The sequence below is a fragment of the Polyangium sp. 6x1 genome (assembly GCF_029946515.1).
Taxonomy (GTDB): Bacteria; Myxococcota_A; Polyangia; order Polyangiales; family Polyangiaceae; genus Polyangium.
Genome location: NZ_JARZHH010000027.1, coordinates 1 through 115,343 on the forward strand (window position 1 = coordinate 1; position 115,343 = coordinate 115,343).

General features: G+C 68.6%; 94 protein-coding genes (1 of these 94 running past the window's edge). 34 read left to right on the forward strand and 60 right to left on the reverse strand.

The features are described from left to right. Positions 1-177: 177 nt before the first annotated feature. Positions 178-696: a TrmH family RNA methyltransferase gene (locus QHF85_RS24305; protein ID WP_281329678.1), complete on the reverse strand. Its 519-nt coding sequence runs from the start codon at positions 694-696 to the stop codon at positions 178-180. A gap of 3 nt (positions 697-699) precedes the next feature. Further along, positions 700-1,518 carry a PDZ domain-containing protein gene (locus QHF85_RS24310; RefSeq protein WP_281329679.1) on the reverse strand — a complete coding sequence of 273 codons (819 nt, stop codon included), beginning with the start codon at positions 1,516-1,518 and terminating at the stop codon, positions 700-702. Between the two features lie 270 nt (positions 1,519-1,788). On the opposite strand from QHF85_RS24310, the gene QHF85_RS24315 reads away from it, so the two are divergent. From QHF85_RS24315 to QHF85_RS24325, 3 genes are read left to right on the forward strand one after another with little or no spacing between them, the layout of a single operon-like run. After that, entirely contained in the window at positions 1,789-2,625 is an 837-nt protein-coding gene (locus tag QHF85_RS24315) for a class II glutamine amidotransferase (protein WP_281329680.1), read from the forward strand. Continuing rightward, complete coding sequence (locus QHF85_RS24320) at positions 2,600-3,286, forward strand: hypothetical protein (protein ID WP_281329681.1); 687 nt, start codon at positions 2,600-2,602, stop codon at positions 3,284-3,286. The genes QHF85_RS24315 and QHF85_RS24320 overlap by 26 nt, the downstream gene beginning before the upstream one ends. A 51-nt stretch (positions 3,287-3,337) precedes the next feature. Next, positions 3,338-4,255: a patatin-like phospholipase family protein gene (locus QHF85_RS24325; RefSeq protein ID WP_281329682.1), complete on the forward strand. Its 918-nt coding sequence runs from the start codon at positions 3,338-3,340 to the stop codon at positions 4,253-4,255. A 343-nt stretch (positions 4,256-4,598) separates the two neighbouring features. On the opposite strand, the gene QHF85_RS24330 is transcribed toward QHF85_RS24325, so the two are convergent. The 5 genes from QHF85_RS24330 to QHF85_RS24350 form a co-directional block, all read right to left on the reverse strand. Beyond that, on the reverse strand, positions 4,599-5,075 hold the full coding sequence (locus QHF85_RS24330; protein WP_281329683.1) for a hypothetical protein: 477 nt from the start codon (positions 5,073-5,075) through the stop codon (positions 4,599-4,601). A 111-nt stretch (positions 5,076-5,186) separates the two neighbouring features. Further along, entirely contained in the window at positions 5,187-7,112 is a 1,926-nt protein-coding gene (locus tag QHF85_RS24335; protein WP_281329684.1) for a beta-ketoacyl synthase N-terminal-like domain-containing protein, read from the reverse strand. Next, positions 7,109-7,897 (reverse strand): hypothetical protein, encoded by a 789-nt coding sequence (locus QHF85_RS24340; protein ID WP_281329783.1) that lies wholly within the window; start codon positions 7,895-7,897, stop codon positions 7,109-7,111. The genes QHF85_RS24335 and QHF85_RS24340 overlap by 4 nt, the downstream gene beginning before the upstream one ends. Further along, positions 7,897-10,110, reverse strand: a complete 2,214-nt coding sequence (locus QHF85_RS24345; protein WP_281329685.1) for a beta-ketoacyl-[acyl-carrier-protein] synthase family protein — start codon at positions 10,108-10,110, stop codon at positions 7,897-7,899. Before QHF85_RS24345 ends, QHF85_RS24340 begins: the two co-directional genes overlap by 1 nt. 69 nt (positions 10,111-10,179) lie before the next feature. Further along, the gene (locus QHF85_RS24350) at positions 10,180-10,446 is read right to left on the reverse strand and encodes a phosphopantetheine-binding protein (RefSeq protein WP_281329784.1); all 267 of its coding nucleotides are present in this window, start codon (positions 10,444-10,446) and stop codon (positions 10,180-10,182) included. A gap of 175 nt (positions 10,447-10,621) precedes the next feature. Here QHF85_RS24350 and QHF85_RS24355 point away from each other — a divergent pair, with 175 nt between their 5' ends. Both QHF85_RS24355 and QHF85_RS24360 read left to right on the forward strand, forming a co-directional pair. After that, positions 10,622-11,413: an enoyl-CoA hydratase/isomerase family protein gene (locus tag QHF85_RS24355; RefSeq protein ID WP_281329686.1), complete on the forward strand. Its 792-nt coding sequence runs from the start codon at positions 10,622-10,624 to the stop codon at positions 11,411-11,413. A gap of 30 nt (positions 11,414-11,443) precedes the next feature. Next, the gene (locus QHF85_RS24360) at positions 11,444-11,857 is read left to right on the forward strand and encodes a DUF962 domain-containing protein (RefSeq protein ID WP_281329687.1); all 414 of its coding nucleotides are present in this window, start codon (positions 11,444-11,446) and stop codon (positions 11,855-11,857) included. On the opposite strand, the gene QHF85_RS24365 is transcribed toward QHF85_RS24360, so the two are convergent. The 6 genes from QHF85_RS24365 to QHF85_RS24390 form a co-directional block, all read right to left on the reverse strand. After that, entirely contained in the window at positions 11,854-12,813 is a 960-nt protein-coding gene (locus QHF85_RS24365; RefSeq protein ID WP_281329688.1) for a hypothetical protein, read from the reverse strand. The genes QHF85_RS24360 and QHF85_RS24365 overlap by 4 nt on opposite strands. 121 nt (positions 12,814-12,934) lie before the next feature. Further along, positions 12,935-13,333 (reverse strand): hypothetical protein, encoded by a 399-nt coding sequence (locus QHF85_RS24370; RefSeq protein ID WP_281329689.1) that lies wholly within the window; start codon positions 13,331-13,333, stop codon positions 12,935-12,937. 142 nt (positions 13,334-13,475) lie between these two features. After that, the gene (locus tag QHF85_RS24375) at positions 13,476-14,762 is read right to left on the reverse strand and encodes a hypothetical protein (protein ID WP_281329690.1); all 1,287 of its coding nucleotides are present in this window, start codon (positions 14,760-14,762) and stop codon (positions 13,476-13,478) included. A 151-nt stretch (positions 14,763-14,913) separates the two neighbouring features. Then, positions 14,914-16,242 (reverse strand): hypothetical protein, encoded by a 1,329-nt coding sequence (locus QHF85_RS24380; RefSeq protein ID WP_281329691.1) that lies wholly within the window; start codon positions 16,240-16,242, stop codon positions 14,914-14,916. Between the two features lie 221 nt (positions 16,243-16,463). Next, entirely contained in the window at positions 16,464-18,131 is a 1,668-nt protein-coding gene (locus QHF85_RS24385; protein WP_281329692.1) for a hypothetical protein, read from the reverse strand. Between the two features lie 141 nt (positions 18,132-18,272). Continuing rightward, positions 18,273-18,938, reverse strand: a complete 666-nt coding sequence (locus tag QHF85_RS24390) for a hypothetical protein (protein ID WP_281329693.1) — start codon at positions 18,936-18,938, stop codon at positions 18,273-18,275. 218 nt (positions 18,939-19,156) lie between these two features. On the opposite strand from QHF85_RS24390, the gene QHF85_RS24395 reads away from it, so the two are divergent. Then, entirely contained in the window at positions 19,157-20,035 is an 879-nt protein-coding gene (locus QHF85_RS24395; protein WP_281329694.1) for a hypothetical protein, read from the forward strand. Between the two features lie 49 nt (positions 20,036-20,084). Here QHF85_RS24395 and QHF85_RS24400 read toward each other — a convergent pair whose 3' ends face one another. From QHF85_RS24400 to QHF85_RS24420, 5 genes are all read right to left on the reverse strand, one after another. Continuing rightward, entirely contained in the window at positions 20,085-21,008 is a 924-nt protein-coding gene (locus tag QHF85_RS24400) for a hypothetical protein (protein ID WP_281329695.1), read from the reverse strand. A gap of 178 nt (positions 21,009-21,186) precedes the next feature. Next, positions 21,187-22,242, reverse strand: a complete 1,056-nt coding sequence (locus QHF85_RS24405; protein WP_281329696.1) for a restriction endonuclease — start codon at positions 22,240-22,242, stop codon at positions 21,187-21,189. Positions 22,243-22,578: 336 nt separating this feature from the next. After that, complete coding sequence (locus QHF85_RS24410; RefSeq protein ID WP_281329697.1) at positions 22,579-25,029, reverse strand: hypothetical protein; 2,451 nt, start codon at positions 25,027-25,029, stop codon at positions 22,579-22,581. Continuing rightward, a complete protein-coding gene (locus QHF85_RS24415; protein ID WP_281329698.1) occupies positions 25,026-25,433 on the reverse strand; it encodes a hypothetical protein in 408 nt (135 codons plus the stop codon). The genes QHF85_RS24410 and QHF85_RS24415 overlap by 4 nt, the downstream gene beginning before the upstream one ends. Before the next feature lie 682 nt (positions 25,434-26,115). After that, on the reverse strand, positions 26,116-26,844 hold the full coding sequence (locus tag QHF85_RS24420) for a hypothetical protein (RefSeq protein WP_281329699.1): 729 nt from the start codon (positions 26,842-26,844) through the stop codon (positions 26,116-26,118). 485 nt (positions 26,845-27,329) lie between these two features. Here QHF85_RS24420 and QHF85_RS24425 point away from each other — a divergent pair, with 485 nt between their 5' ends. Next, positions 27,330-27,536, forward strand: coding sequence for a hypothetical protein (locus QHF85_RS24425; RefSeq protein WP_281329700.1), 207 nt, complete (start codon positions 27,330-27,332; stop codon positions 27,534-27,536). Here QHF85_RS24425 and QHF85_RS24430 read toward each other — a convergent pair whose 3' ends face one another. The 9 genes from QHF85_RS24430 to QHF85_RS24470 all read right to left on the reverse strand — a co-directional run bounded on the left by QHF85_RS24430 (position 27,537) and on the right by QHF85_RS24470 (position 38,832). Further along, a complete protein-coding gene (locus tag QHF85_RS24430) occupies positions 27,537-28,472 on the reverse strand; it encodes a hypothetical protein (RefSeq protein ID WP_281329701.1) in 936 nt (311 codons plus the stop codon). A gap of 236 nt (positions 28,473-28,708) precedes the next feature. After that, positions 28,709-29,755: a hypothetical protein gene (locus tag QHF85_RS24435; RefSeq protein WP_281329702.1), complete on the reverse strand. Its 1,047-nt coding sequence runs from the start codon at positions 29,753-29,755 to the stop codon at positions 28,709-28,711. Between the two features lie 238 nt (positions 29,756-29,993). After that, a complete protein-coding gene (locus QHF85_RS24440; protein ID WP_281329703.1) occupies positions 29,994-30,971 on the reverse strand; it encodes an RNA polymerase sigma factor in 978 nt (325 codons plus the stop codon). Positions 30,972-31,743: 772 nt separating this feature from the next. Continuing rightward, positions 31,744-32,607, reverse strand: coding sequence for a hypothetical protein (locus QHF85_RS24445; RefSeq protein WP_281329704.1), 864 nt, complete (start codon positions 32,605-32,607; stop codon positions 31,744-31,746). Continuing rightward, positions 32,604-34,151 carry a serine/threonine-protein kinase gene (locus tag QHF85_RS24450; RefSeq protein WP_281329705.1) on the reverse strand — a complete coding sequence of 516 codons (1,548 nt, stop codon included), beginning with the start codon at positions 34,149-34,151 and terminating at the stop codon, positions 32,604-32,606. Before QHF85_RS24450 ends, QHF85_RS24445 begins: the two co-directional genes overlap by 4 nt. Positions 34,152-34,363: 212 nt before the next feature. Continuing rightward, complete coding sequence (locus QHF85_RS24455; RefSeq protein ID WP_281329706.1) at positions 34,364-35,209, reverse strand: hypothetical protein; 846 nt, start codon at positions 35,207-35,209, stop codon at positions 34,364-34,366. Between the two features lie 319 nt (positions 35,210-35,528). Further along, complete coding sequence (locus tag QHF85_RS24460) at positions 35,529-36,173, reverse strand: hypothetical protein (RefSeq protein WP_281329707.1); 645 nt, start codon at positions 36,171-36,173, stop codon at positions 35,529-35,531. 270 nt (positions 36,174-36,443) lie between these two features. After that, entirely contained in the window at positions 36,444-37,160 is a 717-nt protein-coding gene (locus QHF85_RS24465) for a hypothetical protein (RefSeq protein WP_281329708.1), read from the reverse strand. 79 nt (positions 37,161-37,239) lie between these two features. Next, on the reverse strand, positions 37,240-38,832 hold the full coding sequence (locus tag QHF85_RS24470) for a flavohemoglobin expression-modulating QEGLA motif protein (RefSeq protein WP_281329709.1): 1,593 nt from the start codon (positions 38,830-38,832) through the stop codon (positions 37,240-37,242). A 95-nt stretch (positions 38,833-38,927) separates the two neighbouring features. Between QHF85_RS24470 and QHF85_RS24475 the strand changes: the two genes are divergently transcribed. Beyond that, positions 38,928-39,941: an AAA family ATPase gene (locus QHF85_RS24475; RefSeq protein ID WP_281329710.1), complete on the forward strand. Its 1,014-nt coding sequence runs from the start codon at positions 38,928-38,930 to the stop codon at positions 39,939-39,941. A 49-nt stretch (positions 39,942-39,990) separates the two neighbouring features. Here the strand turns inward: QHF85_RS24475 and QHF85_RS24480 are convergent, their stop codons facing one another. Next, entirely contained in the window at positions 39,991-40,545 is a 555-nt protein-coding gene (locus QHF85_RS24480) for a histidine phosphatase family protein (RefSeq protein WP_281329711.1), read from the reverse strand. Positions 40,546-40,771: 226 nt separating this feature from the next. Here QHF85_RS24480 and QHF85_RS24485 point away from each other — a divergent pair, with 226 nt between their 5' ends. Continuing rightward, the gene (locus QHF85_RS24485; RefSeq protein ID WP_281329712.1) at positions 40,772-41,383 is read left to right on the forward strand and encodes a hypothetical protein; all 612 of its coding nucleotides are present in this window, start codon (positions 40,772-40,774) and stop codon (positions 41,381-41,383) included. Between the two features lie 78 nt (positions 41,384-41,461). On the opposite strand, the gene QHF85_RS24490 is transcribed toward QHF85_RS24485, so the two are convergent. The 12 genes from QHF85_RS24490 to QHF85_RS24545 all read right to left on the reverse strand — a co-directional run bounded on the left by QHF85_RS24490 (position 41,462) and on the right by QHF85_RS24545 (position 54,254). After that, positions 41,462-42,862, reverse strand: coding sequence for a hypothetical protein (locus tag QHF85_RS24490; protein WP_281329713.1), 1,401 nt, complete (start codon positions 42,860-42,862; stop codon positions 41,462-41,464). Positions 42,863-43,033: 171 nt separating this feature from the next. Beyond that, a complete protein-coding gene (locus QHF85_RS24495) occupies positions 43,034-44,824 on the reverse strand; it encodes a hypothetical protein (protein ID WP_281329714.1) in 1,791 nt (596 codons plus the stop codon). Next, positions 44,821-45,492 carry a tetratricopeptide repeat protein gene (locus tag QHF85_RS24500; RefSeq protein WP_281329715.1) on the reverse strand — a complete coding sequence of 224 codons (672 nt, stop codon included), beginning with the start codon at positions 45,490-45,492 and terminating at the stop codon, positions 44,821-44,823. Before QHF85_RS24500 ends, QHF85_RS24495 begins: the two co-directional genes overlap by 4 nt. After that, positions 45,489-45,746: a hypothetical protein gene (locus tag QHF85_RS24505; RefSeq protein ID WP_281329716.1), complete on the reverse strand. Its 258-nt coding sequence runs from the start codon at positions 45,744-45,746 to the stop codon at positions 45,489-45,491. Before QHF85_RS24505 ends, QHF85_RS24500 begins: the two co-directional genes overlap by 4 nt. A 10-nt stretch (positions 45,747-45,756) precedes the next feature. Beyond that, positions 45,757-46,533 carry a hypothetical protein gene (locus QHF85_RS24510; RefSeq protein ID WP_281329717.1) on the reverse strand — a complete coding sequence of 259 codons (777 nt, stop codon included), beginning with the start codon at positions 46,531-46,533 and terminating at the stop codon, positions 45,757-45,759. Continuing rightward, positions 46,533-47,699: an AAA family ATPase gene (locus QHF85_RS24515; protein WP_281329718.1), complete on the reverse strand. Its 1,167-nt coding sequence runs from the start codon at positions 47,697-47,699 to the stop codon at positions 46,533-46,535. Before QHF85_RS24515 ends, QHF85_RS24510 begins: the two co-directional genes overlap by 1 nt. Then, positions 47,696-49,699 (reverse strand): ATP-binding protein, encoded by a 2,004-nt coding sequence (locus QHF85_RS24520; protein ID WP_281329719.1) that lies wholly within the window; start codon positions 49,697-49,699, stop codon positions 47,696-47,698. Before QHF85_RS24520 ends, QHF85_RS24515 begins: the two co-directional genes overlap by 4 nt. Then, entirely contained in the window at positions 49,696-50,622 is a 927-nt protein-coding gene (locus QHF85_RS24525; RefSeq protein ID WP_281329720.1) for a hypothetical protein, read from the reverse strand. The genes QHF85_RS24520 and QHF85_RS24525 overlap by 4 nt, the downstream gene beginning before the upstream one ends. Next, a complete protein-coding gene (locus tag QHF85_RS24530; RefSeq protein ID WP_281329721.1) occupies positions 50,619-51,218 on the reverse strand; it encodes a hypothetical protein in 600 nt (199 codons plus the stop codon). Before QHF85_RS24530 ends, QHF85_RS24525 begins: the two co-directional genes overlap by 4 nt. After that, the gene (locus QHF85_RS24535; RefSeq protein ID WP_281329722.1) at positions 51,215-52,603 is read right to left on the reverse strand and encodes a ubiquitin-conjugating enzyme E2; all 1,389 of its coding nucleotides are present in this window, start codon (positions 52,601-52,603) and stop codon (positions 51,215-51,217) included. Before QHF85_RS24535 ends, QHF85_RS24530 begins: the two co-directional genes overlap by 4 nt. Then, positions 52,603-53,727, reverse strand: a complete 1,125-nt coding sequence (locus QHF85_RS24540) for a ThiF family adenylyltransferase (RefSeq protein WP_281329723.1) — start codon at positions 53,725-53,727, stop codon at positions 52,603-52,605. Before QHF85_RS24540 ends, QHF85_RS24535 begins: the two co-directional genes overlap by 1 nt. After that, positions 53,670-54,254 (reverse strand): hypothetical protein, encoded by a 585-nt coding sequence (locus tag QHF85_RS24545; RefSeq protein ID WP_281329724.1) that lies wholly within the window; start codon positions 54,252-54,254, stop codon positions 53,670-53,672. Before QHF85_RS24545 ends, QHF85_RS24540 begins: the two co-directional genes overlap by 58 nt. Before the next feature lie 64 nt (positions 54,255-54,318). On the opposite strand from QHF85_RS24545, the gene QHF85_RS24550 reads away from it, so the two are divergent. Genes QHF85_RS24550 through QHF85_RS24565 form a run of 4 tightly spaced genes read left to right on the forward strand, consistent with a single transcriptional unit; the run spans position 54,319 to position 60,321 of the window. Further along, positions 54,319-56,586: a WD40 repeat domain-containing protein gene (locus QHF85_RS24550; RefSeq protein WP_281329725.1), complete on the forward strand. Its 2,268-nt coding sequence runs from the start codon at positions 54,319-54,321 to the stop codon at positions 56,584-56,586. Then, positions 56,583-57,617 carry an AmmeMemoRadiSam system radical SAM enzyme gene (gene amrS / locus QHF85_RS24555; protein ID WP_281329726.1) on the forward strand — a complete coding sequence of 345 codons (1,035 nt, stop codon included), beginning with the start codon at positions 56,583-56,585 and terminating at the stop codon, positions 57,615-57,617. The genes QHF85_RS24550 and amrS overlap by 4 nt, the downstream gene beginning before the upstream one ends. Beyond that, positions 57,614-57,823, forward strand: coding sequence for a radical SAM-modified peptide, FtsH ternary system-associated (locus QHF85_RS24560; protein WP_281329727.1), 210 nt, complete (start codon positions 57,614-57,616; stop codon positions 57,821-57,823). Before amrS ends, QHF85_RS24560 begins: the two co-directional genes overlap by 4 nt. A 41-nt stretch (positions 57,824-57,864) precedes the next feature. Continuing rightward, positions 57,865-60,321 carry a TonB-dependent receptor gene (locus tag QHF85_RS24565; protein WP_281329728.1) on the forward strand — a complete coding sequence of 819 codons (2,457 nt, stop codon included), beginning with the start codon at positions 57,865-57,867 and terminating at the stop codon, positions 60,319-60,321. A 4-nt stretch (positions 60,322-60,325) separates the two neighbouring features. On the opposite strand, the gene QHF85_RS24570 is transcribed toward QHF85_RS24565, so the two are convergent. After that, positions 60,326-61,615: a hypothetical protein gene (locus QHF85_RS24570; protein WP_281329729.1), complete on the reverse strand. Its 1,290-nt coding sequence runs from the start codon at positions 61,613-61,615 to the stop codon at positions 60,326-60,328. 258 nt (positions 61,616-61,873) lie between these two features. After that, positions 61,874-62,764, reverse strand: coding sequence for an SAM-dependent methyltransferase (locus QHF85_RS24575; RefSeq protein WP_281329730.1), 891 nt, complete (start codon positions 62,762-62,764; stop codon positions 61,874-61,876). Between the two features lie 90 nt (positions 62,765-62,854). Here QHF85_RS24575 and QHF85_RS24580 point away from each other — a divergent pair, with 90 nt between their 5' ends. The 3 genes from QHF85_RS24580 to QHF85_RS24590 all read left to right on the forward strand — a co-directional run bounded on the left by QHF85_RS24580 (position 62,855) and on the right by QHF85_RS24590 (position 65,785). Then, entirely contained in the window at positions 62,855-63,589 is a 735-nt protein-coding gene (locus tag QHF85_RS24580) for a hypothetical protein (RefSeq protein WP_281329731.1), read from the forward strand. Then, positions 63,586-64,650, forward strand: a complete 1,065-nt coding sequence (locus QHF85_RS24585; RefSeq protein ID WP_281329732.1) for a hypothetical protein — start codon at positions 63,586-63,588, stop codon at positions 64,648-64,650. The genes QHF85_RS24580 and QHF85_RS24585 overlap by 4 nt, the downstream gene beginning before the upstream one ends. Before the next feature lie 145 nt (positions 64,651-64,795). Beyond that, on the forward strand, positions 64,796-65,785 hold the full coding sequence (locus QHF85_RS24590) for a hypothetical protein (protein WP_281329733.1): 990 nt from the start codon (positions 64,796-64,798) through the stop codon (positions 65,783-65,785). A gap of 79 nt (positions 65,786-65,864) precedes the next feature. Here the strand turns inward: QHF85_RS24590 and QHF85_RS24595 are convergent, their stop codons facing one another. The 3 genes from QHF85_RS24595 to QHF85_RS24605 all read right to left on the reverse strand — a co-directional run bounded on the left by QHF85_RS24595 (position 65,865) and on the right by QHF85_RS24605 (position 71,859). After that, a complete protein-coding gene (locus QHF85_RS24595; protein ID WP_281329734.1) occupies positions 65,865-68,072 on the reverse strand; it encodes an ATP-binding protein in 2,208 nt (735 codons plus the stop codon). A 106-nt stretch (positions 68,073-68,178) separates the two neighbouring features. Beyond that, positions 68,179-69,876, reverse strand: coding sequence for an ABC transporter substrate-binding protein (locus QHF85_RS24600; protein WP_281329735.1), 1,698 nt, complete (start codon positions 69,874-69,876; stop codon positions 68,179-68,181). 9 nt (positions 69,877-69,885) lie between these two features. Continuing rightward, on the reverse strand, positions 69,886-71,859 hold the full coding sequence (locus tag QHF85_RS24605) for a MopE-related protein (RefSeq protein WP_281329736.1): 1,974 nt from the start codon (positions 71,857-71,859) through the stop codon (positions 69,886-69,888). Positions 71,860-71,962: 103 nt separating this feature from the next. On the opposite strand from QHF85_RS24605, the gene QHF85_RS24610 reads away from it, so the two are divergent. Together QHF85_RS24610 and QHF85_RS24615 are read left to right on the forward strand one after the other, a co-directional pair. Next, complete coding sequence (locus QHF85_RS24610) at positions 71,963-73,624, forward strand: ABC transporter ATP-binding protein (protein WP_281329737.1); 1,662 nt, start codon at positions 71,963-71,965, stop codon at positions 73,622-73,624. Next, positions 73,621-74,532 carry a nucleotidyltransferase family protein gene (locus QHF85_RS24615; protein WP_281329738.1) on the forward strand — a complete coding sequence of 304 codons (912 nt, stop codon included), beginning with the start codon at positions 73,621-73,623 and terminating at the stop codon, positions 74,530-74,532. The genes QHF85_RS24610 and QHF85_RS24615 overlap by 4 nt, the downstream gene beginning before the upstream one ends. Positions 74,533-74,586: 54 nt before the next feature. Here QHF85_RS24615 and QHF85_RS24620 read toward each other — a convergent pair whose 3' ends face one another. Beyond that, positions 74,587-75,576 carry a response regulator gene (locus QHF85_RS24620; protein WP_281329739.1) on the reverse strand — a complete coding sequence of 330 codons (990 nt, stop codon included), beginning with the start codon at positions 75,574-75,576 and terminating at the stop codon, positions 74,587-74,589. 382 nt (positions 75,577-75,958) lie between these two features. On the opposite strand from QHF85_RS24620, the gene QHF85_RS24625 reads away from it, so the two are divergent. From QHF85_RS24625 to QHF85_RS24640, 4 genes are all read left to right on the forward strand, one after another. Next, entirely contained in the window at positions 75,959-81,907 is a 5,949-nt protein-coding gene (locus QHF85_RS24625) for an AAA family ATPase (protein WP_281329740.1), read from the forward strand. Positions 81,908-82,494: 587 nt separating this feature from the next. Then, entirely contained in the window at positions 82,495-82,824 is a 330-nt protein-coding gene (locus QHF85_RS24630; protein ID WP_281329741.1) for a hypothetical protein, read from the forward strand. Then, positions 82,821-83,084 (forward strand): hypothetical protein, encoded by a 264-nt coding sequence (locus tag QHF85_RS24635; RefSeq protein ID WP_281329742.1) that lies wholly within the window; start codon positions 82,821-82,823, stop codon positions 83,082-83,084. Before QHF85_RS24630 ends, QHF85_RS24635 begins: the two co-directional genes overlap by 4 nt. Continuing rightward, positions 83,081-83,677: a sigma factor gene (locus QHF85_RS24640; protein WP_281329743.1), complete on the forward strand. Its 597-nt coding sequence runs from the start codon at positions 83,081-83,083 to the stop codon at positions 83,675-83,677. Before QHF85_RS24635 ends, QHF85_RS24640 begins: the two co-directional genes overlap by 4 nt. An 85-nt stretch (positions 83,678-83,762) precedes the next feature. Here the strand turns inward: QHF85_RS24640 and QHF85_RS24645 are convergent, their stop codons facing one another. From QHF85_RS24645 to QHF85_RS24655, 3 genes are all read right to left on the reverse strand, one after another. Next, on the reverse strand, positions 83,763-84,803 hold the full coding sequence (locus QHF85_RS24645) for a hypothetical protein (protein ID WP_281329744.1): 1,041 nt from the start codon (positions 84,801-84,803) through the stop codon (positions 83,763-83,765). Continuing rightward, the gene (locus QHF85_RS24650) at positions 84,800-85,234 is read right to left on the reverse strand and encodes a hypothetical protein (RefSeq protein WP_281329745.1); all 435 of its coding nucleotides are present in this window, start codon (positions 85,232-85,234) and stop codon (positions 84,800-84,802) included. The genes QHF85_RS24645 and QHF85_RS24650 overlap by 4 nt, the downstream gene beginning before the upstream one ends. A 247-nt stretch (positions 85,235-85,481) precedes the next feature. After that, positions 85,482-86,672 (reverse strand): IS1 family transposase, encoded by a 1,191-nt coding sequence (locus QHF85_RS24655; RefSeq protein ID WP_348652759.1) that lies wholly within the window; start codon positions 86,670-86,672, stop codon positions 85,482-85,484. Positions 86,673-86,931: 259 nt separating this feature from the next. Between QHF85_RS24655 and QHF85_RS24660 the strand changes: the two genes are divergently transcribed. From QHF85_RS24660 to QHF85_RS24690, 7 genes are all read left to right on the forward strand, one after another. Beyond that, positions 86,932-87,243, forward strand: coding sequence for a hypothetical protein (locus QHF85_RS24660; protein ID WP_281329746.1), 312 nt, complete (start codon positions 86,932-86,934; stop codon positions 87,241-87,243). Between the two features lie 971 nt (positions 87,244-88,214). After that, on the forward strand, positions 88,215-89,069 hold the full coding sequence (locus QHF85_RS24665) for a class I SAM-dependent methyltransferase (RefSeq protein ID WP_281329747.1): 855 nt from the start codon (positions 88,215-88,217) through the stop codon (positions 89,067-89,069). A 125-nt stretch (positions 89,070-89,194) separates the two neighbouring features. Next, entirely contained in the window at positions 89,195-89,380 is a 186-nt protein-coding gene (locus QHF85_RS24670; RefSeq protein ID WP_281329748.1) for a hypothetical protein, read from the forward strand. 2 nt (positions 89,381-89,382) lie between these two features. Then, a complete protein-coding gene (locus QHF85_RS24675; protein WP_281329749.1) occupies positions 89,383-90,438 on the forward strand; it encodes a radical SAM protein in 1,056 nt (351 codons plus the stop codon). Positions 90,439-90,458: 20 nt separating this feature from the next. Beyond that, positions 90,459-90,872, forward strand: coding sequence for a lasso peptide biosynthesis B2 protein (locus tag QHF85_RS24680; protein ID WP_281329750.1), 414 nt, complete (start codon positions 90,459-90,461; stop codon positions 90,870-90,872). Next, positions 90,869-91,156: a PqqD family protein gene (locus QHF85_RS24685; protein WP_281329751.1), complete on the forward strand. Its 288-nt coding sequence runs from the start codon at positions 90,869-90,871 to the stop codon at positions 91,154-91,156. Before QHF85_RS24680 ends, QHF85_RS24685 begins: the two co-directional genes overlap by 4 nt. Then, positions 91,153-92,139 (forward strand): hypothetical protein, encoded by a 987-nt coding sequence (locus QHF85_RS24690; protein WP_281329752.1) that lies wholly within the window; start codon positions 91,153-91,155, stop codon positions 92,137-92,139. Before QHF85_RS24685 ends, QHF85_RS24690 begins: the two co-directional genes overlap by 4 nt. Here QHF85_RS24690 and QHF85_RS24695 read toward each other — a convergent pair. Beyond that, entirely contained in the window at positions 92,136-92,768 is a 633-nt protein-coding gene (locus QHF85_RS24695; protein WP_281329753.1) for a hypothetical protein, read from the reverse strand. The two genes, QHF85_RS24690 and QHF85_RS24695, sit on opposite strands and share 4 nt — an antisense overlap. 124 nt (positions 92,769-92,892) lie before the next feature. On the opposite strand from QHF85_RS24695, the gene QHF85_RS24700 reads away from it, so the two are divergent. Next, positions 92,893-93,717, forward strand: coding sequence for an SUMF1/EgtB/PvdO family nonheme iron enzyme (locus tag QHF85_RS24700; protein WP_281329754.1), 825 nt, complete (start codon positions 92,893-92,895; stop codon positions 93,715-93,717). Here the strand turns inward: QHF85_RS24700 and QHF85_RS24705 are convergent. From QHF85_RS24705 to QHF85_RS24715, 3 genes are all read right to left on the reverse strand, one after another. Continuing rightward, a complete protein-coding gene (locus QHF85_RS24705) occupies positions 93,644-95,104 on the reverse strand; it encodes a VanW family protein (protein ID WP_281329755.1) in 1,461 nt (486 codons plus the stop codon). The two genes, QHF85_RS24700 and QHF85_RS24705, sit on opposite strands and share 74 nt — an antisense overlap. A gap of 144 nt (positions 95,105-95,248) precedes the next feature. Further along, entirely contained in the window at positions 95,249-95,803 is a 555-nt protein-coding gene (locus QHF85_RS24710) for a gamma carbonic anhydrase family protein (RefSeq protein ID WP_281329756.1), read from the reverse strand. Between the two features lie 4 nt (positions 95,804-95,807). Then, positions 95,808-97,364 (reverse strand): MiaB/RimO family radical SAM methylthiotransferase, encoded by a 1,557-nt coding sequence (locus QHF85_RS24715; protein ID WP_281329757.1) that lies wholly within the window; start codon positions 97,362-97,364, stop codon positions 95,808-95,810. Positions 97,365-97,582: 218 nt separating this feature from the next. On the opposite strand from QHF85_RS24715, the gene QHF85_RS24720 reads away from it, so the two are divergent. After that, positions 97,583-99,403, forward strand: a complete 1,821-nt coding sequence (locus tag QHF85_RS24720) for a long-chain fatty acid--CoA ligase (RefSeq protein WP_281329758.1) — start codon at positions 97,583-97,585, stop codon at positions 99,401-99,403. Between the two features lie 57 nt (positions 99,404-99,460). Continuing rightward, the gene (locus QHF85_RS24725; protein ID WP_281329759.1) at positions 99,461-100,240 is read left to right on the forward strand and encodes an AgmX/PglI C-terminal domain-containing protein; all 780 of its coding nucleotides are present in this window, start codon (positions 99,461-99,463) and stop codon (positions 100,238-100,240) included. 164 nt (positions 100,241-100,404) lie between these two features. Here QHF85_RS24725 and QHF85_RS24730 read toward each other — a convergent pair whose 3' ends face one another. The 3 genes from QHF85_RS24730 to QHF85_RS24740 all read right to left on the reverse strand — a co-directional run bounded on the left by QHF85_RS24730 (position 100,405) and on the right by QHF85_RS24740 (position 105,252). Further along, entirely contained in the window at positions 100,405-100,611 is a 207-nt protein-coding gene (locus QHF85_RS24730; RefSeq protein ID WP_281329760.1) for a hypothetical protein, read from the reverse strand. A gap of 120 nt (positions 100,612-100,731) precedes the next feature. Then, entirely contained in the window at positions 100,732-103,200 is a 2,469-nt protein-coding gene (locus QHF85_RS24735) for a sodium-translocating pyrophosphatase (protein WP_281329761.1), read from the reverse strand. A gap of 366 nt (positions 103,201-103,566) precedes the next feature. Beyond that, positions 103,567-105,252, reverse strand: a complete 1,686-nt coding sequence (locus tag QHF85_RS24740; RefSeq protein WP_281329762.1) for a serine/threonine protein kinase — start codon at positions 105,250-105,252, stop codon at positions 103,567-103,569. A gap of 311 nt (positions 105,253-105,563) precedes the next feature. On the opposite strand from QHF85_RS24740, the gene QHF85_RS24745 reads away from it, so the two are divergent. Further along, positions 105,564-105,905 carry a hypothetical protein gene (locus QHF85_RS24745; protein ID WP_281329763.1) on the forward strand — a complete coding sequence of 114 codons (342 nt, stop codon included), beginning with the start codon at positions 105,564-105,566 and terminating at the stop codon, positions 105,903-105,905. Between the two features lie 101 nt (positions 105,906-106,006). Here QHF85_RS24745 and QHF85_RS24750 read toward each other — a convergent pair whose 3' ends face one another. From QHF85_RS24750 to QHF85_RS24760, 3 genes are all read right to left on the reverse strand, one after another. Continuing rightward, positions 106,007-107,110, reverse strand: coding sequence for a sterol desaturase family protein (locus QHF85_RS24750; protein ID WP_281329764.1), 1,104 nt, complete (start codon positions 107,108-107,110; stop codon positions 106,007-106,009). 105 nt (positions 107,111-107,215) lie between these two features. After that, positions 107,216-107,710 (reverse strand): competence protein ComJ, encoded by a 495-nt coding sequence (gene comJ, locus QHF85_RS24755; RefSeq protein WP_281329765.1) that lies wholly within the window; start codon positions 107,708-107,710, stop codon positions 107,216-107,218. Next, positions 107,707-113,949, reverse strand: coding sequence for an RHS repeat-associated core domain-containing protein (locus tag QHF85_RS24760; RefSeq protein ID WP_281329766.1), 6,243 nt, complete (start codon positions 113,947-113,949; stop codon positions 107,707-107,709). The genes comJ and QHF85_RS24760 overlap by 4 nt, the downstream gene beginning before the upstream one ends. A gap of 620 nt (positions 113,950-114,569) precedes the next feature. Here QHF85_RS24760 and QHF85_RS24765 point away from each other — a divergent pair. After that, positions 114,570-115,271 carry a hypothetical protein gene (locus QHF85_RS24765; RefSeq protein WP_281329767.1) on the forward strand — a complete coding sequence of 234 codons (702 nt, stop codon included), beginning with the start codon at positions 114,570-114,572 and terminating at the stop codon, positions 115,269-115,271. Positions 115,272-115,289: 18 nt separating this feature from the next. Here the strand turns inward: QHF85_RS24765 and QHF85_RS24770 are convergent, their stop codons facing one another. Beyond that, positions 115,290-115,343: the 3' portion of a hypothetical protein gene (locus tag QHF85_RS24770; protein ID WP_281329768.1), read on the reverse strand. It continues 2,955 nt past the right edge of the window; only the last 54 of its 3,009 coding nucleotides appear in the window; its start codon lies off the right edge, out of view; it ends in the stop codon at positions 115,290-115,292.

Here is a 115,343-nt window from a genome sequence, read left to right on the forward strand (position 1 = left end):
CCTCAGCGCTGCCGTCTTGGCTGGCAGCGTCGCCCGCGGTCTTGACCTGGCCCGTTCGATGAACTGCGCATCGCGCAGTTCATCGACCCCGAGTCCAGCGCTTGCGCTGGTCCGGGGTGGAGGGGGCGGACAGCCCCCTCCTGGGGCCTGGGGCAAAGCCCCAGCGAAGCGCCCCTGCTAGGGCGACATCTTCCCGCGCGGATCTTTCCGCCGCGCCCACTCGCACATCACCATGCCTGCGGCGATTGCCACTGGGTACGAGTGGTTGATCCCGTACATCGGAATTGCGAGGACCTCGCTGCACGCTGCGAGCAGCGTGTCCGAAAGCCCGTCGTTCTCGCTGCCGAACAGGAAGACGAGGCCGTCTGGCATCTCTGCCTCCCAGAGCGTCGTGCGCGCGTGATCTCGCTCGACGCCGATCAGCGGGCGGCCGCGCACGGCTTCGAGGAAGGCCTCTTCGTCGGGGCACTCGATGATCGTCTCGTACTTCGCCATTCCCATCGCGGCGCGCTCGTACCAGGGCTCCGTGCCCACGAGGAAGATCTCGTGCACGAGGAACGAGTGCGCCGTGCGGATGATTGCCCCGATGTTGAAGGGGTTTTTCGCGCGGCAGACGGCGATCGAGAATGGGTGCCGGATCGGCGCGAGCTCCTCGCGGATCTCCTCGGTGGACAGCTGGAACGAAGGGACCTTCACGGTTCAGTCGACTTGCCCGAACTCGGCGAATGTCGGGTAGATGGGCCCCTCGCGAAACGTCACGCTCGCCGTCGACCCGTCCGCGTGCCGCAGCACGACGGGCAGGCCGGCCGAGGGGATCGAGTTGAATGCGCTCCGTACCGCGTTGCTGCTCATCGTCGTCACGGCCTTGCCGTTGATCTGCACGACCTCGTCGCCTGGCTGCGCGCCCGCGCGCTCGGCGGGGCTGCCTCCGATCATGCGCGTGAGAAAGCAGGTATCCGTGCGCAGCTCGAACCAGAGCCCGAGGCCGAACATCGCGTGCGCTCGCTCGTAGGCGAGGACGACCTCCCCGGCGCCTGGCACGTCGAGCCGGATGCGATCGCCGAGCACGAGATCCTCGGTCGCGCGGAAGTCCTTCACGCCGATGGGCTTGTCCGTGACCGTGTTCGCGTCCCAGATCTCGACGCGCATCTTGTCTGCGGACGAGACCTGGAAGTTGCCGCGCGGCGCGTCGTCCCAGCTCGGCTCGAGCGTCTCGCTCTTCGGGTTCGTGCGCATCACCTCCTGCTCGTTGATGTACAGCTTGGCGTAGGGATCCGGCAGCTTGCCGATGGCCTGCTTCCAGGTCCTGCCGTCTCGCATCGAGTCCTTGATCGTCCCGGAGACGATGCGGATCCAGCGCAGATCCTCGGGCGGCGGAGGATCGAGCGCCTGCTCGGCGGTGATCTTGCGGATGCTGGTCCCGATCTCGGGATAGAGGGCGACGCATCCGGCCTGGAGCGCCGCGGCGGCGAGAGCGCTCGCGAGCACGAGCGCGGAGGCGAGTCTTTTCGTCTTCATCGCGGAGGGGGAATTTCGAGGCGGAGTCACGGAGCGTCCGGGGCACCCTGGCCAAGGACGAAGCTCCTGTCTATCAGAGATCGAGGGGCGCTGCGGGAGCCCCCGACGAAGGCGCCCAGCCTCTCCCCACGTCGTTCGGTTGCGTGGCCCGAATGACGGCTGGCAAGCAAAGCAGTGACTTGCCCGCGCGCCTCCGTTTCATCACAAGAAAGGGAGCAGGCTCCGTCCATCCCCCACGTTCTCACCGCGCCGCGGAGAGGGAAGGCAACCATGGCTCGTCTCGTCGGCTTCGTCGGCAACCGTCCGGACCTCGGGGCACGAGTCCTCGACCTCGAAGCGCGCCACCTCTCGGTGCACAAGCAGCCCGATCGTATCCCGGGCTGGGGTGTCGGCTTCTACCAGGGTGGCGAGATCCTCTTGAAACGCCGCCCCATCGACGATCGTCCCCAGATCAACATCGCCGAGATGACCCGGGGCCTGCGCGCCGACACGCTGATCGCGCACGTGCGGCTCGGGACCGTCGGCGGCTCGCGCACGGAGAACACGCATCCCTTCCGCTACCGGCAGTGGCTCTTCGCGCATACGGGCACGATCGACGCCTTCTCCACGCTGCGCGGCCGCCTCTCCGACTCGCTGCCGCAGTTCCTGCAACGTGACGTGCGCGGCGAGACGGACAGCGAGCTGCTCTTCCACCTCTTCCTCTCGTTCCTCCATGACGCCGGGATCCTCGAACGTCAGGACGTACCGCCGGAGGCCGCGCGCAGCGCGCTCCGTTCGAGCATCTCGCTCGTCGACGGGCTCTCGGCCGAGGAGGGCAAGGGCCCGAGCCGCATGAACCTGCTCATCGCGGCCCCCGATTACGTCATCGCCATGCACGGGAGCGGCCGCATGGTTCGCCGCGTTTTCCAGGGCGCCTCGGACCTCGAGCGTATCCTCGGCGACGGCGGCCTCGGGCGCATGCGCCTGCCCGACTTCGCATCGTGCCGCCTCTCGATCCTCGCCTCCGACTTCGACGACGACCAGACGCCGCCCGGATGGACGGCCGTCCAGGACCGTGCGATCGTCACGCTCACCCGCACGGATGACCCTCTCGTCGAGCCGATCTGACCTGCCCAAAACCACGCGCGTCTCCGCGGCGTGCGTGTTCCTGTTCATGAGCCTGCTCGGCTGCGGGGGCGCGGGGGCGCCTCTCTTCGCCACGACCTCGGAGTTGCCCGAAGGCTCGCGAAGGCCGGACGGCGTCGCTGTGGATCCTGCGAGCGCGCCGCCGCGAGCGAAGGACGTGGCCAACGCGGAGGCGGGGCTCGTCACGCTGCGCACCCCGCTCGGCACGGAGGCCGTCCTCGTGACGGTGAACGGGTTTTTCCGGGCGATCGTGGACGAGGACATGGAGGCGCTCGAAGCGCTCTTCACGCGAGACGCGCTGTCGATCAGCACGACCTACGGCCCGAGCGGCAGCGCGCCCTCGGCGCCGCTCTTCTGGACGCAGCGCATGCGCCGGCTCGACTACACGAAGCTCGCCGGCGAGGTCGTCTTCCGCGAAGCCGAGCTCGAAGTCTACCGCGCGGAGGACGCACGCACGTCCTCGCCACACCCCGCGATCCGCGTCGAAGCCCTCTCGACGGGAGACGTCGTGGTGCGCGTGCCGATCGCAACCTCGCGCGTGGGGTCGGATCGACTGCTCGGCGACGAGATCGTCCTCTGGCTGCGCCGCGAGGGCGAGCGATACCGCATCTATCGCATCGTCGAAGATTTTCAGATGCCGTGAGAATCGGGACCCTGGTTTGCCCGACCTCGCTCGGGTGGCCACAATGCTCCCATGAACCGCCTCAAGGTCGCATTCGTGGCGTCGGGCGGGGCCGTACGAGGCCTCGCCCACCTCGGAGTCCTGAAGGCGTGCGAGGAGCTCGGCGTCCTGCCGGAGATCTTCGTGGGGACGAGCTCCGGCGCGCTCGTCTCCGCGACCTACGGCCAGGACATCCCGCTCGACGTCCTGCTCGACGCCTATCGCCTTCCCTGGCGCCGCCGTCACCGCGGCCCTCGGCTCTTCCCCTCCACGTTCATCGGCCTGCCGAGGCCAAAGGATCTCCTGGATCCGGGCCACCTCACCTCGGGGCTCTTCTCGGTCGACCGGCTGGAGAACTACCTCTCGACCTTCTTGCCCATCAACGATTTCCGCAAGCTCCCGAACTCCGTGTTCGTGACCGCCGTGGACATCGACACAGGCGAGCGCGTGGTCTTCGGACCAGGCTACGAGGAGACGACGCCCGTGAGCCGAGCCGTCGCAGCAAGCTGCTGCGTACCCGGGCTCTTCCGGCCCTTCCGCATCGGAAGCAGGTACTTCGTGAACGGCGAGGTCGCGCGCACGCTCTCGGCAGACATCGCCATCGCCGCAGGCGCAGACGTCGTGATCATCTCGAACGTGTACAAACCCGAGCGCGTGCGCGAAGGCCGTCGCAGCCTGGCGCGGCGCGGCCCCTTCCCCATCTTGCGTCAGTCCCTCAGCGTGCTGCTCACCGAGAAGGAGCGGCAAGGCGTGGAGCTCTACGGCAGGATCCACCCCCACGTCACCTTCCTCGACATCGCACCCGACCTCGGCCCCTTCAGCTACCTGAACCGATTCGCCGTGCGCTCCCTCGTGCTGCGCGGCTATCGGCAAGCGCTACGCGTACTCGCCGAGGCGAAGGAAAAGGGGCTGTTCGACCGGACGAACAAGATGACGAGCCCGCTCAACTGAAGGCGGATCGCTGGGGCGTTGCCCCAGGCCCCACCAGGAGCTGTCCGCTCCTGGACCTGGACCAGCGCAAGCGCTGGACTCGGGGTCGATGAACTGCGCGATGCGCAGTTCATCGAACGGGCCAGGTCAAGACCGCGGGCGATCCTGCCAACCAAGGCGGTTCTACCGGCAACGCCCGTCGATGCTTGAGAAGCCCCCGGTGGTCTTGTCACGGCCCGTTGGAAGAACTGCGCATCGCGCAGTTCTTCCACCAAAGGTCCAGGGCTGGCCCTGGTCCGGGTCGAGGGGCGGATAGCCCCCGCGGGGTTCGGGGCGGCGCCCCGGCGCGGCGGCCCAGCGTCGCTTACATCCCGGCGACGATGCGGAACTCGCCGTTGTAGGGCACGAGCTCCAGGCGGTTGTCTTCGACCTTGCGGCGCCACTCTTCGCCGCGTGTGCCGGGGATGCGGTAGCTCGCGCTGTAGGTGTAGTCGACGAAGATCATGTCGTCTTCGCGCACGATGCGGCGGTAGCGGATCTCGTAGCGGATGGCGCGTGCGTCTTGGAAGGCGCCGGTGAGGTAGGCTTTCAGGCCGGCGTAATCGATGTCGTCGCCTGGGTCGACGTTGCCGCCGTCCTCGTAGTAGTCGGGGGAGGCGAAGCCGTAGAGGACGGAGACGTCCTTGTCTTCGACGGCGTGCCGGTACTTCTCGCAAAATGCGATGATTTTGCGGTTTTCTTCGGAGTCTTCCACGTCTGTGTTGGGGATGTAGCGCGTGGCGCATCCCGTCAGCGTGGAGAGGGCGAGCGCGAGGGCGGCGAGGGTTCGGGTCGAAGGCATCGCTCTGCTCGAAACCCCCTGTGAGGGGGCAGGATTCCGGGGCATCGAGGGTCGACGACGAGGGCGCGGAGCGCGCGCATCGAGGTCATCGCGCAACTTGCCAGACGACCCCTACCTCCGGCAAGCCGACCGCCATTTTGTCACGAAATCGAGCACCTTTGCCTGCAAGGCAAGGTGCCCGATCGGGCCTGTGTGGTGGTCACTCGTGACGTCAGGGTCGATCGAAGCGAGCGCATTTTCGGCGGAAACATCGAGCAGAACGGCCATGGCTCCCTCGGCGTAGGCGCGCCCTGATGCGGACGTGCATGACAGAAGATCACGCGCTGCGGGGCCGGCGTCGTCGACGGCGAGGACGATGACGCGGTCTGCGTCGCCCATCGCGACGAGCTCGGCGCCGACGGAGAGTGCTTCGGTGCCGCCGTCGAGGCCTGCGTTGACGGCGAAGCTTGGGCCGCGGAGCTGGTAGACGATCGCGCACTCGCCTGCGACGGCGTTCGGGGAGGTGGCTGGGAAGAGCCGTGGATCGACGGCGCTGGGGCCGCGTGTGCGGCGACGTGCGTCGAAGCGATCGTTTGTGTCGAGCGTGGCGAGCGCGTGTCCTGCGACGATGCCGGCGCCGACGAGGGCGTCGCGTCCCACCATGCGCGCGAGCTCTGCGACGGCGCGCATGCCGAGCCGACAGAGCGGATCGAGCCGCGCGAGCCGATCCCGCGGCACGCCTGTCATTGCGGACAGCTCGACGAGGTCGACGCTCGTGATCGTGGCGTGCGCGTGCAGGTACACGGGGCGCGCTTCCCTCGGCGCGCGACCGCTCGGGGCGCGCGTGAGCACGAGCGCGGCGTTTGCTCCGCCGAACGCTGCCGACAGCTTGAGCGCGGCGCCCTGCGGACGCGCTTCGGCGCGATCGAGCAGCGAGGCGACCGCGTCCGGATCGAGCTCGCCTTCTCCGGCCGCGGCGGGTGCGATCCCGCGACGGAGCGCGTCTGCCGCGGCGAGCGACTCGAGCACGCCGGCTGCGCCGAGCGTGTGGCCGATCTGGGCCTTGAAGGGGTGGACGATCGGCGCGGGGGCAGCTCCGTCGAAGAGCCGGGCGATCGCGCGGGACTCCATCGCGTCGTTGAACGGCGTCGAGGTCGCGTGGGCGCTGACGAGGCCGATCGCCGCGGGAGCGAGGCCGCTGTCGGTGATCGCGGCGGCGCCTGCGCGCGCGAGGCCATCGCCGGTGCGATCGGGCGCGGTGATGTGCACGGCGTCGGTGGAGGCGCCGAAGCCGGCGACGCGGATGAACACCGAAGCGCCGCGGGTGTTCTCCTCGCGGACGAGCGCGACGAGGCCGGCGCCTTCGCCGAGGCTCATGCCGTCGCGACCGACGCGGAAAGGTCGCGGGCGCGAGGCCGTGGTGGCGCGCAGGGCCTCGAAGCCCGTGGCGACGAAGTTCGAGAGCGCGTCGTAGCCACCCGCGATCACGACGTCACAGGCGCCTCGGTCGAGCCATCGCAGGCCGAGGCCGATCGCTAGCGTCGAAGCGGCGCACGCGGCGACGAGGTGCACGCGACGGCGAACGTTTGCTCCCCAAAGACCCGCCGCGTCAAACGCCTCGTCGAACGGCGCGAAGTAGGTCGCGCGCTTCGCGAGCGCGGCGCGCTCGTCCTCACGAACCCCCTCGCCGCGGGCCCACGCTTCGCGGGCCGCGAAAAACCGCGTCGCCCCGAGCATGCCGCCGCTCGACGTGCCGACGGCGATGCCGAGGCGTTCGTCGCGGAAGCCGGGGCGCGTCTCCTCGAGGGAGCGCACGAGCTGCCCGAGCGCGCACGCGAGCAACGCCGCCGCGTGATCCTCGAAGGGCGGTCCTTCGGGCAGCGGGAGCGAGCCGGGCGCGCGCGCCGCGAACGGACGGGCGAGGCCCGCGCGGGCGAGCTCTTCGTCACGCGCGAGGACCACGCGCGCAGGCTCGCCGACGTCGCCCGCGTGGTACGCGCTCGGGCCCACGCCGAGCGCCGACACCGCGCCCACCGCGATCACACATGCGTCGCTCACGACGCACCTCCTCCCGGGGAAACGTCCTCCGCGGGCGCATCCGGATCGGCGAAGGCGCGCGGGTTCGGCGCGCGCCCCGTCTCCTCGCCCTCGCACGTCACGGTCACCGTGAGCCCCGTCGAGGCCTGGTGATACCGCACGGTACCGCACCCGATCCGATCGGCCTCCACGCTCTCCTCGTCGAGCTTTTTGGCGCGTGGTCCTTCGCTCGACCACGTCGTCCGCCGCGCCGACAGCGCCCCCGAGCTCGCCGCGTGGAGCTCGATCACGGCCGCGCCGTCGCGCAGCGTGAACCGATCCCCCGAAGGCTCGACCTCGTGCCAGAGCAGCCTCCCGGACGCGGGCCGGAGCAGCCACCAGCGAAGGAAATCCACGGGCAGCCCGCGCTTGCCTTCGCGGGGCGTCGACGCGTCGCCGCGCTTCAGCAGATCGATCGCCGGGACCGCGAAACGAAAGCGCTCGCCGCGCACCCAGAGGTCGAGCGCCGTCGTGCCGCCGGGCCCGACCAGGATCATGCGCAGCGCGTCTGGCGGCGCGATCGCCACGGCGCCGCGCGCCTCCAGCGTGCGGCCCGTCAACGGCTCCCGAAGCGCGAGCGCGAGCCGGAGCGTCCGCGCGCCCTCGCCCTCGGCCGCCTTCGAGAGCGCCGCGAGCTTCCGCCGCGCCTCGCGCCAGCTCGCGAGTGTCGGCGCCTCGGCTGCGCGCGGGGCGATCGCGCTCGGCGCCGCGCACGAGGCGGCGCCGAGGCACCACACGATGGCCCCGAGCAAGCCCGCGCCGCGCATCACGACGAACCGGGTTCGTCGGCCGTCAGCAGCAGCGCGTACCCCCGCTCGGGCGCGTGCCCCACGACGAGCGCGGCGTCGAGCTCTCCCCGCGCGATCGCGGCGAGGGCCGCGGCCATGGCGAACCCACCTGCCCCCTCGTGCACGCCCGACCGCGGCGCGACGGCGCGATGCGGGATGCGCGCCCAGGCCTCGGGCAAACGCAGGCCGGGCGGGAGATCCTCCTGCCCCGTGAGCACCACCGCGCGCGTGGGCGGCTCGGGCGCCGCATCGAGCGCGCCTTCGCCCGCGCCGCGCCACGACGTCCACCAGGGCAGACGCGCGATCGGCTTCATCCCCCGCGCCCTCGCGTGCGGTTCCGCTTCGAGCAGGATCGCGCTCGCGCCCTCGCTGCGCACGCCGTGCGCTTCCCCCGAGCAGACAGGCCCGAGGCATCGCTCGATCATCGGGCTCGCCTCCTCCACGCTGCCGGCCGCGAGCACCTCCCCTTCGCCCACCGCGATCAGATCCGCCGCCGTCACGACCGCGCACTCGGCCGTCACGCCGAGGTCGGCCACGGCGAACACCGGCCCGCGCAGCCCGAGGTAGATCGACGCGTGCCCCACGGGCGACGACGGCACGAGGTTCGGAAAATCCGCCGGGCTCGCGAACTTCACGCCCTTCTCGTAGATGCGCCGCATGAACGCGGTCGAGCCGTCCACGCTGCCGAACGCCGCGCCGAGGATCGCGCCCACCTCCGCGCCGATCGACGGATCGCTCGGATCGAGCCCTGCATCCCGCAGCGCCCGCTGGATCGCCACCGTCGACAGCCGCCCTGCCCGATCGAGCCTGCGCGCGCGGCCGACGTCGAGGTGATCGGCTGCCTGGAAGTGGATCGGCCCCGGCGAAGGCGCAGGACCGGGCTCGAGGTACGCATCGTTCTCCCGCGCGCCGAGCACCCCGAGCGGGCCGATGGTCGCTGCGGAGACCACCACCACCGATCGCCGCGCCGGCGCCTCGGGCGCGGGGAACGCGTTCGGCGCGGCGAACACGAGCGACGTGTCCGTTCCTCCGAACCCGAACGAATTCGACATCACGGCGCGCACGTCCGCCTTCGTCGCGCGCGTCGCGTGCGCGAGCGGGCATGCGGGATCGACCTCTTCGAGCCCCATCGTCGGCGGGATCTCGCCCCGCGCGATCGTCATCACCGACACGGCCGCCTCGATCGCGCCCGCCGCCCCGAGCGTGTGCCCGATCTGGCCCTTCACGGACGAGACCGGCACGCGCTCCGCCTCCGGCCCGAAACAAGCGCGGATCGCGGCTGCCTCCATCGAGTCGTTCAGCGGCGTCGCCGTCCCGTGCGCGTTCACGTGGTCGATGTCCGCGGGCGAGAGGCGCGCTCTCGTGAGCGCCGCTTGCATCACGCGCGCCGCCGTGCGCCCTTCGCGCTCGGGGTTCGTGATGTGGTGCGCCTCGGCGCCCACGCCCCAGCCGACGAGCTCCGCGATCGGCCGCGTCACGCCCCGCGCGCGGCTCGCCTCCTCGGGCTCGACCACGAGGAACGCCGCGCCTTCGCCGAGGTTCAGGCCCGCGCGGCGCTTGTCGAACGGCCGGCACGGGTTCGGGTCCACGGCCGAGAGCGCGCCGAACCCCGTGTACGTGAGCCGGCAGAGCCCATCGGCGCCGCCCGCGACCACGCAGCGCGACACGCCCGCGCGGATCCAGGCCGCCGCGAGCAGGAGTGCGTTCGCCCCGCTCGAACACGCGCTGCACACGCTGCGCACCCGGCGGAACGGCCCCACCGCGGCGCGCACGTGATCGGCCGTCGATGAGAGCGGATGCGTCAGCATCGCCCGGAGCGGCTTGATCGCGTCCGCGTCGCGCGACAGCTCGGCGAGCAAATCTTCGGTCTCGTACATCCCGGCGGTCGTGCCGCCGACGATCAGATCGATCGGCGCGGCCTCGGGCGCGACGCCTGCCTGCGCGAGCGCCTCGCGCACCGCGAGCACGCTCATCGCGTCCGTGCGCGACCACGCCTCGGCGTCTCCCTCGGGCGCGACCTCGGCCGCCGAAAGCCCCGGGACCTCCGCGGCGAGCCGCGTGCGCATCTCCGGCAGATTGAAGAGCGAGAGCTCGCCGAAGGCGCGATCGCCTGCGAGCAGCCTGTCCATCGTGACGCCGGCCCCGCGCCCGAGGGGCGAGACGACGCCAATGCCGGTCACCCAGATGCGCATGCGCTCCTCGGCCTCGTCACGGCGCCGCCCGGCGCTCTGCGTCCGGGCGACGAAAGTCGGGTGTCCTCGTCAGGCCGCGGCCTTCGCGCGCACGATGTGATCGGCGAGCGCGTTGACCGAGGCGAAGATGCTGCGGGCCTCGTCTCCCTCCGGGACACGCACGCCGAACTTCTCTTCCACGGACATGGCGAGCTGCAGCGCGTCGAGCGAGTCGAGCCCGAGCCCTGCGCCGAAGAGCGGCGCCGCGTCGTCGATGTCCGCCGGCTCCTTCCCTTCGAGGTTGAGCTCGGTGACCATGAGTTCCTTGAGCTTTTGCCGCACGTCCGCAGGATCCATGGGGTTCAACGCGTCCCAGGTAGCACGAAACCGTGCCCCGTTTGAAGGTGGATCGCGACGCCGCGCCCCGAGGCCGGCGTCGTGGAAGCAAGGAGAACACGCGCGCGTCGCGAGCGAGCCCGCCGTGGCGCAGACGGTGGATCCGGTCGCGCCGCCACGGTAAATGGGGCGCGCCATGGCTCTTGTCGAGTGCGAAACAAAATCCCGCGTCGCGGTCCTCACGCTGAACGACCCGCCGGTGAACGGCTACACGCACGAGATGATGAAGGAGCTCGACGGGGCGATCCTCGCGGCGCGCTTCGACGACGCGGTGCAGGTCCTCGTCGTGACGGGTCACGGCGAGAAGTTCTTCTGCGCCGGCGCCAACATCAACATGCTGAAGGCCGCGTCGCCGAGCTTCAAATACCAGTTCTGCCTGCACGCGAACGAGACGCTCCTGCGCCTCGAGCACACGCCGAAGCTCGTCATCGCCGCGCTGAACGGCCACACCGTCGGCGGCGGCCTCGAGATCGCGCTCGCCTGTGATCTGCGCGTGGCGCGTCGCGGCGCCGGCAAGGTCGGCCTCCCCGAGGTCGCGCTCGGCGTCTTGCCCGGCACCGGCGGCACGCAGCGCCTCGCGCGCCTCGTCGGAAAACCGCGCGCCATCAAGCTCATGTGCGAGGGCACGACGTTCGACTTCGACACGGCGCTCGCCTACGGCCTCGTCGACGAGGTCTGGGAGACCGAGACCCACGCCGCGTTCCTCGACCGCGCGATCACGTATGCCCAGGGCTTCACGGCCCCGGGCCGCGCGGCCCTGGCCGTCGGGCGCATCAAGCGGGCGGTGCAGACCGGCATGGAGATGGGCCTCGAACAGGGCCTCGCCTTCGAGCGCGAGCTCCAGGCCGAGCTCTTCGCCTCCGAGGACGCCCGCGAGGGCATCTCCGCCTACGTCGAGAAACGCAAGGCCTCGTTCCAGGGCAAGTGAACTTCGGCGCGGCGTGGTAGAACTGGACACATGTCGACGAAGGACATCCAGAGCTTCGAAGAATTCTGGCCGTTTTACGTGCGCGAGCACAGCAAGAAGGCGACGCGCCTCTTCCACTTCGCCGGGACGACCACGGCGGGGGTCACGCTGCTCGCGGCGATCGCGCTGCGCCGCCCGGCCCTGATCCCGGCCGCGCTCGTGGCCGGCTACGGGCCCGCGTGGTTCTCGCACTTCTTCATCGAGAAGAACAAACCCGCGAGCTTCAAGTACCCGCTCTGGTCCTTCGCGGCCGACTGGGTGATGTGGAGCAAGATCCTCACGGGCAAGATGGACGCCGAGGTCGAGCGCGTGATGGCGACGGCGAGCAACGGCCAGGGTCACGCCGACGAGGAGACCACGGCCGAATACACGCACTACCAGGCCGGGACGAACGGCGTGAACTAGCCTCCTGCGGGCGCGGCTTGTCGCTCCCGCAGCGGCCGCCGGTAAGAGGCCACCTGCGAAACGCCGACGATGCGCCTCCTGCCCGTGGGAGGCGTCGCCCCGTCGGCGTACGCCGCTCCCACAGCGGCGCCGAACTCCTCCTGCGTGACGATGGCGCCCCGCACGAGCGGCGTGTCGCCCGCGTCGAGCACCTCGACGAAGAACTGCGCGTTCACGACGCGCTGGAGCACGCTCGTGTCGACGCCGGGCAGGACGCGCGCGAGGTGGGACACGAGCCACGCCGCGCAGGCCTCGTCCCCGAAGACGTCGAGGAGGTCCTGCGGATCGACCTCGAGCGGCGAGACGACGTCGCGCACGGCGTCCCAGGCCTCCGCGCCGAAGCGGGCGAGCCTCGCGTCGGCGTCATAGAAGAGCTTCCGCGGCCGCGCGCCGACGGCCGCTCGTGGAGGCGCGACCTCGAGCAGATGCACGGCGGTGGGACTCTCGTCGAGGGCACGCATGATCGTGCGCGCGAGCTCCGCGTCGGGCCCGCCCGCGCCCTCGGTCGCGAGGGCCAGGAAGGCAACGGCCGTGCGGAGCGACCGGTCGTGCGGCTCGCCACGGAGCCGCCGATTGTCCCCGAGCCGCTCGTCGAGCCAGACGAAGTGGCGGCGTCGATGCTCTGGACCCGGGTGCTGGAATCGCCCCGCGGTGGCCGCGAGGGTTTCGCGGTGCTCCTCCCAGATCGCCAAGGCGAACGCGGCCCCTTCGGCGGTGAGGGCCCCATCGGGCAGGGTCCCGTCGAGGTCATCGAGCAGATAACGGAGGGGATCCGCCGCCACGCGGGCTCGATCGATGTCGCCCGACGTGAGGCCTCGCTCGGCGGCCCATTGCAAGAACACGGCGATATGGATGGCGGCGGCATCCCAGGAGCCGGCCTCCGCGTGGTGATGAATGGCCTTGTCGATCGCGGGCACGAGACCTCGGAGGAAAGCGAGGTGAGTGGGACGGGGGAGCTTAGCAGGCTGTCGAGAAACGCCGCGAGCGCCCTGACGACGACCGACGATCCAGGGCGTCGAGCCTCGACGAGAGAGGACCTCAGCGAAGCTTCACCCAGACGTGCACGGTCCTGCCCGTACGTACGTTCACGATACCGAGCCTCACGTTGGAGCCGCTGGAGAAGCCTCGCAACCTGCTGGTGAGGTCGAAGGAGTCACGGACCCGCCGGTCATTGACGAACGTGATGATGTCGCCCACCTCGGCGATGTACGTCCCCCCTTGGACCATACGCGTCCGCAGCAGCGGGCTGAGGAAATGGAGGCTGCGAATTTCGGCGCCCTCCAGGCCGGGCCTGGCGCTGGAATCGAAATCGGCGCCGAGGGCATAGCTGCTGAGGGACGGGATGACGATATCGGACTGCGCCGTCGCTGGCAGCATCCCGAGGACGGAGCTGGTCGCGAGCGCGAACGCGAACATCATGGTCTTGACGAATTGCATACTCCCCCCTTTTCGGCGCAGTCGCGACCGCGCACCGTACGCGGTGGACCTCCACGTCGAGCCATCACAGGGATTGAATGCGTCCACGATGAACGTGCGTCAATGTTGGGGCTGGCCGGTTTTGGACCGGATGTCGGGAGGTTCAGGAGGGCGGGAGGTCGCGCAAGATGGATTCGATCTGAGCCGCTTCGGGCAAGCTCAGGCGTCGCGCATCGGCGAGGGCGAGGGCGAGGAGCTGGAGGGCTTCGGGCCTGTCTTCCGCGCGCCCGCGTTGCACGAGACCCAAGGCTAGGTTGGCTCGACCCACGAGCAGGGAACGCACGTCGCCGAGCCGCTCGTAGACCGGAAGCTCTTCTTCGCGGCGGATGCGCAGCGCTTCGTCGAGCTCGCCGCGAGCCTGGAGGATGCCGGCCACTTTGCCCATCGTGATGGCCCGGGAGCGCACGTCGCCGAGACGCTCGTAGACGGGGAGCTCTTCTTCGCGGCGGATATGCAGGGCTTCGTCGAGCTCGCCACGAGCCTGGAGGATGTCAGCCACTTTGCCCATCATGAAAGCCCGGGCGCGCACGTCGCCGAGCCGCTCGTACACGGGAAGCGTTTCTTCGCGAAGGCTGTGCAGCGCTTCGTCGAGCTCGCCACGAGCCTCCAAGATATCGGCCACTTTGCTCATCGCGACGGCCCGCTCGCGCACGTCGCCGAGCCGCTCGTACACGGGAAGCTCTTCTTCGCGCCGGATGCGCAGCGCTTCGTCGAGCTCGCCGCGAGCCTGGAGGATGTCGGCCAGTTGGCCCATCACGACGGCCCGGGAGCGCTCGTCGCCGCGCTCTTCGAACACCTTCCGTGCCGCGTCGAGCTGCGCGAGGGCCTGCTCCGGCTCACCACGGAGCCACGCGAGCCTACCCCGCAGCACGAACCGAACGCCATCGGTGAACCGCCCCTCAGGGTCGCGGAGATCCACCTGCGCCAGCAGATCGGCCGCCTCGTCCAGCCGACCCAGCATGAACGCGCGCTTCGCCTTCTTTAGCAGCTCCGACCCGTCGTCCGCTCCCAGAGCTGGCAACGAATGCGCCTGCGATCCGCCATGCACCGAAATCGAAAGCTCCCGCGCCATCGGCCCCGTGGCTTCGACCTGCTCACGCAGCCACAACCCCGCGAAATGCACGAGGTCCGGCGCCCGCATCGTCAACTCCAGCGCCGCCGCCGGGTGAATCATGATCACCCAAGGAAGCGCATACGCGCGCGCCAGCTCGTCACGCTGGACATTGAGCCGCGCAAAAAGCAAATGCCGCTCCGCCGCCTCTTCCAGCCGCGTCATCACGAGCACCGACGGCTCGCCCGGCGGCCCACAAGCCTCATCCAGCACCGGTCGCAACGGCTTGCCGCTCGCCCGGTCCATCTCCACGACGCGCGTCCCAGGCGCCTCGTTCACCGTCCACGCCAGAAGCTCGTCCCGGCGCCGCGGCTCGGTGATCTCCAGGATCGCCAGCGCAAACCCGCCGCCGGGCGTCCATTCGATGAAATTGCGGTACGCCCGCCCCCCGTCCTCGCCAAGGATACGCTCGGGCGTCTCCGACGAAACCTCAGCCCCCTTCGCCGCGGAAGGCACGCTTGAACTCCGGGATCTCGTCCACGAGCGGATGGATGTCGTACCACCCATCCCCGTTGTACTTGAACGCGAGGTAGTAGTGGAGCACGGCCATGCATTTCGGGTCCGTGTGGATCTGCTTCTCCGTCGCTATCCTCACGAGCGTATCGATCCAACCATTGGCGTTGATCAGATCACGCAAGCGCTGCCTGCGAAGGGCCACGGCCTTCTCCACCTCGGCCTCGGTGATCTTCTCCTCGCGCGTCAAGAGGACCGACTGATACATGAGGTCGAGCAGCTCGCGCATCGACCCCCCGCTCGCGCTGATCAGCCGATCCCGGGCGGCCTTGTCGGGCAGCAGCGTGTCGATGTCGACCCGAAGACGGAGCGCTTTCTCCATCAAGTCCCGGCCCGGCCCCTCGAATTCGTCATACCGTTGTTCCGGCGTTCGCAGCCGCACGGCATACAGGAAATGACAGGTGTAGATACGGTCGAGCTGCGCCGATCGTGGCTGGAGCAGCAAGCCGATGGGCGGCGTGAGCAGGAGATTGCAGCGCAGCTGCCGGATCCGATCGGCGCCGTCCCCGAGGAGCTTGTCGATCACCACGGGGTCGTAGCGGTCGAGGTTGTCGACGATGACGAGCAGCGAGCGCCCGCCGAGCCGTTTGTTCGCCTCGTCGAAGAGCTCGTTCACGCTCTGGAGCAGCGTGCCCGGGTATTTGCGGAGCACCTGCTTGACCTCGGTCCGGTACTCGCTCTCTTGCTTGAACAGCGCCTTGAGCGAGCCGAAGACGCCGCCGAAGAACGGCGAGGAGACCTTGGCTTCGACGCCGGCGGCCGCCTGGGCGTTGAAGCCTTGCACCCATTTCGTCGTGCTCACGACCTCCTCGAACCACTTACGCACGCGCTCGAGCAGCGCGTCAGGGAGCGGCATGTTGCGCTCGCGCATGGTCGACTCCACCGAAAGTGCGAGGTTCAGCAGCAGATCCTCGGCCTCGATGCTGAACGGGTCCATCTCGACGGTCGCTTCGAGGTAGACGGGCTCGTACATCGCGGCGAGGCGGCTGGCGAGCCGCAGGATCTCGGTGCTCTTGCCGGCGCCGCGATGGCTCACGAAGGCCGCGTGGACGAAGCGCTCCGGGGCGCGGAGCTCGAGGGCTTGTTCGAGGGCCTCCGTTCCGCCATTGCTGCGCGCCGGCGAAAAATCCTCGTATCGCGTGTCGGTGCTCCGGAGCGGCTCGTCAGGATCGCACAAGCGCACGACCTCGCGCCGCGTGCGCGCAGGTTGGATGGCGGCCAGGGGCTTGGGAACGAGATCGGTCATCGATGAGGATCCGCGCGGAAGCTAACACGGGGCGGCGGAGGAGGGCAACGTCGTGCGCGCGGGGGCTCCCCAGCGCCACGCCGAGAGAGCCAACACGCGCGAGGCCCCTCGTTCGGCAAGGCGGAGCGGCAGCACAATCTGTTCGTGTCCCGTCATCCAGGAAAGGAACGAATGCGACGGACAAGCGGAAGCCATTGGCTAGGCATGCGAAAATCGACCCCTCACGGCTCGTAGACGAGGACGCTCTGGCGCTGCGCAATCACGACGACGCGGTCGTCGCTGGAGAGCTCGACCTCGTCGAGCTGTACGCCCGGCGGCAGCGTCCACGTCTGGCGAGGCGCGCTCGTCGCCTTGTCGACGACCAGCAGGCGGAACGCGCGTGAATTGTCCTTTTCACGAAGGGTGAGAACGTCGACCGCGCGCCCCTCGCGCATCGCCTCGAGCGAATGCGGTACCGCGAGGCCGGCCGACCCCGCAGGCAGCGTCCAGGATCCATTCGTATCGCGGGTCGCGCGGAGCGCCCGCAGCGTCTTCGGCACACCCGGACGCTCGTCGCGCTCCGGTGGCATCCGGAGCCCGGGACACGTGCCGCCCATCTTCGTCTCGCACAACGTGCGGCCCGACGCGACGTCGAGCACGGTCCACGCCCCGTACGCGCCGAAGCGCACCACGTCGTCCGAAAGCGCGGCGAGTACGGCCTTCCGTGTGGGCGGCGGCACCGGGAGACGCGCGGCCAGTGCGCCCGCGGCGTCGTACACGGCGATCTCGGTGTCGTGCAGCGCGAAGACACGGCGGGGACCGAGCGCGAGCGCCCATATGTTCTCGTTCGACCCCGTCGCCCCCCACACCCGCTCGCCGCTCGGGACGCGCAGTCCTTGCAGCGCGACGCCCTGAACGACGACAAAGCCCTCATCACGCGCAAAGGCGAGCGCGCGCGCGCCGTGGACGACCGGGAAAGGCGCCCCGGCGCGCCCCTCCGCGAGATCCACCACGACCCCCGTGCCGCTGCCGATGCCGCTCCCGCCGAGACCGACGATGCCGAGCCAGCGTCCCGAAGGAGAAACCGTCGCCGCGACCGACGCGAGGTCGGGCGGCAGAGGCACGCGTCCACGGTCACGCCCGTCGCGATCGATCCTCCTCAGCGCCTCCCGCTCGACGAGCAGAAAGCCGCCGCCCGGCCGAGCCGCGAGCACCGCGTGGTCCTCGCAGCCGAGCTCGGTAACGAGGACGCCGCGCGCGTCGAAGAGCTCGCAAGCCGCGCCCCGGCGTACCGCGACGGCGCCATCGTCGGCGACGGCGAGCGCGCCGACTTCGCCGCGGACGACGAAGGTCCGCGTGCCGTCAGGACCGGCGACCACGACGGTCGAACGACCGTCGCCCGTGCAGGCGATGCGCGCGCCGCTCGGCGACGCCGCTGCCGGCGTCGCGCAGAACGTCTCCGCGATGCGGCTCGACTGCCGGACCTCACCCGCCCAGATGCCCTGCGGCGCACCGACGAGCAGCCGGCCCGCCGCGTCCACGGCGAGCACCGCAGGTGCGTACGGGAGGGGTGTGGGTCGGAGGAAGCCGTCGTCGCGCACCTCGACGAGCGCCTCACGATCGTCATCGAACGCGAGCGCGCGTCCTTCCGGCGTCACCGCGACGCTCGCGGCGTTGACGCCGTATCTCAGCGAGCCGAGACGAAGGCGCGCGCCGGTCGGCAAGGTGTCCGGATCGATGAAGCCGTCGGCGGCGCGTTCGTCGGCGCGAGGGCTCATCGTCGCTGTCGCGCGATCCTCAGCGGACGACGCGCGCGCAGCGGCCACGTCGGGCTTCGCGGGCGCGCTGCGCGAAGGCGCCCCGCCGCACGCGACCACCAGGGAGAGGAAGCCCGCACACCCGCTCCGCATCACGGCGCATCCTACGCAGCGCGCGCACGAAGGCACGGAAGAAAAACAAGCGGGAGCGGCTCCTCCGCCCGCCTCTTCCGCCGTGTGAGCTCCGCGTAGGCGTGCCTCATCCACGCAAACGCCGTCTTCTCCGGGGTGCGTTCACGGCAGCAGCTCCGCTTCCCGACACCGCTGCTCCAGGACGCCGGGGTTGAAGGCGTGCCGAGCCGCTTGATCTCGGCAGACCCCCCCACACTCCTTTCGAGCGCGCGTGAGCGTGTCCTCGGGGACGAGCCCCACCAAACGGGCTTGGTCCCCCAGGAAGCCGTAGCAGGCCCCGCCATTCGTCGACGGACGGCCCCCTTCCCGCCACTCCTCGAGGTACCCCATGGACCACCGCGGGTCGTCGGCCGACCAAGAGGACGTGGCGCTGACGATCCAGAACAGAAGGACACCACTCGGCACGCTGGCGGGAAGGATCCACAGAAGCAGCCGGCGGCTCTTCTTCTTTCGCGCAGCCACGACGCATGCCCACGCGCACACGAGCAGCGGCGGAACCGCCCAAGCAAGCAGCTCCAGAGCCCATCGGGCGCGCGCATGCGCCCCTGCCGCGATGTTGTGCTCATGGAACCACCCGGGCGTGACCGGATAGGTGGCCGTCGAGGACCAGGCATAGGCGGGGATCCACCGCAGCTTGGTCATATACGCCGCGGCCACGAGCCCAGCGGCGATGGCCCCCCACCCAGGTCTCTTCGCGGCGATGAGCGCGATGCCGAGCCCGCAGCCGAACAGATTCAGCAATATCCAGAAGACGACGTCATACGACAAGGGACCAGCCCCTCCTTTGGGGCACGTTGCTGACGTGAGGCGGGGGCATTGTACGCAGCAGCGGATGCTTCCAGGACAAGTAAACCAGGATGTTCGCCCCTTCGAGGCGTAACACGCGAGGCCATTCAGGGCCCCGTCGAAGTGTTCTTCCCCTGCTTTCGTGGACAATCGGGCAATGCACTTGACCGAGCAGGTCCTGCGGGGCTCTGATGGCACCGATGGCCGAACACGCCCCCGCCGCCCTCACGATCGAGTGGACCCTGGGTCTGTGCGCTTCGCGCGGCAGCGAGACCGTCGATGTCGCCGCCGGAGCTCGAGAGGGATGGCTCGTTGTCTCGGACGGGCCGGGCGGACACGGCACGGGGTGGCTCGGCGCACGATTGACCGTGCGCGGGCTTCTGGCGCGAGGCTCGACCTCTGCCGCGGAGGCCAGATTCGTGGGAGCCGCGGATGGCGTTCCTGACCTCGCGCGCTGGACCGGCGGGGTGGCACGAGCTGCCGACATCGAATACGAGAAGGACGCGGGGGACGCGGGGGATCGAGCAGCGCGTGAGCTCGCCTCCCTGTTTGCCGACATCGACAGGGAGCTTGCCGGTCCCCCGAAGCATTCCCCGGCCAGCCTCGTGGCCGGGTGCACCGCCACGCGACTGGACGGCGCTCGCGTGCTTGGAGCGCACGTGGGGATCGGGCGAGCGCTCCTCTTCCGGGCAGGCGCCGACCACTTCGAGAGCCTCGTGGTCGAGCACTACATGCACCTCGTCGGAGCTCGCATACCGCAATTTCGCGACATCGACCCTGCGCAGATCCCGCGTAACATCATGGTCAACGGCCTCGGGCAACTCGCCACATCGGGGGTCGGTATCGACCGATTCGCCGTCGAGCTCGGCGCGGGCGACCTTCTCCTCCTATGCTCGCGGCGGCTCGACATTCCCGATGAAGAAGCGGCCCGAATCGCGAGGACGGCCCTGGACGATGGGGTTCCGCTCCACGAGCTCGCGCGAGCGATCGAGCGTCGCGCGGCGATGACGCCGAGCCCTTCGGACGTGGCCTTCGCGATTGCGCTGGCGCGACCGATCGAAGCCCCGCCTGCTCGGTAAAAAACCGTCCCCCCGAAAACGAACAAAGCCGCGAGGTTGGAGTTCGCCCCTACCACGACCCGCCGAGCGCGGTGCGGAGCGTCGCGACCTTCCCTTCCTCGAAGCCGAAGCCGAGCGTGTCGTCGAGCGCGACGAGCAGACCGAGGCGCGCATAGAAGCCGCGGGTGGGTTCGTAGCTGAAATACGGCTCGAGGGCCGTCTGGGCCTTGTCGTCCTCGCGGGTCGGGAAAAACACGGTCTGCACGCGCAGGCCGCCGCCCAAGCCTGTAGAGGCGCGCGCCGCGATCTCGCTGTGGGCTTCGAGAAAGAGGTGGGTGCGATTCGCCAGGTCCCCGACGGGGAAGGCGACGATGGACACGATATCCGCGCGGTAATGAAGCGTGGGCAAGATGCGGAGCTCCAGGCCGCCGCGCCCTCGGGCGAGGATCGAATCGAGGAAGAACCGGTGCAGGTCCGCATAAGCGCGATTGCGGCTGGCCACGTCGTGGCGCATATCGATGTAATTGGCGATGGCCGTCCACACGAAGTAATCGACGGCGGTGCTGCTGCCCCAGCCCGAGCCGAGGCTCTCCTCTCGGTCGGTGAACGAGGTCGGGACCGAGAACGTGCCGCCCGCGTGAAACGCGAGCCTTTCGCTCACTTTGCCCGCCCAGTGCGCGCCCAGGGTGAGGTTTCCCATCGTGGCCTCGGTCTCACGCAGGGTGGCGGGGGGGATCCGGTAATCCCAGACGGCCCAGGGGACGTCGAAATCGAGATACACGCCGCGGGCAATCTTCACCTGGCCCGCGACGCCCCAGGTGAGCGAATGCGCAGTCCCGAGCGAGGGATCGTCGTAGGACCTGACGTCGAACTCGAGGGCGACGCGGTTCTGCTGGGCTCTGGGAACCCAGGCGTCCCCATCGGCGGCGCCTGCCATCCCGGGAAGAAGCCACACGAACGAGACCGCGGATGCTGCCAGAAGCCGAGAAAACATGACGGTGAGGCTACGCATTCGCGCGCCGTAGGGCAAAGAAAGGCCTTCGGTGGCGCTGGGGCTGGCGGGGACAACCTAGCATTGGTGTGCTGATGAATTAGTAACGTCCATGCACCGTCCAGTGGCCAGAAACCGAGAGACGGAGGGCGCCGTCGAGCGGACGAGACTTGGAGAGGCGTCACCGCGCCTTCTTGCGTGCTCGAGAAACACGCCCGGAGGCCTGGGTAGCTATGATTGTTTCTAGCCACTTCGTCGTGTCTGATTTAGAATCGCCAATAAGTCGACCCACATCTTCTCCTTGAATAGACACTAAAAGCAGGTCATCACGGGCCAGCGAAGCAACGTGATCCGTGAATGCCTTGGTGAATCCTGAGACGGACAGGAAGATCGACATACGCGCAACGCGTCCACGGGCCCGCATCTTACTCTCCAGCGCGCGGGCCTCTCGAACATCCGCGGCCTTTGTCCAGTTCTTGCATTCTACAAAAATCAATGGAGAGCCCAAGTTCGACCAGAATGGGCGAGCAACGTTGTTCTGCACCACGAGATCCAGTTCTGCCGTCTGGGTCCGAAGGTTTTTCTCGACCACCATTAGGCCGTCAATATCCGCAAGCAGAAGATCGGCAAACTGCTCAAGGCGGACGCCCTTCTCCTGTGCCGTGAGTGTATCAACGTTGGCGGTCTGCCAAGCCGTGCACAGGGCGTCGCGACGAAGCCGCCTCTGCAAGACACCTTGGCCATCCGTCAGTGCTACGAACGTATGATTGTAAAGGCGAACCTTGTCGGCGATGGATCCTATTGAGCTCGTAAGACACGATGCCGCGTCTTCTGCAGTGTGAACATACTCCGAAGCGAAAGTGAATTTTACGGGATCCATAGGCGGCGTTGCTCTCAGAAGAATGTATAGCTCAAATAGTGCAACAATTTCTGGGTACAGCAACTGTCCGTCATATAAGAAGCCACCAAGCGCGACCGATTCAGCCATATGTTCGGCGCCAAGGTCAGTAGCGTTGGGTAGCCCCTGAACCGTCGGCAGCAAAGACCGTTCGCGATCAAGGAAGTTGCTGTTCCAGTCTTTCCAGCCATGCCGCTGCACGATAGCAACGGCCGCTGCTATCTCATCCGATGGGCTGGCGTGCTCCAGCCGAAGAATAGCGCGCTCGATGGCTTCTGGTGTCCTACGAGACCATGCGGCGCCCGGTGGTTGCGCACTCTCGGAACATCCCATCTTCATGCCATCCATATAAGCCAGCGCTATGCTCCGTCGCCAGGAACGGAATGATGCCCACGTGCTTTCGAAGTATGCATCAGACAGTCCGAGGCGCGCTAGCGTGCCGAGAGCCGTCTGTGCGTTCGTGCCAAAGACGTAGGTAGACTCCTCGCCCCGGTCATTTGACTGAAGACTCGGCATGGATTCGGCAAATGGTAGGATGTACACCGGAGGGAAATCATGTTTCCAGCTCCATCCGGTTTCGGGTCTGGTCCCAATGCTTAGTTCGTAATACTTGCTTCCCATTTGGCCTCTGTCCGAGCGGTTCTCCCGGAAAAGTGAGACCGCTCGGTATGACCGCTAGGTGTCGGCCCCCCGTGCATACTTCATCTTAAGGGCGGCTTTGAATAGACGGCCGACACGCCATGCATCGGGGCGTGTCGGATGCTCCTCAAAGATCCCAATTTCGCGCATGGCCTCGAAAGTGCCGTCGATCTTTGCCTTCGGAAGCTTGAGCGAGTTGCGGAATCGGTTCGCAAGATCTTTGCGCACGAACGGCGTCTCTTGAGCGCTCAGCGCACCAATGAACCGGTCAAGCTCTCGCTCATTAAGGGGTGTGAGAAAGAAGAGTTCTTGGCGAACTTGCGTGAGGAACTCTGCCGAAGCCTCATCATGTGCGGTCATTATTACGTCTTGCCCGATGCGACCCGCCACCAAGGATTTCGCTGCGGCGTTGATACTCGCCAGGAATTTGTCGTAGACACGCGGGTAGTAACTCTGTTCACCGCTCGGGTCGTCGCTGAAGTAAGTGCGCAGAAACGTTGTCGTGTTAATATTTTTGCGTCCCAATTTTTCTGGGAATATGCCCAGCAGTAGCTTCATGCACGCATCAACTGGAAGCGCGCTTTGCTGAATCTCAATTAGACGACTGCGAACCTCGTCGACCACGCTCGGAAACGTTTTCGCGATCCACGGCAGATCCAGCAAGCGAGAGAGAACAAAATTTAGGATCGATTCTGTTGTCCAGCGGAGCTCCAGTCTCTTGCCGCCAGCGCTCTGCTGCTCGAAGTTTTCGAATCCCCATCTTGCGATGTCGGTACGAAGGAAGATCTTTAGCGTAACGGTGCCGCGGAAAACAGCGTCATTCTCCAAGGCCGAGCTGACATTCAGGAGGGCTTGGATGTTCTCGTGTGCTTGGTCTCGATGCGACATCGACTCCAAGCCGTCGATAAGGAAAACTCGTGGTGCACCTGTGCGAGCGAGCTCTCGAACGTGCGTCCCCTCGAGCAGTTGTGCGCTGCTGACCACGCTTCCGAGCCGATCACGACTTGTACCGGTGGCCTTGAGACCAGCTGCGAGTAGCGTCCACCATAGCCCCTCGTGATCGTGAGCCTCTCGTGCTTTCTTCAGCAGCGATTGCAGGGCAACGTCACGCGCTGGGAGGCCGCCCAAAGTCTCGTCTTCAGCTACAACTAACGGCTCCCCGAGCTGTTGACGCGCAAGTTCGTGGAGAAGGCGCGTTTTTCCGGTGCCCTTCCGTCCCAGGATGAATCTTACGGGCGACCCGGGCTGACGTAGCTCGCGAAGAGCCTCCGTTACAATGAACAGGCCTTGATCCGTTGCTCCGCTCGGATGCAGTTTTCGTGTCGCATCCTCCACGCGCTCCTTTTTCTGCGCGAACCCGAGGAGTTCACGGACGCGGCGTATGGCCTCGCGAGTCATACCACCGACTTCGTGCGGTTCAGGAAGACTTGGCTGCCGAAATGCGTTATCGTCCGGCCAAATGACCCAATGGTCTTGGATGTCTCCGGCCTCAAGAGGCTCGTCCGCCCTTTCGCTCCGCGCTCGGGCAAGTGCTTCGAGCCACGGCCATGCCTGGCGGCGGTATTGTTCGCGCAACCGCTCTAGCGACGAAATGTGTAATGGCATATAGGATACGAGCATACCGGGCGTAGGTAACCCTTTCCATAATCGTTCGACGTCACGAATAGCGCGACGTGATTGACCATCGAGGCGGTCGAAGACGACTACGGGTCCGGGCATCGTTCGTACCCATGCGGGAACCGTGGGACCGAGCCCGGTGCGATGATCAACCAAGACGATGTCGTAGCGCATTGCGACGGAGTCCCGAAGCGCCGCGGCCAATCGTTCGTGACTCGGCGCGGAGACGCTTGCCTCGAAGGCGAGCGCGGCAGCGTCGAGATCATACTCCTCAGCCGTGGGCCGGAAGCCTAAGATAGAGACCGACCCGCCGCCACGAGGCGCACTTACCGGCACAGGGACGACATCGAGGCCAGCGCGCAGCCCGACAAGCGACGCTTCAGGCGGGATCTCGCTGGCGCCAACAAGGATGTCGAGGGACGGTGCCTCGGCGTCGATATCTACTACAAGGACGCTGTGGCCATCGGACGCCAAAGCAAGCGCCAAGAAAGCTAAAAGTGTTGAGCGCCCCTGACCACCTTTGTAGCCGTAAAAATGCGTGACAGGAGGGAGATCAGGTTTTGGATCAAATCTGCGACCCTCTTCCGCGAAAGCCCCCAGCCATGTCTCTCCGCGGCGCTCTGGTCCTGCAACCTCGGTGGCGTCACATAGCCGTTCGAAGCGTATGAAGAGACGATCCGAGGTCCGCCGAAGGTCGGGAACGCTAAGCTGGATCCTATTTGCAACCAGTTCTTCGCGCTCATCATCCGAAAGGCCCGAGAACGCAGTGGAAACAATACGCACCCTAAGAAACGGGAATGCAGGGCGCGTTGCCGTTCCCGGAAACGCTTTCTCGACACGTTGAAGGAGTTCAGCGCCACTGATGATCACAAGATTACTCCTGCAAGCCGCAATTCCTCGATCAACACCATTGCGTCGTTGAGCGCTTGGACAACGTCTGCTGTTTGCGATCCACCCGCAAAGCCGTCTGCATGTAATTGAAGATAGCGAAGTCCCGGGTACTTGGTAGGATCGACCGGCGATTGTACCCCCCTGTGCGTACAGACAAGGGCACCGAGCGAGGTCTGCAATGCCGTAAGCTGGGCCTCCAGGGCACTTGACAATCCGGCGCCCAAATGCTGTTTGGCCAAGCTCTCCAGATCATGTGTCATGGCATATGTGCCTAGAGCATCCTTCAGGGCAAGCTCTGTCGCTACCAGTAGCGTGTACAAACGAAAGAGCGGCTCCGACACATCGGCATCACGGAAGGCCCTGCGATTTGTCGTGTGCGGCATGGCTAGCCCAAGGGGAGGCTTGTAGTTGATTCTGATCGGTTCACACGGCAGACTGTGTGGTCGACTGAAAGCCTACACACATTGACCAAAGCTACGCGGCGAGCTCACGAGGTGTCAAGCTGACTCTAAACGTTTTGTCGGACCTCCGCCGCTCATACCAGCGCCCCGAAGGCGGATGCGCGCCAGGAGCGGGGACGTCGACCGCAACACCCTCGATCGGCGCGCGTATCCGGGGACCTCGGCTGCTGGCGTCGCGAAGGCGAGCACGGACGGGGCCGCGGAGTTCGGTGAGGTAGGTTGGGAAAGTAACGAGTGTTCCCCGTCACGTTCACGCGGCCAGCATCGGTGGCTTCCGGTGGAATGGCCACCACACCTCCAGGCAGAGGTCCCCGATCACCATCCGCGCCGAAGCGTCGGCCCGCGACCTGCACCGCGCGCCGATCTCGCGCGGTGCAGGCCCTTGGACCCGGTCATCAAACAGCGCCTTTGACAATCGCGATCAACATGCGGGCCGCATCGCGCAGCCGCTCCGGTCCTTCCGGAACCGGCGCACCTTCCAGGGGTTCGCATGCCCAGCACTGCCCGTCTTCCTCGCGGACGCACCGGAGCGTTCCGATCGCTCGTCCTCGCAGCTCAACCACCCGATAGCCGAAGGCGATCCCGCGAAACCTCACGAAGCGGCTCACACGGAAACCCGCAGCTCAACGTGGGTGACGCCCTCGCGGAGAATCTCCGCCATCGGATCCCCCGTTCTCTTCTGGACCAGCGTCACGACGCCCTGCTCTTCGAGACGGATGAGCGCCGGGAGGATCACACGCTCGTACGGAAGGTGCGGAAGCTTCTCCCGCAGCCGGGCAACTGAAACCCGGCCGTCCTTATCAGGACGCAGCCGTGAGAGCGCCAGATGGATGACGAAATTCGTATATGCGGCCTCCCCCTCCCGCCGGGCCGCCAACGCCTCACGAGCCACCTCGATCGCCGCTCTCTGATACAGCGGGGCCGCGAGCACGACTTCGAAAAGCAGAAACTCGCCATGCTCGTGGTCGGCGACGTTCCCAAACGACACGCCCGTCACCTCTGACGAACGCGGCGGAGGAACGGGTGGGAGCCGTTCGGATACGCGCGTCCCGCCGAAGAACGCATCCGCCACAGCACTCCAGAACGACGTCCATCTCGCCTTCAACCGCAAACACAGCGGCAGCCCCGTGGGCCCGACGCTCATGTCACGAACGTCCACGAGAGGCTCGGTGAGCGTCTGCCGATCGTGGACGACGGCGCCGGTCGGCGTGCTCGCCATGGCTGCCCTACCGGCGCCGCCGTCCACGATCGGCGACCCCTGCCGCACGTGCGTAGCGTCGTCCTCGTCAACCCCGGTCGGAACGGGCGTAGTCCGGTCGTGCACGGCGAGCATGACGCGCTCTCCTTCCGAATGAAGGCTCTCATCGCCCGAGGACGAGGCGCGCGTGCACCATTCCGCTTTTACACGGACCTGGCCATTACCATGACGCAGTCAGGTGCGCGCCCGCGCCCCGTCCCCGAGCGACGAGCCAACGAAAAACCTCCCCCTCCCGGGCCGGGTCACGGTGCCTTTTCTGACCTGGCGCGCGAGCAGTCCGGCGTCGAACCGGCCCGGGAAGGGTGAGGCTGGGGGTCGTTATGCCCGGACGCCCCCAGCGAACACGCATGCACCCAAATGCGTGCGGGCTCGCTGCGAGCGTCGGGGTTACATCACCCCTCAGATAGATATTGGCCGCACGCCGATCACGGTGACAGCGAACGCGAGATTTTTCTGGAGGGGTGGCGGGCCACGTCGACCCACAGCGCAGGCTCGTCGATCCTCGACGGACTGCTGACAGAACCTTCCCAGGACAAACCCGATGCGCTACCTTCGCGGGCGTGGAATCTCGCCTCGACACCGCCTCGCTGCGCCTGATGTGGACCGTCTTCCCAGGCGTGGACCTCGTCGCCTACCAACTCGCTGGCACCGTCGCGGTCTTCTACATGCTCGGTCCGCGCGACGTTCCGATCCGGACGTGGAATCTTGCCGAGGTGCTGGCCAAACGCGACGCCACCGGGCTCGCCCTCACGGTCGGACAGGCGTAGTTACTCGACGATCCAGTTCGACCTGCGGCAGCAGAAGGTGATCGCGCTGAGCTTGTTCGGCGACGCCGATCCCTTCGGCGCTCCGCCGGAGCTCGAGCACGTGCCGTGAACGTACGTCACGCCCGTGACCGCCTTGGCTCCGATCGCGCGGCCCGGCGGCTGCATGTCGGTGCACTTCTCGCCGAACGACGAGATGCCGAGTTGCTCGAACTGCGACGAACACACCGCATCGTCGTAGAGCCGAAGCGAGCCCATGCACGCGCTCCCCATCGGCGCCCCGCACTCGCACGCCTCGCAGCCGCGATCGTCGATCGGCTCCTCGGGGTACATCTCGTGGCGTTCGTGGTTGTAGTTGTCAGGACACGGCTCCAGCACGCCCTGGCCGTGCACGCAGTAGAGAAACTCGGGGCCGGGATCGGCCACGCAGTACCGCTTGGTCGCGCTCTCGCCGCACGTGTCGTCGTTCGTGTTCGCCATGCACGCGAGTGCGCCGAGCTTCCACTCCGTCTTCGTGGTGAACGAAGGCGCAGCGCTCTTCGGTGCGCAGGACTCACTCGTCGGACCCGGGAGCGGCGAGGACCGCACGGACTGCGCACAGGGCTCACCGCCGCACGACGCACCGGCCGGAAGCGCGTTCGTGCTCGTGCAGGCTCCGTCCCATCCCGCGGGCCCGCTGAACGGTAGCGACATGGCCGCGCTTTCTGCACACGTCCCGGCGCGGATCTCGATCGCCTGCGGCGGCCCGCCTTCGCACGTCCCTTCCGAGGGCTCGCACGCGCACGCCTCGCACTCGGCCGGGGGCGCGACGAGCTCGTCGAAGAGGCGAAACTTCTCGTTCGGCACGCTGCTCGGGCAGAACTTCGGGAGCGCCTCCGGCTTGTCGAACCGGACCGAAACCGGAACTTCGCTCCAGTAGCCAGCGCCGCCGCTCGGCACGGGGACGCAAGCTTGCGTGCAGGTGTTTCCGGCCTGCGGCGTGGGGCCAGGGTTCAGAGTGTCGGCATCGCCCGCGTTCGCATCGGCGCCTGCGTCCGCCAGCAGTGCTTTGCATCGTTCACTGGGGAAGAGGTTTCCGGGTTCGCATTCAGTCACAAAGACCGTATCCGCGCCTGTGCATGCAAACAACGTGGCGAGGAGGCTCGTCGCTGCAAAACCGATTGCGATTCGCATGGTTAAAAACTCCATCCCGCCCCGACCTCCACGCCCATCATGACAGGCGGTTGAGCGGCTAAAACTGTCCCATTGACAGCAACCTTGACCCCACTCGAAAGACCAAGAACATCTGCAGCGGTGTGGATCGTGAGCGACTCGGTGACGCTGAACCTGGCGCCCAGGCGCCCACCTCCACCTGGCTTCACCCCCACGACACTTGCTGACTTGTAGCTCGCGCCCGAGGTTTCCACCTTGATCACGCCGAGGTGCCCAAGCGCGCAGCCGAAGAACCACCGGTAATGTCCGCAGGCACTTACGAGTCCTCCTGCGGTCATCGCGGTGATCGGTTCCCCCCCGATCCCCGATGTCAGCCACGCCGCGCGCCCTTCCAGTCCGAGCGACACGTGCTCATGCACTTGCAAGCTTCCGCCGACCACCGCCCCCACCGCAGGCGCCCACGTTGCCACCCCGAATATGACGACGGGGCCCGCGTTGATCGAGCCACGGAGCCCACTCTTCTTCTCGTCACCGATGACACCACCGCGGATCGGCTCTTGCTTCGGCGGCTCGTCGTCGGGCGGCTCCTCGACGCTCGTCGCCGGATCAAACTGACGCCGCCGGAGAAGCCGCTCCGGCGGATCGATGGGCGCGAACGAGGGGAGCGGACGCAGAGCCAGCGTGTACCGCAACGTCCCCCCCTTGATCGCCGTGAAATCGATGACCGCGTCCTCGAATCCATTGAGTGCTGCCCGCAGCTCGTGCTCGCCGGGCGGGACGAAAAGAATGAACCCGGTATGGCCCTCCCGATTCTTGGGCAAACCGTCCAGCGTGACGCGCGAATGCGGCTCGGATACGGTCACCTCGACGCGGCAAACCTGCGAGCGCGCGACGTCATACGCCGAGAGCCAGGTGTGTCGTTCGTCCGATGAAACATCCTGTCCACGCTCGATCGCGTCGAGCAGCAGATCCGCGGCCTGGATGGGGTTGCGCAGCTCGACGAGCAGAGCCCCGAGGCGCCCGCCTACGAGGGGGTCTTCCTTGATCTTGAAGGCTTCGGCATACGCCATCGCGGCTTCGGGCAGCCTCCCCGCTGCGCGCTCTCGATCCGCCTTTGCGACGAGTGCTGCAAATCGTGCCGCCTGCACGGCATCGTCGACCGCGGGCCGGGGCGCGTCCTCTGCGAGCGCAGACGCCCCGAACGTGAGAATGGCGGCAATGACGATACCGGACCGCACCATGCGGGCGAGCGTATCCGATCCGGGACAAACCCGTCAAGATGGACGGGACAAACTGCCGCGAGGGTTGCTACCGGTTGCCCTTCGGAAGGAACGACATGCCCGAGAGGTCCACCACGACCGGAGGCTGGGGCACGGTCGGCCTACGTGCAGCACGCCCGATCGATGGGGCTTTCGCCGGCTTGACGGCCGAGCCGGGCACGGTTTCAGGGGGAACTGCCAGCGGCGGGGGCTGAGGAGCCTCCTGCACCGCCGCGGCCACGATCGGTATGCGATACCGGAGCCCGGTGCGCGCTACGGGCAGCTCGGGCCCCGGCGTGAGCAGCAGCAGACCGATGATCACGCCGAGCGCGTTTCCTGTTGGGTGGACGTAGCCGAAGAGCTTGCGGAGCCGTTCGAGGCGGGAAGCGTGGTCTTCCCCGACCAGCCACAGAAAGGGCATGAAGCTGCGCAAGTCATCGCGGGAGAGACCGCTTTTTTCGAGGAGAAAGGTCCGGGCACGCTCGAGCCGCTTTTTCGCCAAGGCTTCCGAGATCCCGAGCTCCGCGGCGACCTCCTGGTGCGACCTCCCTTCGATGCCTACACGCAGAAGCACCTCGAAGAACTCGGGAGGCAACTGCTCCATAGCCACCGCGATCTTGCGCTGGACGTCGCGCCAGTGCGCGATGCGCTCGGGTGAGGCGGCCTGGGCGGGCGCGGACTCGGCCTCGCCGTCCTCCGGCGAAAAACGCGCGTCGTAGCGTCGTTTGGCGCGGTCACGGTCACGGGAAACGTTCGCAGCGATCCCGAGCGTCCAGCCCCGGAGATCGCCGGCCTTGGGATCGTAGGTCTCCCGGCTCTCGACAGCCGTAGCAAAGACGTCCTGCGACTTGTCCTCCACGCCGTCGTTGCCGTTGGCGCGCTTGTGGCTCTCGCCCGTGAGGAAGCGCTCGACGTCGGCGCGCAGCTCGACGAGCCGGGCGAGAAACCCGGGACCGTCCCCAGGCTTGCCCTTCGATCTGTTGCCCATGTCTAGTATTGGCCGCTGGGCCGAAGAGGTGACAGACAATTTTCACCGGACGCACTTCTGTGGCGTCTGCGGCGGCAATCACGCCAACATGAACCCCTGCGGCGTCTGCTTTGGGCCCCCCCTGGGTCCTCATGAATACGGCCCCTGATGGAGCACGTTCGCAGGTCGGGCCACGGCATTCGGGGTCCGGCGACCGAGCCTGCATCCGACAGACGCATCGCCCTTCCACCACCGCGATCTCCCCTCCCAGAATCGACGCATCTCCTCCGCCCCCCGACACCACGCCCACCGCGCCCCCGAGCGCTCCTTCCCCCGATCGCTCCCTCTCCATCCCCCGGCCGACACCTCCCGGCTCCGCGACTCCACGCACCCCTCCCCCGACCGATACCCATCCTCCCCGCAATCACACGCGCAATCCCGGCACAGGCGCCATCTCCCCCCGACGATCGACATCTCTCCTTCCCGGACCGATCCCTCTCCTCTCTGCTTCGACATCGACCCATCCCCGATCGACACATCTCCTTCCCCCTATCGAGACTTGTCGCCTGCCCGATCGACCTGTCGCCGTGCACGTTTCCGTCGCTGACGGGTTACATCGAAAGCCGAACCTTCCAGTCTCACGCCCATCTCGCGAGAACGAAGAGGCCAAGGGCGACGCAGGGCCCGCTGCCGCGACGGCTTCCCCTGCATCCCGTTCCCTCCCGCGCGTCCGCCTCCGCCCGGAAAAATGGCTTGACAAACGCACCGCTCCCCTCGCCCTCGCCGCGGGGAGGCCGTACGCGCCGCCGAGCTCCTCGCCCCGCTCGCTCGGCTAGAAGGACCCGCCCGCCACGACGCCGCCGCCGCCCGGCAAGAACCAAGGCGCAACCACGGCCGCCTTCTTCTCCTCCGCGCCCTTCTTCCCGCCGCTCTGCGTCACCACGAGCACCACGCCCACCGCGGCGGCCACGCCTCCGCCGATCAGCATGATGTCGCCCACCGTCGCGAACGTGTTCGACGTCTCGATGTCGTCCTGCGCCGACGAACGGCAAAGCTGCCGCCCGTCCGCCGTCATTCCACACACGGACGACGCATCCGGCCTGCGCGTCGCGGCCAGGATGTCGAGCACGCCGCCGCCGAGCGCCACGGCCCCACCCGCCGCTGCGAGGATCACGCCGGGCATGAAGATCTTGCCGCCCTCGCGCTTGTCCTTCGCGTCCTTCTCGGCCTTGTCCTTCGCGTCCTTCTCGGCCTTCTCTTTCGCTTCCTTCGCGGCCTTGTCCTTCGCGATCCGCTCGTCGAGCTTCGCGAGACGCGCGTCGAGATCCGCGTGCTCCTCCGGCGGCGCCGCTTCACGCCAGCGACCGAGGTACTCGCGCGCCTTCTCGGCGTTCCCGAGCCGCTCGTGCGCGTTCGCGATGCTCTCGAGGATCAGCTCTCGCTGCGAGAGCTCGTAGGACATCTCCCACACCTCGATCGCCTTCTCGTAGTCGCCCTTCGTGTAGAGCTCCTCGCCCTGCTGGAACAGGCGCTTGGCCTCGACGAGCTTCGGGTCGTTCTTGTTCGGCGGCTTCTTCTTCGTCGCCGACGCGACGGGCGCGGCCTTCTTCGGCTGGGCCGAGGCCAAAGGGCCAGCGACGAGGAAGGACAAACCGAGGAGCGACGCCGCAACGAGCGGCAGGGAGCGACGGCTCATTCGAAGGGACTCCGGATCTCCGACCTGCGGCCCGTTTTGCTGGTGGTCGTGGGCGGCGGCGCTGCGGTGCGAACGGTCCCCGGCGACCCCCCGCGCGCCTGTGTGGCTGCGGGCGTCGTCGTCGGCGTGGACGTCGGCGTGGATGTCGGCGCCTGCGCGGCCGAGGTCGCGGGCGCCGTCGTGGGCTCGGGCGGCGCCGTCGCGGCGAGCGCCTGCGGCGGCGGGCTCGGGCTCGCGCTCGGGGCAGGCGCGGCTGCGCTCGACGCGCTCGCGCTCTCTTGCGTGCTCTTGCCTCCGCGCATCACGGCGAACGCGAGCACCGCGCCGATCCCGCCCATCGCGAGCGCCGCGACGACGAGGGACGCGAGCACGGCGGGGCTGCTGCGCTTCGGCGGCGCCTTGTGCATCCCGGTCTCGGACGTGACGAACCCGCGCTGCGTCGCGCCGCTCTCCATCATCGGCGGCGGCGCCTGGCTCGGCGTCGCCGCCGGGATCGGCATCGGAACGTTGTTCGTCGAGATCCGCGCGAAGTTCCCCGTCGCGTAAGGCGCAGGCGCGTGCGCCTGGTTCGGCACGGGCCAGCCTTGGCCCGACGACTTCATCGCGATCGCGCGCAGATCCCGCGACACCTCGGCCATGCGCTGCGGCCGCTCGTCCGGGCGCTTCGCCATGCAGCGCAGGATCACCGCTTCGAGCAGCCCGTCCATCGCGCAGAACCGGCTCGGCGGCTCCGGCGCTTCCATCGCGTGCCGCGTGATCACGCCGATCGTCGACTCCGCGGTGAACGGCAGCCTTCCTGTGAACGCGCGGTACATCATCACGCCGAGCGAGTACACGTCCGCGCGGTGGTCCACGCTCTCGCTGCGCGCCTGCTCGGGCGCCATGTAGTGCGGTGTGCCGAGGATCATCCCCTCCTCGGTCAGCTCCGACGAACCGCTGTGCAGGACCTTCGCGATCCCGAAATCGAGCAGCTTCACGAACAGCGGATCGCCGTTCTCCTGCACGAGGAACACGTTGTCCGGCTTCAGATCGCGGTGGACGATCCCGTGCGCGTGCACGAGCTCGAGCGTGTCGGCGATCTGGATGAACACGTGCAGCAGCTGCGCCGGGCCGAGCCTCGACTCGCGCATCGCCCGCGCGAGATCGAAGCCCTCGAGCAGCTCCATCACCACGTAGAACGGGCCGCCTTCGAGCTGGCCGAAGTCCGTCGTCTCGATGATGTGCCGGCTCTTCAGCGCGTTCGCGGTCTGCGCCTCGCGGATGAACCGAGCGAGCACGCCGTCGTTTTGCCCGCTGCGCGGCGGCCGCAGCACCTTCATCGCGAACGCCTTGCCGACGACGACGTGCCGGCAGGCGTAGATCGTGCCCATGCCGCCGTGCCCGAGCACGCGCTCGATGCGGTAGCGCCCGTCGACGAGCTGCCCGACGAGCTGCTCGGCGCGCAGCGCCGCCGTCTTGTCCAGGCTGACGAGCTTGATCCCGTCATCCTGACAATGCGAGCGCGCATCGGGGTACTCGCGCGAGCACGCGGGGCAGATCCTCACGAGGACGATGATGCCACCGGGGCGGACGGGAGCGGAAGGGGAAAGGAAGGAAGGCAGGGCGGAGCCGGAGACGGCGGCGGACGCGGACCAAGGACGGAAAGGGGCCCGCGAGGCGACACCGGAAAGCAAACGGGCCCGGTCGGCCTCCGAGGAGATCGACCGGGCCCGAACGTTCACGTCACGAAGTCATTGCGTCGAAGCCATTCGGCCGATCACCAGTAGTAACGGTGGTGGCGCCGGTAGTACGGGTAGCCGCCGTAGTAGCCGCCGTACGGGTAGCCGCCGTAGTAGCCGCCGTACGGGTAGTAGCCGCCGTACGGGTAGTAGCCACCGTAGTACGGGCGATACGGGCGGTAGTAGTTGTACGGGTAGTACCCGCCATACCCGCCGTACCAGCCGTGGCGACGGCCGCGCCAGTACTGCGTCGAGAGCTCTTCCTGCGCTTCCCCCGTCGATTCGCCGGCCTGGCCGGCGACATCCTCACTCGTGGCCGACTGGCCCTCGACCTGGCCCTCTTCGCCAGCCACCTGGCCGCCGCTCTCTTCGATCCGCGCCTCGTTCGAGACCTGGCCGCCGCTCTCTGCGGTCCGCGCCTCGTTCGACACCTGGCCGCCGCTCTCTCCGGCCTGCCCGAGCGACCGTTCCTGCGTGCCCTTCTCTTCCCCCGTCATCGGGGCGCCCTTGCTGAGGCCCTTGCCGATGCCCTTGCCGAGCCCGCCCTCGATGCCCTTGCCGATGCCCTTGCCGAGGTTCTGCTCGAAGCCCTTGCCGAGGCCCTTCTCCATTCCCTTCTCGATGCGCTCGCTGAGCGCGCCGCGCAGGATCTGCCCGCCGAACGGCAGGTTCTCGCCGAGCTGGCTCCCCTGGCCCTGGCCCAACGAGGTCCCCGTCGACGCGCCGCCGACGTTGCCCTTGGTGAATCCGGCACCCTTGTGCACGTCGGCCAGCGCGCTGTCCGTATCCTCGTCGAAATCCCCCACCTCCGCGGCGCAACCCGTGAGCCAGATGCCCGCAGACGCGGACAGGATCAACGCCACGACTTTCGACACGTTCTTCATACGAACCTCCCCCTGTTCCACTTCGCTGCGGCCTTTCCCACGCCTGACGAGAGCGCGAGATGCGCTCTCCCGCGAGGGTCCGACCACAATCGAATTCATTTGGCCGGGGCGGCCCAACGTCGAGCGGGTCCGCGCGGCCGAACGTGCGCGGACACGATCTTCCTTCCCGTGGGCTCGAAAAACCCATCTTTGGAGGAGGATCGCTCGGCTGAAAATCGTGGAGCGTGAAAATGGAAACAGACCCGAACGACCCCCTCCGAGGAGGCCGTTCAGGCCCGCAATTTCACGTCACAAGGCTACTCCGTACGACGCGGAGCGCTCACCAGAACGCGCCGACCCCGCCGCAGCCGAGGCCGCCGACGTAACCGCCGATGTAACCACCGCACGGGCGATAGCAGCCGCCGCCGTAGAAGCCCGCGCCGTAGTATCCGCGCCAGCCGTACCCGTACCCGCCGATCCACGGACGGTACCCGCCGATGAAGCCCGCGCCGCATCCGCCCCAGCTCGAAAGCGCTTCCTGCGACTCCGACGAAGCGCCTTCCTCCACCAGCTGGCCCGCGCTCTCCTCATGGCCGAGGCCCTGATCCGCGACCTGACCCTCGATCTGCCCCTCGATCTGGCTCTCGCCGCCGAGGCGCTGCGTATCCTCGGCCGCGACCTGGCCTTCCTGGCTTCCGCCGAGCACCCGCTCCGCGCCCTGCGTCTCGCCCTTGCCGAGGGAGCCGCTCTCGAATTGGCTACCCTGGCCGATCATCCCCTTGCCCTTCGAGATCGTCGAGATCTCCGTCTGGCCGCCCAGACTCCCCTTCGTGAGGCTCTTCTCCGCACCGAAGCCTTTGTGCACATTGCCGACCGCGTCGTCGGTGTCTTCGCTGAGGTCCCCGACCTCCGCCGCGCAACCCGTGAGCCACACACCAGCCGAGGCCGACAGCATCAACGCAACGAGCTTCGACAAATTCTTCATACGAACCTCCCCCTGTTCCTGTTCGGTGAGGTCTTTCCCTCGCGGACTGAAAAGCAGCGATGTGCTCGCTTGCCGCGACGGTCCGACCACGAGCACTTTCATTCGGCGGGGGCGTCGGTATGTCGAGCGGTCTGGCGATGGAACCGCACCGAACGTGCGGCGGGGTGTAGGAAAAGTCCTAAGGGCGCGCCCCCTACGGGCCGTGCCGAGGCCCATGCGCGCCGCGCGGGACCCGTTTTCAGGGCCGCGCGGCGCAACGCGGGGAGAAACTCAAAATACCTGATTCGAGAACCGGAAGAGCAGCATCTTCGGCGCGGCGCCCTCCGGATCGAGCACGATGACTCCATCCTGGGCCGCGGTGTTCCGGTGCACCTTGTGCGCGCTCGCCCCGCCGGAGCTGTGGGCATACACGCTGATCTTCTCGCCGAGCGGGATCACGTCGGCGATCATGTCCGACAAAGTGGGCATGTCGTACGGCGTGAATGCATCCCCCTGCACCCCGAGGTCGGTCACGTAATCGAGGTTGAGTCCGGGATGCCAGCCCTCCTCCCACACCGGGCCGGGCATCGCGTGCGTCGTCTCGAGGTACCGCACGTTCGGATCCCCGAAGCTCGATTCCACGTTCACGACCATCCGATAGGCCTGGCCGTTCATGATCATCTGCACGACCACGTGATCGTCGTTCGGCATCGCGCATTGCGTGTCGGTCGGCTTCACGATGGCGAGCACCGTCCCGTCGGCGCGCCCGAATGCGCTCGTGAGCGCGTCGCCGAACGTGGCGGCGCAATCCTTCGCCTTGTCCACGGGCGCGCCGCCTTCGCCGCCCATCCCGCCGCCGCCGTCGCCCCCGCTACCGCCGGCGCCGTCGCCCCCGCTGCCGCCGGCGCCGCCCGTGCCCGTGCTCGACGCGCTCCCCCCGGCCGAGCCGCCCGTCCCGGGGTCCTCGCCACACCCGACGAGCGCGACGCAAAGAAGCGCCACGCTCACTCCACACATGATCGTCCGCGATCCCATATCCTGTCCTTTTATTCTTGACAGGGCCGCGGCTTCATGCGGTGTGCTGCTGTTACAGCGCCATCACCTTGCTGTAGTGCTCGGCGATCGCCGTGGCCCCGAGCCGTGAGAAGAAGGACGAGTAACACATCCAGATCGCGAGCCCGTTCATGTCGTCGAAGAGCGGCGGCAGGTACGGCGGCGGCTTCACGATTCCATCGGTGACGTGCGCGTAGAGCACGGGCACGTCCTCGTGCGCCACTTTGCCCACGAACAAGAACGGGATCAGCGCGGCCTTGTCCTGCTGGATCGCGGCGCGCATGAACGCGTAGTTGAGGACGATCCCCTTGCAATAACAGGCGTCCTTCGTGAACGGCCCGCCGCCTTCGAGCAGACCGCCGCGGAAGACCCTGCGCGCGTTCTGGAAGCACTCGTCTTCCTCGTAGCCCTCGGTCCGGTACCACTCGAACACATCGAGGAAGCTCGCGCCGTCCTCGGCCTTGTCCACCGCGAGGATCCGATCGTTCAGCTTCTTCGCGCGCCGCGGCGACGACCGGAACGTGAAGATCTCGACCAGCGCCGCGAGCCCCTCCTGCACCGCCGTCGTGCGCGGCGGCCCCTTGCCGAGCCAGCGCGCCACGGGCTGCGCCTGCCCGTTCAGGTTCGTCGCCACGTGCACCCAGCCCTCGTGCGCCTCGAGGATGTCGATGTCCCGCGTCGAGAACGTCGCCCCGCTCCGGATCTTCACGTAGTCGCTGCCCGCCGCCGCGTCCGCGAGGATCGAGTCGTCCACCTGCACCCGGATCGCCGCGCTCCCGAAGAACCGGTCGAACCGCGCGTTCAGCTCCATCGCCGCCATCTCGGCCGTGATCTCGCGCCGCTCCGGCGGACCGAGCCTCTCGCCTCCGATCGCCGTGAGCACGTCGTAGAGCACGATCCCCATGTCGCGCACGCTCGTCTGACCGTCGGGCAGCTTGTCCTTCGGCGACCCGTAGAGCACCCGCGACAGCTTGTAGAAATCGCGCTTGCCGCGCGCCTTGAGCATCCGCACGACGTCGCGGTACTCCGCCGCCGTTTGCCGGAGGATGTGCCCGAGACGATCGTTCTTGCCGAGCTCGCGCTCCGCGTCGCGCAGGATCTCCTCGAGCTCGGCGATCTTCGCGTCCGCGTCGAAGCCGAGATCCGAGGCGTACGTCACCTTCGGCAGATCACGCTGCTTGCCGCGGAGGAACTGCTCCTCCACCGCCGACTCCCAGCGCAGCGCCTGCAGGATCCGGATCGGCCGCTGCGCCTCCAGCACGCGCTGCGAGAGCTTCGCCAGGATCTCCTTGTACGACCGCCAGGGCCCCGCCGCGGGCGGCGGCGGCACCGACGGGATCGGATCGTCGCGCAGGCTCAGCGACTCGAGCGGCGCCGTCGCGGCGTGCTCCGCGGCCTGCCCTTTCGCCGAGCCGTTTCCGTTCCCGTTCCCGTTCCGTTTTCCCGGACTCGACGGGCGTTCCGGCGGACGCTCCCGCTCTTTCGAGGGCTCCTCGGCCGCGTCCTTGGCCGACTCTCGGGCTTCCCGGCCTTCGTCCGCCTCCGCGGGGACGAGGGGCGGCGGCGGCACGGCGAACGCGGCGACCTCCCGCGGCTCTTTTTCGCGAGGCTCCTGCTTCGGGGGCATCACGATGATTGTCACACAGTTGGGCCCGGACGGATCATGGGAAGTTCCGGAGTCCTTGCTCGGGCACGACGCTCGCGGTACGAGGCCAGGCCCCCATGTCCACCGATACGACGACCGACACCGGTGAGGCCGAGCTCTCCGACGCCGAGCTGCTGGAAAAGACCGAGGCCGCTGCCAAGCGCCTCCGCACCGCCGTGGCCCAGGCCGTCGTCGGCCAGGACGCGGTCGTCGAATCCATGCTCGTCACCCTGGCCGCGCGGGGGCATGCCCTGCTCGTCGGCGTCCCGGGCCTGGCCAAGACCTTGCTCGTGGCCTCGCTGGCCCGCGCCCTGGATCTCTCGTTCGGCCGCGTCCAGTTCACGCCGGACCTCTTGCCGGCCGACATCACCGGCACCGACGTCCTCCACGAGCAACACGGCAGCCGCACGCTGCGCTTCATGCCCGGCCCGATCTTCCACAACCTGATCCTGGCCGACGAGATCAACCGCACGCCCCCGAAGACCCAGGCGGCGCTGCTCGAAGCGATGCAGGAGCGCAAGGTCACGGTCGGCGGCACGACGCACCCGCTCCCGGATCCCTTCCAGGTCTTCGCGACCCGCAACCCGATCGAGCAGGAGGGGACGTACCCCCTGCCGGAAGCTCAGCTCGACCGCTTCCTCCTGGAAATCCACGTCGACTACCCGAGCGAGGAAGAGGAGCGCGAGGTCGCGCGCCGCACCACGAGCGGCAAGGCCCCGCAGATCGAGCCTGTCCTCCACGCCGCCGACGTGCGCGCGATCGGCAAGCTCGTGCCGCGTATCCCGGTCACGGACGAGGCCGTCTCCCTGGCCGTCTCGCTGTGCCGGGCCACGCGCCCCACGGCGGGCAAGGTCGCCCGCGAGGTCAAGGAGTACGTGCGTTACGGCGCTGGACCGCGCGGCAGCCAGGCCCTCGTCCTCGCCGCCAAGGCCCGCGCGGCCCTGCGCGGCGAGGCCGCCGCCGACGTCGACGACGTGCGCGCCATGCTCGTGCCCGCGCTCCGCCACCGCATCGTCCTCTCCTACCGCGCCGAGGCCGACGGCGTGCGCGACGTCGACGTCCTCGAAGCGGCGGCGAGGAGCCTGCGCTAACAGGCTCCCCTCTCCCGCGAGGGAGAGGGGCCCGGGGTGAGGGAATCGCTCAGGCCGACGCCTGCTGCGGCGGCGCTTCTTGTTGCATCGAGCTCACGTCGAGCGAGCGCACGACCTCGAGCCCCTTCGGCAGGAGCAGGAAGCGGAAGCTCGCCTCGCGGCGCCCGTCTTCCCCATCGGCCGGCGTGAGCCGGAGCGCGGCGACCCCGCTCTTCTTGATCCCGGGCCACGCCACGTCGCCGAGCAGGTTGCGGGCGAGCATCGACAAACCTGGCTCGTGTCCCACGAGCGCGAGCGGCCCGCGGCCTCGGTGGGCTTCGATGAGACGCACGAGATCGCCGAGATCCCCGCTCGGCGCGAGCTCGGGCCGCACGAGGATCTCCTCTTCCAGCCCGAGCTCCGCCGCGAGGATCTCCGCTGTTTGCACCGAGCGCACCAGGCTCGAGGTCCAGATCGCGGTGGGCCTGCGCGACGATCGTTCGTCGAGCCAGCGCGCGACCTTTCGCGTCACCCTTCGGCCTTTTGCCGTGAGCCACCTGCCTGCGTCACCAAGCCCGGGAGCGTTCTCCACGGCCTCGCCGTGGCGGAATAGGAGGAGATCCATGGTTTGTGATCTACCGCGCGCCGCGCGCTTCTGCACCTTCCTCGTTGACTGAAGGAGGTTCGGGAGATGCCGTCAGGGGCTCCGGCGGAGGGAGCGGGATCATGTCCGGAGCGACGCGCTTTCCATGAATCGCGCGAAATGCACGTGCTTTCCGGCAAAACGCGCTATTCTCCCCGTGCGGCCGGCCGCCGCGGGTCACGAAGGCACTCGAGCCGGGGAGGAGACGATGTTCTTGAGCTCGTCCGAGGGAAGGTTCGCGAAGTGGTTTGGTGCCGCCTCTGGAGCGCTGGCGCTCCTCGTCGGGGCGTTGTCCGCCCTCGGGTGTGGAGGCGGACCGCATTACGTCCGCTCCCCGGCGCCGCTGCCTCCCGATCCGGCGGAGTTCGCCGCGCCTGAGCCCACGAACATCTACATCATCGTCAACCAGCCGGAGGGCGCCCCGGCGCCTGCGATCGTCGCCCAGGACGAGGGCTGGATCCCGAGCGAGCTCCCCGCGGAAAACCCCTTCCAGCGCATGCGCACCTGGGTCGGCGATTACGACTGCGTGCAGGGGAACACCGGCCTCGCGCTCCGCATCGTCGACGTCCGTGGCCGCGTCGTCCGTGCGGTCTTCGACTTCCACCACGCCCCGTCGGGAGCGGCTGGATCGTACCTGATCTCCGGCACGTACGAGCCCGAGACCCGCCACGTGCACTTCGATCCGAGCCGCTGGATCGTGCAGCCCGAGGACTACGTCATGGTCAGCATGGAGGGCGAGATCGCCACCGACGGCTCTCTCTTCGCGGGAAAAATCACGTTCCCGGGCTGCGGCGCATTCCACCTCAAGCCCACGCGATAACGAAGCGAACGAAGGGAAGAAAAGCGAGCGCGCCGGGCCCGCCCTGCCCAAAGCGAGCCCGACGCGCTCCGTTGGTCCTTACCGCAGGAACGCGACGAACGCGTCCGGCCCCTTGCCGCTCTTCAGGTCGCCGGCGCCGAGGTTCATCGTCCCCTCGAACATGCCGGTGATCACGACGTGCCCGTCGGGCGTCATCGCGATGTCGCCGAGCCGCTCGTGCTCCTTGCCGCCGAGCCGCTCACGACGCTCGATGCGTCCTTGCGGGCTCATCCAGGCCACGAACAGGTCTTCTTCGCCCTGGCTCGTGAGCTTCTGCCCGCCGAGATCGACCGTGCCCTGGAAATGGCCGCCCAGGACGAGCCCGCCGCCCTTCACCGGCGTCGCGAAGACCTGCCCGAGCCGCTCCACCGGGAACACGTCCGCGCGCAGCACCTTGCCCGCGCCGTCGATTTGCACGACCGCGAGCCCCTCGCCCGTGCCGCCTTGCGGGGCGAGCGTCTTGCCGAGGAAATCGATCGACCCCGCCACGGTGCCGACGAGGAACGTCCCGTTCTCGCCCGCCTGCATGCCGAACCCGAAGAAGCCGCTGCTGTTCGGCGCGCCCTTCGACCATTGCACCTTGCCCGACGAATCGAGGGCGACGACCATTTCGCCGTCCGTCGCGCCGGTGTCCGGCAGCGCGCCTGCGCCCAGGTCCGGCGCGCCCTCGTAATAACCGGACACGATGAGCTGGCCACTCGCGTCGATCGCGAGCGAACCGTCCGACTCGGTCCCCGCCCCGCCGAGCGATTTCGCCCAGCTCACCTTGCCCGACGGATCGATCCGCGCGACGAACACGTCCGTGTTTCCGGCGCTCGTCAGGGTTTGTCCGCCGATATCGATCGTCCCGTCGAACGACCCGGCCCAGTACACGCTCCCGTCGGCCGCGAGCGCGACCTCGCCGCCGTTTTGCATCGTCGCGTCGCCGACGCGCAGCGCATAACGGAGCTCGCCGTTCGGACCGAGCGAGGCCACGAAGGCATCGCCGCCGCCGAGGTCTGGCAGCGGCCCGCCGCCGAAATCGATGTTCCCGTCGGCGAGGCCCGAGATCACGACGCCGCCCTGCGCGTCGACGGCCATCCCGACGGGCACGTGGCGGCCCGATTCGCCGAAGCGGCGCGCGCGCTTGATCTTCCCGTCCGGCGCGAGCCACGCGACGAAGATGTCGCTTTTCGTCTTGGCTTGCAGATCCCCTGCGTCGCCGAATTTCACGGCGCCTTCCATCGTACCGACCAGGACGAGCTCGCCCGACTTGGACGCGCCGATGAACCATCCTGCCTGCCTGCCGTCGGCGCCGAGCGCGTTCGACCACATCGCAGGACCCGAGGCCGAAGGCCCCGTCGAACTCTCGACCCGGGATTCATCGTTCTTGCTACAAGCCCCGAGACTGAGCAGAAGCCCCACGCCGAGCGCCACGCCCGCCATCCGTCGTCGTTGCATGCATCCTCCCTACGTTGAACCGCCGAACGCGCATGCTTCACGCCTTCGGCACCCGAGTTCGTAACCCAGACTACAACGGTCAGCGGGGAGGAGCACGCGAGAAGGCTCTCGAAACACACGCATGCCCGGGGCGAACGTCCTTCGCGTCGGGGTCGAGCCGATTCTGTCGATTCATTCGCCGCGCGCGGCGCGCTCGTAGAGCATCGCGGCCGCGCGCAGATCACCGATTCGTTCGTAGAGCTGCGCCGCGCGGGCGAGGCTCCCCGTGGCGAGCGCGCGCGCGGCCTGCTCGCGCAGCCGGGCCGCGTCGCCCTCGCCGTCCTGCACGCCGAAGTCGATGGGCAGCTTCCGGGCCGCCGCGCGCTCCGCGTCCGCGCGCGCGCGCTGCTCGATCTCCGCGAGCTTTTTGGTTGTTTCGCCAAACGGTTCGGCGTGCATGGCGGGCGGCTCCGCGATCCACGCCGCCCAGGCCGGCGAGAGCGAATCGATCGCGAACACGAACGATCCGCCGCGCGTGACGACCACGAGCTCGCCCTCCTTCGGCCCGAGGGCCCGGCGCCGCGCCTCGGGCGGCATGGCCGGGAAAAACCCGAGCCCCTGCTCGATGTAAATGGCCCCCGGCCCGATCCGCGCGAGCGCCACGCCGAACGGCACGCGCGACACGGTCTCGTCCGCCGCGAGCAGCAGGTGCCGATCGCCTCCGAACGCGAGATACACCGAATCCCCGGCGGGCAGCCGCAAAAGCCATTGCCGCGCCCAGGCGAGCTCGTCGGTGTCGAGCAAGACCCCGTCGATCCGGCTCGCGCGCCCGCCCTGCACGAGCTCCACCTGGATCGGCTCCGGCAGCCGCGCCGCCGCTTTTCCCATCTCGATCGGCGCCGCCGCTCGATCCGGCAAGGTCACGAGGGATGCGCCGGCGACCATTTCGCCGAGCAGACGCAGGCGCGCGTGCCCTGTATCCACCGCGCCGAGCACCCAGACCTCGTCCCGCCCCAGAAACGACGCAAAAAACGGCGCCCACGCCGGCGCGTCGCACCGCGCATCCACGAAGAGCCGCGCGTCCCCGCCCGCCGCATACGCGACCATCACGCCCGGTAGATCCCCGAGCCGCGCGATCCACGACGCCGGCACCACGCCTTTCGGCGCGTGCACGCGCATCCACACGACGCCCGCGCCCTCCCCTTCCTCGGCGAGCGCGCGCCGCTCGGCCGGCGCGAGCGCGACCACGAGCCCGAGCGCGAGACAACGCCCCACGACCCAGCGCGCGAGCTCCGGCGGCACCACGGCCACGACCTCGCTCCGCGCCCGCGCGCGCTCGGCGCGCAGCGACGTCGATTCGAGCAGCGCCGCGAGGGGCACCGCGCTCCACGACGTCCGCTCGAGCCGCTCCACGTCGCGCCCCGTCACCAGCACCGTGCGTGAGGGCCGCTCTGGCAAAAGGATCCGCGGCGGCATGGGTTTTCCGTCCGGCAGCATGGCGACCCACGCGCGCGGCGCGTCCAGGGTCGGCTCCTCTCCTGCGCCCGCGACGAGGCCCGTGAATGCGCGACCTCCGGCCAGACGCGCGAGCATCGCCGCCTTCTCGGGCGCCGCGGCCGCCTCGACCCATATTTTTTCTTGTGGACCTCTCCGACAAACCACGCGCGCCGCGAGCCTCGCCCCGCCGAGCGCCCCGAGAAATGCGAGGGCCTCGCCCGCGCCGGGAAACATGGCCCCGCAGAGGTTCGCCCCGAGGAGCGCCATGGCCTGCCCTGCCGGCGCCTGGGAAAACTCCGCCACGGCCTCGGCTTGCGGAGGTGCCATCGCAGCCGGCGGCGAAATTGGCGGCGGAGACGGCGGTTTGGGCGGAGGAGGAGGCGGCGGCGGCGGATTCTCCTTCGCCGACGCCTCATCCGATCGCGCCACGTCGCCTGTGCGCCCAAAGAGCCGCTGCCAGAACGTCGCCGGTTTGTCCTCGCTCATCCGGCGTCCGCCTCCTCCTCCGGCGCGTGCAGCGAAAACGGCGGCGGCGCCACCTCCCCGAACACCCGCGAAGACCAGCGCTCCCAGAGCTCGTCCGCCTCGACACCTCGCGGCCCGGCGGCCAGCGCCAGCGCGGACAGATCCGGCCGCCGCATCGATTCCCCGATCAGCACCGCCCATTCCGTGACGCACCGATATCCCGACGCAGGCGACACCCGCGCGAGGTCTGGAAACACCTCCCGCAGCTTCTTCGCCGCCGCCGCGTGATCCCCGCGCGCCACGTCGCAACGCGCGCGCACGAGCGTCATCGACACCGTCTCCGCAACGTCGCGCATCGGCGCCGCGTCGATCACCTTCTCCGCCTCGGCGGCGAGCCCCATCTCGTGCACCAGCGTCCAGGCCCGCCGCATGGGCAGCTCCGCCCTCGCGAGGCAACGCCCGGCCGGCTCCCATTTCCCGGCCGCGTGAAAACACCGCGCGGCGTCCGCCCATTGCTCGGCGCGCTCGTAGGCCTTCGCGGCCTCGAAAAACCGCCCCTTTCGCTCGTGCAAAACGCCGAGGCTCCCCCACGCCTCGGCCGCCTCGAAGCAGCGGAGCGCCTCGTCCTCGTCCCCCATCGACAGCCAGCACCGCCCGGCCGACGCCCAGTGCTCCCGCGGCGACGTCATTCGACCTCCGGCACGAGCGGCCCGCCTTCCGCCTCCTCGGCAGCCTCCTCGCGCGCGCCCCCGGCTTCACGCAAAAGCGCGCCGCCCTCGGGCCCCACCTCCCGCAGCCGCGGAAAAGCCGCGACGAACCGCCCCACCTCGGCGGCGATACGATCGTGCTCGGCCTCGGGCAGGTGGCGATCCTGATCGTCCACCAGAAACTCCTCGACCTCCCCCGTCACCTTGTTGAATCGAAATCGCACGAGCGTCGGCATGGCGCGCCTCCTACCTCGGCAGCTCGAACTCGATTTCGAGGACGTCGCCGTCCTCGTGCACCGAAATGCCCTGCGCCCCCCGGTGCCGCGCCATCGCGAGCAGCGCGTCCCGGTACGCCCGTGCGAGCAGCGCGTGAAATGCCCGCCGCGCCTCGGCAAAGACCCGATCCGCGCGCGCCTCCACCTGCCGCTGGAGCTCCGCTTGCCGCGCCGCCGCGCGTGCCTCGTAATCGGCCTCCGCCGCGCGCGCCGCCTGCGCCTCGACCTCCGCGTGCACGGCCGCCTCCGCGTCGCCCGCCGCCCGCGCCACGCGCGCCCGCGCCGCCGTCACGAGCGCCATCTCTGCGTTGGCCCGCGCCTCCGCGTCGGCCGCCTCCCGCGTCGAGCCGTTGTACCCGTCGTCGTAATAGTTGCCCCTCCCGCTCGCCGAAATCCGCTCCTCCACGCGCCCCGACAAACGCCTCTCCGCCTCGCCCCGACCGACCACCTCCTCGCTTTGCGTGGCCACGATCGTCAAGCTCCGATCGTCCGGCGAATACAGCGCCCATCCTCCGTCGATGGCATACCGATATCCCTCCGGCACCTCCCGCCACGCGAGATCCCCCGCGTCGAGCGCGCGCTCCAGCGCGGCGAGGGCCGGCGCGCCGAGCGACGCCGCGAGCGATTGCCGGATCCGCACCTCGCCACGCACCGTCCCCGTCCGCGACGCCACCCGGCGCACTTCACGCTCCCACGCCTCCACGATCGCGCGTGTCGCCGTCACCTCCACTCGACGCGGATTGCACATCACGCCTCCTCGAGCCGCGCGAGCACGCGGCGCACGACGACCTCGATTCGCTCCCGCAGCTCCCGCCCGTCCGGGTGATCCAGGATCACCTCGCGCCGCAGCCGATTGAGCGCCATCAAATGCGCCGAGATCGCCGTCTCCCCGCGCAGGCTCCCCTCGCGCTCCTCCAGCGTCTCCAGGTCCGCGAGGATATGTTTTTGCCCGCGCGCCCGCGGCGCCTTCGCGCCTCCGGCCTCGGCGATCCGCGTCTCCACCACGCGCCGCAGGATCGGCGCGTCCGACGGCCGCGACCACGCGTGCTTGATCGGCCACAGATCGTCGGCCGCCGCTTGCTCCCGCCCCGCGACGAGCGCCGCGCCCGCGACGAGCTTGAGCCCCTTCACGATCCGCCGATCCGACAGCTCCAGCCCCTCGGCCCGCGTATCCCGCAGGATCTGCTCGTAGAGCGGCCGCACCTCCGCGAGCTTCACCTCGGCGAGGTGATATTGCAGCGCCCGCACCGCCGATTCCTTCAGAATCGGCACCACGGCCGTCCCCTCCCCGCGCTCGCTCCTCTTCGCCGCGTCGAGCCGCTCCACTTCGAGGTCCCAGCCTCGATCGAGCAATTCGCCGAGCCCCTCGTCCGGCGCCGACGGGGCCAGCACCCGCAGCGCGAATCGATCGGCGAACGCCTTCAGCGTCGGATCGTCCGGCAGCTCGTTCGAGGCGCCGACGAGCGACATCAGCGGCACCCGCTGCCGGACCGGACCATTATGAAACACGCGCTCGTTCACCAGCGTGAGCAGCGTGTTCAGGATCGCGCTCCCGCCCTGGAACACTTCGTCGAGGAACGCGATCGTCGCCGAGGGCAACATCCCCTCCGTGCGCACGTGGTATCGCCCCTCTTGAAAGGCCGGCAAATCCAGCGGTCCGAAGATCTCCGCCGGCTCCGTGAACCGCGTCAGCAGGTAATGGAACCGCGGCGCGTCGATCTGCTCGGCGAAGCGCGTCAGCAGATCACTCTTCGCCGTGCCGGGCGGACCGAGCAGGAGCACGTGCTCCTGACAAACGGCGCCGAGCACGAGGATGTCGACCGCCTCGTCCCGCAGGAAAAACTGCCGCTTCAGCTCCTTCGAGAGCCGCGACAGCCGGTCCACCGTCCGAAGGGTCGCCTCCGGATAACTCACGTCGATCCTCCTCCGGACGTCCCAGGTCCGCCGGGGCCGTTCCCCGACGAAAGCGTGAACAATGCCCCCGACGGCCGCCTCGGCCCGGGCCCCGACGGCGCGCGCGCGGCCACCGCCACGATCGGCGCGGCCCCTTCGAGCCTCTGCTCGTCGGCCGCCGCGCGAATTCGCCCGACCAAAAATCCGAGCCGCTCCGGCGTCGGCAGGGCGGGCGGCGTCTCGCAAAACAGCCCCACGCACGCGTCGCGGAAGATCGACCGGATCTGATCGCCGTTCATCCCGTGCGTCGCCTCCGCGATCACGTCGAGCAGCGCCGGGCTCGCCTCGATCCGAAAGTGCTTTGCGTGCACCTCGGCGATGCGCCGCCGCGCCGCCTCGTCCGGCAGACCGATGGCGATCGGCTGAAACCGGCTCGGCCGGAGCAGCGCCTCGTCAATGAGGTTCAGCCTGTTTGTCGTGCCAATCACCAGCATCGGCACGTCGGGCCGGAACCCATCCATCTCCGTCAGGATCTGCGCGACGAGGGCGTTACCTGCGCGGCTCCCGCCGTCGTCGCGCCCGCTGCGCTTCGCCGCGATCGAATCGAACTCGTCGAACACCACCACGCTCGGCGCGTTCCGCCGCGCCTCGGCGAAGATCGCGCGGAGCTTCCTCTCGCTCTCGCCCACGTACATGTCCGTCACCTCCGGCCCGGACACGACGCGGATCGTCGCGTTCATCTGGTTCGCGATCGCCTTCGCGAACAGCGTCTTTCCCGTCCCCGGCGGCCCGTGGAACAGAAATCCCCGCGGGATGAGCTCGCGCCGGAGCTTGTCGTCCGGGAGCTGAAAGACCCCCGCGAGCAACTGGATCGCCCGCGAGAGCAGCGCCTTGACGTCCTCGTAGCCCCCGATGTCGCCCATCGTGACGTCGGGAATGACGAAATCTTCGGACGTCTGCGCCTTGAACACGCGGATCGACTCGTAGAGCCGCGCGACCCGCGAGGGGTTGTTCGGGTCATGCCCGCGCTGCGCCTCGATGTGGACGGCGTACGCAATCGCGTCGCGCAGGCGGATCGGATTGAGCCCGGCGACCTGCTTGAAGAGCTCCACCGGGTTGTAATCGGCGAACATCGCTCTTTCTCTCTGGGTCACGAGCGCCACGCCCACCGGCGCGCGCCGCCCCTCCACCGGCACCTCCCGCGGCAGCCCCGAGAGCGAGATCCGCACGGAAAACCGCGCCGCCACGACCTCCGGCACCACGAGCGATCGATCCGCGAACGCGAGCAACGGCCGATCCGGCGCCTCGTACAAGAGCTCCGTGATCTCCCGCGCCTCGCTCGACATCCCGCGCTCGGTCGCCGCCACGAGCAGATCGAGGTGCGGCAGCACCAGCACCTGCCCCTCCTTCAACCCGAAGATCAGCTCCCGCAGCCGCGCGATCTGCATCTGCCTGAGGCCCCGCGGCACGATCCCCGCTTCCGCTTCCTCGGGCGGCAGCTCCAGCACCACCCGATCGAGCCGCGCCGCCGCCACGATCCGCGGCCAGAGGTGCCGCACGATCAGTTTGTCGCAAATGACCATTGCGGACAGGCCAGCCCGCAGGAACGACGCGACTTGCTCGATCTCGTCGCCGTACGCGATCTCCACGGCCTGCGCCTCCGAGATCGCCTGCGGGTGCCCGTCCGCGGCGGGCGCGGCGGGCGCTCGCGCGACAGGAGGCGCCTTCGCCGCCGCGGGCGCGATCGGCGCGACGACCGGCGCGGGCGCGACGACCGGCGCGGCCGCCGCCTTCAGCGTGAGCCCCGGCGGCCAGAAGACCGGCGTGCGCTCGGAGATCGTCACCACCTTGATCCGCAGGTCCGACACGCGCCGATCGAGCACCTCGGCGAGCGGCTCCAGCGACAGCGCCGGCCACGCTTCGAGCACCTCGCGCAGCGTCCGATCCTGCGCATTGAACAGCGCATCCTGAAACGCCTCGGCGTCCCCGAGCGGCGCGAGCGAGACGAGCGTCCGGCTCATGCGTCCTCCCCGGAGAGGTGCGCGCCGAGCTGAAACAGCCGCGTCCCTTCGAGCATCCCTTCGAGATCGAGCCCGTGCCGCTTGCGCAGAAGCTCGCCGTGCGCCCTCCGGATCCGCCAGAGCGGGCCGTAAAACGAAGCCACCGCGAGCGTGTCCTCGATCTTCGCCTCCGGGTCCCCTCGCCCCGTGATCACCGCGCGCGCCGCCGCGATCTCCTCCATCACGCGCTCGCGATGAAACACGAGCGCCGCCTCGTACACCTCGATCACGAGATCGAGCAAGCTCGCGTCTCCCGTGCGGAGCCGCTCCATCGCCGCCGCGCGAAACCGCCGCACCTCGCGCGGAGCGCCCGGCCGCGCGAATGTTTGGACCACCAACCTTCTCCCGTCCGCGTGCCCGGCGAGCGCCGCGATCGTCAGGACGGTCTCGTCCTCCCCGCCGGGCGCGGGCCTCTCCCGCACGGCCGTGAGCGGCGAGCGCGCGCGCAGCATGTCCGCGAGATCCGCGTCGATCGACGTCGCGAGCGCCCGCGACACGATCGCGTCGCGCAGCACGAGATCCCACGCCCCCGAGAGCTCCGGACAGGCCTCCGCGAGCGCCTCCGCCACGCTTTTCGCGTCCGCGAGCCCCACCGCCGCGGCGAGCACGACGCCGCCGGGCCCGAGCGGCCTCCCGTCTCCGAGCGGCGGCGCGCGCAGGCCGAGCTTCGCCGCGTGGATCGAGGCGAGGGCCCCCGCCGCGGCTCGCAGGGCCTCGGGCGGCGCGAGCAACGAAGGAAACCCCATCCCCCCTTGCGGCGTCCTTCCGTGAGGCCGTGCTCCGCCGGGCCCACGCACCCACGCGATGACCTCCGCCGCGATCGCCGTGGCCGGCGAGGCCCGCCCCGTGGTTCGTCTCGACGCACCGTGTTCGAGCTCGGTCACGCGAGCACCTCCACGGCGCAAGACACGAGGAAATCGCCTTGCCGCGCGAAAAACGCGACCTCGCGCCCCTCGGGATCGAGCGCCGGATCCACGCAAACGAGCGCCGCCACCTGCCAGGGCCGCCGGAACGTGGAGAAGTGCAGATCCCGATCCGCGACGGACAAACCGCGATCCTCCGGCCCCTTGACGAGGTGCGTGTGAAACCAGCCGAGGATCGACGCGCCTCCCCGCGTCGCCTCGGCATGCCGCCGCATCGAGGCGAACGACTCCGGGGAAAACACGAGCGCGTCCGGCGCCTCCTCCGTGTGCTCGGCCCGGATCACCTCCGTCACCACGACGAGCCACCGCGAAGGCGCGTCCGCGTCGCGGTGCACCTCGCCGAACAAGAATCCGCCCTCCTCCACCTCGCGCGAAAATCCCCACGAAACCCCGAGCGAATCGCGCACGTTTTCCCGGACGAACACGTCCACGGGCCCCTCGGCGCGCGCCGCTCCGGGCCAGCCGCAGGCGCGCGGACCGAGCGTGCTCTTCTGCCGGAGCGGCGGCGGCGGCTCCTCGATCGGGGACACGCCGAACGCCTTCTTCGCCCGGATCATGCCGAGAGCCGCTCGATCCTCACGTTGCGCGCGCGCCGCGCCGCGCCGCCTTCAAGCTCGCGCTGGGTGCGTCCGCCGATCGACGCGATCGCAGCCTGCCCCTCGGGTGACGCGGCCCAGGCGTGGGCCTCGGCGTTGTAGAACTCGCGCAGCTCGTAGTTCCGGTACGAAGCCATGTCGACGAGCATCTGACAAACCGTACCGAAATGCAGCCCCGGGCGATAGCTCTCCGCAAGCACGCCGAGACAAACGAGCCCCGACTTCGCGTCCACGTTCGGGTGGAACACCTCGCGCTGGAAGTACGCCTCCGGCGCCTTCACCGGGAAATCGGGCGGCATCACCAGCAAGACCTCGTGCTCCTCGATCCGACGCGGCGGCGATCCCGGGGCGAACCCCGGCGCGCGGAACCGCACGAGGTACTCCGTCGGCACGTCGAGCGCGTTCGCCTGCACCTCGAAGCCGGGGTGCGTCCCGGCAAACTCCAGGATCTGGTTCTTCACCATCGCCAGGCTCTCGGTCAGGAGAAACGGATTCACGCTGCCCGCGCGCCGCTCGGGGTGCACTTCGAGCAGATCGAAGGGCCGCACGCCCGCATCGTGCAGCGTCTGCTGCGAGAAGAGCCGCCGCGCCCCGCGCTCACCGGGCCGCCGCAGATCCACGACGGGCAGCGCTTTTTCGCCCTTGCCCATGGGCCAGAACTCCTCCTCGTATGCCCCGAGGATCGCCTGCGCCACATCCACGAGCCGCGTCGAGGCCCGCACGTGATCGAGCGCGAACCGTTGCCCATCCGGCCCCTCGACCTGAAGCGGATCGAGGAAATAATCACGGAACGCGTGGCTCTCGCGCGCGATCTCGACGCGCATCGACGGCTCGATCGAGGCGCGGAGCGACCTCATGATCGCCTCCGCCTCCTCCTCGCTCGCGCCTTCGAAGGACACGCAGAGGCCCCCTTCCTCGCGGCTCACGAGATCGAGCGTCGCCCTTCGCCCGAGCGAGGCCGCGACGCCGCGCGACGCCTTCACGATCGCGAGGATCTGCTCGTCGCCGAGCTCCTCCGGGAGCGCGATCGAAATGGGTAGCGCGGGCGCGCTCGATTCCCGCGCAGCGTCGGCCTTGACGCGCTTGCCGGGGAAGAGCCGCGACGCCTCGGCGAGCAGCGCCGAGACCCCCGCGCGCCCGCCGCCTTGCTCGACGATCTCGGCGACCTTGTGGAAGTACGCGCGCGGCGGCCCGGAGAACCGCGGCAAACGCGCCCCTTCGAGGCCCGGCACGCCCGCGAGGATCGCGCCTCCGAGCAGCGTGAGCGCGTCCTCGCGTGTCTCCGCCACGCGCCCGAGCTCGTCGATGGCCTCCGCCCTGTCCAGAAGAAGTCCCGCGTTCGACATCAGGAAAGCTCCACGTACGTGATTCCGAATCGACCGAGCACCGCGAGGATCTCGCGCGGCGCCACCCCCAGATCCGACAAGACCGCCCCCTCGGGCGCGCCCTCGAAGAGGAGCGTCGTCCGCGCGCGCATCAACGTACCACAACGCGGGCAATCCCGGGCTCCCCACGTGCCCCACGCGTCCTCGGCGTGATCTCCGCGTGGACATTCGAGCCTTTGCAAGAGCGGACGCCACGCGAGCGGCCGCGCCCCCGGCCCGAGCGCCGCGCGGAGCGCCCCCACCGTCGCGCCGCTCCCGAGCGGAATCCGCGTCGCTTCTCCGATCGGCGCGTGCAGCGGGCAATCGGGCGCGCGCTCGATCGTGAGCGGCTCGGCCGCGCCGCGCAGGACGTCGATCACGACCGCGTGCGCTGCCGCGGGCGCGCCCATGATCACCCGCGCCGCGAGCGCGCTCGCCCACGCGCCCACGAGGCCCGCGACGGGCGCGCTCGCCCCGAGCTCTGCGGGCCTGCGCGGATCCATGCAGCTCCACGGCACGTCGCTCTTCGCGCGCTCCTCGGGCGAGAGCGCGCACGCATAACACGGCCCCTCCGGATCCAGAAACGGCCGCACCTCCCCGCCCCACGCCGACGTCGCCGCGTCGATCCACCGCGCCCGCACGAGCCCTGCGCGCCCCGCGAGCGACATCCGCGCCGCGCGGCTGTCGAGACAACCCACGACGAGCGACGCGTCCCGCATCTCCGCGAGCCCCACGCCCGACACGAGCGGCGCCTGCCGCGCCTCCACCACCGTCTCCGGCGCGAGCGCCGCGAGCGTGTCCTTCGCCGCGAGCACCTTCGGCCGCCCCACGTCTGCGGGGCGAAACAGCGGCGCGCGGCTCAGATTCGAGGCCGCGACCACGTCGGGATCACAGAGCACGAGCTTCCCCACGCCCGCGAGCGCGAGCGCCTGTGCGACCACGTTCCCAAGCGCGCCGACGCCCGCGATCACCACCGTCGCCGCGGCGAGCCGATCCTGCCGGAAGCCGGGCACGAGCGCGTGCCGCGCGAAGCGCTCGGGCAAACCGCTCACGTGAGCTTCCGCGAGGTCACGGGGCAATGCTGCCCGATCTTGCTCTTCTGCCACTCGTCGTAGCAATACATCGTCCGGATCGCGTCGCGGTGCACAGCCCCGCGGCAGAGCGGCGCCTCAGGACTGCACGGACAAACCACGACCTCGTCGAACGGCCGCAGCGTGTGCCCGCAGATCACACACGAAGGCCGCCGCCCCGCCTGCCCCGGCGCCGCGAGCCGCGGATCCCCCGGCGAGAGCCGCACGAGTAGAAGCCACGGCGGCGGCGGATGCGCGGAGGCGACCCCCGCGTAAAACGCCTCGCGCTCTTGCGACGACCCGGCCGTGGACGCCGTCTCCTCGTCCGGACAAACCCCGCCGTGACGAACCTCGTCCGTCGCCGCGGAGGAGGGCTCCACCGCGTCTCCACGCCGGAACGTGTGCCCGCAGCGCGCGCAGGGTTTTCCCAGCCACGGCGAACGGATCGTCGTCCGGCTGCTCCCGCCTGCCGCGGCATCGCTGCGCGTCGGATCCCGCCCCTTCCCGAGGCCCGCGTCGAACGCCTCGCGGAGGGCCGTTTCTCCGGTGTCCCGCTTCGCCATCTGCAAAGAACCTTAGCAAATCCCCTCGGATTCGGATACACCCGGGGGTCGGGAGCGCCGGGGCATGAGCGAGCCGCAGCACGCGCGCAAGGCCGCGCTCGACGCGTACGTGATGCGCCAGGCCGCCACGGTGGGCCGCGCGCCGGTGGCCGAGGACATCTCGACGATCGGCCCCGTCGGCCCCTTCAAGGGCGCCACGGGCGCGGCCTCGCTCGGCATCATCGACGATTTCTCCGAGAGCTACCTCGGCAAGGGCCCTGGCTCCGTCACCTTCAACCGTGACGGCCGCGCGCTCTACTTCGGCCGCGACGACGGCAAGCTCCGGCGCCTCGCCCTGCCCACGGGCACGCTGGTCTGGGAGCAGAGCGAATCCGAATACGGACGCGGCATTCTGTGCGTGGCGGAGTCCCGCGACGGAAAGCAGATCGCGTACGCCCGCAAGACCGGCTCCGTGTTCATCGCCGACGCCGAGACCGGAAAAACGATTCGCGAAATCCGAGGCAGCCATGCCGTCTTCGAGCTCTCGTTCTCGAAGGACGGCCAGCACCTCGCCATGGGCGGCCAGCGCGGGGCGCGCCTCGTGAACCTCGGGACAATGGCCGAGGCCGAGCTCGCCCCCGGCCATTGGTCGATGACCTATTCCGTCGCGTTCGCCCCTGAGGCGCCGCTCCTCGCCGAGGGCGCCTCGGGCGGCAAGCTGCGCCTCTGGAACGTGCCGGGCGGCCTCTTTGCCGAGCACCAGCACCACAAGGGCGACATTCACGGCGTCGCCTGGTCCCCCGATGGAAACCGCCTCGTCACCGGCTCCGAGGACAAGGACGTCATCATCTGCGGCCTCCGCCCGAAGGATCCCATCCTCCGCCTCACGGGCCATACGAGCCTCGTCTTTTGCGTCGCCTGGTCCCCCGAAGGCCGCCGCGTCGCCTCCGGCTCGGCCGATCGCACCATTCGAATCTGGGACACGCACACCGGCCTCCCGCTCGCGCGCTACGAGTTCCCAGAAGAATTCGCCTATCGCCTCGCCTTTTCCCCCGACGGCGTGCTCCTCGCGTCCACGCACCCTTGCACCGCGCGCCTCTGGAACACGCGGGTCACCGTGAAAGCCGTCGCGCCCGCGCCGCGCCTCCTCAGCGCGGGCCCGCTCGCCGCGGATCTCGATCCCCTCCCCGGCGCGCTCGTCGCCTTGCTCCGCGTGAATCGATCGGCCCCGCTCTCGCTCCTCCGCGATTTGCTCGCCGTCACCACGGGGCAGGCGTCTTCCGCCGAAACGCAGCGCCTCTCGCGCCACCCCGGCGCGAGCGCCCTCGCCGCGCTCCGCTGGCCTCCGCGCGCCCGCGTCGCGCTCGTCTTGCTCCTGCTCCGCGAATACGAAGACACATCGTTTGCCCCGCCAAACGATACCTCCGCCGCCGAGATTCGCTTTGCCCTCCTCGACGCGCTCGCCGGCGGCGCCTCCGAGCCCGACGCGCCGCCCTTGCCCCTCGCGTACCTCGAACACGCCCTCGACGCCGTCGACGATCGCCTGCTCGCCTTGCTCGGCTCCCTCGGCCCCGACGCGTGCGCCGACGATCCCACGCTGCCGCTCGTCATGCTGGGACGTTTGTCACAGCTCGCGCCCCGGATCGCCCTCGATCGCCGCCTCCTCGCGTTGCGTGTCCCCGCGCAGAGCCTCGGCGCCGCGGAGGCGCGCGGCCCCTGGCTCGAGCCTTCGGGTTTTTCCTCGTCGGGCCACCTCCTCCACCTCGTCCCCTCGCAATGGGCCTTGCCCGACGATCTCCGGCATTACCGCGCCCTCGCCGGCGGCCTGCTCTACCGCGCCCGCTTCGGCCGTGAGCCGCCGCGCTTGCGCCCCCTCGTGCTCGTCCTCGACGTCTCGCCCACCGCCTTCGGCCCGGTCGAGGTCATGCTTCGGCAAGCCGCGCACGCCCTCGCCGCGTCGCTGCTCGACGTGGGCCTCCCGGCCTATTTCATCGCCGCCGGCGGCAAGAACGAGGCGCGGGCGATCGCCCACCGCTCCGACCTCTTCGAATTGCTCACGGCCCGCGCGCGCGAGCCCGTGCATACCGGAAAAACCCTCGCCCTCGCCGCCGAGCTCTGCGCCTCCTTGCCCATGCACGGCCCGCTCGAGCCCACGATCGTGCTCCTCTCGCATCCGTCGTTCGGCGAGGAGGATCTCGACGTCCCCGCGCCCAAAGACCTCGCCGGCTTCTTCGTCCATTACCCGGGCCACCCGCGGGAGCCCGCGTGGCAAAGGCGCTGCAAACGCGCCGTCTGCCTCGGCCCCGACGACGAAGGCCTGATCGCGGCGGCCCTCGGGCAGGTGCTCGCGTGACGCTCTCCCCGGAATGGCGCCCCGCGCGGTTTTTCTGGACAGACGGCGCGCGCCTCACCTGCACCCTCTGCCCCTTCGCGTGCGCGCTCGCGGACGGCGATCGCGGCCGCTGCCACGTCCGGCAGAGACGCGGCGACACGATGGAAACGGCCACCTACGCGACGAGCGTCCTCCACGCCCAGCCCATCGAGCGCAAGCCCCTTTATCACGTGCATCCCGGAAAAACCGTCCTCACCGTGGCCGCGCCTGGCTGCACGTTCGCCTGCACGTATTGCCAGAATTTCCCCCTCTCGCAGCACGGCCGCATCGAAGAGGCGCCGTGGGCCGCGCGCCCCGTCACAGCGCGGGAGCTCGCCCGGGCGTGCGCGGACAAAAACGCGCTCCTCGCCTTCTCGTACACCGAGCCCCTCCTCGCCGCCGAGCTCGCGCTCGACGTCGCTGAGCTCCGGGGCGACGGTGGCCCGGCCATCGTTTGGAAGACCAACGGGTTCGTCACAAAAAACGCCGCCCGGCTCGTCGCCTCGGCCCTGCTCGCCGCCAACGTCGACCTGAAGACGCCGGCCGACGCTTCACACCGCAGGCTCACGGCCGCGCCGCTCGCGCCCGTCCTCGATGCTCTCTCGATCTGGAGAGAATGCGGCGTGTGGCTCGAAATTTCGACGCCGCTCATTCCGGGCCTGAACACGGACGACGCCTCGCTCCGCGCCCTCGCCGAGCTCGTCGTTTCTTTCGGCGCCGAGACCCCGTGGCACCTCGTCCGTTTCCACCCCGATTACCGCCTCCAGGAAGCGCCCCCGACACACCCCGACCTCTTGCGCCGCGCCGTCGCGATCGCCAGAGACGTCGGGCTCGCGCACGTGTACGTCGAACGCGCGCTCGGCGAGGAGGGACGCAATACATATTGCGCGGGCTGTGGCCGAGCCGTGATTCGAAGAGACGTGTGGGCGCTCGTGGAGAACACGCTCGCCCACGGAGCATGCCCCCATTGCGCACGGACGATCCCCGGGCGATGGGACGAGGTGTCGTCATGACGAAGCGCGAATTCGTCGAATCCCTGCCCGACCTCATCACGCCCGAGGAGTACGCGGCCGATCCCGAGGGTCGGAAGGTCAAGCTCCGCATCCGGCCGACGGCGGACGGCGTGGAGGTGCTCGGCGACGCCGTTCGGCCGAAGGAGCTCGAAGAGCTGCTCCTCGCGCTCGACCCGGCCGTCCTCGAGCAAATGCTCTGCGGCTAGCCTGCACGTCCGGGTGTTCGTGGTAGGTTTGTGCTCAAACCATGCCGACCCCGGGATCGCGTCATCGAAGCGCGCACGAAACGATCCTCCCCCGCGCCCTCGGCCTCGGCGTGGCGGCGCTCGCCCTCGGCCTCGCCACGACCCCCGCCCGCGCAGAGCCCGGGAATGAGCCGCCGGCCGAGACGGCCATGCCCTCGCCGCGCGGGCCCACGATTCCGCCTTATCCCGAGGGCGCCACGGGCGACGCCGATGTCATGCTCGCCATTCTGGTGCGCTCCGACGGCAAGGTCACCGAGGCTCGCGTGATCGAAGGGCCCGAGCCCTTCGCCAGCGCCGCGGCCGCCGCCGCCGCGTCGTGGGAGTTCGAGCCTGCGCGCCGCAATGGAAAACCCGTCAGCGCCCGCATCCGCTTCCTCGTCGCGTTCCGCGCGCCCGCCCCCGAGCCCGCGCCGCCTACAGAAATATCCCCCACGCCCGCGCCTTCGAAAAACCCCGCGCTCCCTGGCGCCGCGCCGACCGTGCGTCCAGCCAAACCACCGGAGCTCGAGGCGATCGAGGTCCGTGTCCAGGGCGAACATCAGGCGCCGACGACGCGCACGATGTCCCGCGTCGAGGTCCGCCAGCTCCCCGGCGCGTTCGGGGATCCATTCCGCGCGATCGAGGCCATGCCTGGCGTCACGCCCATCGCCTCGGGCGTCCCTTATTTCTTCGTGCGCGGCGCGCCGCCCGGCAACGTGGGGTATTTCATCGACGGCATCCGCGTCCCGCTCCTCTTCCACGTGGCCGCGGGGCCGAGCGTCATTCACCCCGGGCTCGTCGATCGCGTGGACCTCTATCCCGGCGGCTTCCCTTCGCGTTATGGCCGGTTCACGGGCGGCATCGTCACCGGCACGATCCGCGAGCCCGAGAACCGCCTGCACGGCGAGGGCAACATCCGCCTCTTCGACGCGGGCGCGATGGTCGAGGCGCCCTTCGCGAATGGCCGCGGCGCCGCGCTCGTCGCCGGCCGGTATGCGTATCCCGAGCTCGTCCTGAAGCTCGCCTCCCCAGGCGTCGAGCTCGGCTACTGGGACTACCAGGCGCGACTCCATTACGACCTCACACCGAACGATCGCATCGGCGTGTTCGCTTTCGGCTCGCACGACTACCTCGCGCAGATCGACGACGACGACGGCGAGAAAGAGACCGTCGTGGCCGGACAGTTCCACCGCGTCGATTTTCGTTACGATCGGAGGCTCGGCGAGCACGGCAAATTGCGCCACGCCATCACGCTCGGCTACGACGAGAGCCAGGCCCGCGGCGGCGAGAATGCCGGTACGACGTGGCTCTTCGGCTCGCGCACCGAGCTCACCTTGCGCCCCTCGGAGATCGTGACCGTGCGCGCCGGCGCCGACGCGTACGTCGAGCGCTTCGATATCGACATCGAGGAAAACGACGACGACGCGCCGAGCCCGAACGACCTCGCGCTCATGCGTCAGCTCACGAGCCGCGACGATTTCACTGCCGCCGTGTGGGCCGACGCCGTGATCCGCCCCCTGCCCGCGCTGGAGCTCGTCCCGGGCGTGCGCTCCGACATCTTCACGTCCGACGGCGTCGCCAAGGCGACGTTCGATCCGCGGCTCGCGAGCCGCCTCGAGATCGGAAAGCGCTTCACGCTCGTCGGCGCGTTTGGCGTGACGCACCAGCCCCCGAGCTTCCTCGGCGCCGCACCGGGCCTCCAGATCGGGGGATTGCAGGGCGGCGTGCAGACGGGGCTCCTGTCGAGCGTCGGTGTCGAGATGGCATTGCCCTTCGACATCACCGCAACCGTGACGGGTTTTCGTGGCGCGTTCTTCAACCTGAGTGATCCGATCGGCAATCGCCCGCCCGCCACCGAGCTCGGCTATGCGCGGCAAGCGGAGCTCCGGGGGATCGGCAGCACGTACGGCATGGAGCTGTATCTCCGCCGCAGCCTGTCGAAGCGCCTCGGGGGGTTCCTCTCGTACACGCTCTCGCGCTCGCTGCGCCACATCGGGACCGAGACGTTCGAATCGGCCTACGATCGGAGGCACGTCATGAACCTCGCGGCCTCGTACGATCTCGGCAGGAACTGGAAGCTCGGCGGCCGCATCGTCTTTTACACAGGCTCGCCCATGATCCTCGATTACCGGGTCCGCCGCCGCGATCTCGGCCTGCCAACCGATCCCGAGGACGGCCCGGATCTCCCGGACACACCCGAGGAGCACGCGCAGCGCGAGCAACTCCAGAAATTGCTCGCCGCCTATGTGCAGAGCCTCGACCTGCCCGAGCGCCTGCCCGCGTTCTTCCGCCTCGACGTGCGCCTGGAAAAGCGATGGACGTTTCCGAACGGCCGCTGGCTCTCGTTCACCGTGGAGGTGCTGAACGCGACCGCCGGCAAGGAGGTGACGCAATACGAATGCACGTTCCAGGACGGATGCGCGCCCGAGGAGATCGGGCCGCTCGTGATCCCGAGCATCGGCGTCGAAGGCGGGTTCTAGCGGATCACGGGCCGAGCACGAGGTATCGGATCCCGACGTCGCTCATGGTCCCGAGCTCGTACAGCGCGACGTGAATCCGGCCGGCCCCGTCGCGGTCGAACGTGGCGCCGAATGCGGCAAAACCTTCCGTCACGACGGCCTGCGTGATCCCGCCGGGATGCGGCGCGGCCACGACGAGCCGCCCCGTGGTCGGCGCGCCGATCTCGAACCGCGAATAAAAGAGCCGCACGGCGCCCGCCGCGTCGGTCACGATTCCCAGCGGATACACCGTGCTCCCCTGCGGCACCTCATCGAGGGGCGTGGCCGTCCACGCATTCTTCCCCTCGCGCGTCATGTACACGAGCTCGAACGTGAAATCCGGGAGCTGACGCAAGGCGAGGACGTGCGGTTTGCCCTGGGGATTCGCCGCGTCCGCCGCGGTCGCCGCGAGCGCGAGGCGATACGCGTCCGCTTGCAGCGTCCCCGAGCCGAGCGGCATGGCGACCTCGTGCGCGAGCGGCGGCGCATGCCAATGAATCTCCCACGCGCCGTTCACCACTTCCCACGCGACGAGGTGCGGCGCGCCCTCGGGCGAGACAGCGACCGGGAACGGAAAGGGAGTCCCGCCCAGCGTTTCGACGGACCAGGACGAACCATATCTCCCGAAAAGGAGCTCATCGGCGGGGCCGCGGAATCCAGCGAAGAGCTCCCCGGTGTTTCCGATCGCGAATCCCCGGACGAGGTTCGTGCCCTCCTTCGGGACGTTTTCGACGAGGTCCCACCCCGCCGCGGAGAACGACCACAACGAAGCACCGAAGGCCCCGTCATTCACGAGCGCGACCGGCAGATCCGGCGCGACCGACACGAGCCCGGCCGCGGCCACGGGGAACGGCGTCGGATTCACCTCCCAGTCACCCACGGCCTTGCGTACCGCGAAAAACCCCTTGTATTCGCCCTCGGCCGACGAAAAGAGGATGCGGGGATTGCAGACCGCGTCGAGCGAGAGCGCCGGGGCGTCATTCCGGTATGCGGGCGGGACGGCGAGCAGCTCCTCTTCGAGGATCTGGCAAGGCGCGTCTCCCGAGCCACAAAGCGGCAGCATGTCGACCGAAGGCTTCGTGAGCGGCTCGCACAACGCGGACGGCCCCGCGTCGAAGCCGCCCACGCCGGACCAGCCGCCGGAGCTTCCGGAGCCACCCGCGCCGGAAGCCCCGGCGCCGCCGCTCCCGGATGCGGACGTTTCGTTCGTCTCCACCACGGGCCCGCAGCCCACGAGCCAGGCCGAGAAGACAAGAAACGAAAGAGGGTACTTCATGGGCTCATGGTACCAGGAGCCCCGCCGATTCGCGAGGCGCGCGGAGTGCCCGTCAAGGGGTCGACAGGATGGCGCCGACGAACCTGGTCGCGTAGTTCGACACCAGGAAATCGAGCAACGTGTCGCCGTTCAGGCGCCCGACGGCGAGTCCGCGCGAAAGACGATTCCACAGGCTCCGCGCTCCGTCACCCTCCTTCTTGCGTCCAGCAAGAATCGTGCGACGCGCTGGAGCGTATCGTTTTCAACGAGGCGGCTCGTTTACGCGGCGCGCCGCTCCAGGATCGCGAGGCGCTCCCACTCGAAAATGCCCTCGTAATCGGTCGACCAGTACCGCGCGGCCCAGGCGTCCGCGCCCTCGTCGCGGAGGACGTCGAGCCCCGCGTCCCGGCCGAGCGCGGCGAGGTCGTCGGGCGCGATGAATCCACGAATGGGCTCGCCGAGCAGACGCGCCACGAGGTGCCCGCCCGCGAGCAAAACCCGCTCGATCCTGGGCTCGCGCGGGGGCACGTACGTGAGCGCGAGCCGGCTGCCCGGCGCGCTCGCTGCGCCGACGGCGTGGAGCGTGCCCGAAATGGCCGCGCGCGTGAGATACACGGTGACGCCCTCCCATATCCAGAACGAGGGCTCGTCCGCGGAAAAACCCTCCCGCGCGAGCGAGGCGCCGAGGTCGTCACGCTCGAAATCGACGGGCACGAGCCGCACCTCGCGCGCCTTGGGCTCGATCCGCGCGGCGCGCAGGCGCGCCCGTTTGTCGCGCTGCGTGCTCGGGTGATCGACTTCGAAAACGGCCGCGTCGGCGAGCTCGTCCATGCGATATGCCCGCCCATCGAGCCCGGCCCCGAGCACGACGACCTGCCGCACGCCCTCGGCGAGGCCCTCGCGAAGCGCGTCGTCGATCGCCTGCGTGCGCAGCGCGACGTGGTACGTCATGCCGAGCGACGCGAGCCCGAGCCCGCGATGTACGAGCCCGGTCGCGCGATCCGAGAACGCCGCGCGCGAGGCGAGGCGCGCCGCGAGCGAAAGCGGCCGCGGGACGAGCGCAGTCGCGATGGGATCCTTCGCGCCGGCGAACGGCGCCGGAAGATCGGTGTAAAGCGCCCGGATCGTGGCCACGGCCATGGATGTCAAGCTGGGGCGACCGTCGTGCACGGACCCTTGATACCACGAACGTGACGCTTGCGCGTGGCCTTCGCCTGGGTGCATGATGAGCCCGATCGAAGGGCGAACGCAGAGGAAGCCGTGATTAACGTCGTCCTGTCGAAATCGAGGCTCCGGCCGCTCCTTTTCGTACCCATGGGCCTCGTGGTCCTCGCGGGCGTGCTCGTGGAGGTGCTGAAGCCCCTCTACAAGCTGCCGAACCGGAGCGGGATCGTGCCTTTCCTGTCGATGAGTTACGAGGGCAACGTGCCGACGCTCTACACGGCGGCGCTCCTCTGGCTCACGTCGCTCCTGCTCGCGCTCGCCGCCGCGGCGACGAGGCGGGCGGGCGAGCGGTTCGTCGCGCACTGGTGGGGGCTCTGCGCGGGCTTCGCGTACATCGCCGTGGACGAGGTCTTCGAGTTCCACGAAATGGCCGGCACGCTCGTGGAGTCCTCGGGGGTCCTGTACTTCAGCTGGGTGATTCCAGCCGCGATCCTGGTGCTCGTCCTCGGCCTCGCGTACGTGCCGTTCCTGCGGCATTTGCCGCGAAAGACGAGGATCCGGTTCCTCGTCGCGGGCGCCATTTACGTGGGCGGCGCCGTCGGGATGGAGCTGCCGCTCGGATACTGGACCGAGCAGAATGGCGCGCACAACCTCGGGTACGGGCTCATCGACGCGGTCGAAGAGTCGCTCGAAATGCTCGGGCTCAACCTGTTCGTGCTCTGGCTCGTCGATCACCTCGCAGAGAAGGGCGTCACGCTGCGCTTCGCGAATCCCGCGCCCGAGGCCGCTGCCGCGCCCGCGCCCGACGCCGAGGCCGCGGACGCGCCATGACCACGCTCGAAGCGACGAGGCCCGCCGAGAGCGTCACGAAGGCCCGATCCGTCTACATCGCGGGCCCCGTCTACGATTGGGTGTTTTTCCTGCTGCCGCCTGTCGCCTCGGTGATCGTCGGCGCGCTCGTCTCGGGTACCTGGCTCGCCACGGACCGATTCTGGCTCGAAGGCAAGCGGGTCAGCTGGAGCACGCTCCTGCTCGGGATCGTGGTGAACGCCCACCTCGTCGCGGTGTTCGTCCGCAGCCACCTCAATCCGGACGTGTTCCCGCGCCACAAGTTCCGGTTCATCGTCGTCCCGATCGCCGCGTTCGCTGCGATGATGACCTCGATGTGGGCCGTGGTGATCGCCACGGTGCTCGTCACGTTCTGGGACGTCTACCATTCGGCGCTCCAGACCTTCGGCCTCGGGCGCATTTACGAGCGGAACCAGGGCAACGATCCCACCACGCTCCGCGGGCTCGATCTCGGCCTGAACCTCTTGCTCTACGCAGGCCCCATCGTCTCGGGCGCCACGATGCTGACGCATTTCCAGAAGTTCGAGCTGTTCGAGGACGTCGACGCCCTCTTCCTGACCGAGATCCCGGCCGCGATGGCGGCGCACCAACGCCCCATCGCCTGGGCCGTGATCCTCGGGGGAGGCCTCTTCCTCGTGCATTACGTGGTCACGTACGTCCGCCTCGCGCGGCGCGGCCATGCCGTGAGCGTCCCGAAGGTGTTTTTGCTCGCCACGACGGGCCTCTGCTCGATCTGGGCCTGGGGCTTCAATCCTTTCGGGCAAGCCTTTCTCATCATGAACCTCTTTCACGCGGTGCAGTACTTCGGCCTCGTCTGGTGGTCGGAGCGGCGCGTGCTGGTCAAAAGGTTGCGCCTCCAACAATTCCGGCTCGGCGCGCCCATCGCCGCCGCCGTGTTCGCCTGCGTGACCCTCGGGTACGGCGCGCTCGCCGAAATCAGCGCCGACGGGAGCCGCGCGCTCTGGAGCCTCGTCCAGACCGTGGCCCTGATGCATTTTTTCTACGACGGCTTCGTCTGGTCCGTCCGCAAACGACAAATATGACGGGCCCGCACACCGAAGGGCACTGCCAATCCCAGTGACCAGGGGGCAATTCCACCCCCCCGCGCGCGATCACGAAGTTTGAACGGCAAGGATTCGTCGTGATCGATATCGCGTGGCAGGCCGATTTTGGGGTAGGCTGTCCGGGATGCGACTCGAAAAGCTCCTGCACTCCACGCTCGTCGCGCTCTCGCTCGCCGCGGTCGCGGCGCTGCCTGCGTGCTCGAAGAAAGACGACAAGGTCGAGGCCGAGGCCGAGGTCACGGCCGAGAACATCGCGGCCGAAGACGCGATCACGGAGCAACACGAAGCTGCGACCGTGACGTGGGCCGTCGCGCCGGAAGGCAAGGTGAAGGCCCGCTTCAAGTCGCCCGACGGGGCGCCGCTCGACGACGGCGTGACCGGCACGGTCATCGTGAAGCCCGCGCGCAAAGGCGCGGAGCCCGTGACCGCAAAGCTCGTCTTCGACGCGAAGGCCGGCGTCCACACGGCCGACATCCCGAAGCTCGAGGACGACCTCACCGAGGTCAGCTACGACGTCCAGGTGAAGGGCAAACCCTTGAAGAGCACGCTGTACGTGCCCAAGGGCGGTACGCACGAGCTCGTCGCGACCGCGAAGGTGAGCGCCGAAGCGAAGATCCCCGAGGGCAAGAAGGGCCCGAACGGCGGCGTGCTCCAGGTCGCGGGTGATGACCTCATCGAGATCGTGGCCGACGTGAAGACGGGCGAGTCACGCGTCTACGTGCTCGACGACGATCTCAAGCCGATGCCCGTCGGCAAGCGGAAGGTGAAGCTCGCGGTCGTGGCGAACGCGCCCGAGTTCGTCGAGCTCGACGCGGAGCCGAAGGGCCTCTACTTCACGGGCAAGTTCGTGGTGAAGACGAACCCCCACAAGCTGACGGTCGTGGTCTACCCGGAGGAAGCGCCGACGCCGGTCGTCGTGCTCTGCGGCTGGCACCCCGGCGCGGTCGTCGTCGTGGGCCCGAGCGCGCCCGTGGTGGGCTTGTTCGTCGTGGCAAACTGGGCCCCCATCGTCGTCGTCCCGGCCCCGCCCATCGTCGTCGTCAAGGGCAAGGGCAAGGGCCACTGGCATTGGAAGGGGAAGGGCAAGGGCCCGAAGGTCCACGTCCACTTCTGAGCGCTCGCCCCGCCGGGCGAGGCAGGACCTCTGCCACGCCCGCGCCTTCGCGCTCGACCGAGCGCACGTCAACGAGCCATCAAGGAAACACGTCGCGGAGGAGCGCGTCCGTCGCGACCGGCTTCACGTAATGCCGGGAAAAACCCGCGTCGAAGGCGCGGCGTTTGTCGTGCTCCTGGCCATACCCGGTCACCGCGACGAGCATGATGCGCTCGCCGTAGGCCGCGCGTAGCTCGAGCGCGAGCTCGTAGCCGTCCATGACCGGCAAGCCGATGTCGAGGATGCCGACCTCGGGCCGGAACGACGCGGCGACGGCGAGCGCCTGCGGGCCGTCGTGCGCGAGCTCGACCTCGTGGCCGTGGCTCGTGAGCACCTCGGCGAGCATCTGCGCCGCGTCGCGGTTGTCGTCGACGACGAGCACGCGTCGCACCTTGCCGAGCCGCGGCGAGACGGGCGCGGGGAGGTCGGGCGAGGACGCGCGCCTGGGCGAGAGCGCAGGCAAGCGCACCTCGAACTCGCTGCCCTTCCCAGGGCCCTCGCTGCGCGCGCTCACCGTGCCGTCGTGCAGCTTGACCAGGCTGCGCACGAGGCCGAGCCCGATCCCGAGGCCGCCACCCGCGCGATCGGCCCCGCGCGCGCCCTGCACGAAGAGGTCGAAGATCACGGGCAGCATCTCGGCCGGGATGCCGCTGCCGTCGTCACGCACGGAGACCACGACCTCGCCGCCCTCGCGCCGCGCGGTGATCGCGATGTGCCCGCCCGCGTCCGTGTACCGCGCCGCGTTCGTGAGCAGGTTGGCGAGGACCTGCGCCATGCGGGCCTCGTCCACGTCGACGACGAGCCCCTCGGCCGGCACGTCCACGCGGAGCTCGTGCTGCTTCTGCTCGAAGAGCGGGCTCGCGATCTCGATGGCCTTCGAGCAGACGCAGGCGATCTCCATGGGCCGCGTGCCGAGCTGGATCTTGCCGCGCATGATGCGCGAGACGTCGAGCAGGTCGTCGACGAGCGAGACGAGGTGCTGGACCTGGCGCTCGATGACGTCACGCTCGCGCTCGAGCCCGACGTCGCGCCCCTTGAGGCGCATCAGGTAGAGCGCCGTGAGGATCGGCGAGAGGGGGTTTCGCAGCTCGTGGCCGAGGAGCGCGAGGAACTCGTCCTTGCGCCGATCGGCGTCGCGGGCGATCTCGTAGGCGCGGCGCAGCTCGGCCTCGGCCTGCTTGCGATCCTGGATGTCCATGCAGATGGACAGGCACTGGACGCTGCCGTCCCCGTGCACGACGGGCGCCGAGTAGAGGGACATGTCGATCGCGTGGCCGAGCTTGTGCCTGCGCTCGACCTCGATGCCCGAGAGCACCTCGCCCTGCGCGACCCGCGCGAGGAACACCTCGGTCTCGCGGCGGTTCGGCGTGATGGGCAAGAAGCTCCCCACGGTCTCGGCCGCGGACCAGCCGAACATGCGCTCGGCCGCGGGGTTCCAGGCGCGCACGGTGCCGTCGGTGTCGAGGATCATGGCCGCCACGGGGCAGGCCGCGATGAACGCGGAGAGCGTGCGGTTCTTGTGCTCGTCGGCGGCGTGGGCCGCGGCGACCGCGGCGGTCGTGTGCTGGTGACCCTCGGGTCGCCGGGCGATGAGCGCGAGCTCGGCGCGCGCCTTGCGCTCGGCGTCTTCGAGGCGCGCCCGATCGAGGGCGAGCGCGCACTGGCGCCCGAGCATGATGGCGAGCGCCCGGTCCTCCTCGGTGAAACGCACGCTCGTCGGGAAGCAGAAGCCGATCGCGCCGAGGACACGATCCCCCAGAAGGAGCGGGAGCGCGATGCGGGGTCCGCGAGGTCCGAGCGGGGCGCGCGCGGCGTCCGGACAGAGGGCCGCCCACTCCGCCTCGGTCTCGATGAACACCGGCGCCCGCTTTCGCGCGGCGATCGCGATCGGGGTCGCGGCGTCGAGCGCGTGCCTTCGCCACCGCGCGAGCGCCTCGTCGTGCATGCCTTTCGCGTCGAGGATCACGAGCGCGTCGCCCTCGACCGTCGCGACGACCGCCGCGCTCGCGCCGAGCGCAGCCGCGCCGAGATCGAGGATCACCCTCGCGACGGCGTCTTCGCTCGTCGCCGTGAGGAGCGCGCTCGTGATCTCTTCGAGGCAAGCGAGACGCCGAAGCGCGCCGCACGCGTGCGTGTCGCCGCGCCGCACGGGCGCTCCGCCCTCCTCGCGCGGAAGCGTGGATCGAGCGTCCGAGGTGAAGAAGAGATCGCTCCCAGAATCCCCCTCCCAATGTCCAGCACGATCCATGATTTGTGGGAATTCTTCCCCGCTCGGGCCGGGCCGCGAAACCCGTGAAGATCCTGATCCTCCATCGGGGAATTCCGGAACGAGATGCGCTCGTTCCTGCGCGAAATCACCGGGGATTTACGCGCTCCGGCGCCCCGAGGGCCGCCGAGAGATCACGCACGCAGCGCGGCAAGGCGGCCGGATCGGGGCTCGACGCGAGCGTCCGCGCGGCCTCCGGCGAGACCCCGACGAGCAGACACTCGGCGCCGACCAGGCGGAGCGCGCGCGAGAGGCGCAAGACCAGCCCGAGAGCTTCGTCGTCGATCCGGCGCGCGCCGGTCACGTCCACGATCACGCGGCGCGCCGACGTTTCCCAGGCCGCGCGCAGCGCGCGCTCCTCGATGTCCGCCGCGCGCTCCCGATCGATGCGACCCACGAGCGGCAGGAGCAAGACGCCCGGGAGCACGGGCGCGAGGGGCGCGCCGAGCTCGCGGATGAGCGCGCGTTGCGCCTCGATCCGCGCGTCTTGCCGCGCGTGCGCCTCTTCGAGCTCCATGTGCTCGACGAGCGCCTCCTCGGCGAACGCGCGGGCCCGGAGGGACTCGTCGAGCGCGCGCTCGAGCTCGCCGAGCTCGTCGTCCTCGAAGGTCGAGACCCCGAGATCGGGCGCGCCCCACGCCATGTCGGCGAGTCTCTCGAGGATGCTCTGGATGCGGTCACGGGCAGGCGCGGAGAGGGTGCACGTCGGCGGCGGCCGGTGCTCGGCGCGATGCGCGCAGAACGGCGCGGCGCGCACGGCTCCGAGCGGATCGTCGAACGAGAAGCCGCGCACGCCGTCGAGGCGCGGGGCGGCGTCCTTCATGCCGAGGCGCGCCGCGATCGCGCGCGCCGGCCCGGCCTCGAAGATCTCGCCCGCGGCGGCGTGGTGCTCGACGTCCCCCGCGAGCTGCCCCCAGCGCTGCATTTGCGCGAGGATCCACACGCCGTATTCGACGAACGGCGTGGGCGCGAAGCCGAGGCGATCGGGGCCGAGGGTGTCGCTCGGGCCCATGGGCTCGCCGGCGAGGGCTTTTTCGAGGGCGGAGCGGGCCTCCACGGGCAGGTATCCCTTGGCGACGACGAGGCCGGCGGCGGCGCGGCGGCCTTCCGGATCCATGCGCTCGAGCTCGGCCTGGGCCTCGACGACGGCTTCGAGCAGCGCGCGTGCGTGCTCGGGCCTCTCGCGCCAGAGCGTCGGACCGAACGAGAGTGTGCAGCAAGGATGGCCCTGCCAAACCTCACGGCTCTGCAGGCAGGCCACGCCGATGCCTCGATCGACGATGAGCTGCGCGAACGGCTCGGGGGCCACCGCACCGTCGATGCGGCCGAGGGCAAGCCAGCGCGGCATGCGCGGGGGCGGGACCTCGCGGATCGTGACGTCCATGAGCGGATTCACGCCTCCGCGCGCGAGCCAGTCGCAGAGCAGGTAATACTGCATCGAGAAGCGGTGCGGCACGCCGATCACCTTGCCGACGAGGTCGTGCGGCGCGGTGATCGGGCCGTGGGCCTTGCCCACGAGGAGCGTGCTGCCGTTCTGGTTCTGGAGGGCGCGCGCGCGAATGGGAGCGGCGCGGCCGTCGATCCCGAGGCCGGTGGCGAGGGCGAGGGGCGCGAGGACGTGCGCCGCGTCGACCTTGTCGTGCGTGAGCAGCCGCCGCACGGCGTCCCAGCTCGGGGCGCGGCGCAGCTCCACCGAGAGCCCCTTCTGCTCGAAGAAGCCCCGCGCCGCCGCATGGAGGAGCGGCATGCTGCAAGCGATCGGCACGTAAACGATGCGCTCGATCATCCGCCCGGCTCAGAACTCGCATTGGTTCGTCGCGGGATTGCAATACGATCCTGCCGCGACGAACGGGCAGACGTCGCCGAAGTACTGCGTGCAGGGGATGCCGCAGGCGTAGGCGGTGTGCGTGTAGCAGATCTGCCCGCCCGAGCAGTCGGCGTCCGAGGCGCAGCGGCAGTTGAAATCGTCCGGGATCTGGTTGCCGTTCTCGTCGAGGCCGTCGCAGCACTCGGTGACGTAATAATCGCTCGCGCTGCAGTCCTCGTCCGCGCAGTCGGCGGCGCCGTCGCAGTCGTCGTCGAGGCCGTTCTTGCAAGCCGCGGTGCCGAGCTCGGGCTTGCCGGGACCGCCGTTCAGGCAGGTCGCGCACGTGCCGAAGCTCGCGCAGTCCGGATCGGCGCAGTCGACGTAGATGTCGCCGTCGTTGTCCTTGCCGTCGTCGCACTTCTCCTTCGGGTTCGGCTCGATCTCGACGTTGAGCACGAACGGCCCCTCGTTCGCGCCTTGCTGCGGATCGACGGTGTACCCGTCGAGGAAGACGTAATACGTGCCCGGATAGAGCAGCGTGAAATCGAGCTTCGCCGACCAGGTGACGCCCGCGCTGTCGTCGTCGCAGCCGATCTCCTTGCCGGAGTTGCATTTGCCGGTGCGCACGTAGAGCGTCGAGTCGAAGCTCGTCCCGATGGAGTCGAGGTGGACGCGCGAGGGCTGGTTCAGCACGAAATAGAAGACCGCCTCGCCGGCGTCGCCGCCGCAGACGCCCTTCGTCTCGCTCACGTTGCCCGTGGTGTCGCCCGTGTACTGGCCCGTGCCGGGGATGAGCTTCGGCGACAGGCAGTTCGCCTGCTGGAGGATGCAGATCGGGTTGTTCGCGCAGTCGGGATCCTGGCAGTCGACGAGCGTGTCGTTGTCGTCGTCGAGCCCGTTGTTGCAGACCTCGGGCTTGGGCGCGCAGCTCGGCGAGAAGAAGCAGGCCGGATCGGCGCAGTCGATCTTGTTGTCGCAGTTGTTGTCCTTGCCGTCGTCGCAGATCTCGGCCGTGCAGTTCTGGCAGGCCGGCGAGACGATGCAGCTCGGATCGGCGCAATCGACGAGCTTGTCGCAATCCTCGTCGACGCCGCCCGTGCAGACCTCGGGCGTGCCCGGCGGCTGGCAGGCGCACGGGAAGATGCCGAAGCAATCGGGATCGGCGCAATCGACCAGCAGATCGCAGTCCTCGTCGGCCCCCGAGCTGCAGAGCTCGGTCTGCGCCTGACACGAGCAAGAGGTGGAGCCGAAGCAGTCGGGATCGTCGCAGTCGATGCTGCCGTCGCAGTCGTCGTCGAACCCGTTGTCGCAATCGAGCGCCTCGCTCGGCTTGCAGCCGCAGGCCGGCGTGCCCACGCAATCGGTGTCGAAGCAGTCGACGATGGTGTCGCAGTCGTCGTCCTCGCCGTTCGCGCACGATTCGCCGCCCGGCTTGGGCACGCAGCCGCAGGTGGGCGCGAGCAGGCAGGCGGGATCGGCGCAGTCGGCCACGCCGTTGCAGTCGTTGTCGGCCGCGTCGGTGCAGATCTCGGGGCTGCCGGGAAACACCTTGGGGTTCAAATCATTGCAGTCCGCGCCGCCGCACGCGAGCGGGGGAAAACCGTCCGCGTCGTCGTCGCGCGGGCCGTTTTGACAGACGCCGTCGACGCAGGCGTCCGTCGTGCAGGGGTCGGCGTCGACGCAATCTTGGCCCACGACGCACGGGAGCGAGCCACCGACGCCGCCTTGACCGCCGCCGCCCGTGCTCGTGGAGGTCGAGGTCGCGCCGCCCACGCCGCCTTGACCGCCTGCGCCGCCTGCGCCGCCCGGCCCCGTGATGGACTCCTCCGGGGGCGCGCCGATGCCGGTGCGGCTGCACGCCGCGAAGGAGAGGCCCGCGAACGCGAGCGCCGAGAGGAGCGACAGGGCTCGCGCGTGGCCACGAAACCGAGACGAGCGGGCAGCGGTGGGGAAGGTCGACATCGGGGTGCTCGCGTGAAGGCTCGCCGCGTCCCCGCGGCGGCCGCGCCGATGCTATCAAGCCGGGACGCCCCCGGGTGAAGTTCATGGCCGAGCTCGCCCGCAAATGTCCTCCACGCACGTGTCCGAGCAGGCCCCGATCTCTCCACGAACCTCCCTCGCCCCCGCGCGCGCGCTGCTGCGCGGGGCCGGGCCGAGCCTCGTCGTCGTCGCGGCCTCCGCGTGCGCGCAACGCGTGGCCCTGCCGCTCGCGGCCCTCTGGCTCGGCGATCGCGGGCCCCGCGACGCGCTCGTCCTGCTCGCCGCCGCGTCCGCCCTGAGCTTCGTCCGCGCGCGGGCCGCCGACGCCCTCGCGCGCGAGGTGCGCCTGCGCCTCGTGGACCTCTTCATCGCGCCCCTCGAGCGCGGCGCGGTCGTGGCGATGCCGCCGCCGGAGGTGACGTCCGCGCGGCTCTCCACGGCGCTGCCCGTGCTCGTGAGCTGGGCCGTGGAGGGCGTCGCGATCCTGCTCGCGGGCGCGATCGCCGTGCCCGTCGTGACCGCGCTGCTCGTCTCGGCGCTCGGCGCCTCCGCGCTCGCGCCGCTCGTCGCCGCGGGCCTCGCGGGCGGGCTCGTCACGATGCTCGGCGCCTCGCGCGTGGAGGCCGCGTGGGACGTGGTGTTCGAGCGGTCGCGCGTGCTTCTCGCGCGGGCGTCCGCGGGGTTCGCCGGCGCCGCCGAGCTCGTCGCGCATGGGCGCGCGCGGGCCTTCGCCGCGGAGGTCCGGGCCGAGGTGTCGGCGTGGTCCTCGGCGGAGCTTCGTGCCCGCGCCACGAGCGCGATCGCGGGCTGGGGCGCGCTGCTCGCGACGATCGCGGCGGCGCTCGGCGCGGCGGAGCTCTTCGGCGTGAAGGCGTTCGAGGCCGGCGAAGGGCGTGACGTGCACCGGTCGCTCCTCCTCGTGCTCGCCGCGATCCCGACGCTGCAGATGACGATCGCGGGGCTCGGCAATTTCGTTCATGCGCGGGGCGAGCTCGCGTCGCTCGGGGACATGCTCGCGAAGGGCGAGGCGGAGGATCTGCTCGCGCCGATGGACGCGCCCGCTCGTGGGGTCGATCCTCGCGCCGAGATCAGGCTCGACGGCGTGGGATATGCGTACCCGCCGCGGGAAGGTGCTTCCGGGGCGTCGAAGACGCTCGCGCTCCGGGACGTCTCGCTCGTGCTGCCGGCCGGCGAGAGCCTCGCCGTGCTCGGCCCGAACGGAGCGGGAAAAACTACGCTGCTCTACCTCCTGCTCGGGTTGGTTCGTCCGGACAAAGGGCGTGTCCTCGTCGACGGTGAGGAGCCTCCGACGCCGGGGAACGCGCGGTTCGGCGCTCGGATCGCGTTCGTCTCGCAAGAGCCGTTCGCGCCGCCCGACGCGACGATCGCCGCGTCCCTGCGTGCCTTCGACGCGGACGCGCCCGACGCGCGCCTCGCCTCTGCGCTCGACGAGGTGGGGCTCTGGGACTCGCTCCGGGCCCGCGCCGGCTCCGATGCGGCGGCGCTCGCGGTGCGCCTCGGCTCGCTCTCGCGCGGGCAGGCGCGGCGCGTGATGCTCGCGCGGGCGCTCGTGCGCGAGGCCGATCTCGTGGTGCTCGATGAACCCGAGGCCCACCTCGACGCCGCGAGCGTCGCCGAGCTCGCCAGCCTGCTTTGCCGCCTCGCCGAGCGCCGGCGTGTCATTGCCGCCGTCCACGATCCTGCCGTGCTCGGCTTCGCCAAGCACGTCGTTCGGCTCTCCGCATGACGCCGCCCCCGATGCCGCTCCTCGATCTGCTGCGTGATCCGCGCGCCGTGATGCCCGCGAAGGCGCCCGAGGCGCACGCCGAGGCCATGCTACGGGCGCACGTGCTCGGGCAGATCTCGCGCGCGCTCGTGGCGCGAGGGGAGCGCGCGATGCTCGTGAAAGGCGCGGCGCTCGCGCTCACGGTGTACCCCTCGGCTGCGGCGCGGCCGATGTCCGATGTGGATCTGCTCGTGCCGCCGCGCCGAGAGCGCGCGGTGATCGAGGCGCTCGCGGCGGCGGGGCTCACGGTGCACGAGAATCGCTTTCGCCCGAAGAGTCGTGGAATGCTCGGCGAGACGCAGCTCGTCGCGCGCGCCGGGGAGATGCGCCTGCTCGTGGAGGTGCACGGGACGCTCGACAAGATCGTGCCGCGGCCGATCGACGTGGAGGCGGTGGAAGAACGCGCGAAGCCCGCGCCGGGGCTTGCGGCGTTGCTCGTGCCATCGGCGGAGGATCATGCGCTGCTCGTGGCGCTGCATGCCGCGGGGCACGAGTTCCGGCACGAGCTTGCGTGGATCGATCTGGAGCTCTTGCTGCGAGGAGGGCTCGACAGGGAGATCCTCGTCGAGAGGGCGCGGGAATTCCGGCTCGGGACGGTGATGTTCGTGGTCCTCTCGACCTTACGAACGCTCGGCGCCGCGAGCGTCGATCCCGCGCTCGTCCGAGCCTTTGATCCGGGGCCTCTCCGGCGCGCGGCGCTCGCGCCGTTTTACGACGTCGGCGGGTTTCCGGTGCCACGCACGGAGGCTGCGCTCGGCGTGCGGTGGGTGCTCGGACAAACCCCGCTGCGCGAGGATCTCGGCGCGTGGGCGCGAGGGCTCGCGCGGTATGCGGCGCTGCGGGTGGCGGATCGGCTCCCGATGCGGTGACGGCAGCGGCAAGCGGATCGTGTCCTCGGCGGGGCACGCGATCCGGAAGCTGCCCTATCTTCGATGGCGGGCGGCCTGCATTGCGACGGCGATGCCGTCCTGGAGCGTCGCCTTCGTGACGATACCTTGCAGGGATGCGTCGATGTGGACGAGCGTCCGGGCCACCTCCGAACGGATCCCGGTGATCACCGTGCGCGTCCCCAGGAGCCGCAGGCCGTTCGCCGCGGCGACGAGCATGCCGGCGACGTCCGCGTCCACGTGTTTGAGGCCCGTGATGTCGAGAATGACGAACTCGGCGGATCGGCAGCTGGCCCCCTGGAGCATGGCCTCGATGGCTTGCTGGGCCCGGTCGGCGTCCATCGTACCGATGAGCGGCATGACCAGGATGCGATCCGTGATCGGAATGAGCGGCGTGGAGAGCTCGAGGAGCCGGCTGTGCTGCGCGGCGATGATCTGCTCGTGGAGCGCGGTCTTCTCCGCATTCGCGCGGTTTTTCTCGACGAGCTCGCGCTCGAGCCGCTCCTTGGCGTCGCGCAGCTCGTCGGAGCGGGTCATGAGCTCGCCGAGGAGCGCCTCGCGCGCGGCCTCGACGGCGGCGCGCTTGCGGATTTCCTCCTCCAGGATCGTGTTTCTTTCCTGCAGCGCCCGGGTCATGCGCCGGACGGCGATGTGCGGGCGTATGCGCGCCAGGAGCTCCTCGGAATCGAAGGGCTTGCTGATGTAATCCACGGCGCCCGCGTGCAGCCCCTGCAGCCTGTGCTCTCGATGGCTCAAGGAGGTCATGAAGACGACCTGGGTGTCGGCGGTTTGTGGATTGGCCTTCAGCCGCCTGCACACCTCGAAGCCGTCGATGTCCGGCAACATGACGTCGAGGAGAACGAGATCCGGCTGCTCGCGCTCGATCAGGCCCATCGCCATGGTGCCATCCGTGGCGACGGCGAGGTCCAGACGCTCGCCCGACAATGCCTCGAGAAGCGTATCGAGGTTGACGGGATTGTCGTCGACCGCGACCACGAGTCCATTGTATTGCGTCAGCGCGTTCATCGGCTCCCAAATAGAGAGCGAGAACCCTATCAAGAAGCGCCACGACAGTAAAGCGCCAATCCATTGACGTCACTTCAGGAAACACTGGAAATGCAGGCTCGGCGATGCATGCAAAAATGCAAACCCGCGGCGTGGGCGTGACTCTATCCACACACGCTTGACGGGCGTGTGCCTCGATGGTGTGCACACACGGTCTCGCGCAACACTAGCCATGATCTGCGACGAGGCACGCGGTTGGCCATTGCACGAACGATGTACGCGACGTTGCAAGGCTGCGAGGCATCGTTCAAAATTGCATTGACCTGCATCACCTCGCCGAGGTTAACCTGTTGCAAGCTCGGACATCGTGCACCTGGACGGGACGCACGGGAGGGGTTCGCGGATGGATCTGTCGGCGTACGGATTGGGGGACCTCGCTTACGAAGGGAGCGAGACACGCGTTCATCGTGCGGTGCATCTCGCCTCGGGCGCGAGGGTGGCGATCAAGATCCCGCTCGCCGAGGTGCCGACCCCGCGCGTCATGGGACGATTGGTCCACGAGCATCAAGTGCTCCGGCAGCTCGCCGCCGTGCCCGGCGTGGCGCGCGTGCATGCGTTCGAGCAGCGGGACGGCACGGTGGCGCTGGTGCTCGAAGACCCTGGATTCCAATCGGTCGATCAGGTGCTCGCCAAGAAGGGTCGTTTGCCGCTTTCGGCCGGGCTGCGGTTCGGGCGATGCCTCGCTCGGGTGCTCGAAGGCGTGCATGCCGCCGGCGTGATGCACAAGGACGTCAAGCCGCAAAACGTGCTCGTGGACGACACGTGCGAGCAGATCACCCTGCTCGATTTCGGCATCGCGTCGCTCTTGTCCCAGGAGGCGACCGAGGCGAGCATTCCCGAAGCGCTGGACGGGACACTTGCTTATATCTCGCCGGAGCAAACGGGGCGCACGGCGCGCGCGCTCGATACGCGCACGGATCTTTATTCGCTGGGCGTGACGCTCTTCGAGGTGCTGTCGGGGCGGCGGCCCTTCACGGACCGCGATCCGCTCTCGCTGGTGCACGCGCACCTCGCCAAGACCCCGCCTCCGCTCGATGAGGTCGCGCCGGAGGTGCCGAGCGCCGTGGCGGCGATCGTATCGAAGCTCCTGGCGAAGGATCCCGACCGGCGATACCAGACCGCCAAAGGCGTGGCCGAGGATCTGGAGGAGGCGCTCCGCGCGCTCCAGGAGCGCGGCACGGTGGAGCCCTTTGCGCTCGGGAAAAAGGATTTTTCCCGGAAGCTGCGGTTGCCGCAGGTGCTCGTGGGGCGAGAGCAGGACGTCGAGCGGGTCGGCGAATCGTTTGCCCGCGCGGCGCGGGGCGCGGCGGAGCTCTTGCTCGTCGGCGGGCCCTCGGGCATTGGCAAGACGGCGCTGGTGCGCACGGTCTACCACGACATCGCGAAGGCCGGGCGCGGCCTCTTGATCGCTGGCAAACACGACCAGCTCGCGCGGTCGACGCCGTACGCAGCGATCGCCCAGGCCTTCGGGGGGCTGATGCGGCAATGGCTGTCGAGCCCGAAGTCGGTCCTCGAGACCTGGCGCGCTCGGATCCGAGACGAGGTCGGGGACAACGCGCGGCTGATCGCGGACGTCGTGCCCGAGCTCGACCTCGTCATGGGCAAGCTGCCGCCGGTGCCGCCCGTGGAGGGCGATCAGGTGCTCAATCGACAAAAGCTGACGTGGCTGAACTTCGTTCGAGCCGTCACGACGCCAAACCCACCGCTCGTCATGTTCCTGGACGACATGCAATGGGCCGACGGCGCCACGCTGATCATTTTGCAGACGCTGCTGACGGACGTGGAGCGAAACTCGCTGCTGGTCATCGGGGCCTACCGTGACAACGAGACACCACCCGAGCATCCCTTGTGGAAACTCGTGGAGGCCACCGAGGCGAGCGAAGCCAAGGTGTCGAGGCTGACGGTGGGACCGCTGTCGGAAGAGCAGGTGCAAAAGTGGCTTTCACGCACGCTCGAGAGCGAGCCGCGTCGCGTGGAGCCGCTGGCGCGCGTGCAATGGCAAAAGACGCGCGGAAACCCATTCTTCTTGGAGCAATTGCTGCTCACCCTGCACCGGCAGAAGCAGGTGGTGAGGGACCCGGAGAGCGGGGAATGGCGCTGGAACCAAGCGGACCTGGAGCGCGCGCAGGTCACCGACAACGTGGTGTCGCTCCTGACGGACAAGGTGCGCGAAATGCCGGAGGCGACGCAGCAGCTCCTCGGGCTCGCGGCGTGCGCAGGGCATACGTTCCATCTCCAGGATCTGGAGCGATTGAGCGGATGGGAGCGCGCCCAGGTGACGGGGGCGTTGTGGCCGGCGCTGCAGGAGGAGCTCGTCGTGCCGGTCGATGGGGCGTATCGCCCCGCGCAGGCGCTCGGGGCGGTCGGCGACGGAGCGCTGGACGCTTCGTACCGGTTCTTGCACGACCGCGTGCAGCAGGCGAGCTACGAGCGGATCTCGCCGGAGCAGCGCGTCCTCGCGCACCTCGAAATCGGCCGGCGGCTCTGGGCGCGGTATCGAGCCGAAGGGGGCACGCCACAGCAACTCCTGGAGCTCGTGCGGCACATGAACCAGGGCGCGGCGCGAATCACGTCCGTGGAGGAGCGCAATGACGTCGCGCGGGTGAACCTGGAGGCCGCGCGCGTCGCCAAGGCCGCGAGCTCCTACCGATTGATGGCCAGCCTCCTGGAGAGCGCGCAGGCGCTCCTCGGCGACCGCGCCACCCAGGACGAGCAAACGCTGTCCGTGGAGATTGCGCTGGAGCGCCTGGAGGCGGCGTATCTGCTGCGCGATTTCGGCGACGTCGAAGCACGTGCGCTCGATTTGCTCGCGAGGCCTCTTCCGGTGGTGCCTTGGCTGTCGGCGCAGGAGATCCGCGTCCGCTGCTGCCTTGCGACGGGCCAGTATGCGCGGGGAATCGAGCTCGGCCTCGCGGCGCTCGCGGAGCGGGGTTTCACCTTCCCCGACACGGACGCGGCTTGTCAGCCGGCGCTCGTCGAAGAGTCTGCCGCGCTGGATCGATGGCTCGAGCAGGATCTCGGTGCCTTCGATCGAATGCCGCCCGAGCGGTCCTTGGAGCACCGGCTCATCGACGCCCTGATGACGCAGGCGCAGCTCTGCTCGATCTACGGCGGCCGGCCGATGCTTTATACGCTCATCATCGTTCGCCTGGTCTCCGAGGCGGTGCGACGGGGCTCGCTCACGCCGGCCGCGACCCTCATGGTCTGCAGCTTCGCCAATGTGTGGTCGGTGGCCACGGGCATGTATCGCCGCGTCTTGCGCTGGGTCGAGCCCGGGGTGCGCGCCGCAACGCGCGTGAACTCCGCGATGCTCCCCGAATGCCTGGTGCTGCATGGCATCTACATGGTCTATTCGAGGCCCGTCGACGAGACGGCTCCCCTCTACGAGCAGGCCATCACGACCGGCTTGAAGATCGGCTCGTTCACGGGCACGAGCTGGGGCCTCTTGGCCGAGATCTTCTATCACCGCGTCTGGCGTGGACAGCCGCTCGGCGAGATCCAGGCGCAGGTCAAGGCCCGCTGGGATCTCGTGCAGCGCTCGGGGGACGCCGTGGGGAGGCACCATTACGAGACGGTCGCCTCTTATTGCGAGGTGCTGATGGCGCCTGAATGCGCCTCGAAGCTCCTGCATGACGAGCCCTTGTCGCGAGGTTCGCGCTCCCTCCTGACCGACGGCGACGGGTTCACGGGAGGGCTCGCTCGTACCCTGGAAGCCTATCTGTTCTGCGCCACCGGCAGGTGGGAGCAAGCGCTGTCGCGGGCGCGGGAGGCAGACCAGTCTCGCGCCGACATTCTCGGCATGCCGCCGGTGACGGACATCCCGCTCTTCCTCGTGCTCGCGGGGGCGAAATGCTGGCGCGACGACGCCGGCCCCGAGGAGCAGGCGCAGATGCGAGAGCAGATCGAGCAAGGACTCGAGCGGCTGCGCTATCTCGCGGAAGGCTGCGAGACGAACTTCCTTCACAAGCTGCGCCTCGCCGAGGCCGAATACGCCCGCGTCCTCGGCAAGACCGAGGAGGCGATGGTCAAATACGACGAGGCCATCGAGCTCGCGCGCGAGCACCGCTTCCTGCACATCGAGGCGCTCTCGACCCTGCTCGCCGCCGAGTTCCGGCTGCAAATGGGCAAGAGCCACATCGGTGCCCTGTACATGCGCGAGGCTCGCGACGCTTATGCGCGCTGGGGCGCGGTGAACGTCGTCGCCCATCTCGGCGCGAAATACCCCGCCTTGCTCAAGGCGTCCGCGCAGGGGTCCGCTGTCGAGCGCGCGAGCATGACGGCGGCGACGACGACCACGGCCTCCGGGGGCGCGATGTTCGACGTGAACACCGCGGTCCGCGCCGCGCAAGCGCTGTCGAGCGAGCTCGACCCGGAGCGCGTGGTGGGCCGGCTGATGGGGCTCCTCCTGGAGAATGCGGGGGCGCAGCGCGGCGCCCTCGTGCTGAGCCAAGGGGAAGCGCTCTCCGTCGTGGCGCGGCTGTCGGTGGAGGGCGCTCGTATCGAGACGGGGTTGTCCGAGCCGCTCGGGCAAAACCACGACATCCCCGTGGCCGTGGTGCAATATGCGGCCCGCACGGGCGAGCCCGTGGTGGCGGGTGATGCCAGGAACGAGGCGCGCTTCGCCAGCGACCCTTATCTCGCGTCGCGCGCGGTGCTCGCGCTTTTGGCATTGCCTTTGACGCACAGAGGCCATCTCGTCGGCGTGCTGTACCTCGAGCACCGCGACGTGCCGTCGGCATTCCCTCCCGCGCGCGTGGAGTTCTTGTCGGTGCTGGCCTCGCAGGCGGCCATCGCCGTCGAGAATGCCATGCTGTACCGGGACCTCGAGGCCAAGATCAAGGAGCGCACGGCCGAGCTTCGAATCGCCAAGGAGGCGGCCGATCGGGCGAACCGCGCGAAGAGCGATTTCCTCTCGAGCATGAGCCACGAGTTGCGCACGCCGCTCAACGGCATCCTCGGGTATGCCCAGGTCCTCACGCGCGCGACCGAGCTCTCCCCGAAGAGCCGTGAGGGGGTGCAAACGATCCAGAAATCGGGCGAGCACCTGCTTTCCTTGCTGGAGGACGTGCTCGACCTCGCAAAGATCGAGGCCGGCAAGATGGAGCTCGTCCCGAAGAGGTTCGACCTCGGCGCCTCGGTGCGCACGGTGGTGGATCTCTGTCGCGTGCGCGCGGACCAGAAAGGAATCGCCTTCACCCAGTCGATTCGCGCGGGCACGACGTCCGCGGTCCACGGCGACGAGAAACGCCTGACGCAGGTGCTCCTGAACCTCGTGAGCAACGCCATCAAATTCACCGAGCGAGGAAGCGTGAACCTCGTCATCGACGAGCTCGCGCGCGGCCCCGCGGAGGGGATCTCGTTGCGGTTCCGGGTGGAGGATACGGGCCCCGGGATTGCCTCGGAGCACCTCTCGCGTATCTTCGATCCCTTCGAGCAGGTCGGCGATCACAAGGCGAAGGGCGCCGGCACGGGGCTCGGCCTCGCCATCACGAAGAAGATCGTCGACCAGATGGGCGGCACGATCGAGGTCGAGAGTGAGCTCGGCCGAGGCAGCGCATTCACGGTGACGCTCACGCTCGCGGAGGCGTCCACGTCCGCGGCCGCCGACATGGCGATCGCGTGGGATACCATCACCGGATATCGAGGCGAGCGCCGCACGATCCTCGTCGTGGACGACAATCGGCAGAACCGCGCCCTGGTGAGCGATCTGCTGATCCCAATCGGCTTCGACGTCGTCGAAGCCGAGGACGGCGAGACGTCGCTCCGTCTGGCCGTGGAGCGGAGGCCGCAGCTCATCTTGATGGACCTGGCCATGCCGGGCATGGACGGCCATGAAGCCACGCGCCGCCTGCGGCAGATGCCCGAGATCGGCGACGTCGTGATCCTGGCCTCGTCGGCGAATGTCTCCGGCGTCGAACGGCACGAGAGCAGCCGCACCCTCTGGAACGATTCCTTGCACAAGCCCGTGCAGGCGAGCGCGCTCTTCGAAAAGCTCCAGCGCTACCTCGGCGTGGAATGGATTCACGCCGAGAAAAAGGCTCCGGCGGCGCGGGCGAGTGGTCCGGTGGTGCCGCCTTCCGCCGAGGAGCTTGCCCTCCTCTCACGGCTGGTGACGTCGGGGCGAGTCCGGAACGTCATCGCAGAAGCGACGCGAATGGAGCAAAACGACGCGCGCCTCGGCCCGTGGCTCGACCAGCTCCGGGGGCTCGTGCGGACGTACCAGATGCGAAAGCTGCAAGAGTTCGTCGACGGGTCCGCCGCAAGCACGGCCGTGGCCGACGCGAGCGCCTAGCCATGGGAAGCGTTTCGCTGGGGCGTTGCCCCAGGCCCCACCAGGGGCTGTCCGCCCCTGGACCCGGACCAGCGCCCGCGCTGGACTGAAGGTACTGATCAACTTAGGCCGTAGCTGATCAAGATTGGCGATCGGCCGTAGCGAATAGCGATTTCGGAGCGTAGGGTCGGCGGGCCTGGAAAAGGCGCCGCCCCGAAGGGTCTGCAAACCCCCGGGGCGACTTGGCCGCAACCCCGTTCACCGGAGTCGCAACCCATGCTCACCTTAGTTCGGTCCCCGTCCGGGGGCCAAGACGGCGGACGTCCGCCCAAGCGAACCCGTAGAGCCCACTTCCCGCCCGCCGAGCAGGCGCGCATCCGCGCCGTGCTGCGGAACCTGCGCCGGGCGTTCGGTTCCTGGTCCTGCTTCGGGGCCGTCGCCGGATACGCCTCGGAAACCCTTGTAGGGGCAGCCTGCCAACCGAGCCGGGCGACGCCGACGCTCGTGTACCGCGTCGCCCGCGCCGTCGGTCTCACGGTCGACGAGCTGCTCCGCCCCGGCCTCCGCGATGCTAACGCCTGCCCGACGTGCGGGCGGAAGGGGGGCGCATGATGGCCGCGTCCCGCTTCCGCGTCCGGCCCCTCCGCGGCTCGGACCTGATCGAGATCCAGCGCTCGAACCTCCGCGCCTTGCTGCGCCACCTCTACCGCGAACACGGGACGTGGACGAAGGTCGCCCACCTCCTGCGCTTCCGCCGCGCCGTCGTCGTGGGCTTCTTCGATGGGACGGAGCCGGGCAACATCGCGCTTGCGCGGAGCATCGCGCGCGCCCTGGGGCTCTCGCTCGACGATGCCCTCGCGGGCATGGCCCCGCCCCGCAAGGCCCCCGCGCTCGCCCTCGTGACGCCGCCGAAGCGGAAGGGGGGAGGCGCCTCGTGACGGAGCACGACCACGACCAAGCCCCCGAGAGCCTTCCCGCGGTGCTCTCCGCGGAGCAGGCGGCTCGCGTGCGGAAAGCGCTCGCCTCCTACCTCTGCCGGGCGACGGCGAAAGAGGCGTCCGATGCGCTCGGCTACGCGCCGAAGTACGTGCAGGCGTTCCTCCGCGCCGAGATCCACTGCACGCTGCACTTCGCCGCGAGCGTGGCGAGCGCAATCAGCGTCGACGTGGATGCCCTCGTCCGGGGTGACGGGCCGTGATCCGGTACCGCGCCTCCCCCGGTGGGGGCGCGCCGATCGTCGAAGCGAACGCGGAGGACATCGAGGCCATGCGCCCGATGCTCCTCCGCTACGTCCGCGCGATCGGCGTGGAACGGCGGCACGTGGACGACGTCGTCCAGGAGACGACGATCACAACGTGGGAAGCCGTGAACGAAGGGCGCGTCCGCGGCGGGGAGAGAACGCCGCCCGATGCGGCGCTCCACGGCTTCGCGCGGCAAACGGCGTGGTTCCACGCCATGAACCTCTCGCGACGCGCCTCAACGCTGCACGAGGCTCCGGCGTCCGCTCTTCGGGACGTCCCGATCCTCGTGTCGCCGGACCCGATGCCCGGCATCGAGGCACGGGACCTGCTCGCGCGGGTCATGGCGTCGAGTCCGAGCGTCGCCCGCGTCGTGGAGTTGGCTGCTCGCGGGCTCATCGGCGCGGACGCCGCGCGGGCCGCGGGGCAACCCCGGGCGACCTTCTACGCCCATGAGAAGCGGCTCCGCGCCGCCCTCCGGAAGCTCGGCGCGACTCCCGCCCCGAAACAGGCTCCACGTTCTACGGAGAAGCAACGGAAGCGCAAGCGCTGAACAGACGAGCGCCGCCTACTCCGGTTCTGTTCCCCTATTCCACTGTCACAAGACCGACAAGCCCAAACCGTCCTCCAGGGCGCAGTTATACTACTATCGCGTGGCCATCAATTTCGTTCTTGTGCAATTCCCACGCTCTTCGATAGAAGTTTGCGATGAGCTCTGCCGCGTTCACGTCGGTCCCGGCCACAAACCAGATCCGAACTGGGTCGAGCCCCATTCGTTCTGCAAGAGAGGTCGCGGCCTCCTTCAGAGCCTCGCTTGGCTGCGCCAGGAAGCGGAGCATTTCCTCCTTGCTATTGCTTCGTTCCTCGATGTCGCGAGCCTCGCGGTTAATGTCAACGCGTAGCTTGTCGAGCGTATTGTACTTCTTCTGTAGCTCATCCGCCTCGTCGCGGAATGCTCTAAGTAGGTGACGGACGCCTGCCGCCGATTCGCCGTCGACCCCATATCTAACAACGCCTGGCGAGGATAGCTGTATAGCCTTAAAGTGCGGCTTATCGCCACGTGGTAGTGACGCGACAATCTTGTCGAGTGCCGACGCGTGCGACCATCCGGAGCCAGCGAACACATAGTCGACGAATTTGTTCCGCAGTCCGCCTATTTCTCGGTCGATGCCTGGCGCAAATAGAGCCTTGGTCGCATATACTTGGGTATACCGACGCTCAAACAAGGCAAGCTCTTCGGCATTCCAGTCGCCATCAAGTAGTATCAGCTGCTCTGGCGGAGCATCGTTCTGGCAGTCCGGCGTGAGCGTCTCGTCATAGTATGAATCTGACGTCGGCAAGTGAGACGTTGGAATGTCTCGCACACGCAGGAATGCAACTCGCCGCACGGCCGAGCCAGCCGTGTCTACAACGTAGACATGCCCATCGCGAGCGCCGAGAAGCAGATCGCGCAGCGATCGATCTCCGTACAAAAATCGTGCAACGTCGTTGTCCGTCAGGCGCAGGACGAGCCAGCGAGTTACCTCGCCGTCCGTATCGGACCAGATCTTGAAATACGGATCCTTGGAGCCTGACCTATACTCAACGAGCCTATCGCCGTCGAAATACTCAACAACGCGGGCCCGGGTGAGTTCGACCGGCAATGCATCGAGCGCGAAGCCAATGTCATTGAGCCTCATTGTGCCCTCACCACCACTTGAATCGGTCCGACTAGGCGAAAGACAGGAGCTAGATTGGGGCCTTGAAACTCAAACAGATTTAAATGGTGTTCCTTGTTGGGCTTCGTAGTCACCCCGTGCGAGTCAACAAGGGTCCCTTCTGCGATATGATTGCCAACGTCATTGGCCAAGTTCGGATACTTGCCGAGCAGCTTACCAAATTTCTTCTGAAGCGCGGCCGCCGTGGTAAATAACGATAGGCCCCACGCAGTGCACGACGGTGGCTGTTCGTGTTGATTACCTTTGTTTTTCTCGCGCTCAGGGTTCGGGAGAAAGTCGTCTTCGATGATTGGATTGTGGACGAGCCTGTAGACCACTCCGCCTGCCGGGTTGTTAGGGGGTGGACACTCAGGCAGGCTCTTGAATCGCTCAGCGTATTTGTACTCCGGCATCGCCGGGCATTCTCTACTACCTTGGATCGGAAGATCAAGTAAGGAGCAGAGCCGAAACCTCTCCGTGGTTTCCAAGTGTACCAGACTTGTCGGCTCATCGAACGTGGTCTTTGTCACATGATAGTCAGCCGACTCCTGGATGCAGCTGCCTCCCTAGAGTAGGATCCGTAATTTAACACACTGGTTTGGGTGTGGCATCCGAGTGGTGTTGGCTGGAGTTATCCTTCGACCTTCGACTGAGGGCGCCTCATGGAACATCAGGAAAGAGTAGAAGCTGTACAGGCGGTCGAGCCGTCGGCGTCCACGTAAACAGGTCGAGCTGTGGTCCCGAAGGTCCTTCTGCCGTGGGCACGACCGATGGCGTCACGGCTGCAACTGGGGGCACTGGGGGCGTGGGCCCCCGTGGGGCATCGCTCGGCTTCCCCTTCCCACCGGGCAGGGCCCGGAGCCACCCCTTGCCGTTCGGCAGCTCGCGGGCGGCGCCCTGCTTCTCCCCGGGGGCCGGGGCGGGCGGCGCGAGCTTCTTCGGCTCCGGTGGCGCGCATGGCTCCGCGGCAAGGGCGCGCTCGACAAGCTCCTGCACGGACCAGACGTGATCGGTGATGCCCGACTCCATGGCCGGCGTCACGCGCAAGGACTCGTGGACCCGGCAGAAGTTGTACCAGGCGACGTGCAGGCTCACGGCGGCGCGGTGATTCTCGATCTTCTTCGAGAAGCCGTTGCAGAGGCGCGTGAAGCGGCGGACGTGCATCCGGACCGTGAGGTTCGCGCGTTCGACGTGCGAGGTAGAGGCCCGATCCAGGTTCGGCGCGCCGTGCGCGGTCTTCTTCGTGATGAAGGGGTCGCGCGGGGGCTCGTAGCGGTGGTCATGCCGCTGCCCGTCCGCGCGCCCCTTCTTCGAGTAGTCCTTCTGGATGACGGCGTGGTCGACCGCGCCGCCGAAGCTCTGCCCGACGGCGACGGGGTAGTTCTGCCAGCCGTCCGTGGAGATCTCGGGGATCGTCACGAGCCGGGCCCGCAGATCCGCGACGAACGCCCGCGTGTTCGCTTCGTCGCGCTTCCCCACGCGGTAGGCGATCATGAGCTTCTTCGTGCGCGACATGGCGAGGTAGGCGTACGCGTCGCCGAACTCCGCGGGATCCTCCGCGGTCACGCGCGCCTGCTTCTTCGCAACGTAGGACCAGATCTCGTCCAGTTCGATCTCGCGGATGTCGAGATCCCGAACGAGCAGGTTGTGCAGGTAGTCGCACCCCGTCCCGACGCGGACGAGCGTGGAGAGGACCGTCGGGAGCGAGACGTCCGTGAGCCGCGACGTCGAGCGCACGCTGGCACCCTCTACGAGGTGCCGAACGACGTTCACGCGCTTGTCCAGCGGCAGGACGTTGGCCACGACGAAAGCCCCAGCAAGGGCCGCCACGGGCGCCGCGTCGCGCCCCATGCGCGTCGTCGTCTCGACCGTTTCAGCGGCTCACTCGATAGGATGAATCTATCACGATTCGCCGCGGTTTCGTGGTTATTCGGCAATGGGATAAGACATTAATTGTCTTAGGCAGGGCCGTTTGCCCGCGGAGATCGGAGGGCGGATCCGCGGGTCAACCGTGCCAACGCGAGGGCGGACAAGCCCCGTCCGCGCCACGCGTTCAGGAGGGGAACGCGCCCGTTCGACCGCACGCCTTCGATGGGGTACACCGCTGCCCATGAACGACAAGGTACACGTTCACTTCGTGCCGTTGCTCGACGCGATCCATCGATTGGATGAGGCGCTTATGGCGATCGACCCCGAGGTCGCGCGGGCGCTGGCCCAACGGGCCCGTGATGGCCTCGCAAACGCCTTGCATGGTCGCCTGCCGTCGGGGCAGCGAAGCGTCTGGGTGGTCGAGGGTTCGTGTGGACACATGAACGTCCACGCCTCTGAGCCGGGAAACCAAGTTGGGTCGACCTGTGGTACGTGCGGCCAGTACCTCGCTGGTGCGACGACCAGGAAGGTGGATGTTCCCGGCGGGGTGTAGGATGCTCCTCGGCGCCCTCGTCAGCCGGGATGCCTTGCGTTCGTCGCGCCGAACCGGCTGATCAAGTTTGATCGGTACCGGACTGAAGGTCGATGAACTGCGCGATGCGCAGTTCATCGAACAGCCGGGTCAAGACCAGCGGGCGACCCTGCCAACCGAGACAGCAGCGCTGACGGTTTCGCTGGCACCGGCCTGTTGGAAGAACTGCGCATCGCGCAGTTCTTCCACGAAAGGTCCAGGGCTGGCCCTGCAACGAGGGGGGCGGACAGCTTAAAAAACTTTCCCCGCATCGACTGCGCTTCGCGCAGTCGATGCCCAGAGGTCCAGGGCTGGCCCTGGTTCGGGTCGAGGGGCGAACAGCCCCCGCGGGGCCCGGGGCGGCGCCCCGGCGCGGCGCCTCCTCGAGGAGCCCCCGTGCTCCGTGCCGTGACGTGGCGAGCGCCGTGCCGCCTGCGCGGTCGTCCTTGCATCGGCGCGACGGTGCCGAGGACACGTTCGCGGCGTGGGATGCACCGGTGCAAGCGCGGCTGTGACGATGGGATCGGCGCGCTTGCGTCGATGCAAGGGTGGGCAGGAACACGGCAAGGCGACGCTTGGACACGTGCAAGCGCTCCCGCGCCGTGTGCTCGACGTCCCTTGAACACGTGCAAGGCACGCTGTGCCAATCGTTTGGGGTGCCTTGCACGTGTGCAACACTCACCGAGCGACTGCCCTCGGACCCTTTGCGCGCGTGCAAGGCGCGTCGCGCGACACGCCGAGAGGAGCTGGAGCGGAAGCGGCAAGCGAGACTCGTTCGATGAACTGCGCATCGCGCAGTTCATCGACCCCGAGTCCAGCGCTTGCGCTGGTCCAGGTCCAGGAGCGGACAGCTCCTGGTGGGGCCTGGGGCAACGCCCCAGCGCGGCGCCTTCGAGATGAGACCCATGACGTCGTTTGACGCGTGCGCTTCGCCCAAGGCTAGGATGCGCGCCGTGACGTACAGGATCCCTCCCTGGGTCCGCGCCCTGCTCGCGGCGGACAGGCTCGCGCACCGCATCGCCACCGCGCGCGAAGGCCTGCGTGACGAGCTGCTCCTCGCCTGGATCCCCGAGGCCGATCGCGCTGCCCTCACCGCCGCGCTCTACGCGCGCCAGAGGACCTACCTCCCCGGCGGCCACCGCTTCGAAAGTGGCCTCTTCACCTGGGAAAAGCGTGCCCTCGACGCGCCCGTCTTCCCGCGCAGTGGCCGTGTGCTCGTTGGCGCGGCTGGCGCTGGGCGCGAGGTCGTTGCGCTGCTCGATCGTGGCTTCTCCGTGACCGCCTTCGACCCTTGCGTGGACTTCGTCGAGGGCGCTCGCGCGCTCGTGCAGGGCCGCCGGGCGGACATCCTCCTCGGCTCGTACGATGACCTCGTCGTGGCCTCCGAGGGCCGCGGCGGACCGCTCGCCTCGCTCGGCGATCCGCCCTCCTTCGACGCCGTGATCCTTGGCTGGGGCAGCCTCTCGCACGTCCTGCCTGCCTCCGCGCGGCTCGGCCTGCTTCGCGCCGTCCGTGCGCTCGCGCCGCGCGCTGTCGTGCTCACGAGCTTCCAGTTGCGACACGACACCGAGGCGAAGACCGAGACCAAGGGACGCCTGCGCGACGCGCTTCGCCGCGCCTTCACCACGATGGGCGCTTCGGGCCGCAGCGAGCCGGGGGACCAGTTCTTCCCGGATGGCGGATTCTTCTCGTACCTCTCGCCCGACGAGATCCCGCGCGCGGCCTTCGAGGCCGGCTACGAGGTCGCGCTCTTCGAGGAGGGCCCCTACCCGCACGCGCTGCTCGCCCCGCTCGCGGGCGCGACCTGAATGGCGCGCCGCGCGCGCGCAACGAAGTCCGGCGGCCGTCGTTGTGGCCTCCGCACCCCGGTGGTACGCTGACCGAGCGTCATCGAGGTGCGCCTTTCGGCGGCGGCAGAAGGAGAACGACGCGCATGGCCGAGATCGAAGACAGAAGCGCCGAGCTCGAAGGCTCCCTCCCCCGCGTGGAGGGCGAAGAGGCCGAGGACACCCGCAAGCCCTACGAGCCGCCGCGCCTCACGAAGAAGCGCTCCGTCGCCCGCGCGACGCTCTTCACGCCCATGGGCCCGGCCATGACGGGCACCACGTTCATGGGCTAGGCATGGCCGTCACGTGGATCGCCCTGCACCTGACGGATCGCTGCCAGCTCGACTGCCAGCACTGCCTGCGTGATCCCGGACGGAAGCCGAAGGATCTCTCGCTCGACATCGTCCACAAGGTCCTCGCCGAGTCGAAGCGCCTCTACCACACGCGTCAGGTCGCGCTCACGGGCGGCGAGCCCACGCTCCACCCCGAGATCGAGGGCGTGCTCGACGCGATCGTGGAGCACGACTTTACCTGGCACGTCGTCACGAATGCCCGGCGCTTCGAGCAGTTCCTCGCGCTCGTGCGCGACGATCCGGCGCGGCGCGAGCGCCTCACGGCCGTGAACCTGAGCCTCGACGGCGCCGACGAGGAGACGCACGACGGGATCCGCGGCAAGGGCAGCTTCCGCGACGTCATGAAGGCCGTCACCCTTTGCACCGCGCACGGCATTCCGTTTGTGCTCCAAATGGTGCTCCACGCGCGTAACGTCCACCAGATCGAGCCCTTCGGCCTCATGGCCGCGCAGCTCGGCGCGACGCGCGCCTCGTTCTCCATCCTCCAGGCGACGGGCACGCACCACGACGAGGAGCTCTACCTGCCGCCGCGGGCCTGGCAAAACGCGCAGCACCGCATCGAGCGCCTCGCCGCCGCGCTCACCGTGCCCGTCACGATGCCCGAGGGGTTTTACCGGGAACAACCGTTCCACGTCTGCGAGCCGATGAAGAGCGAGCTGCTCCACATCGACGTCGAGGGCCGGCTCAACCTCTGCTGCCAGCACGCCGGCGTCCCGAGCGCGGGCCCGCCCCGTGACATCGCCGGTGATCTCGCCACGACGAGCCTGCTAAAGGCCCACGGCCGCCTGCTCGGGATCATCCACGAGACGCAGGCCGCGAAGCTCGCCGCCATGGCCGAAGGATCCCTCGACACGTGGGACCACTTCCCCTGCAACTGGTGCATGAAGCACTTCGATAAGCCCCACTGGGCGAATGACGGCGCGGACGGCCCGTCGGCGCAGCGGGAGCGGTGGCGCGGCGCGTGGGCGAAGAAGGTCACGTTGCCCGTCGTGCGCTAGGCGCCTCGGGGGAGCGCGGGATGCCGAACGCCTGGCCGAAGCGCCTCCACCTCTCCGCGACCGCGCTCGGGTTGCGCCTCTCGCTGCCCTTGCGGGTCGCGCGGTCGAGCCTGCCCGCGCTGCTCGACGCGCTCTCGCGCGGCGCGATCGAGCCCGCGCCGCTCGACGTCATCGACGAGGCGCTCGCGCGCGCCGACGCGATCACCCTTCGCCTGCCGTTCGTCCCCGACACGTGCCTTTACCGCTCGCTCGCGCGCTTCTCGCTGCTCCGCCGCGCGGGGCACGCGGCGCGCTTCGTCATGGGCCTCTCGCGGCCCGATGCGATCGAAGGGCACGCGTGGGTCGAGCTCGACGGCGCGCCGTACGGCGAAGAGCTTTCCCCCGACCTCGTCGTGACGTACGCCTACCCTAAACCCAAGGAGCCCGCCGCGTGACCGAGCCGCGCCTGCCCAGGCCAAACCCCCAGGTGCTGTTCACCGAGCTCGACGACGGCACCGGCGTCCTGCTGCACCTCGACACGAAGTTCTATTTCACGCTGAACGCGGCCGCCGTGATCGTGTGGAAATCCCTCGCCGAGCCCCTCGCCGGCCGGGGCGCGATCGCCGAGCGGATCACCTCGCTCTTCCGCGTCGATCGCGACGCCGCCGCGCGTGACGTCGACAGCGTGCTGCGCGAGATGCTCGACGACGGCCTCGTGCTCCCAGCGGACGCCCGGTGAAAACCGCGGCGCTGCACGGCGTGACGCTCGCCTGGACAACCGAGGACGGCGCGCCCGATCTCGTCCACGAGCTCGGCCTCGACGAGGGCATCGGCCAAGCGGACGGCCGTGGCATCATCGAGATCGTCCTCCGCCGCGCGACCGAACCCTCCTTCGCGGATCCCGCCGCCGAGGGCTTCCGACCCTCGTTTTTCCACGGAGTCGTGCAGGCCTACCGCGAGCCCGAAGGCGCCCCGCAGGCCTTCCTGCTCTGGGATCGCCGGAGCCGCATCCTCGTCCCCGCCGGCGGCGCGCGTATCGAGGCCAGCCTCGCCTCCGAGGAGCTCGTGCCCGGCTCGGCGCGCGCGTCCCTCGAGATCGCGCTCTCGCTCGCCCTCCGCTTCGTCGGGCTCTTCCACCTCCACGCCGCGGCCCTCGTCCACCGCACGCATGGTGAGACCGTCCTCGTCGTCGGCGGCGCGGGCGCGGGCAAAACGACCACCACGATCACGCTCGCGTCCGCCGGTTACGGCTTCCTCGGCGACGACGCGCTCCTCCTCGAAGACGACCCTCTCGGGCGGCCGCGCCTCTGCGCCCTCCCGCGCCCCTTTCACGTCGGCCCGGCCGCGCTATCGGCCTTCCCGCGCCTCGCGCCCTTCGCGGGCTCCACGAAGGGCCACGGCGACAAACGCGACGTCGACCCGAAGCTCGCCTTCCCGGGCCAAGCCCGGCCCACCTGCCTTGCGCCCACCCTCGTGCTTCACCCGTGCATCGAGCCTGATCAGCCGACCCAACTCGCCCCCCTCGCGAAGGCCGATGCCCTCGGCAACCTGATCGCGTCGAGCGGCGGCCTCGTGATCGACGACGTGCCCGGAAAAACCGAGCACCTCGCCCTGCTCACGCGCCTCACGAACGGCGCGCGCCACTACGATCTGCGCATGGGCCGTGATCTGCTCGACGACCCCTCGATCCTCCCGTTCGGGATCGACGGCCTCGACTACTAGAAGAAAAACTGCGCGCAGCAGCCCTCCTCGATCCCACAAGCGAAGGAACCGAGGGTGCTCTCGCACTTGCCGACCTGCATCCCGTTGATGGAGCAAACACAGACGGCCGTGGTGCCCGGCTGCGCGAAACACTCCGTGCGGACGTCGCTGCCGTTGCACGGGCCTTCGCACGAGCACGACCCGTCCGAGGACTGCGAGCAAAGCGCATCCGAGCAGTCGCTGCCCTGATTCTTGCACGCCTCGAGCGCCTGGATGAACGGGAAGCAGAGCGAACTGAAGCACTCGCCGTTCATGCCCGCGTTCTTCGCGATGCACTCGATCGCGGCCGTGACCTCGTTCAAGCACGCACCAGCGTTTTCGAACTCTGCCTGGCAATTGGAGAGGCAGTCCGAGCCCCCGCAGTCCGGGCTCATGCCGAGGTTCGCGCACGCCTGCTCGCAAAGGCTCTGCGGGTTGCCCGTCGCGCTCGAGCTCGTCGTGTTCGTCGTGTTCGTCCCGGCGCTGCCGTTTCCTCCGGCGCCCGCACCGCCCGTGCCGTCCGCGTCGATCACCACCTTGCCGCCGCAAGCCCCGAGCCCCGCGAACGCGAGCGCCGCGATCCCCAGGAAACCAAGCATCGTCCGTTGCATGGCGGCATCCTAGCCCGGACGGATGGGGTGAGCGAGGGGACGGAGGCGCACGCCCACCGGGGGTTCGTCTCGCCCGCGCCGTTGCCACACAGGGCCCGTTTCTGCGCTAGGATGCCCCGCCTCGGTGCTCCTTCCGACGCTCCTCGCCCAGCTCTTCGCCGCGCCCCAGGCCGCGCCCGCCGCGACCCAGGCCACGCCGCCCGCCGCCGTTTGTCCTTCGGGGACCCGCCTCGTCGAGGGCACCCATTACGAGAACGTGCAGCGGCTCTGCACGACGTGGCGCGTCGGCCACTGTTATTCGTTCCTCCCGGGCATGCTGGCCCTCGAGCCCATGGCCACGCCGGTGCGCGTGTGCATGGACGAGCACGAGTGGCCGAACCGCGAGGGCAAGCGGCCCGAGGTGATGATGCGGTTCGTCGAGGCCGAAAAGAAATGCGCCTCGGTGGGCAAGCGCCTCTGCACCGAATTCGAATGGGAGCTCGCGTGCGAGGGCCCCGAGACGACGCCCTGGCCCTATGGCCACACCCTCGACCCCGACGCCTGCAACTCCACGAAAGATTTCATCCCGTACGACGAGGGAAAGCTGAACGCCGACGAGCGCCGCGTGCGCGAGGTCGAGACGTGGCGCCTTTACCAGGGCGAGGCGAGCGGATCCCGCCCGCGCTGCGCGTCGAGCTACGGCGTGAAGGACCTCGTCGGCAACGTGGAAGAGTGGGTGCGGACGTCACGCAAGGAGTGGCGATACCGTTCGTCGCTCAAGGGGGGATTCTGGGCCAAACCCTGGGCCCATTGCCGCGGGACGAACGACTCGCACGGGCCGATGTTTCGTTATTACGAGATCGGCTTCCGCTGCTGCAAAGACCCCGAAGAGCCCGTCACGGCGCCGGAGCCTGCGCCGGAGCCTGGACCGGCGCCTGCGGCGGCACCGGAAATGACGCCGTCGCCGTAGCTTCCTCCGAGAGCCGCCCCTCGATGCCTTTCGCGTGGTCGGGCAAAGGCGGCAGGTTCGTCTCGTCGTACCCCGGCGCGACCCAGTAGACCTCGGGGGAAGGACGATATCCGCTGAACCAGCGCCGCTCCTCGACGCGGCCGTCGACGTACGAAATGCGGAGCGTCGAGGTGACGTCGTAGCCGCGCACGCCCTTCTGTCGATGAATGCGTTTTCCGGGCGGCAGATGCGATTTCACCGTGATGCGACGGACGAAATCGTACGACTGCCCGACGCCATAGCCGTATTCGACCTTCGCGACCGGCTCGCCGCCGAGGATCTCCACGCGCACCTTGTTCGGTTGCGGGAAATGCGCGTGGATCATGACCGGGAACGGATAAGGATTCTTGAGCTTCAGGTCGACGATCGGAAAGCTCACGGTCGCGTCGAGGCCGAGCTTCGTGTAGCTCGATGCGCGCGAGTGCCCCTGCCGATGCAGGACCTCGAGCCCGCCATAGACGGCCGCGCCGTGCAGCGTCGAGGAGAGCTGGCAGGTGCCGCCGCCGATGCCGTCCGTGAGCTCGTCGCCCTGGATCTCGGGCGCCAAGGTGAAACCGTTCTCCCGCGTGCGAGGCCCGACGCGATCGTTGAAGGAAAAACCCACGCCCGGCGGCAAGACGACACCGTCGATCTTGCGCGCGGCGTTGCGGATGTTGACCGCGCGCCCCGCGCCCGAGCCGAAGAGCGAGAACGAGGTTTCGAACGAGGCGACGACCTTCGTCACGTCGACCTGCGCGAGCTCGAGCGCGGTCACCTTCGCCGGCACGCGCCGCGTGACGAGGCGGATCACGACGCCGTCCTCGAAGCTCGCCGCGCGCATCTCCGCGAGCGAGGCGTCGATGTCGAGCTCGCGGCCGGGGACATCCTCGATCTTGCGCTTGTTCTCGAGGTCGAGCACCGCGTCGACGGGCGCGATCACGAAGCGCGGCGCGATCGACTCGAGGAACCGACGCGCCTTCGCCTCGTCGATCCAGAAGGAGAGCGGCACGAAGACCTGACCGCCTCGCGCGAGGCGCGCCTCCCGCATGCGACGCAGGAGCGAGCCCGTATGCCCGACCTCGCCGGCGTGATCGAGCGAGGCCTGCAGGTCGATCTCGACGCCGACCGCGCCGAGCGTCGTCTCCACGATCTCGCCGTCGTGATGGAAGCGCGCTTCCCAGGCGAGCGCGTCGAGCTGACGGCGCGCGAGCCACGAGGCGGGCGAGCCTTCGTCGGGCACGCGTTGCTCGCCGAGGAACAGGCCCTCAACGACGGGAGAACGTGGCCCGTACCGATAGGCGCCGAGCCCGAGCCCCGCGGCGACCGAAGTGCCGATGCCCAGGACGAGGAGGAGATTGGACTTTTGCACGGAAGACCGCCGCAATCGTAGCGGAGACCTTTCCGTCTTTGGAAGTTTCTCGACAGGCGATGGAGGAAGATCACGCATGGCGTGATCGAGAACGCTCACGCGCGGGAGCCTCGTTCCGCGGGCAGCGCATGCCCGCGGGGCGCGTCATTCGCGCTCTTCGCCCCCGAGGCCCTTCGGCTCCGCGCAGATCCCGCGGTACCGCTCGGCATTCACCACATAATGGGCGGCGCCGGCGATGCCGAGCATCGCCTCCTCGTCGGTCACCTCGCGGACGACCTTCGCGGGGCTGCCTTTCACCATGGATCGCGGCGGGATCACCATCCGCGGCGGCACGAGCGCGCCGGCTGCGATGACCGAGCCCGCGCCGATCACCGCGTTGTCGAGCACGATGCTGCCCATGCCGATGAGGCAGCGATCCTCGACCGTGCAGCCGTGCAGGATCGCCCCGTGGCCGATCGTGACGTCCGCGCCGATCGTCGTCTTCGAGACACCGTCCGTGAGGTGCAAGCAGGCGAGGTCCTGCACGTTCGTGCGAGGGCCGATGCGGATCGGGCCGATGTCGCCGCGCAGGACGGCGCCGAACCACACGCTCGCCTCGTCGCCGAGCTCGACGTCGCCGACGAGCGTCGCGTTCGGCGCGAGGAAGACGCCTCGGCCGAGCCGCGGCGCATGGTCGCCGTAAGGAAGCACGAGTGCCATGCGCCTAGCCTCCCCCGGGCCCCGGGGTCACGATCGGGAGCGAGCGCCGCTCCCCCGCCGCGCGGGGCTTCGGTGCCTGCGCGGGTACCGCGGGGAGCGGCTTCGCCGCCGCGCGCGCCTCGTCCGACAGCTCGGCCTGGAGCGAGTGCTTGTTCGCCCGCGTGACCATGACCTCGACGATCGACCCGCGCAGATCGAGCCCCTCGGCCCCGACGACGTGCACGATCTCGTTGCGCTCGGTGCGACCCGACCAGGCGTTCGTGCCCTCCTTGCCCGCGCCCTCCACGAGCACGCGCTGACGGCTGCCGACGAGCCCTTGCAGGTGCGCGCCGAGCAGCTCCTCGCTCACCTCGAAGAGCCGCGCAAGCCGCTCGCTCTTCTCGGCCTCGGGCACGTCGTCCGCGAGCTTGCGGGCCGGCGTGTACGGCCGCTGTGAATATTTGAACCCAAACAGTCCGCGGAAGCCCACCTCTCGCACGAGCGAGAGCGTGGCGGCGAAGTCGTCCTCGGTCTCGCCCGGGAAGCCGACGATGATGTCGGTCGAGAGCGACAGATCGGGCAGCCGCGCCACGAGCGAGCGCACCCGCGCGACGTACTCGGCCCGCGTGTAGCGCCGGATCATGCGCTTGAGGACACGATCGCTCCCCGACTGCACGGGCAGGTGCACGTGACGGGCGAGGACCACCAGATCCGCGTGCGCCTCGATGAGCGAGGGCGTGAGGTGCCGCGGGTGCGGGCTCGTGTACCGGAGCCGCGCGAGCCCGGGGACCTCGGCCGCGATGCGCCGCAGGAGCGCGGCGAACTCGCTCTCGTCCGGATCGTCGGGCGAGGCGCCGGGCGCGCGCGGCAAGGCTGCGCTCGGATCGCGGTAGCTGTTCACGGTCTGCCCGAGCAACGTCACTTCGCGGACGCCCGTGGAGACGAGGCCCGCGATCTCCGCGATGATCTCCGCGCTCGGCCGGTACCGCTCGGGCCCCCGCGTATACGGCACGATGCAGAAGGAGCAACGCTCGTTGCAGCCCTTCATCGTGGTCACGTACGCCGTGGGCGCACGCGTGGCTCCGCTCTTCGGAGCAGAGCCCCCATCGTCGAGGGGGTTTGGGGGCGTAGCTCCGCTCGTCGGAGCGGAGCCCCCATCGTCAAAAGACGCGGTCAAAAAGTGCGGGGCTTCGAGGTCGAAGACCGTCCGCACGAGCGGCGGCGCGCCGAGGCCGATGTCGTCGAGCAGGCGCGGCAGCTCGGGGATGTTGTCGGGTCCGAGCACGAGGTCGATGCCCTGGCTTCGGGTGAGCAGCCGCTCGCCCTCCTGCTGGGCCACGCACCCGGCCACCACGAGGATCATCTCGGGGTGCTTCTGCTTCCACTTCGCGAGGCGGCCGACCTCGCTGAGCAGCTTCTGTTCGGCCTTTTCCCGGACGCTGCAGGTGTTCAGCACGACCACGTCCGCGGCCCGCGGGTCTTCCGATTCCGTATAACCGGCGCGACGGAGGACCTCGTGCATCCGCTCGGAGTCGTGGACGTTCATCTGGCATCCGAACGTCGTGATGGCGTAACGAGGCATGGGGCGCCGCTCATGTAACAAAACGGCGGAGGGGCGGCCAGCGCGCGGACGCGCTTCTTCACGCCGTGGCTGTTGCAGTGGGCGAAAGATGCCGCGATGATGGCGGCCGGCGCGGGAAAAAGGCGCTCTTCCGACCTCCGAGCCGCGCGTGGCCCCTTGCGGGCACAGCGGACGTGCACGAGAGCACGGGGGCACGAAGGACAGACCAAGGAGAGGACATGTCGTCGGCGAAATTCGAGACACTCGTGGACCTGTTCGAGCGCTCCGTCCAGCAGTTCAAGAACAAGGATCTGTTCGGCGTGAAGAAGGACGGCACGTGGGTGTGGACCACCTACGGCGAGGTCGGCAAGCTCGTCGACGACTTCCGCGCGGGGCTCGCGTCGCTCGGGGTGAAGCGGGGCGACAACGTCGCCATCATCTCGAACAACCGCATCGAGTGGGCCGTCGCGGCCTACGCGTGTTACGGGCTCGGCGCGGCGCTCGTGCCGATGTACGAGGCGCAGCTGCCGAAGGAGTGGGCCTTCATCGTGAACGACTGCGCGGCCGTCGCGCTCATCGCGGCGACCGAGGAGATCTACCAGAAGGCCCAGGAGATCCCGGAGAAGGCGCCTTCGCTCAAGCACATCATCGGCCTCACGCGCCCGAAGAGCGAAGCCACGTCCTACGCCGCGCTGCTCGAAGCGGGCGCGAAGAGCCCGGCGCCGGCCATCAAGCCCACGCCCGCCGACACCGCGTGCCTCATCTACACCTCGGGCACGACGGGCAACCCCAAGGGCGTGATCCTCACGCACGGCAACATCGCCTCGAACATCAACGCCGTGCACGAGATCCTACCGCTCGTCACCGACGACCGGAGCCTCTCGTTCCTGCCGTGGGCGCACTCGTTCGGCCACACGTGCGAGCTGCACGCGCTGCTCTCGCTCGGCGGCGCGATGGCCCTCGCCGAGAGCGTCGACAAGATCGTCGCGAACCTCTCGGAGGTGCAGCCGACGATGCTCTGCAGCGTCCCGCGCATCTTCAACCGCATCTACGACGGCGTGAACAAGCAGATGGCGGGCAAGCCGAAGCCCATCCAGGCGCTCTTCAAGTCGGGCATCCGCTCGGCCACGAAGAAGCGCAAGGAGGGCGCGGGCTCGCTCTCGATCGGCGAGAAGATCACGCTCGCGATCGCCGACAAGCTCGTCTTCTCGAAGATCCGCGCGAAGTTCGGCGGGCGCATGAAGTACGCCTTCAGCGGCGGCGCGGCCCTCTCGCGTGAGGTCGCCGAGTTCATCGACGCGCTCGGCATCACGGTCTACGAGGGCTACGGCCTCACGGAGACGAGCCCGATCGCCACGGCCAACCGCCCCGGCGCGCACCGCATCGGCAGCGTCGGCAAGGCGATCCCGCACGTGAAGATCGTCATCGACAAGGAAGCGTCGGGCGACCCGAAGCACGGCGAGATCGTCATCTACGGCCCGAACATCATGCAGGGCTACCACAACCGCGACGAGGAGAACCAGGCGGTCTTCACCGAGGATCGCGGCTTCCGCACGGGCGACCTCGGCTACCTCGACGACGAGGGCTACCTCTACATCACGGGCCGCATCAAGGAGCAGTACAAGCTCGAGAACGGCAAGTATGTCTCGCCCGCGCCGCTCGAGGAGCAGCTCAAGCTCTCGCCTTACATCCTCAACGCGATGGTCTACGGCGACAACCGCCTCTACAACGTCGCGCTCGTGGCCATCGACGTCGAGGCCGTGAAGGCGTGGGCGCAAGGGCACGGCCTCTCGTTCGAGAGCGACGCGGCGATGTGCGAGAACGCGCGCGTGAAGGAGCTCGTCATGGACGAGATCCACAAGTACTCGGCCGAGTGGAAGGGCTTCGAGAAGATCCAGAAGGTCACGCTCACGAGCGAGGACTTCACCACGCAGAACGGCCTGCTCACGCCCTCGCTCAAGGTGAAGCGCCGCGTGGTGTGGCAGCGCTACGGCCAGCAGATCGAGGCCCTCTACGCCGAGGGCAAGTCCAAGGGGCAGAGCGCGGCGACCGCCGCTTGAAGCCTCTCGCGGGCGTCGTTCGTTGACGCCTCTCGCCTCCGCTTCTACCCTCGCTTCATGCACAACCAGGCTCGCGTGGCGGCACTCGCGGCGGCGGCGTGGCTCGTGGGCGGCTGCGCGAGCAGCGCCGCGCGCTCCGCAGGCCCCGAACCCGTCGTGATGGTCGGCGACGGGGTCAAGGCCAAGGCCGCGGACAAACCTGGCACGGCTGCCACGAACGATCCGAATGCCGCGCGCATGGCGGCGCTCAAAGAGGCTGCCGAGTACGGGATGATCGGGCTGCTCCAAGGCCCGGGGGACAACCTCCCCGAGGTCGGCGGTGTGGAGGGCGGGGTCGTCGGAGGCGTCCTCGCAGGTCCGGTCGGCGTGTACGGCGGCCTTGGCCTGAGCGGCGTCGGCATTGGCGGCGGCGGGACGGGCGAGGGCATCGGCCTCGGCTCGCTCGGCACCATCGGGCATGGCTCTGGCTACGGCCACGGCAGCGGCTATGGCTACGGATCGAGCCGCCCCCACGAGCGCGTCAAAGCCCGCATCGAGGCCGCCACGATCACGGGCCCGCTCACCGACGAGGTCGTGCAGCGCATCCTCGTGGATCACCGCGACGACGTGCAGGACTGCTACCTGCTCGAGTCCAAGCGCGGCAGCCATGTCCGGGGCCGCATGACGCTCTCGTTCACGATCGACGGCGCGGGCCGTGTGGACGAGGTGTGGGTCCCGGAGTCGACGTTCTGGTCGCGCGAGCTCGCGAGCTGCGTCGCGCAGGTCGTGGGCACCTTCCGCTTCCCTGCCCCGCCTGCGGGCGCGCAGGTCAAAGTCCTCGTCCCCGTCGCCTTCTGATTGCATCGACCGCATCGCGGTCGATGCACCAAAGGTCCAGGGCTGGCCCTGGTCCGGGTCGAGGGGCGGATAGCCCCGGGGTTTGGGGCGTAGCTCGGCGTGCCGAGCGTAGCCCCATCGTTGACCAGACGGGTCCGGGGTGAAACCCCGGCGCTACGCTCCCCTCAGACGTCGTACTCGTCGTCTTGAAGGATCGCCTCGGCGCCAAAACGCGCCCGTGCTTCGAGCAACTCGTGGTCGGTGATCCACGTGCGCTCGCATTCGGCCAGCGGCGCGACTTGGTAGACGTCCTTGCGGCTTTCGCCGTGCCCGTCTTCGAGCACGCGGACGACCTCGTGGTGGAAACCGCACGAAGGGCAGAGGGCTCGCATGGCCTGATTTATAGTTCGAAGGCGTAACGCTCGCTTCGAAAAAAGCGAACGCCCCCGCTCCGTGTGGAGCGAGGGCGCTCGGGTAGGACCGTTAGGGTCGGTCCGTTGGACGGGGCGTGATCAGTGCGCCGCGGGCGCCGCCGACTTCACGTCCGTCTTGATGCGCATGCCGTAGAACGACCGGTACACGAAGATCGCCGACGCGACGAAGAAGATGCCCGCGAGCACGAGGCTCGTCTGGTGCGGGATCTTGATCGCGAGCTCGACGGCGAGGAGGCCGAAGAGCGTGGTGAACTTGATGATCGGGTTCATGGCGACCGAGGACGTGTCCTTGAAGGGATCGCCGACGGTGTCGCCGACGACCGTCGCCGCGTGGAGCGGGGTGCCCTTCTCCTTCAGCTCCACCTCGACGAGCTTCTTCGCGTTGTCCCAGGCGCCGCCGGCGTTCGCCATGAAGAGCGCCTGATACAGGCCGAAGAGCGCGATCGAGATGAGGTAGCCGATGAAGAAGAACGGATCGAGGAACGCGAAGGCGAGCGTGCCGAGGAAGACCGCGAGGAAGATGTTGATCATCCCGCGCTGCGCGTACTGCGTGCAGATCTCGACGACCTTCTTGCTGTCCTCGATGCTCGCCTTCTCGGCGCCTTCGAGCTTGATGTTCGCCTTGATGAACTCGACTGCGCGGTAGGCGCCGGTCACGACGGCCTGGCAGGAGGCGCCGCTGAACCAGTAGATCACCGCGCCGCCGACGATGAGGCCGAGGAGGAAGGGCGCGTTGATGAGCGAGAGGCGCTGGATCGCCTCCACCACGCCGAACTCCGTCTGCAGCTCGAGGATGATCGAGAAGATCAGGGTCGTCGCGCCGACGACTGCGGTGCCGATGAGCACCGGCTTTGCCGTCGCCTTGAACGTGTTGCCCGCGCCGTCGTTCTCCTCGAGGTAGTGCTTGGCCTTCTCGAAGTCGACGTCGAAGCCGTGTTCCTTCTTGATCTCCTCCTTGATGCCGGGGATCGACTCGATCACGCTGAGCTCGAAGACGCTCTGCGCGTTGTCGGTCACCGGGCCGTAGGAGTCGACCGCGATGGTCACCGGGCCCATGCCGAGGAAGCCGAAGGCCACGAGGCCGAAGGCGAAGACCGGCGCGGCCATCGTCGACGTGAAGACCGTCGCGAGGCCCTGGAGCGCGACCATGTACGCGATGCCCATGAGGCCCGCGATGACCATGCCGAGCCAGTAGGCGCTGAAGTTACCGGCCACCATGCCGGAGAGGACGTTCAGCGACGGGCCGCCCTCGCGCGACGAGGTCACGACCTCGCGCACGTGGCTGCTCTCGGTCGAGGTGAAGATCTTGACCGCCTCGGGGATGATCGCGCCGGCCAGCGTGCCGCAGCTGATGATGAGCGAGAGCTTCCACCAGAGCGTGCCGTCGCCGAGGGTCGGGATGAGCAGGTACGACACGACGAACGTGAGGCCGAGCGACACGAACGAGGTGAGCCACACGAGCCAGGTGAGCGGCGCCTCGAAGTTCATCTTGTCGACGGTGCCGTAGCGGGCCTTCGCGATCGCCTCGTTGACGAGGTAGCTGACGACGCTCGCCACGACCATCATGATGCGCATCACGAAGATCCAGACGAGGAGCTGGACCTGCGTCTTGACGTCCGCGACCGCGAGCAGGATGAACGAGATGAGCGCGACGCCGGTGACGCCGTACGTCTCGAAGCCGTCGGCGCTCGGGCCGACCGAGTCGCCCGCGTTGTCGCCGGTGCAGTCGGCGATGACGCCCGGGTTACGCGCGTCGTCTTCCTTGATGTTGAAGACGATCTTCATGAGATCGGAGCCGATGTCGGCGATCTTCGTGAAGATGCCGCCCGCGATGCGGAGCGCCGAGGCGCCGAGCGACTCGCCGATCGCGAAGCCGATGAAGCACGGGCCTGCGTACTCGCCGGGGACGAAGAGCAGGATGATCAGCATGACGAGCAGCTCGACGCTGATCAGCACGGTGCCGATGCTCATGCCGGCCTTGAGCGGGATCGCGTAGGTCGGGAAGGGCTTGCCGCGGAGCGACGCGAACGCCGTGCGGCTGTTCGCGAACGTGTTGATGCGGATGCCGAACCAGGCGACGCCCGTGCTGCCTGCGATGCCGACGAGGCTGCAGAACAGGATGAGCGCGACGCGACCGACGTCGAAGTGCTTGAAATAGCCGTAGTACACCGCGATCACGAGGCCGATGAGGACCTCGAGGAGCACGATGAACTTGATCTGCGTGATCAGGTACGTCTTGCAGGTCGCGTAGATGAGCTCAGAGATCTCGAGCATCGAGCGATGCACGGCCATCTTCTTGAGCTGCATGTAGATCGTCATCCCGAAGATGAGACCCAGCGCGCAGACGCCCATGCCTGCGAGGAGCAGGGTGCGTCCGTCCGTGTTCCCCATGAAGGAAACGGAGCCCAGATCGGGCAACTTGAGCGAAGCCTCGTCCGCCTGTGCGGGACGAGCCAGGGCGATAGCGAACAGCGCGCCCACGACGGCCAGGGCGCGCGCGGGCCACGCTCGCGCCCAGCTCGGGCGCGAAGAACCCTCTACGTTCATGACGGTGTGCCTCCTTCAAACGAGGAGTCCGCCGACGATGGCTCCCGCCTTCGTGGCGATCTCCCAGGTTCCGAGGGGTTGGCCGCCTGCGTGAGACGCGGATGAGCGGGCACCGACGGGGTTCTTCCCCGCGGCGCAGGCTCCGTCGAAGTACGACCCGCTAGCCCTGACGCCGACGCTTCAGCACAGCCTCGCCCTCGACGGTTTTCCCCGCCGAGGCGCGCGCTTGCTACCACAACGCGTCTTCCCCGTCATCTTTCTTTTGTCGGAGGTGGGGCCGGCGGTGCTCGGCCCCTTGGTGGATGGCTCGGAGAGAAGGTTTGGGGGCATGGCTCGGCTCGTCCGAGCGGTGCCCCCATCGTCCGCTCAATTGCCTGGACGTTTATCCAACGAGGCCTTGGGCTCGCCGCTTTCGCTCGACGCGGGGCTCGCGTCCTTGTTCGCCGTGAGCAGCTCCGCCACGAGATCGCGGCACTCCGGCTTGTTGCGCAGATGCGCGAGCAGGAGGTTCGACGCGTCGCTGAAGGCCTTCTCGAAGCCGAGGCCCTCGCGCGTCCGCTGCGCGACCTTCTCGCGGCCCTGCCCGAGATCCTCCTCGAGCGCCTCCGCGTACCGCGTCAGTTGCCCGCGCAGCTCGTCGATCTGGCGCCGGAGATCCCGCGCCGTCGTCTCGCGCGTGTTCTTCTTCGCCTCGTACCGCGCGAGCTGCTCGCGCTTCGCCTGCACCGTCGCGGCCGTCGCGCCCGCGCGTTCGAACACCGTCCGATCGAACGCGCCTTGCCGCGCGGCTCCGTCGGCGAGCTGCTTCGCCTCCATCGCGAACTTCTCCGCTTGTGCGAGCTCGCCGCGCACCTTGTCCACGTCCTCGCCGTCGGCCCCGGCCTCGCGCATCACGCGCGACTCCTCGTGCGCGAGCTCCTCGACCTTGCGGCCGATCTCGGCGCGGAGCGCGCGCCCGCGCCGCTCCAGCGCTTCGAGCTTGCGCGTGTGGCTCGCGACCTCGCCCTCCAGCCGGTTCGCCTTCGCGGCGAGCTCCCAGAGCTGCGCGAGCGCCGTCTGGATGTCGGGCGGCGCGTTCCCTGCCGGGTACGCGCGCGCCACCATGCGGGCGAAGAGCGCCGTCCGGTTCGCCCACTCCGTCACGCCGGCCGACTGCGGCGGCGGCGGCGGCGGCGGCGCGGGCACGGCCTCGCCCGTCTCGATCTCCCAGGGCGTGCTCGGCAGGCTGCGCTGCAGGGCCTTGAGCTCTTCCTGGAGATGGTGGGCGTCGCGGTAGCGCTTGCGGATGTCCTTCTCGAGCAGCCGCATCGCGATCATCTCGCCTTGCGGGTGCGCGTCGGGGCGCACCGTGCGCGGGCGACGAGGGATCGCCGTCCGCTGCATCTCCAGCAGCGTCTCGCGATCGTTTGCACGGAAAGGAAGTTGCCCTGTGAGCATCTCGTAGAAGAGCACGCCGAGCGCGTAGAGGTCCGCGTGCGGCGTGGCCTCCTCGCCGCGGGCTTGCTCGGGCGACATGTACTCCGGGGTCCCGAAGACCGCGCCCTTCGGAGCGAGGCGCGGATCGCGGGCGATCGCGGCGAGGCCGAAGTCGAGGATCTTGACGAAGTCCTTTCGACCGCCGCGCTGCGTGAGGAGGATGTTGTCGCTCTTGAGATCGCGGTGCACGACGCCGAGGTCGTGGGCGCGAGCGAGGGCGGCGCACATCTGCTCGAGGATGTCGACGCCGCGCGCGATCGGCATGGGGCCGCGCGCGAGCTCCGCGCTGAGCGGCGTGCCGACGAGGTACTCCATCACGAGATAGAGCTCGCCTTCCTCGGTCTCGCCGATGTCGTGGATGTCGATGATGTGGGCGTGATCCACGCGGTTCGCGGCGCGGGCCTCACGGAGCATCCATGCTCGGAGGTGCGTCTCGCCCCGCAGATCCGGCCGGATGAGCTTGAGCGCGACGACCCGATCGATGAGCACGTGGCGGGCGCGGTACACGACGCCCATACCGCCCTCGCCGATCCTGGTCTCGAGGCGGTAGCGACCTGCGACGACCTTACCGATCATCGGGTCCGCGCTCGCGGTCTTCGGGCCTAACGATGATCGCTGGAGAGCGCGCTGATCCATGTTCCTTCGTGTTCTCCTCGGGTACGGGGCTGGCTCGCGTGACGATCCACGCGCCGCCCGCTCGATCTCCCGCGGATGCACCCGGCGTGGTGTCGGGTGCTCGCGGAGGCGAGGCCTTGCGGCATCGTCGCGGATACTACCAGGGGAGCGCGCGCCGCGTCGACGGGGCTTGATGGCGCAGCCCCAAGGCTGCTAGCGTCCTCTTCTCGCCCCTGGCCTCACAGCCGCCACGGAGGGCGACACTGCCAACAATGTCAGGACCGATCGAGAGCTCAGGCGACATCGAGATCTATTGCCATCCGGCACGATCATCGACCCGCGGCACCGTCCCGTTTTTCGAGAAAATCCCGGCGGGCGAACGGCTCTCCCTCGTCTTCGTCCCCAGCGAGACGTCGGTCCCACCGTACTCCCTCAAGGTTTTCTCGCCGTCGGGCGCGAACATCGTCGACACGCTCGTGCGGGAACCGCCCACCGGCGCTCCGCAGAGCCCTGCGCCGATCGAGTTCGTCGTGTCGTCCCCCGGCATCTATCGCATCGAGATCCGCTCGCTCACCGGCCGGCAGCGCGGCGACGCCAAGATCCGCGTCGGCTGACGCGACGGGCGAACCGAGCACGAACGCGACGCCGAGCGCCGCACGGCCTCGGCGAGCCAGTCCGGTTGTTCCTGATGGAACCCGGACGCGCGCCGTGATCCTCAGAGCAGCATCCCCAGCACGAACGGCGTGGCGACGATGCGCGCAGCTTCGAGCGGCTTCGCCCACGCGCGCCCTTCGAGCACGCCCCCGAGCCCGCCGAGGGCGGCCACGAACCAGGCCGAGAACACGAGCTGCGTCGTGCGCGGCAAGGACGCGCCTTTCACGAGGAAGTACACCGTGACGACGAGCGTGAAGGCGAGCATCACGGCCGCGTAGATCCCCGCGCCGCGCGTCGGCCGCACGTCGTACTTCGCCCGATCCGGCGCGACGTCGATCGCGACGGGCTCCATCCCGCGAGGCCGCCACCCGGGCGGCATGACCCAGACCTTGAGTTTGTCGAGGAACCGCGGCGCGCGTGCGGCCGTCTCCAGGATGTCGCGGAACGGCACCCACGCGCAGACGAGCGGATTCCACGAGGCGATGGGCTTGACGGTCCCGTACACCGGCGGCTCGGTCTCGGGCTCGAACGTCCCGAAGAGCCGATCCCAGATGATGAGCATGCCGCCGTGATTGCGATCGAGATACCGCCCATTGCAGCCGTGATGCACGCGGTGGTGCGAGGGCGTGTTCAGCACCCATTCGAGCGGGCCGAGCTTCCCGACGAGCTCGGTGTGAATCCAGAATTGGTAGACCGTATTGATCCCGAGCGCCGTCGCGAACATGGCGGGCGGGAATCCGAGCAGCGCGAGCGGCAGGTAAAAGAAGCGCGACACGAGCGGCTGGACGGGCCCCTGCCGGAGCGCGACGGCGAAGTTGTAATCCTCGCTCTGGTGGTGCGGCGCGTGCGCGGCCCAGGCGAGGCTCATGCGGTGCGAGGCGCGGTGGAACCAGTAATAAAGAAAATCGAGGCCGACGAACAAGAAGGCCCAGGCGAGCGTAGAGCTCGGCGAGACATCGAAGAAGCGCCGCTCGTAGAGCAGGGCGTACGAGCCGAGGAGCACGCCCGCCGCGACGACGCCGAAGAGCGTTTGCGCCGAGCCGAGGAGCAGATCCGCGAGCACGTCCGGTCCGCGGTAGACGCGCCGCTTCTTGACGCGCCCCACGAGCCATTCGAGGCCCATGAGGACGAAGAATCCGGGGATCGACAGGGTGATGACGTTCACGGCGAGGGCATGGTAGCGGGGTGGGAGGAGGCCGGCAATCATCCCCGCCCGCGGCCGGCGGGCCGATCAGGTTCATCGCCATCCCGAGCGCGAGCTCGACGGGCGTCAGTTCAGCTCGGAACGATTAGGCTCGCATACGGGCTCCGCCGTCATGACGAACTCGGCCGGGGGGGAAAGTTCGGGATCTGCGCGTAGGATCTCCGCCGTCACAGGCGCGGCGACGGGGACGAATGTGAAATCGCACCACATATCGCCACTCTGGAGGAGACCATGCTCGAAGATCAGACGGTAGTGCCCTGGGGGTAGATCGACGACCGCCTTCTGGTCCCATAGTGAGGCCACTTCAACCCTATCACCGACGATGACCTCGAATGGGACGACAATGGCCCTGATCGTGTCTGGTCGCAGGCCGTGCGCATCAGCTCTGCGGATCGAAATGTCAGCGGTCCCTTGGTCGAGGGTGCCGAAGGATACGCTTCCGGGTCTCCAAGCAAACCCTTGATCCACGTGTTCCTGCTGCCAATCGCTAAACGGAATGGCGAGCCCGGTCCAGTGAACGACAATTTGGCTGTAGGAGATGTCCGTCGTGAACTTGATCATTCCACCACAATCCTTACCTGAGTTCCGTCCGGGAGACCGGCGCACCCCGCTCGTATACAGCCGCCAGCGCCTCTGTTGTCTCGTAGGGGGATGGGGCGTACGCTGGCGCCGCGCCCACCTTCTTCGAACATCGCTGGTGGATATTCGTCAAGGTCCATCCCAGCGACCTTCGGTCGACCGGCTTGCGCGGCAGCGCGATTGGCTTTGGCTCCCGCTCTGTTGATGGTAAGTACAGAAGGGTACCCAGCGCGTTGAGCATCTGCGATATGAGCGGCTGCGGTCGGATACTTGCTTCTCTGGACCACGATATCCTTTACCGGGCCCGTCTTGGTCGACGGCCCCTTCGCTCCCGCCTTTAACGTGATCACCGTCACCACCACCGTGGCGACGACCCCCATCCCGGCCCGACCAAGCGCCTCGTAATCCCCCTGCTTCCCGGCGTCCACCCCCTTGATCACGTCGATCGACACCGCATAAAGCGGATTCCCCTGGTTGAGCCCATCCGCGATCCGCCCGCCGGCCCCGTCCAGGTCCGCCTGCACCCCTGGCAGCCCATACCCCCCGCTCGCGGCCGGCGGGCTGATCAGGTTCATGGCCATTCCGAGCGCGAGCTCGACCGGCACCTCGCTCGCTCGCTCGCTCGCGCCGCGCAGCACCTCCTTTGCAATATCGATCCCGCTCTTCTCCACCTCCGCAGCTGGCGCTGCGGCCCGCTGCGGCACAGGCTCCCCGAGCGTGGTCACGTCCCCCGAGCCCGCGCTCCCGCCGACATCCTCGCCCGGATCCCGCCCGGAAAGCTGCCGGATGATATCAAGCGGGACCTGTACATGGTCCCACGGCATCCAGAGCTCCCCCGCGACCGGCTTGGATAGGTCCTCCCCCGTCGCGACTTCGGTGAACCCGCTCGGATCGGTATACCGCAGCGGGTTGTTCAGCACGTAGCTGTACGGATTCCACCCCTGCCCCGACCAAGGCCGCGTAACGAACGGATCCGGCGTCAAGAACCGCCCGAGCCGCGGATCGAAGAGCCGTCCTTTCATGTGGACGAGCCCGATCTCCTCGTCCTCTTCGTGCCCCGTGAACCCGAGCATGATCCCCGGCGGACCAGCGCCCGCCGGAGCGTCGCCCCATACCGGATTCCGCCGCTTGCCAAACGGATCGAAGCTCGTCCGCTCCGGATTCTGCCCCAGCGAATCCGTCACCACGTCGACCGAGCCAAGCGCATCCACATGCAGATACCGCGCCTCCACCCCGCCGGCCTTCTTCGTCACCACCGCAATCGGCCGCTCGGGGCCGTGTACGTAATACCGATGCTCGACCTCCCCCGTGGACCGCGTGATCCGCTCGTAGAGCCCACCGACGTAGATCGTCACCGCATCCGGCGTGCTCTTCCGGATTCGCATCCCGTCGCCGCCGTAATCGAGCAGCACCGCCGCTGCGCCGTCCTTCGCGGTGAACTCTTTCGGCTGATCAAACGCGGTATACGTGATCGTGTGCCCCGGCCGCGTGATCTGGTTGCCCACGGCATCATAGCCGAAGCTCTCGCCATCAGCCCCCGTCGCGGCGTGCACATGCTCGGGATCCGTATATGCGATCGACCCGATCTCCGGCGTCCGCTCCAGGTTCCCATTCGCCGCATACCGCCACTCCCGCGCGCACGACTTCGCCGCATCGAACGATGCGCACGTGAGCCGATCGAGTCCATCATGCAGAAAATGTTCGGTCTTCCCCTGCCGCACGTCTCGCCGGAGTCGCACATTCTGCTCGGGATCGTAGTCGTACCCGAGATCCTGGAGCGTCATCCCCCCGGCCGCGGTCGTCAGGATCGTCGCCACCCGATCCCGCTCCCCGAACCACTTTCGTATCGTCGTGATCCCTTGCCCCAGCACCTCCCCGGTGATGCGCCCCGCCCCGTCCGTCGCCGAAAGCGACCAGTACGCCCCTTGCGTCACCACGTCGCGAACCGCATTCAAATGCCCCGCGCCATCCAGGCCGAGCTCCACTTCGAACGGCACGCCGTCCGCGTCCGGATAACGAACCCGCTCCGGCCTGCCGACCGCGTCGTACGAATACCCCACGGAGAACGTCTCGCCGCCGATCAGGAGCTCCGTTCCGGAAACGCGCCCCTTCTGCACGTCGTACAGCGCCCGCTCGATTGCCCCGTCGGGCGAATGCACCTCGGAGAGCGCGCCTTTCAGGGCTAGATCCCACACCCACGCCGTCTCCCCGTCCTGATCCACGCGCTTGTACAAGCGCCCGAGCTTGTCATGGTGGAGATGCAGCTCCCGCCCGAGCGCATCCTTCGACCAGCGAACCTCACCGAAACCGTTATAATGCGTCTCCGACGCGCCTCGATCCGGATCCTTCGAGAACCGCACCCGCCCGAGCCCATCGCGCTCGAACACCGTCTCGGCCCCACCCGGATCGATGACCTTGCGTGGCCCCGCCGGTCCATACTCGTATTGCGTGAGCCCCTTCTCCGCGTCGTACACGCGCACGGGCCGCCCGAGGCTATCCAGCGTCGTCTCCGTGACGAAACCGCGTGCATTCTTGGTAACGACCGTCGCGCCGTTGTACCTCGTCTCCGTGACGCCACACCACGGCGAGACTTCACGCTTCGCGCGCCCGACGGCATCATACTCGTATGCTGTATACTTCCTCGTCGCAGCCGGCGCCGTCTCCGCATCCGCGACGTATTCCTTGGCCACGTGCTCGCCAAGATCGTCGTAAACCACCTCGCGGAGCACGCGCGGCGCAAGTTGCCCCGGCGCCGATACACCGCTCGACCACGTGCGCAGCGTACGGCCGAGCCTATCGATCTCCGCGGTCTCCGCGCCCCATCCAACCGCCGCCCGCGTGATGGCGATGCGACCCTGCACGAACTGCCGCGTAACGACCGTCTCCGTCCCATCGGGCCGGACCTCGCGCGTCACGCGCCCGAATCCATCCACCGCCCAGGCCGTCGCGAGCGCATTCGGATCCACCTCGGCGAGCTGCGCGCCCGTCCCCGGATCATACCGCTCGAACGAGAGATGCCCGAGCGCATTCTTCCGCGCGAACGGGAAAAGCCCCTGCTCATCATAAGAGACGCACGCCGCGCGTTTCCCCTCGAATGCGTCCGTGGCGACCGTCCGGATCACGTTTCCGAAGACATCCCGATTGAAGAGCACGCCGAGCTTCGTCTCCGCGTCGCCCTCGCTCTCGACCTCGATCCGCTTCAATCGTCCGAGGATGTCATGCTCCTGCCGCGTCGTTCGGCAAGCCGTCTCGTCACCCGCCGTGCTGCACGCCGTCTCCTCCGCGAGCCGGCCCACGATCCATTTCGATGTATCATTCTCGAAGATGCGCTCGGCATCCTCGACGAGCTCCGCCGTGCTCGCCGGCACGAGCCCGATCCCGTGATCCCTCCCGATGTACGTCCTCTCCGCGAGTACATCGCCGAACGCATCCACATCGCCGACGACGTGGATGGTATCGCGGATCCGCGTCGCGGGAGCTGCGCCGCGCATGGCGTCGCGCGCAAAGGACTCCGGCGTCTTGAATGGTGTTTCGTAGGCCCAGAACGATCCTTGCGCGTGCACCTCGCGCCGGAGGCCGCTTGTCACGAAATAGGACGCGCCTCCGGTCGTCACGACCTTCGCGAGGATCGACGACGACCACGTGACCTCGATCTTATCGTCGGTCTCCGGCTCCCGCGAAGGCGCCCAGCTCCACGAGCGAATCATGTGAGGCGCGAACGGGAATGCCCGCAAATCCTCGTCCCACGTCGCGACGTCGAACACCTCGGCGACGCCGGCCTTCGTGTCGAGGTCATCCACGATCCGCATCCCGAACCCGAGGAAACCACGCCCCAGGCGATGCCATCGTCCATCCCGATACCGCACCCCGAACCGCCTCGGCTTCGCCGCGCCTGTATCGATCTCGTACCCCGTCACCACGCGCCGCGGACCGACCACGCAGCGGACCGGGTATTCACACTCGTTGCCCTCGTCGTACCGCGAAACGTAGGGAAACGCGTCATGCACGAACGACCCCGCGGGCGCGTTGATCGCCACGCTCTCGTCGACGAGCGTGCCATACGAGATCGCCACGTTCGGCCGCTGCGGGTTCATTCCATCCATCGCGGAGGCGAGCACATCCGGGAACCGCGCGCGATTGCGGAAGATGCGGAACGTAGATCCAATCGGCAAGAGCACGTCATGCGCGCCATCCCCGTCCACGTCGAGCACCCGCGGCCCATGTGGATCGGCGAGCTTCACGCCCTCGTCCGTCAAGGCCGCGTCGAACGGGATCCCGGCATTCTCCACGGCGAACGTCCCATCCCCCCGCGAGCGCAGGATCCTCCACTGCGACCCGCCTGCCGTCTCCATCGGCATCAAGAGATCCGTCCGCCCGTCGCCGTCCCAATCGAGCGGCGTCGCGAGCCGGGCGTGTTTCTCCACGGGTACGATCGGATTAGAGAGCGCGACCACGGGTTCGAGGAATCCGTCTCCCGTATTGAGGAACGTCCGAAACGCGTCGCCCCAGCCCCATTGCACTGCATCAGGCAGGCGGTCGCCGTTCACGTCCACCAGCAACATCGCGCGCTCGCTCGGCGGAGTAGCCAGCTTCGGATCGGAGAGCGTGACGACGCCGGCCGAATCGAACTTCGCCACCACGTAGCGCGAGAGGTAAAGCGGACTGCTCGACGATATCTTCGCCTCCCGCATCAGGAGCTCGGTCGTCCCGTCGCCATCGGCGTCGATCGTGTAGAGCTCGGTGTCACACGGCTGCGTCGAAAGCGCAGGGAGCGGCTGCTCCGCCGTCTCGAAGCCTTGCGGCGCCCAGCGGTGCAAGGACCATTCGGGAGCAGCGCCGTACCATCGGCATTGCAGCAGATCGACCTTCCCGTCCCCATTCACGTCCGCGAGGTGGCCCGAGGCATCTTGCGCGTTGACGCCTGCGCCGATATGCTGGATCGAGGGGAAAGGGCGGTCGATGCTCGTTTGAAGCAGCGAAAACGACTGATCCGGCTCGTGGATCAGAAGCTTCCATATCGGGCCGCGGCCGTAGACGTCATGCAAGAGCAGATCCGCGCGCCCGTCATCGTTGTAATCGATCGGTGTCGCCGCCTCCGGCTCAGGCACCTTCATGGCCGCGAGGTCTTCCGCGTAGTGCACCCGCTCAGCGCCTATCGTATACGGCTGAAGGAATGGCTGCGGCGCGCTCGGCCCCGCGTTCACGGACACCATGGCCCGCGTGCGCGGCGTCTCCCCTGAATTCGCGTCCCCCGAAGGCAGATCCATCACCACCAGGTCGTCACGCCCGTCCCCCGTGACATCCATCGGCATGACGGACGCCTTCGGCGAGCTCGGCAGGAGCAACGACGTGGGGATATCGTCCAAACCGAGCTCGGGCGTGTTCCATCCGAACGACAGTGGCGGCTTGCAAACGCCGTCTCCCGCGCACTCCTCCATCGTCGTCAGCAAGAGGCGCCCCGTCGTCGGGCTCGGCTCCTCGGTGAAGCGGTACTCCCGGACAAGCTTCCCCTCGGCCCACGTGCGGATCCGCAGCAATTGCCGGCTGCTCCGGAACGTTTTTCCCGCCCCGAAGACGACATGCTGCGCGGACGCCGGCTTCTGCGTGTACACGAAGTCCACACGCCGCGTCCCCGGGACCTCGGGGTGCCCGGTGTATTCGATCGCCTTCGGCACGATCTCCCCGCCTTCATCGTGATAGGCGTACGCCACGAAATTTCGGCTGCGATCCTCGGCCCGCGTGATCCAGAAGGCCCTCCCGAGCGCGCCGTACGTGAGGATCAGCCCCTCCTTCGTGAAGGCCCGGAACTTCGCGCCTTCACGGACCACCTTGACGAAGGTATCGGGGAACGTGCGGAATTCGTCCTCGCTCACCTCGACCAGGCGAAGCCCATCCAGGCACAACGCGTCCCCATCATCGTACCGAACCCCGCGGATCTCCCCGTCTTGCGCCACCGTCCGCGGACAACGTGTAATCACCGAGAACCCGGCGACCGCAAATCCCACCCCGAGCGGTCCATCTCCCGCCGCGCTGTCGTAGGTGATTGCAAGCTTCGGCTCGACCCCGGCGCGCCCCGGCGGCACCTCGATCGGGACTTCGTACCGAGCTTCTCCCGCGTTCGTCGTCGAGAAGCGACTTGCCACGCGCCCCGCGGGGGACGTCTGCCCCGCCGTCAGCGGCGTAGGGAACGGATCGGCGATCTCCTCCGAAGAGGGACACACAGGCCCGAGCTCGAAGGCAACCGGCGGCCCGAGAAGACAGCCGCCTCCGAGCACGACCCCGATGACCAACAACAGGTGGCCCACCCACGCAACGCCCCTCACCGGCATCCCTCCCCTTCCTATGCGACCAAGAGAGCCGGGCCGGGAAACGTTGTCAAGCTCGCTTGCGTGGGCGCAAAAGCGCCGATCCACGCTGCGAGGCATGCCTTGCACCGGTGCAAATCGGGAGCCCGCGTCCCGAGGACCGTCTTGCACCGACGCAAGAGCCCCGAACACATCACGAGGCGTGCCTTGCACCGGCGCAAGACCCCTCAAATACGCGGCACGACGCCTCTTGCGTGCACGCAAGCAACATGAAGCGCTCGCCTTGCGCCCCCTTGCACGCACGCAAGCGCGCCCATCCATCCGTCTTCGCGCTTCTTGCTCGCAGGCGAGGCTCGCGATGCAACCACGCCGAATGCCTTTGCGTCGACGCAGCCCCCTCCCCCAAGCCGCTCACCCTCGATTTGCACGGAGGCGCCCCCCACCGTGCTCACATGCCACGCGCCGCTTGACACGCGCGCGGACGCACCAGTAAGGTGCCGCACCCCCGGAGGACACATTCAATGCAAGGCCCGACCATGAATACGCCGGTCTCCAAGTGCCTCGACCTGGCCGCGTATTCCGCGCGTATGCTCGGCAAGTTCACGAACCTGCCCGCGCTCATCGCCCTCGGGGCCGAGATGACGGCCGCCGCCGCCGAGCTCAGCGCGGCGCAAGCCGCCTACGAGAAGGCCGTGACGGATATCCTGCCGATGCGCGTCGACGTGAAATACGAAAACTATGTCTCCGATCGTCGCATCCGCGTCACCCAGCAAAAAGCCGAAATCGCCGATGGCAAGCGCGGCGGCCGCATCGCCGGGATCGTCTTCCCCGAAGGCTCCGCGCCGATCACTCGCCTCGTAGGCGCCTCGCAGGTCCAGGCCATGGTCGATCTCGAAGGCCGACTCAAGTCGGCACAGGACCTCTGGTCCGACGCCAGCGCCGAGAAGGAGGCCATCGGCCAGCACCGCGAGCAATACGACAAGGCCCTGACGGCTCGCAAAAACGCTGGCCAGAACGCGCGGGACATGCGCGCTGCGCGCAACGCGGCCAAGGACAAGTTCCTCCACAAATACGCCGAGATCATGAGCCGCGTCGAGGCCGAGTTCCCGAAAGACCGCGCCACGCAGGACCTCTTTTTCGACGAGGTCCGCACCAAATCGTCCCTCGCCACCGCCGACACGAGCACCGGCGACGAGGCGGACGACGAGGGCGTCGAGGGCGAAACCAGCGGCGGGTGACGCACGCCTCCTCGCGCTTCAATGCAGCGTGCAGGCCATCCGGACGAACGATCCGCCGTCGCCCCATTCCAT

Excerpts from the sequence above, each read along its gene's own strand:
- QHF85_RS24310 (WP_281329679.1), bottom strand. The coding sequence starts at position 1,518 with ATGAAGACGAAAAGACTCGCCTCCGCGCTCGTGCTCGCGAGCGCTCTC.
- QHF85_RS24315 (WP_281329680.1), top strand. The coding sequence starts at position 1,789 with ATGGCTCGTCTCGTCGGCTTCGTCGGCAACCGTCCGGACCTCGGGGCA.
- QHF85_RS24320 (WP_281329681.1), top strand. The coding sequence starts at position 2,600 with ATGACCCTCTCGTCGAGCCGATCTGACCTGCCCAAAACCACGCGCGTC.
- QHF85_RS24325 (WP_281329682.1), top strand. The coding sequence starts at position 3,338 with ATGAACCGCCTCAAGGTCGCATTCGTGGCGTCGGGCGGGGCCGTACGA.
- QHF85_RS24330 (WP_281329683.1), bottom strand. The coding sequence starts at position 5,075 with ATGCCTTCGACCCGAACCCTCGCCGCCCTCGCGCTCGCCCTCTCCACG.
- QHF85_RS24340 (WP_281329783.1), bottom strand. The coding sequence starts at position 7,897 with ATGCGCGGCGCGGGCTTGCTCGGGGCCATCGTGTGGTGCCTCGGCGCC.
- QHF85_RS24345 (WP_281329685.1), bottom strand. The coding sequence starts at position 10,110 with ATGCGCATCTGGGTGACCGGCATTGGCGTCGTCTCGCCCCTCGGGCGC.
- QHF85_RS24350 (WP_281329784.1), bottom strand. The coding sequence starts at position 10,446 with ATGGATCCTGCGGACGTGCGGCAAAAGCTCAAGGAACTCATGGTCACC.
- QHF85_RS24355 (WP_281329686.1), top strand. The coding sequence starts at position 10,622 with ATGGCTCTTGTCGAGTGCGAAACAAAATCCCGCGTCGCGGTCCTCACG.
- QHF85_RS24360 (WP_281329687.1), top strand. The coding sequence starts at position 11,444 with ATGTCGACGAAGGACATCCAGAGCTTCGAAGAATTCTGGCCGTTTTAC.
- QHF85_RS24370 (WP_281329689.1), bottom strand. The coding sequence starts at position 13,333 with ATGCAATTCGTCAAGACCATGATGTTCGCGTTCGCGCTCGCGACCAGC.
- QHF85_RS24380 (WP_281329691.1), bottom strand. The coding sequence starts at position 16,242 with ATGACCGATCTCGTTCCCAAGCCCCTGGCCGCCATCCAACCTGCGCGC.
- QHF85_RS24385 (WP_281329692.1), bottom strand. The coding sequence starts at position 18,131 with ATGCGGAGCGGGTGTGCGGGCTTCCTCTCCCTGGTGGTCGCGTGCGGC.
- QHF85_RS24395 (WP_281329694.1), top strand. The coding sequence starts at position 19,157 with ATGGCCGAACACGCCCCCGCCGCCCTCACGATCGAGTGGACCCTGGGT.
- QHF85_RS24400 (WP_281329695.1), bottom strand. The coding sequence starts at position 21,008 with ATGTTTTCTCGGCTTCTGGCAGCATCCGCGGTCTCGTTCGTGTGGCTT.
- QHF85_RS24405 (WP_281329696.1), bottom strand. The coding sequence starts at position 22,242 with ATGAAGATGGGATGTTCCGAGAGTGCGCAACCACCGGGCGCCGCATGG.
- QHF85_RS24415 (WP_281329698.1), bottom strand. The coding sequence starts at position 25,433 with ATGCCGCACACGACAAATCGCAGGGCCTTCCGTGATGCCGATGTGTCG.
- QHF85_RS24420 (WP_281329699.1), bottom strand. The coding sequence starts at position 26,844 with ATGCTCGCCGTGCACGACCGGACTACGCCCGTTCCGACCGGGGTTGAC.
- QHF85_RS24435 (WP_281329702.1), bottom strand. The coding sequence starts at position 29,755 with ATGGCGTATGCCGAAGCCTTCAAGATCAAGGAAGACCCCCTCGTAGGC.
- QHF85_RS24445 (WP_281329704.1), bottom strand. The coding sequence starts at position 32,607 with ATGAGCCGTCGCTCCCTGCCGCTCGTTGCGGCGTCGCTCCTCGGTTTG.
- QHF85_RS24455 (WP_281329706.1), bottom strand. The coding sequence starts at position 35,209 with ATGAAGAACGTGTCGAAAGTCGTGGCGTTGATCCTGTCCGCGTCTGCG.
- QHF85_RS24460 (WP_281329707.1), bottom strand. The coding sequence starts at position 36,173 with ATGAAGAATTTGTCGAAGCTCGTTGCGTTGATGCTGTCGGCCTCGGCT.
- QHF85_RS24470 (WP_281329709.1), bottom strand. The coding sequence starts at position 38,832 with ATGCCCCCGAAGCAGGAGCCTCGCGAAAAAGAGCCGCGGGAGGTCGCC.
- QHF85_RS24475 (WP_281329710.1), top strand. The coding sequence starts at position 38,928 with ATGTCCACCGATACGACGACCGACACCGGTGAGGCCGAGCTCTCCGAC.
- QHF85_RS24480 (WP_281329711.1), bottom strand. The coding sequence starts at position 40,545 with ATGGATCTCCTCCTATTCCGCCACGGCGAGGCCGTGGAGAACGCTCCC.
- QHF85_RS24485 (WP_281329712.1), top strand. The coding sequence starts at position 40,772 with ATGTTCTTGAGCTCGTCCGAGGGAAGGTTCGCGAAGTGGTTTGGTGCC.
- QHF85_RS24490 (WP_281329713.1), bottom strand. The coding sequence starts at position 42,862 with ATGCAACGACGACGGATGGCGGGCGTGGCGCTCGGCGTGGGGCTTCTG.
- QHF85_RS24495 (WP_281329714.1), bottom strand. The coding sequence starts at position 44,824 with ATGAGCGAGGACAAACCGGCGACGTTCTGGCAGCGGCTCTTTGGGCGC.
- QHF85_RS24500 (WP_281329715.1), bottom strand. The coding sequence starts at position 45,492 with ATGACGTCGCCGCGGGAGCACTGGGCGTCGGCCGGGCGGTGCTGGCTG.
- QHF85_RS24505 (WP_281329716.1), bottom strand. The coding sequence starts at position 45,746 with ATGCCGACGCTCGTGCGATTTCGATTCAACAAGGTGACGGGGGAGGTC.
- QHF85_RS24510 (WP_281329717.1), bottom strand. The coding sequence starts at position 46,533 with ATGTGCAATCCGCGTCGAGTGGAGGTGACGGCGACACGCGCGATCGTG.
- QHF85_RS24520 (WP_281329719.1), bottom strand. The coding sequence starts at position 49,699 with ATGAGCCGGACGCTCGTCTCGCTCGCGCCGCTCGGGGACGCCGAGGCG.
- QHF85_RS24530 (WP_281329721.1), bottom strand. The coding sequence starts at position 51,218 with ATGATCCGGGCGAAGAAGGCGTTCGGCGTGTCCCCGATCGAGGAGCCG.
- QHF85_RS24535 (WP_281329722.1), bottom strand. The coding sequence starts at position 52,603 with ATGTCGAACGCGGGACTTCTTCTGGACAGGGCGGAGGCCATCGACGAG.
- QHF85_RS24545 (WP_281329724.1), bottom strand. The coding sequence starts at position 54,254 with ATGGCGAAGCGGGACACCGGAGAAACGGCCCTCCGCGAGGCGTTCGAC.
- QHF85_RS24550 (WP_281329725.1), top strand. The coding sequence starts at position 54,319 with ATGAGCGAGCCGCAGCACGCGCGCAAGGCCGCGCTCGACGCGTACGTG.
- QHF85_RS24560 (WP_281329727.1), top strand. The coding sequence starts at position 57,614 with ATGACGAAGCGCGAATTCGTCGAATCCCTGCCCGACCTCATCACGCCC.
- QHF85_RS24565 (WP_281329728.1), top strand. The coding sequence starts at position 57,865 with ATGCCGACCCCGGGATCGCGTCATCGAAGCGCGCACGAAACGATCCTC.
- QHF85_RS24570 (WP_281329729.1), bottom strand. The coding sequence starts at position 61,615 with ATGAAGTACCCTCTTTCGTTTCTTGTCTTCTCGGCCTGGCTCGTGGGC.
- QHF85_RS24585 (WP_281329732.1), top strand. The coding sequence starts at position 63,586 with ATGACCACGCTCGAAGCGACGAGGCCCGCCGAGAGCGTCACGAAGGCC.
- QHF85_RS24590 (WP_281329733.1), top strand. The coding sequence starts at position 64,796 with ATGCGACTCGAAAAGCTCCTGCACTCCACGCTCGTCGCGCTCTCGCTC.
- QHF85_RS24595 (WP_281329734.1), bottom strand. The coding sequence starts at position 68,072 with ATGGATCGTGCTGGACATTGGGAGGGGGATTCTGGGAGCGATCTCTTC.
- QHF85_RS24600 (WP_281329735.1), bottom strand. The coding sequence starts at position 69,876 with ATGATCGAGCGCATCGTTTACGTGCCGATCGCTTGCAGCATGCCGCTC.
- QHF85_RS24605 (WP_281329736.1), bottom strand. The coding sequence starts at position 71,859 with ATGTCGACCTTCCCCACCGCTGCCCGCTCGTCTCGGTTTCGTGGCCAC.
- QHF85_RS24610 (WP_281329737.1), top strand. The coding sequence starts at position 71,963 with ATGTCCTCCACGCACGTGTCCGAGCAGGCCCCGATCTCTCCACGAACC.
- QHF85_RS24615 (WP_281329738.1), top strand. The coding sequence starts at position 73,621 with ATGACGCCGCCCCCGATGCCGCTCCTCGATCTGCTGCGTGATCCGCGC.
- QHF85_RS24620 (WP_281329739.1), bottom strand. The coding sequence starts at position 75,576 with ATGAACGCGCTGACGCAATACAATGGACTCGTGGTCGCGGTCGACGAC.
- QHF85_RS24625 (WP_281329740.1), top strand. The coding sequence starts at position 75,959 with ATGGATCTGTCGGCGTACGGATTGGGGGACCTCGCTTACGAAGGGAGC.
- QHF85_RS24630 (WP_281329741.1), top strand. The coding sequence starts at position 82,495 with ATGATGGCCGCGTCCCGCTTCCGCGTCCGGCCCCTCCGCGGCTCGGAC.
- QHF85_RS24645 (WP_281329744.1), bottom strand. The coding sequence starts at position 84,803 with ATGAGGCTCAATGACATTGGCTTCGCGCTCGATGCATTGCCGGTCGAA.
- QHF85_RS24650 (WP_281329745.1), bottom strand. The coding sequence starts at position 85,234 with ATGCCGGAGTACAAATACGCTGAGCGATTCAAGAGCCTGCCTGAGTGT.
- QHF85_RS24655 (WP_348652759.1), bottom strand. The coding sequence starts at position 86,672 with ATGGGGCGCGACGCGGCGCCCGTGGCGGCCCTTGCTGGGGCTTTCGTC.
- QHF85_RS24660 (WP_281329746.1), top strand. The coding sequence starts at position 86,932 with ATGAACGACAAGGTACACGTTCACTTCGTGCCGTTGCTCGACGCGATC.
- QHF85_RS24670 (WP_281329748.1), top strand. The coding sequence starts at position 89,195 with ATGGCCGAGATCGAAGACAGAAGCGCCGAGCTCGAAGGCTCCCTCCCC.
- QHF85_RS24675 (WP_281329749.1), top strand. The coding sequence starts at position 89,383 with ATGGCCGTCACGTGGATCGCCCTGCACCTGACGGATCGCTGCCAGCTC.
- QHF85_RS24680 (WP_281329750.1), top strand. The coding sequence starts at position 90,459 with ATGCCGAACGCCTGGCCGAAGCGCCTCCACCTCTCCGCGACCGCGCTC.
- QHF85_RS24695 (WP_281329753.1), bottom strand. The coding sequence starts at position 92,768 with ATGCAACGGACGATGCTTGGTTTCCTGGGGATCGCGGCGCTCGCGTTC.
- QHF85_RS24710 (WP_281329756.1), bottom strand. The coding sequence starts at position 95,803 with ATGGCACTCGTGCTTCCTTACGGCGACCATGCGCCGCGGCTCGGCCGA.
- QHF85_RS24715 (WP_281329757.1), bottom strand. The coding sequence starts at position 97,364 with ATGCCTCGTTACGCCATCACGACGTTCGGATGCCAGATGAACGTCCAC.
- QHF85_RS24720 (WP_281329758.1), top strand. The coding sequence starts at position 97,583 with ATGTCGTCGGCGAAATTCGAGACACTCGTGGACCTGTTCGAGCGCTCC.
- QHF85_RS24725 (WP_281329759.1), top strand. The coding sequence starts at position 99,461 with ATGCACAACCAGGCTCGCGTGGCGGCACTCGCGGCGGCGGCGTGGCTC.
- QHF85_RS24730 (WP_281329760.1), bottom strand. The coding sequence starts at position 100,611 with ATGCGAGCCCTCTGCCCTTCGTGCGGTTTCCACCACGAGGTCGTCCGC.
- QHF85_RS24735 (WP_281329761.1), bottom strand. The coding sequence starts at position 103,200 with ATGAACGTAGAGGGTTCTTCGCGCCCGAGCTGGGCGCGAGCGTGGCCC.
- QHF85_RS24740 (WP_281329762.1), bottom strand. The coding sequence starts at position 105,252 with ATGATCGGTAAGGTCGTCGCAGGTCGCTACCGCCTCGAGACCAGGATC.
- QHF85_RS24745 (WP_281329763.1), top strand. The coding sequence starts at position 105,564 with ATGTCAGGACCGATCGAGAGCTCAGGCGACATCGAGATCTATTGCCAT.
- comJ (WP_281329765.1), bottom strand. The coding sequence starts at position 107,710 with ATGATCAAGTTCACGACGGACATCTCCTACAGCCAAATTGTCGTTCAC.
- QHF85_RS24765 (WP_281329767.1), top strand. The coding sequence starts at position 114,570 with ATGAATACGCCGGTCTCCAAGTGCCTCGACCTGGCCGCGTATTCCGCG.